Origin of the sequence: Limnohabitans sp. Jir72, from assembly GCF_003063575.1 — a bacterium.
GTDB lineage: Bacteria > Pseudomonadota > Gammaproteobacteria > Burkholderiales > Burkholderiaceae_C > Limnohabitans_A.
In genome coordinates this window covers 1-114,930 of record NZ_NESC01000006.1, presented here as the reverse complement: position 1 = coordinate 114,930, position 114,930 = coordinate 1, and the positions used below count along the sequence as shown (strand labels likewise).

The window sequence follows — 114,930 nt, the reverse complement described above, 5'->3', positions numbered from 1 at the left end:
CGACGTGCCCGAGCTGGCACGCGGCAAAACCGGCCGCGTGGTCGGCCACCTGATGGGCTTGATCACCCTCATGAAAGGCCAGCCCCTGGCCTACAACAAGGACAACCAGGAAGACAAAGAGCCGCTGTTTGACACGGTGGACACGCTCAAGGACACCTTGCGCATCTTCAGCGAAATGGTCGGCGGTCAGCTCAACCCGGCCACGGGCCAAAAGGAAGGTGGCATCACAGTGAATGCCGCGGCGATGGAAGCGGCCGTGAAAAAAGGCTACGCCACCGCCACGGACTTGGCCGACTATTTGGTCAAAAAGGGCCTGCCCTTCCGCGACGCGCACGAGGTGGTGGCCCATGCCGTCAAGACCGCGCAAGGCTTGGGCGTGGACCTGTCCGAACTCTCGCTGGAAACCCTGCAAAAGTTCGACAGCCGCATCGAAGCCGATGTGTTCGGCCCGCTCAGCCTGCAAGGCTCGCTGAATGCCCGCAACACCTTGGGCGGCACAGCGCCTGCGCAAGTGCGACTGCAGATCGCGCGGCACCGAGGCCGCTGGGCCTGATGCACACGGGTCGGGCCTCTGCGGTCCGACCTTCAGCTGCTAAATCAACAAGCTCACGCCGAGCCCCAGGGCAAGCAAGATCGCCACCAAGACCACAGCACCCCATTTGTGCTGCTGATGGTCCAGCGCTTTAAATTTGGCCCAGTCCCCTGATTCAGCAGCTTGAGCACGCCGAAAGACCAAACCGACACAATAGATGTTGGCCGCAATGGCCACCACGCCGAACAGAATTTTGGTTTGCAAAGTTGAACTCCAAGCCGCTTGGCTCAGCAAAAGACCACCGCTGATCAAAACACCCGTGAATGCCGGGATCTCGATCCAAAAATCCACACGTTTGTGCAGGCCAACCAATAACCGCTCTTGTTCGCGACCTTGCCCCAACAACGCCCGTTCAAACAATGCTTCGGTGAGCACGCAACCAAGCCAGACACCGACGAACACCAAGTGCACGAACAGAACTGTGGCTTTCATAAAAACTCCATTCTGACAAAGACGCGACCCATCACAGTCGGCCTTCGCTCGACGCGCGTTGCACCATCAACGGCGCAATGAAGCGATGAAATGGCTTCACGACAAACATGTAAATACGGCCCAAGGTGTTGTGAATTTCAACCGCTGTGGAGATGGTGATGTACGTCCGACCGCCAGACGCCGTCTTCAAACATGAAATACGAAAATTCAGGTGTTTGTCGTCATCGCCGACGATCACTTCGTTTGGTGACACTGTCTGCACAGTGAACGCGCCCACTCTCACACCAAGCTGAAGTACAGGGACCACATCGGCACTGTGTTTCGTCGTGTCAAACGGATGGGTCAGACCGAGCAAGACCGCGATATGGCCACGCAGACACATCAGCCAGCGCACCCAAACGGGCTCCACACCAAATACAGCCCAATAAGCAGCAGACGCATCCAATTGAGGTTTGCTGAGGTGAACCTCATAGGCATCGGCAAAATCCATCCGCTTGAGTGAAGTCGAAATATTGCTGCACGCAGGGACAGCAACAAGCCTTACCCCAGCATCACGGTTGAACATCTTGATCACCCCCACTCCCGTCCCAACCTTGGCTCTGACACGCCTTTTTGCAGGCGAATCACCGGCACGGCCATGCTGATGACGCGGGGCTTTTCGTCTTTGAGCAGCACCACATTCAGGAACAAAGTGCCCAACCCCTTTTCAGTCTTGAAGAAGCCCCAGCGTCGTTTGGGCGCGATGGCGGCCAGCAGGGTCTGCTCGTCCCATTCATCGATCAGCGGCAGGTAGCTGTAGGCTTGCTCGCGGTGGCGCAGCATCACATGGGTGTAGCTGTAACCGGGGACAGGCTGCCCGTCGGTGCCGATGGGGCGGAACTTGATTTCGTAGTCCCCTGTGGCAGTGTTGCCATGGGCATAACGACCCGCGCGCAGGCCTTTGGCGAACTTGAAGTTGGGCCTGCCAATCACCAGCGGCGAATCCATCAGGTTGCGCAACTCGATGTTGAGCACATTGGGGTAGTTCTTGTGCCCGGTGCCCAGCGAGTAAGTCAAGTGAACTGAAAACTCGGGGATTTTCTTTTTTTGCCCGCCCAGCACAAACGCCGAAATCAACAGCCCTGAGCCCGCGGTGATGAAGTCCCAAAGACCTTGGTCTTTGGCCCATTTGATCCAGGTCAGGGGCATCTGAATCACGGTCCATGCGTCATCAATGAATGTCATGGTGTATTTTAGTGCTCACAAAGCATTCACCGCCTCCCGACACGAACACCCAACACACGCGCCCAACGCCTGCGAACTGGCCGGTCTCGCTACAACTGAGGAACATAGAAGACCAAGGCCTGTCCACTGGAAGCTGCCAATCCGCGATAATTCGCCAAGTCTTTCCACAGCCAATCCACCATGACCACTGCCGCCCCCACCCTGATGCCCTGGACCGAATCGCTCACCACCGGCGATACCCGCATGGACGAGACACACCAAGAATTCGTGGACATGATCAACAAGATCCTGGCCACGCCCGAGGACGAGCAGCTGCCAATCTACAAAGAGTTCCTGAACCACACGGTGGAGCATTTCGCACAAGAAGAACGCTGGATGCTGGCCACTGGTTTTTCGGCCGACAACTGCCATGCCGAGCACCACGCCACCATTTTGGAAACCATGCGTGTGGTCGAAGCCCATTACCTGGACAGCGACCCCACCATCATCACCCGCATGGCCGAAGCCCTGGCAGAGTGGTTTCCGGGTCACGCCAACAGTATGGATGCGGGCTTGGCTGTGCACCTGAAGTCGGTGGGTTTTGACAGCGTGACCGAAACCTTGGCCGACCCGTCGGCCATCAAGAACGTGACCATGTCGGGCTGCGGCAGCGTCAGCTGCAGCTGAGCGAGACCCGCCAAGTGCCTCTCAGCGCGATCAGGCGCTGGGTGCCCAATACCATCGCGCACGAGGTGCGGCTCCCACACGGCAAGAAATTTCAAAGCGACTGTCCCAAGTTTCACAGCCCTCAAGCTGCTGGGCGGCTAGGATGCCTGTTGATTTGAACAACTGACATCCTTTCGGAGACTGCCCCATGCCCGTGATCACCAACATCGAAGACCTGCGCGTTCTGGCCGAAAAGCGCGTGCCGCGCATGTTCTACGACTACGCCGACAGCGGCTCCTGGACCGAGGGCACCTACCGCGCCAACGAAACGGACTTCCACAAGATCAAGTTGCGCCAGCGCGTGGCGGTGAACATGGAAAACCGCACCACGGCCACCAAGATGGTCGGCATTGACACCAAGATGCCCGTTTGCATCGCCCCCGTGGGCCTGACCGGCATGCAGCATGCCGACGGCGAAATGCACGCCGCCATGGCCGCCAAGAAGTTCGGCATCCCCTTCACCCTGTCGACCATGAGCATTTGCTCCATCGAAGACATCGCGGCCCACACACAAGCGCCGTTTTGGTTTCAGCTGTACATGATGCGCGACCGCGAGGCCATGGTCCGCATGATCGACCGCTGCAAAGCCGCCAACGTGAGCGCCCTGGTGCTCACGCTCGATTTGCAGGTGATTGGCCAGCGCCACAAAGACCTCAAAAACGGCCTGACCGCGCCCCCCCGCCCCACGATTGCCAACATCATCAACCTGATGACCAAGCCGCGCTGGTGTTTGGGCATGGCTGGCACCAAACGCCACAGCTTTGGCAACCTGGTCGGCCACGTGAAATCTGTCACCAACATGAAGTCGCTGGCCTCGTGGACCAACGAACAGTTTGACCCGACCCTGAACTGGGACGACATCGCCTGGGTCAAGAAGCAATGGGGCGGCAAGCTGATCTTGAAGGGCATCATGGACGTGGAAGACGCCAAACTGGCGGTGGCCAGCGGGGCCGATGCCATCGTGGTCAGCAACCACGGCGGCCGCCAGCTCGACGGCGCGCCCAGCAGCATCGAGGCCCTGCCATCAATAGTGGCGGCCGTGGGCGACCAAATCGAGGTCTGGATGGACGGTGGCATCCGCAGCGGCCAAGACGTGCTCAAGGCTTGGGCCTTGGGTGCCAAAGGCGTCATGATCGGCCGCGCCATGGTCTATGGCCTGGGCGCCATGGGCGAAGAAGGCGTGACCAAGGCCCTGCAAATCATCCACAAAGAGCTGGACGTGACCATGGCCTTTTGCGGCCACACCAACATCCAGAATGTGGGCAACAACATCTTGCTGCCCGGCACTTTTCCGACGGCTTAAAAACCTCGCTGGGGCCCCTTACGCAAGGTGAGAGGCCTGGCCCTGGCGCTATGCTCCAAGGGTGACCCAAGCCGCCCCCACCGCCGCGCTGACCAGGCGCATTGCCCACCTCGACATGGACGCGTTTTACGCGTCCTGCGAGTTGCTGCGCTACCCGCAGCTCAAAGGCTTGCCGGTGGTCATTGGCGGTGGCCGCCGCAAAGAAGACGACTTGCTGGCCAAGTTGCAGGCGGCCTACCCGGACGGAGAATGGACAGAAGAGACCTTTGCCGAGCGGTTGGACGAGATTCCGGTCGACTTCTTTCCACGCATCGAGGGCTACACCGGGCGCGGCGTGATCACCACCGCCACCTATGCGGCGCGGCAGTTCGGCATCGGCTCGGCCATGGGGCTGATGAAAGCGTCCAAGCTGTGCCCGCAGGCCATCCTGCTGCCTGTGGACTTTGACCGCTATCGGCACTTTTCGCGCACCTTCAAAAGCATCATCACCGAGATCGCGCCCGTCATGCAGGACCGGGGCGTGGACGAGGTCTACATCGACTTCACCGACGTACCAGGCGGCCAACGTGAAGGCGGGCGCGTGCTGGCGCGGCTGATTCAGAAAAGCATTTTTGAAGCCACGGGCCTGACCTGCTCGGTCGGCGTAGCGCCCAACAAGCTGATCGCCAAGATGGCCAGCGAGTTCAACAAACCGAACGGCATCTCGGTCGTGCACGAGGGCGATCTGCAAACCCTGATCTGGCCGCTGGCCTGCCGCAAGATCAACGGCGTGGGGCCCAAGGCCGATGAAAAGCTCAAGGGCTTTGGCATCCACACCATCGGCGAGCTGGCAGCGCGTGAGCTGCATTGGCTGGTGGACAACTTTGGCAAAAGCTACGGCGCTTGGCTGCACGAAGCCGCTTGGGGGCGCGACGACCGCCCGCTGGAAACCGAGAGCGAACCCGTCAGCATGAGCCGCGAAACGACTTTTGAACGCGACCTGCATGCCGTGCGTGACCGCGAAGAACTCGGGGCTGTGTTCACCCGCCTGTGCCAGCAGGTGGCGGCCGATCTGCAGCGCAAAGGCTACGAAGGCAAGACCATCGGCATCAAACTGCGGTACGACAACTTCCAGGCCGTGACCCGAGACCAGACCCTGAGCGAATACACCGCTGACGCCAAACAGATACGTCAAGTCGCCGGCCAATGCCTCAAGCGGGTGGACCTGTCACGCCGCCTGCGGCTGCTGGGTGTGCGGGTGGGCTCGCTGGTCAAGGCGGGGACAGCGCCTGCCCCGGGGACGTCTTACAGTGAAGCCATTGCCACCCCACCCCCTCAAGCGAATGACCATGGACAAACTCAACTGCTTTTCCCTGACGACTGAGGGCCATGTTGCCCACCTGGTGATGAACCGCCCCGAGGCGATGAACACCATGCACCCGATCTTTTGGCGCGAATTGCACGAGGTGCTGACCGACATCCACAAGGCGGGCACCGCCCGGGCGCTGGTGATCTCGAGCACGGGCAAACACTTCAGCGCGGGCATGGACCTGCAAACCTTTGGCAGCGCCATCCAGATGGACGACACCAGCGCCGAAGGCCGCTCGGCCGTGTACGACCTGCTGACCGACATGCAGCACACCTTCACCTTGCTCGAAGAACTGCGCATCCCGGTCATCGCTGCCATCCACGGCGGCTGCATTGGCGGCGCGGTGGACATGGTCACCGCCTGCTGCATGCGCTATGCCTCGGCCGATGCGTTCTTTTGCATCCAGGAGATCAACATCGGCATGGTGGCCGACGTGGGCACACTGCAGCGCCTGCCCAAGCTGCTGCCCATGGCCTTGGTCAAAGAACTGGCCTACACGGGCAGGCGTCTCAGCGCCGACAAAGCGCTGGCCCACGGCTTGGTGAACGAGGTGCTGCCCACCCACGAAGCCACCGTGGCCGCTGCCCTGCAAGCGGCCAAAGAAATCGCCAGCAAACCGCCCGTGGCCATCTGGGGCACCAAGCAAGTGCTGCACTACGCCCGCGACCACAGCACCGAAGACAGCCTGCGCCACATGGGCTGGCTGCAAGGCGCGATCTGGAGCAACGCCAATGTGCGCGAGGCGATCAGCGCGTTTCAGCAAAAACGCGAAGCGAACTTCGCGCCGCTGCCAGCGCTCAAGGGCTTCAGGGAGTTCGGCTGAGCCCAGCCTCGGCCATGGCTGACACTCTGGTCCGTCATCGCGAGCGAAGCGTGGCGATCCAGTCTCAGAACCATCACTGCAACTGGATTGCCGCGTCGCTGCGCTCCTCGCAATGACGGCTTAAGCTGTTGCAGGCCTCGCGATAAGGGCTTGCGCTGCGGCGCTTCTGGCCATGACGGCTTGCGTTGCCGCACTGCTGGCAATGACCACCCATGCTCAATGCGCCTGCTCCCAATTGGGCCCAAAGCCCACTTCGGCCAAGAGCGGCACCTTCAGGTCGGCCACAGCGGCCATGAGGCGCGGCACTTCGGTGCGCACCCACTCGACTTCTGATTCGGGCACCTCGAAGACCAGTTCGTCGTGCACCTGCATGATCACTTTGGTGGCCTTGCCTTGTTCGTCCAGCGCTTTTTGCACCGCCACCATGCTCAGTTTGATGAGGTCGGCCGCCGTGCCCTGCATGGGTGCGTTGATGGCGGCGCGTTCGGCCCCGGCTCGGCGCGGGCCGTTGGGGCTGTTGATCTCGGGCAGCATCAGGCGGCGGCCAAACACGGTCTCGACATAACCCAGCGCCTTGGCCTGCTCGCGGGTGGCGTCCATGTAGTGTTTGACGCCCGCAAAGCGCTCAAAGTAACGCGTGATGTAGTTTTTGGCGGCGGTGTTGTCGATGCCCAAGGCCTTGGCCAGACCAAAGGCGCTCATGCCGTAAATCAGGCCAAAGTTGATGGTTTTGGCGTAGCGGCGCTGCTCACTGGTCACGGTGTCGGGCGTTGCGCCAAACACCTCGGCCGCCGTGGCCTTGTGCACGTCCAGGCCTTCATGGAAGGCCTTGAGCAAAGCCGGGTCGTCACTCAGGTGCGCCATGATGCGCAGCTCAATCTGGCTGTAGTCAGCGCTGGCAATCACGCAACCCGCCGGGGCTACAAAGGCTTCGCGCACCTTGCGGCCCTCGGCCGTGCGCACCGGGATGTTTTGCAGGTTCGGCTCGTTGCTCGACAAGCGGCCTGTGACGGCCACCGCCTGCGCATAGTGGGTGTGCACGCGGCCCGTGCGCGGCAAAGCCAGCTGCGCCAGTTTGTCGGTGTAGGTGCCTTTGAGCTTGGACAGACTGCGGTGCTCCAAAATGCGTGCAGGCAGCGGGTAGTCTTCGGCCAGTTTTTCCAGCACTTCTTCGTCGGTGCTGCGGGCACCGGTGGCGGTTTTCTTGATGACGGGCAAGCCCAGCTTGTCAAAAAAGATTTCGCCCAACTGCTTGGGGCTGGCCAAGTTGAAGGGCTGGCCTGCGATTTCGTAGGCCTCGGTTTCGAGCTGCACAATGCGCTCGCCCAGCGCTTGGCTTTGGGCGGCCAAGGTCGGCGCGTCAATCAGCACACCGTTGCGCTCGATGCGGTAGAGCGCTTCGCTGGTGGCGATTTCCAGTTCGTACACGTACTTGAGACCCGCATGCGCCTCGATCTGCGGCCACAACGCCAGATGCACGTCGAGGCACTGGTCCGAGTCTTCGCACGAATAGTGCGCGGCCTTGTCCACGTCCACCTGCGCAAACGGGATCTGGTGCGCCCCCTTGCCGCACAGGTCTTCGTAAGTCACGCCCCGGCGACCCACATGGCGCTCGGCAAGACTTGAGAGGCCGTGCGGCTTGTGTACTTCGAGCACATAGCTTTCCAGCATGGTGTCGTGGGCGTAGCCCTGCACCTCGATGCCATGGTTGGCGAACACATGGCGGTCGTATTTGATGTTCTGGCCCAATTTCAAGTGGGCCGGGTTTTCCAGCCAGGGCTTGAGCTTGGCCAGGACGTCTGCCAACGGCAGTTGCTCAGGCGCACCCGGGCCGCTGTGCGCCAGCGGAATGTAGGCCGCCTCGCCGGGCGTGACGCTGAGCGAGATGCCCACGATTTCGGCGCGCATGGCGTCGAGCGAGGTGGTTTCGGTGTCGATGGCGGTGAGCGGCGCTTGCTCGATGCGAGCCAGCCAAGTGTCGAACGCGGCCCAGTCGAGCACCGTGTCGTATTTCAAATCGCCTTGCACCGCGCTGGCGGCGCTGTCCAAGGCGGGCAAGGTCGCAGGTTCGTCGGCCGAAGCCTCGCCAAACAAGTCGCCCATGCCCGTGTCTTTGGGTTTGCTCGTTTTGGCCTTGACCACAGGCGCAGGCACGGTCCCGCCCAGCGACTGCACCAGCCCTTTGAAGCCATAGGTCTGGTAGAAATCGAGCAGCTTGTCCTTGTTGGGTTCGTGCAGGTGCAAGCTGGCCAGCGACGGTAAATCGGGCACCCAAGCGGTCAGGTCGCAATCGGTCTTCATGGTCACGAGCGCCCGACCCTTGGGCAACCAGTCCACCGCTTGTCGCAGGTTCTCGCCCGCCACGCCCTTGATGTCGTGGGCGTTTTCCATCAGCTTGTCGAGCGAACCGTATTCGAGCAACCACTTGGCGGCCGTCTTGGGGCCGACCTTGGCCACACCCGGCACGTTGTCCACCGTGTCTCCCACCAGGGTCTGGTAGTCGATCATGAGCGAAGGCGGCACGCCAAACTCGGCCGTGACGCCCGCCACGTCTCGCACCTTGCCATTCATCGTGTCGATGATGGTGATGTGTTCGTTGACCAACTGGCTCAAGTCCTTGTCGCCGCTCGACACCGTCACGGTGATGCCTTGCTGCGCGGCCACATGGGCCAGCGTGGCGATCACGTCATCGGCTTCCACGCCCGGCACGTCCAGCACCGTCCAGCCCATCAGGCGCACCAGCTCGTGGATCGGCTCGATCTGCGAGCGCAAATCGTCGGGCATGGGGCTGCGGTTGGCCTTGTACTCGGGGTACAGCTCGTCGCGAAAAGTCGGGCCTTTGGCGTCGAACACACAGGCCGCATAGACGGTGGGCACATCCTTGCGCAGGCGCTCCATCATGTTGATCATGCCGCGAATGGCGCCCGTGGCGGCACTCGTCGGGTCGCCGGGCACGGCCCGCAGATCGGGCATGGCATGAAAGGCGCGGTACAGGTAGCTGGAGCCGTCAACCAGCAACAAGCTGGGTTTTGCCGGGGCGGTGTCAGGGGTGTTTTCGCTCATCCCCCGATTGTGTACCGGGTTAAAGCACTTTCTTGCCCCTCTACAATCGACACTTTCCCATCCAGCCAGCCCTCTGGCCCCTCACAAGCTCTCCCATGGCGGTATTCACCGAAGTCTCCGAGGCCCAAGCGGCCCAACTGATGCAAGCCCTGAACTTGGGCAGCCTGACCGAATTGCGCGGCATTGAGGGCGGCATCGAAAACACCAACTACTTCGCCACGACCGATCAGGGCGAGTACGTGCTGACCTTGTTCGAGCGCATGACGAAAGAACAACTCCCGTTTTATCTCTTCTTGATGAAGCACCTGGCAGGCCGCGGCATCCCCGTGCCCAATCCGGCGGCCAACCGCGATGGCGACATCCTGCACACCGTGAGCGGCAAGCCCGCTGCCGTGGTCAACAAACTGGCTGGCAAGAGCCAGTTGCAACCCCAGGCCGTGCATTGCGCCGCCGTAGGCGACATGCTGGCACGCATGCATTTGGCCGGGGCTGACTACAACCGCAGCCAACCCAACCTGCGTGGCCTGCCTTGGTGGAACGAAACCGTGCCGGTGGTACTGCCCCACTTGAATGAGGTCCAAGCCGCCTTGCTGCGCAGCGAACTGGCCTATCAGAACCACATCGCCGCCAGCCCCGCTTACACCGCCTTGCCCCGTGGCCCGGTGCATGCCGACCTGTTCCGTGACAACGTGATGTTTGACGGCGAGCAGCTGACCGGCTTTTTTGACTTCTACTTTGCAGGCGTGGACACCTGGTTGTTTGACCTGTCCGTGTGCCTGAACGACTGGTGCGTTGATTTGCAGACCGGTCTGCACGACGCGCCACGCGCCCAGGCCATGCTGCAGGCCTACATGGCCGTGCGCCCCCTGAGCGCTGCCGAACGAGCCTTGCTGCCTGCCCTTTTGCGCGCAGGGGCTTTGCGCTTTTGGATCTCGCGTTTGTGGGACTATCACCTGCCGCGTGAAGCGTCCATGCTCACGCCACACGACCCCACCCATTTTGAACGGGTGTTGCGCGGGCGCATCGCGCACCCCGTGACACTCTGATCCACTGACCCCATGCAACTGAACATCGTTCCCGCACGCACCGGCCTGAACTGGGCCCGCCAAGGCATCCGCACCTTCTGGCGCCAGCCGCTGGCCATGTCGGGCCTGTTTTTCCTGTTCATGGCCGTGGTGTCGCTGATGTCGATCGTGCCGGTCATCGGCGGCGCATTGGCGCTGATGCTGCTGCCCGCCCTGACGCTGGGCATGATGGCTGCCACCGAGGCTGCCGAGGACAAGCGCTTTCCCATGCCCGGGCTGCTGTTTTGCGCCCTCAAAGCCGGCCCACAACGCAATGCCATGCTGCAGCTGGGCGCTTGGTATGCGCTGGCGTTTCTGCTCATCATGGGTGTATCCATGCTGGTCGACGGCGGCACCTTTGCCCGGATGTACCTCACCGGTGCCAACATGAGCCCCGAAGTGGTCAATTCCGCGTCTTTTCAAGCCGCGCTGTGGGTGTCCATGGTGCTGTACATCCCGCTGGCCATGATGTTCTGGCACGCGCCTGCGCTGGTGCATTGGCAAGGCGTGGCCCCGGTCAAAAGCTTGTTTTTCAGCTTTGTAGCCTGCTGGCGCAATCTGGGCGCCTTCATGGTTTATGTGGCCCTCTGGTTCAGCCTGTTCATCGGCGTGGCGCTGGTCTCGATGTTGGCGACCAGCTTGCTGGGCGATGCGAGCTTGCTGATGGCCATTTTGATGCCCGCCGGGTTGATGGTGGCGGCCATGTTTTTCACCTCCATGGTGTATTCGGTGCGCGACTGCTTTTTGATCACCAGAGCCGATCACTGAGCGCACTCAAAAGAACCAATTGCGCCCAAGCCAGTCTCCATCAGGCTCACTGGGTTTCTTGTTTTCTAAGTGCCTCTTTTTCCTGAATTATTTTTTGTGGTTTTGAAAATTTAATTCATGACCAAATCGACCAACCAAGGGTTTTCTCTTGGTGTTACACCCCTTACAGTCCCAGAGAATCACTCTAGGGTAACCTGCCTGTAACGCGCGCGTCTTTACGAAGCGCCCGAACGGCTGTCTGATTCATAAACTTGGAGAAAACGCAATGCAACGTCGCACACACTTGACCATCCTCGCATCCCTGATGCTGACCACCGGTCTGGCTTTTGCCGCAGACCCCATCAAAGTCGGCGTGACCGGCCCCTACACAGGCGGCTCCTCCTCCATGGGCGTGAGCATGCGCGATGGTGTCAAACTGGCCATCAACGAAATCAACAAAGCCGGCGGCGTTCTGGGCCGTCAATTGCAAGCCGTCGAGCGTGACGACGAAGCCAAGAACGAGCGTGGCGTGCAAATCGCCCAAGAACTGATCAACAAGGAAAAAGTGGTCGCCACTTTGGGCTTCATCAACACCGGCGTGGCTTTGGCTTCGCAGCGTTTCTACCAAGAAGCCAAGATCCCCGTCTTCAACAACGTGGCCACCGGCTCCATCGTGACCCAGCAGTTCAAGGCCCCTGAGTTCCCAGACAACTACATCTTCCGCAATGCGGCACACGACAGCATCCAGGCCCCCATGATCGTGGAAGAAGCCATCGCTCGTCGCAACTTCAAGAAAGTCGCCATCCTGGCCGACTCCACCAACTATGGCCAACTGGGCCGCGAAGACCTGGAAAAAGCCCTGACCGCCAAAGGCGTCAAGCCTGTCGCTGTTGAAAAATTCAACATCAAAGACGTGGACATGACGCCTCAGCTGCTCAAGGCCAAAGAAGCCGGTGCTGAAGTCATCCTGACTTACGCGATTGGCCCAGAGCTGGCACAGATCGCCAACGGCATGACCAAACTGGGCTGGAAAGTGCCCATGGTCGGCAGCTGGACATTGTCCATGGCCAACTTCATTGACAACGCAGGCCCTGGCGGTGAAGGCGCTCGCATGCCCCAGACCTTCATTCAGGAAGCCAACACCGTCAAGCGCAAGGCCTTCATCGACGGGTACCTGAAGACCTTCAAGCCCAAGAACAACCGCATCGACTCGCCCGTGTCGGCTGCGCAAGGTTATGACTCGGTTTACTTGTTGGCCGCCGCCATCAAGCAAGCCGGCACCACCGACGGCGTGAAGGTCCGCGAAGCCCTGGAAAACCTGCAAACCAAGGTTGAAGGCGTGGTCACCACCTATGACAAGCCTTTCACCCACGACGACCACGAAGCCATCACCGCCAACATCCCCGTGTTCGGTGAAGTCAAGGGCAGCAAAGTGGTGTACGCCTACGAAGAAGACAGCAAAAAAGGCTCGGACATCCGTACCAAAGCAGCCAAGAAAGACGCTGCAGCTGCCAAACAGCCTGCCAAGAAGTAATTTGTGATCTTCACACGCCGTATTCGCTCACGCGAATACGGCGTTCTTTATATGTGTTTCGGTTTTTCACTTCTTACCTCCTGAGTCCTCCCATGGAAATCCTTCTTCAACTTGTCTACAGCGGTATCGCGCTGGGCATGATCTACGCGGTCATTGCCTTTGGCTACCAGCTGACTTTTGCGACATCTGACACCCTCAACTTCGGCCAGGGCGAAGCCCTGATGCTGGGCGCATTGGTCGCGTTGACTTTGGTCGACAGTCTTGGCATGAATTACTGGCTGGCGATCCCGCTGGTCGGCATCTTTGGCTTGTTCCAAGGTGCCTTGGTCGAGCGCATCGGTGTGCGTCCCGCCATCAAAATCAAGAGCGAATTTGGCTGGATCATGTCCACCATCGCTTTGGGCATCATCTTCAAAAACGTGGCCGAGAACATCTGGGGCCGCGACGACCTGAAGTTCCCTTCGCCCCTGCCTGAATCGCCCCTGAAAATCTTGGGCGCCAACGTGCTGCCCATGGAGCTGCTGGTCATCGGCGGCGCGGTGCTGATGATGCTGGCGGTGGAATTTTTCAACCGCAAAACCATTTACGGCAAAGCCGTGGTGGCCACGTTCAATGACCGCGATGCCGCCAAACTGATGGGCATCAACACCGGTCTGGTGATCACCTTCTCTTATGCGCTGTCGTCGTTGACCGCTGCTTTTGCGGGCATGTTGATTGCACCCCTGACCCTGACGGGTGCCACCATGGGTGCGGTGCTGGGCCTCAAGGCCTTTGCGGTCGCCATCATCGGCGGCCTGACCAGCGGTATGGGCATCATCGTGGGCGGCATCATTTTGGGCATTGCCGAAACCACCACGGGCTTTTACCTGTCCACCGGCTACAAAGATGTGCCCGGTCTGGTTCTTCTTTTGCTGGTGCTGGCTGTCAAGCCCTCTGGCTTGTTTGGTAAATCTGCGATCAAGAAGGTCTGATGATGAATCGCAAATACTTCATTGCTTCCGTACTGGGCTTCATCGCCCTGTGCCTGGTGCCTGTTTTCACGCACAACCCCTATTACATCCACTTGGTCGAGACCATCATGATCTACGCGATCTTGCTGTTCGGCCTGGACATCGTGGTGGGCTACACCGGCCAGGTCTCTTTGGGCCACGCCGGTTTGTTCGGCATCGGTGCTTACACCGCCGGTGTGCTCTTCCTCAAGGTCGGCGCGCCGTTCTGGGTCATTTTGCCCGCCAGCATTGTGGTGACCGGCATTTTTGGCGCGATCTTGGCCCTGCCCGCTTTGCGCGTGTCGGGCCCTTACCTGGCCATGGTGACCATGGCCTTTGGCACGATCATCCAGATCCTGATCAACGAGATGACCTTCCTGACAGAAGGCCCCATGGGTTTGAAGATCCCCAAGCCCACCGTGGCCGGCTACAAGTTCAACGAGGAGTCGTTCTACTGGGTCGTGTGCGTGATGCTGGCGCTGTCGTTGCTGGTGGTGCACCGCGTGCTGCGCTCGCAACTGGGCCGTGCGTTTGAAGCCCTGCGCGGCAGCCCTGTGGCGTCGGATTGCATGGGCGTGTCGGTTTACCGCTACAAGGTTTACGCCTTCGTGATCAGCGCCGGTTTCGCCGGTCTGGCCGGTTGCCTGTACGCCTATTCTGAGCAATACATCTCGCCCAACACCTACAACAACGAACTGACCGTGATGTTCTTGTTGGCCATCATCATGGGCGGCCGCAAGACCCGTCTGGGTGCCATGCTGGGCGCCACCATCATCGTGCTGCTGCCCAAGCTGCTGGACGACTTGGAAGCCTTCCGCATGGTCGCCAGCAGTCTGGCTGTTCTGATGCTGGTGGGTGCCGTGATTGGCATCGCACGCCGCCGCACCACTTGGCAAACCATGTTTGTGCCCGTGGTTGGCACCGCCGCTCTGACAGCCTTCTCCTTCTGGCTGGACAACATCACCGACTGGCGTCTGTCGATCTTCGGCTTGATGATTCTGTTTGTCGTGTACTACCTGCAAGACGGCATCGTGGGCTTTGCCCGAAGCCTGATGGGCAAAACCGCCAACTCGGACAACGTGATTGACCTGAGCGCTGGCCAAAACCAGCAAGGCGCTCTGGTACGTGCCACCGAAAACGGCGACGGCGACCTGCTGGTGGCCAAGCAAGTGCTGATGCAATTCGGCGGTCTGAAAGCCATCAACCAGGTGGACCTGAAAATCAAGCGCGGCACCATCCACGGCCTGATCGGCCCCAACGGCTCAGGCAAGAGCACCATGATGAACGTGCTGACCGGCATTTACGTGCCCACAGCCGGTGACATCGCTTTTGCAGGCCGCTCGGTGGTGGGACGCACCTCGTCCGACATCGCCTTGTCCGGCATTGCCCGCACCTTCCAGAACGTGCAATTGTTTGGCGAGATGACCGCGCTGCAAAACGTGCAGGTCGGCCTGCACCACACCTTCAAGAGCAACTTCCTGGATGTGGCGCTGCACACCCCGCGCTACAGCAAAGAAGAGCTTGCCGCCACCGAGCGCGGCATGAGCCTCTTGCACTTTGTGGGCCTGGCTGAGCTGGCCAACGAAGAAGCGCGCAACCTGCCCTACGGCAAGCAGCGTCTGCTGGAAATTGCCCGTGCCTTGGCACTGGACCCTCAACTGTTGTTGCTGGACGAGCCCGCTGCGGGCCTGACCGCCCCCGACATCAAAGAGCTGGTGCAAATCATCCGCAAGATCCGCGACCACGGCATCACTGTGATCCTAATCGAGCACCACATGGACGTGGTCATGAGCATTTGCGACACGGTGTCGGTGCTGGACTTCGGTCAGAAGATTGCCGAAGGCCAACCCGCAGAAGTTCAAGCCAACGAGAAGGTCATCGAAGCCTACCTCGGCGGCACAGCCACCTGATGGCCGACTGGAGTATCAAGACATGTTGAGTATCAAGAATCTGGAAGCAGGCTACGGCAAGGTGCACGTCCTGCATGGCATCAGCATCGAGGTGCCGAAAGGCAAAGTGGTGACCCTGATCGGCTCCAACGGCGCTGGCAAGACCACCACCATGCGTGCCATCTCCGGCATGATCCAGCCCACCTCGGGCGAGATCGCGCTGAACGGCAAACGCATCGACGGCATGGAGTCCTACCACATCGCCAAGCTGGGCCTGGCCCACTCGCCCGAAGGCCGCCGCGTGTTCGCCACCATGACGGTGACCGACAACCTGACGCTGGGTGCCTTTCCGCGCCTGACCGGCAGCCGCCCCAAAGGCGATGTGGCCGGTGACCTGGACCGTGCGATGGACCTGTTCCCCCGCTTGAAAGAGCGCCGCAACCAGCTGGCCGGCACCTTGTCGGGCGGTGAACAGCAAATGCTGGCCATGGCCCGCGCCGTGATGCTGAACCCCGAAGTGGTCTTGCTGGACGAGCCCTCAATGGGCCTGGCGCCGATTCTGGTGGAAGAGGTCTTCAAGATCATCAGCCGCCTGAAGGAGCAAGGCGTGACCATGTTGCTGGTCGAGCAGTTTGCCGCCGCCGCGCTGAATGTGGCCGATTACGGCTACGTGCTGGAAAACGGCCGCATCTCGGTGCACGGCGATGCGGAGCGCCTGAAAACCGACCCGGCTGTGAAAGCGGCCTACTTGGGCGGCGGTCACTGAGCACCCGTTCAGACCGTTCCAACGACAAAGGGGCAGTCCGCAAGGACTGCCCCTTTTGCTTGGGCTACCGATGTCGGGGCTAAAGCCGCCGACCTGCAAAATACGTCCCGCAGTCGGAGCTTCAGCTCCGACGTGACTTACTCAATGGTGATGACCATGCGCGCCATGCGCATGGCGGTGCGTGACCTCATCAGCAGACGCCGCACGCACTTCCAGCACCTTGAGGCTCAGGCTCAGGTTCTGACCAGCCCAAGGGTGGTTACCGTCCAAGATGACCTGATCACCCTTGATCTTGATGACGGTGAACACGTGCTCTTGCCCTTCGGGTGTGCGGCCACGCAGCTGGCCACCGACTTTGACGCCCGGCGGAAAGTCTTTCTTGGCAATGGTCTGCACCAGCGTCTCGTCGCGCTCGCCAAAGGCATCGGCTGCAGCGAGCTTCAAGGTGGTCTCAAAGCCCACGTCCTGGCCTTCAAGGGCCTCTTCGATCTTGGGCAGGGTGTTCTCGTAGCCGCCGTGCAAATACGAAGTGGGCTCTTGTGCTTTGTCCAGCAACTGGCCTTGGGCGTTCACCACTTGGTAGTGCATGGTGACAACGGTGTCTTTTCCAATTTTCATGGGGTTCTTTCTTTTCAAAAAATCAAACGATGGTCAATTTGGCCACGCTCAGCGCCAGCCATTTCACGCCGTGGCGCGGGAAGTTCACCTGGGCACGCGCATCGGCACCGGCGCCCTCCACCGCCAGCACTTTGCCTTCGCCAAACTTGGTGTGAAAGACTTGCTTGCCTGCGGTGATGCCGTGCTCGGGCTCGGCTTTTTGCACCGGCACAGGCGGGCTCTTGTACGTCTCGGTGCTGAGGCTGCTCTGACCCCAGGCCGGGCGGGCATGGCGGTTTTGCGCCGGGGTTTGGCCCCAGGCACCGCCCCCGCCAAAGCCACCACCACCACCACTGGACGAGCCCAAGTTGGAAAAACCTGCGTTCTTGGGCGTCACCCACTTCAGGCATTCTTCGGGCAACTCGTCCAGAAAGCGGCTTTTCAGGTTGTAACGGGTCTGACCGTGCAACATGCGGGTTTGCGAATGGCTCAGGTACAGGCGCTTGCGGGCGCGGGTAATCGCCACATACATCAGGCGGCGCTCTTCTTCGAGGCCGTCAAAATCATTCATGGCATTTTCGTGCGGGAACAAGCCTTCTTCGAGGCCAGTGATGAACACCGCGTCGAACTCCAGGCCCTTGCTGGCGTGCACCGTCATCAGTTGCACCGCGTCTTCACCGGCCTGCGCTTGGTTGTCACCTGCTTCCAGCGAGGCATGCGTCAAGAAAGCTGCCAGCGGGCTCATGATCACGCCGTCTTCAATGAATTCGTCCGTGGCTGCAGGCGCATCGCCACCCAATCCCTGACTGGCCGGGCTTTGCGACAAACCTTGAGGAAGGGCCACGGCACTGCGGCCAAAGCCTTCTTGCGTGACAAAGCTCTCGGCCGCGTTGACCAGTTCTTCCAAGTTCTCCACCCGGTCCGCACCTTCTTTTTCGGCGCGGTAGTGGTTGACCAAGCCGGTCTTGTCCAGCACCAAGTCGATGATCTCGCGCAAGGTCATGCCTTGGGTCTGCTCGCGCAACACATCGACCATGGCCACAAACGCGGCCAGATTGGCCCCGGCCTTGCCGGTGGTGGCGCTCACGGCGTCATGCAACGAACAGCCTGCGGCACGGGCAGCGTCTTGCAACTGCTCGATGCTGCGCGCACCGATGCCGCGTGGCGGAAAGTTGACCACCCGCAAAAAGCTGGTGTCGTCGTTGGGGTTCTCCATCAGGCGCAAATAGGCCAGCGCGTGCTTGATCTCGGCCCGCTCAAAAAAGCGCAAACCGCCATACACACGGTACGGAAATCCGGCATTGAACAGCGCAGTTTCCAGCACCCGGCTTTGCGCGTTGCTGCGGTACAGCAAGGCCACTTCCTTGCGCTCAAAACCGTCTTGCTTGACCAACTGGCGCAGCTCTTCCACCAGCCATTGCGCTTCTGCAAAGTCAGACGGTGACTCCACCACCCGCACCGGCTCGCCTGCGCCTTGGTCTGTTCGCAGGGTTTTGCCCAGCCGGGTCTTGTTGTGGCTGATCAGGTGATTGGCCGAGTCGAGGATGTTGCTGTAGCTGCGGTAGTTCTGCTCCAGCTTGATCTGGTGCTGCACCTGAAACTCGCGCACAAAGTCGGCCATGTTGCCCACGCGGGCACCCCGAAAGGCGTAAATGCTCTGGTCGTCGTCGCCCACGGCCAAGATGGCGCACTCTCCCCCCTCGCCTGGCAAACCGGCCAGCTGCTTGAGCCAGGCGTATTGCAGCTTGTTGGTGTCTTGAAACTCATCCACCAAAATGTGCCGGAAACGGCGGCGGTAATGCTCGCGCACATGCACGTTGTCGCGCAGCAGCTCAAACGAGCGCAGCATCAACTCACCAAAGTCCACCACGCCTTCGCGCTGGCATTGCTCTTCGTACAGCTGGTACAACTCCACCTTGCGGCGGGTCTCGTCGTCGCGCACCGTCACATCGCCCGGGCGCTGGCCGTCTTCCTTGCAGCCCGAGATGAAATACTGCAATTGTTTGGGCGGAAAGCGGTCTTCGTCCACATTGAACTGCTTGCACAGGCGCTTGACGGCCGACAACTGGTCTTGTGTGTCCAAGATCTGAAACGTCTGCGGCAAGCCCGCCAGCTGGTAATGCGCCCGCAAAAAGCGGTTGCAAAGCCCGTGAAAAGTGCCAATCCACATGGCGTTCACATTCACCGGCAGCATGGACTGCAAACGCAGCTTCATCTCCTTGGCGGCCTTGTTGGTGAAAGTCACCGCCAAAATGCCGCCGGGCGAGACCTGCGAAGTCTGCAACAACCAGGCGATGCGCGTGGTCAACACCCGCGTCTTGCCCGAACCGGCCCCCGCCAAAATCAGCGCGTGCTCGGGCGGCAAGGCCACTGCCCGGTGTTGCTCGTCGTTGAGCTGGGCGAGCAAGGGGGAAGAGGTGTTTGTGGAGGTGTCTGACAGCATAGGGGGAGATTGTAGGAGGCGCACCCCACTGGCCTGGCTTGCTCAAGCTGGCCAAGGACTTACATACCATTACAAACGAGGGTTTTCGAGAGATGCAAACATTCAAATAAAAGCGCATACTGTATACACAGTTTATTCATCAAGCCGTTCAAGATGAAACTTTTACCTTTTTCAAGATTTCCCGTCTCACAGTTGTTCAGCCGACTGGCCTGCTACATGTACAAACCCAGCACCACGGGCTCGTACGAGTGCGGATCGGCGCAACTGGGCATGGTCGCCTCATCATCGGTCGCACATGCCAATTGGCCCGCGGCAACCCGCAGCGATGTCCCACGTCTGAAAATCGACGTGCGTCCCAAGCCCACTCACCACTGAGCCATCGCGCTGAACTCAAGCGCGAATTCTCCGAATCGAACGGCCATGCTCGCCATGGCATGCGCTGCCAAGACACTGAACAACCCCATGTGCAGGGCGGTCAATTGCAGGGGTCTTGAGGCGGGGCACTACAAAATCAAACTTTGCAAACAAGCTTATCGACTGGTTGACCTCATGCAAGATGGTGTTTTGATCGTGATGGTGATGGCCGCGATCAAACGTGAAGACAGTGCGGTTTACCAATCGGCAAGCGCTCACCTGGCTCAATGAGTGGACGACTCGACCAAGAACCCGACCAAACGTCACTGAAAAAGCCAGCCTGCTGAAAAATTAGGCACCGACAAAACGGGTAGAATCAGCCACCGGGCCCAAGATTCTTGCGCCCGGTTTTTTTTGCCCTGAACCTGCAATGGGTTCACCACAGGGGCCAAAAAACCGGCCAGGCCAAGCGCTCACTCGTTCTTTCAACGAATCCTTTTTTGGAGCTTGGTTTTCTCATGGAAATTTTTGATTACGACAACATCCTGCTTTTGCCACGCAAGTGCCGCGTGGAAAGCCGTTCCGAGTGCGATGCGGGCGTCGAGCTGGGTGGCCGCAAGTTCCGCCTGCCGGTGGTGCCTGCCAACATGAAAACGGTGGTGGACGAGTCGATCTGCCTGTGGATGGCGCAAAACGATTACTTCTACGTCATGCACCGCTTTGACCTGGACAACGTCCAGTTCGTGCGCGACATGCACGCCAAAGGTGTTTACGCCTCGATCTCGCTGGGCGTCAAAGCCCCGGACCGTGCCACGGTGGACCAGCTGGCCGCTGAAAACCTGGTGCCCGAGTACATCACCATCGACATCGCCCACGGCCATGCCGACAGCGTGCGCGACATGATTGGCTACATCAAGGCCAAGCTGCCCAAGAGCTTTGTGATCGCAGGCAACGTGGCCACGCCCGAAGCCGTGATCGACCTGGAAAACTGGGGCGCTGACGCGACCAAAGTGGGCGTGGGCCCCGGCAAGGTGTGCATCACCAAGCTCAAGACCGGTTTTGGTACGGGCGGCTGGCAGTTGTCGGCGCTCAAGTGGTGCGCCCGCGTCGCGACCAAGCCCATCATTGCCGACGGCGGCATCCGCAGCCATGGCGACATCGCCAAGAGCATCCGCTTTGGCGCGAGCATGGTCATGATCGGCTCGCTGTTTGCGGGCCACGAAGAGTCGCCCGGCAAGACCGTCGAGGTCGATGGCGAGATGTTCAAGGAGTACTACGGCTCAGCGTCTGACTTCAACAAGGGCGAGTACAAGCACGTGGAAGGCAAGCGCATTCTGGAGCCGATCAAGGGCAAGCTGGCCAACACCCTGATCGAGATGGAACAAGACGTGCAAAGCTCGATCAGCTACGCGGGTGGCACCAAGCTGATGGACATCCGCAAGGTGAACTACGTCACGCTGGGCGGTGACAACGCCGGGGAACACCTGTTGATGTAAACCATTTGGGCGTTCACACCAAGGGGAGCCACGGGCTCCCCTTTTTTGTGAATCAAGCCAAGGCTCTGAGCGCCAGCATCAAGCCGCTGACCACCAGCAAGCCGCAGATGATCTGCCGCAAGCGTGGCACCGGCACCCGGTGCGCCACGCGGTGGCCCAGCCACACGCCCAACAAAGCCACCCCGATCAACGCAGCCCAACGCTGCCAGATCACGGCACTGCTCAGGCGCCCTTCCCAGGCCATGCCGATCAGGACCGTGCTGGCCGCCACGGTGATGATCATGGGAATGCTGGCCCGGACCTGTTGCACATCGCTCAAGCGGCGGCTGAGCCAAGCTACCACCAAGGGGCCTGCGGTGCCAAAAATCAGCTCCACCACGCCAATGGCCGTACCCACCGGCCCCGCCCACCACAGGGCGGGTTGGGCCCGCGCCTGAGCGGCCGGGCGCAAAGCGTTCACACCAACAGCGGCCACATACAGCCCCAGCACCAGCAAGGGCCAACGCGCCTGCATGTGCTGCATCAACCACAAGCCCAGCAGCGTGCCCGCCAGCAGGCCAGGCAGCAGGCGGCGCAATTCACGCCACTGCACTTGTCGCCAGTTGAGGCCGCTGTGAAATGCCGATGCGGGCACGTCCATCAGCAAGGTCATGGCCACCACTTCGGGCAAAGGCCACTGCCAGGCCAGCAGGGGCACGATGACCAGGGCAGAGCCAAAGCCCGTCAGGCCCAGCACGGTGTAGCCCAGCAAGACCACCCCCAAGGGGTAGAGCCACTCGTGCACGCTCAAGCGCGTTGCTGAATCAGGGCCTGCGCCAGACCATGCAAGCGTGAGCCAGGCCGAGTGAGGTCGGTCACGATGCTGAAATGGTTCAGGCCAGGCAGGTCTTCGCAAACCGGCACGGTCTTGGGGCCCCAGGCCTGATGGATCAAGCGGTTGTGGCGCAAGAACTCGGGGCTCTCGTCACCGCCCACCAGCGTGTAAAGCACGCCCTTGGAGGGGCGCTGCCATTTGGCCGGGCTGGCCATGCGCACATGGCTGGGGGTGATGCGCAAATCGGCTTGCACAAAAGGTGTTTTGCGCACCGGCTCCAGGTCGTACAAACCCGAGATGGACATGACTTTGCGCACCAAGCCTGCGGGCAAATCGCGACCGACTTTTTTCCAGTCGCACGCCAACAGCATGGCTGCCAGATGCCCACCGGCCGAATGGCCGATCACGGTGATGTTGCTGCGGTCACCGCCGTGCTCGCCAATGTGGCGCCAGACCCAAGCCAAGGCTCGGCTCATTTGCACCGCGATGTCGGGGACGGTGACGGGCTGGGCCTCGGTGCCAGGACACAGGTCGTAGTTGACCACCACCACACAGGCGCCCATATCGCGCAAGGCGGGGGCCACAAAGGAATGGTCGGCCTTGTCCAGACTGCGCCAGTAGCCACCGTGGATGAACACCACCACCGGTGCGCCTGCGCGGGGGGCTGGGAACACATCCAGCGTCTCTTTGGGGCCTTCGCCAAAGCGCAAGTCCAGCTGGGGCTTGAGCGTCTGGCGCGCCTCTTCAGAGGCTTTGCGCCAATGGTCAAAGTGGTCTGCAAAATCCGGCACCAAGGCACGGTTGTTGTACATGCGGTTGTGCCAAGCGGCGTCTTTGATGGCCATGTGAAGTCTCCTGAAAACAGATCACACCATCTTGGCACAGCGGCTGTGCCCGGGCTGCCCAATGCGAGACAGCCAGGGCTCAGCCTGCACAGCGATCAGATTTTCATTTCCAGACGCAGTTGGATGTTGCGCCAGTTGTGCGCCGTGGTGGTGGCCGACTCGTACTGCGCGCCGTTGCGGAAGGTCGAACCCGTGATGTAGTCCAAGGGTGTCAGGTTGCTCACCGTCAGGCGCAACCCGGCCGAGGGCGACAGGCGCCACAGGCCATACACATCCACCACCCGCTTGGCACCTTGGTAAGCCCATTGCTGGTCGGTGCGGCGGGTGTCGTAGGCGGGGTTCCAGTTGACGTTGCCACCCAAGGTCAAGGGCAGGCCGCGCAGCCGGTAGTCGCCGCCCAGGTTGGCCGTCATGTCAGGTTGTTGGTCCAGCCGGTTGTTGGGGCCCAGCACGTCCTGGACCTTGGAGTGGAAAAAGCTGGCGTTGGCCCGCAGGTCCACGGGCAAGGCCCCGGCCACCCATTGGTCCAGCCGGAACTTCGCTTCCAGCTCCACACCTTCGGTGATGGCATTGCCCACATTGGTGGGCGATGAGACGTAACGCCCAGTGCTCTCATTGAAGCGGGTGGTCGACCGGATCAAGTTGCTGATGTTGCGCCGAAACACATTGGCACTGAGCATGCCGCCTTGCTCCAGATAGCGCTCAAACGCCAAGTCCACACCCGTCGCCAGCTCAGGCTTGAGATCGGGGTTACCGGTGCGGTCGGCTTGGGTCCAGCTGTTCTCGCCCAGCGAAGGCACATAGCGCGCCACCAGCTGGTAAAGCGTTGGGGTCTTGTAGCTGCGTGTGAGGCTCATGCGGATCTGGTCACGCTTTTGCGGATCAGGCTTGAACACTGCATGCAAGAGCGGCGTGAGGACAGAACTCTCGTTGTGCTTGAGCACGCCATTGACCGTGCCTTCGGTCAGCAAGTTTTCATAGCGCAAGCCCCCATAGGCGGACCATTGCGGGTTGATGTTGAATTCGTCTTGCGAATAGATCGCCCAGCGACGTGTGCTGGCCTGCAAATTGCCTGCATCTTCAGAGGCGGCGGCATTGCCCTGCTCGTCCCGGTGCACCTGCTCCAACTCCAGGCCACTCACGATCTGGTGGCCGTTGTCCAAGGCCCGGCTCCATTTGCCGTTGAGGCTGTAGCTCTTGTCCACAAAGCTCTGGGTTTCAAACCCGTTGCGCAACAAGGCCTGCCCGCTTCCCGCAGTGGCGCCTGTGGCACCCGTTTGGTCCAAACGGTAATCGTAGGTGGTCTGACCCGCGCCAAAGCGCACATCCAGGCGGTCATCGGCCGTCAACTTTTCCGTCCACTGGCCGTTGAGCCGCGCCATCGTGAAGCGGCTGGCGCTTTGCGTTTGCACGGCATCGGACACCGGTGTGCCCTCGGTGGTGCGTACCGCGATCTGGCCTCGGTTGTCGTATTCCGAATACACCACAAACGGCGTCAAAGTCAGGCTGCGGCCTTGCTCGCCTTTCCATTGCAAGCGGGCATTGGCATTGACCGCCTTGCGGTGGCCCAGGCTGCTGGCTTCGCGTATGCGGTCTGTGATATCTGAGGACTCGGTCACCGTCGTACTTTCATCGGCACGGTAGGTGTCCATGGCCGACAGGGTGAAGGTGCCGCTGATCGGTTCGGTTTGGAGGTTGTGCACCCAATTGACCTGACTCGAAGGCTGCCCATGCTCCATGCTGCGTGTGAGCTTGAGGTCGTCTGGCGTGCCTTTTTGCCCTTCGCGCAAGACGATGTTGATCGTCCCGGCAATGGCGCGCGCCCCGGTCTCAGCCGTTGGGGCACGCATGATTTCAATCCTTTCGACCTGCTCAGGCGTCAGCTGATCAATCGAAAAACCAGGCGGCATGCGCTCACCGTCCAGCAAGATTTGTGTATAGCCATTGCCCAAACCCCGCATACGGATCGCACCACCGTGCCCGGGGGCACCGCCGATCGTCACGCCCGGCAGGCGCTTGAGCACTTCGCCCAACGTGGCGTCGCCTTGTTTTTCGATCTCTTCGCGGCCAATCACGATCTTGGCCGCGGTGGACTCGCGGCGCACTTCGGTGTCGTTGTTGCGGTTGCTGCGGATCTCGATCCGCCCCAAGTCGGTGGCCGGAGCGGTTTGGGCGATGGACAAAGCAGGCCAAGCCACGCAGCCAGCCGCCAGAAGATGGCCCAACAGGGGTGTAACTGAAGAGGAAGAGGGGAATTCACGCATGGCGCGATTTTGACAGCGCCAGGTGACAAGCATTTGAAGCCCGGGTAAAGCCCGGGCTTGCGCGGCGATCATTCGCTGGTTTTGAACAGCGCAGCCACTTTGCGCTTGGGCTTGATGTTGGCCGAAATCGACGACCGGGCCGTCTTGGGTGCGGCCGACTCCCAGCTGGGCGCGGCATCGGCTGAAGGCGCTTCGTAGGGCTTTTCAAAGAAGGGATCGCGGTTGACCGGCGCAGGCCGAAAGCCCCCACGGCGTTCACGCGGCTCGATGGCGTCGCGGGGATCGAACTCTTCGCGGCGTCGGCCTTCGTAGGCACGGCCACGGGGGCGCTCGTCCGAACGCTCGCGCTCAGAGCGCTCACCGCCCGAGCGGGGGTGGTCGTCGAGCTGCAAGGTTTCCACCTCGAGCTTTTTCTTGATCAGTTTTTCGATGTCACCGACCAAGCGGGTGTCGGATGGGCTGACCAGGGTCACGGCCAAGCCCGAAGCACCGGCACGGCCCGTGCGACCAATCCGGTGCACATAGTCTTCGGCGTTGAAGGGCACATCGAAGTTGAACACCGCAGGCACGTCCTTGATGTCCAGGCCGCGGGCGGCCACATCGGTGCAGACCAGCAGGTCCACTTCACCCTTTTTGAAGGCTTCCAGGGCTTTCAGGCGCTCGTCCTGGCTCTTGTCGCCGTGCAAGGCGGCCGTGCGCAGGCCTTCTCGCTCCAGCGAACGGGCCAAACGGCCGCAGCCCAGCTTGCTGTTGACAAAGATGAAGGCTTGCTTGATGCCACGGTCGGTCAAGACCTTGCGGATCACGCGGCGCTTGTCATCGTCTTGCGCGGCGTAAAAGCGCTGCTCAACGGTGGAAGCGGTTTCGTTGGGGCGTGCCACTTCGATGGTGACCGGGTTTTGCAGGTAGCTGCCGGCCAGGCGTTTGATCTCTGGTGAGAAGGTGGCCGAGAACAACAAAGTGGTGCGTTGCTTGGGCAAGAAGCTCAGAATACGCTGCAAATCGGGCAAAAAGCCGATGTCCAGCATGCGGTCGGCTTCGTCCAGCACCACATATTCCACTTGGTTCAAGACCGCGTTTTTGGCTTCGATGTGGTCCAGCAAACGACCGGGCGTGGCGACCAGCACCTCAACGCCTTTTTTCAGCTCCAGGGTCTGGGGCTTCATGTCCATGCCGCCAAAGACCACCGCGCTGCGCAGCTGGGTGTACTTGGCGTACATCTTGATTTGTTGGGCCACCTGATCGGCCAGCTCACGCGTGGGCAAGAGCACCAAAGCGCGCACCGGGTGACGAGCAGGCGATGTAGAAGGGTTTTCGTGTTTGAGCAGGCGTTGCAGCAAAGGCAGCGAAAACGCCGCCGTTTTGCCTGTGCCGGTTTGGGCAGCGCCCATCACGTCCTGGCCCGTCAACACCACCGGAATGGCTTGGGCCTGGATAGGGGTCATGGATTCGTAGCCCATTTCGGCCACGGCTCGTGCCAGCGTGGGCGCCAGCGATAAATTGGAAAAAGAGTCGGTCATTAACCCGCTATTGTCGCATTTTGAGGTGACAGGCCAAAAACGGGGTTTTGCGCCTCAGGTTTTGGGCAAAGTCACGCCCACTTGGCCTTGGTATTTGCCACCCCGGTCTTTGTAGCTGGTTTCGCAAACTTCATCGCTTTCCAGGAACAACACTTGCGCGCAGCCCTCACCCGCATAAATTTTGGCGGGCAGTGGCGTGGTGTTGCTGAACTCCAGCGTCACATACCCTTCCCACTCGGGCTCAAACGGGGTCACGTTGACGATGATGCCGCAACGGGCGTAAGTGCTTTTGCCAAGACAAATGGTCAGCACATTGCGCGGAATGCGGAAATACTCGACGGTGCGGGCCAGCGCGAAACTGTTGGGCGGGATGATGCAAACATCGCCCTCGATGTCCACAAAGCTGCGCTCGTCAAAGTTCTTGGGGTCCACCACCGTGCTGTAGATGTTGGTGAACACCTTGAACTCGGGCGCACAGCGGATGTCGTAGCCATAGCTGCTGGTGCCGTAGCTCACAATTTTTTCGCCAGCGGCGTTCTGACGAATCTGGCCGGGCTCGAACGGCTCGATCATGCCGTGCTGCTCGGCCATGCGGCGGATCCATTTGTCGCTCTTGATGCTCATGGTGCGTCCTTTGGTGATGGGGTGGATTTTAGTGGCGATCCAGCCCATCAATGAGCGTCACCACTGGATTGCCGCGTCGCTGCGCGCCTCGTCGTGACATTCAGGCTTCAACGCGAAACCTTGCCCACCACGCCCTGCACCAAGTAGTTCATGCCCAGAATCTGCCCGTCGTTCAGGCTTTGGCCTGCGGGTACAACTTCGCGACCTTCGTTGTCGGTCATCGGTCCTGCAAAAGGCAGCAACTTGCCCGAGCCCACGAGCTTTTGCTTGGCCAGGATCTCGTCTTGAACCTTCTTGGGCACCTTGGGCCCAAAGTCGCCCACGCGGATCATGCCGTCTTTGACACCGCCCCACACGCTGCCGGAAGTCCAGCTGCCGTTCATCGCGGCCTTGACGCGGGCAGTGTAGTAATCACCCCACTGATGGGTCACCGCGATGATCTGCGCGTCCGGCCCGGTTTTGCGCATGTCGGAGTGGTAAGCCACAGCCATCTTGCTGCGCTCTTGCGCTGCGGCCATCACGGCCGTCGAGCCGGTGTGGAAGGCGATCACGTCCACATCTTGGTTGAACAAAGCCATGGCCGCTTCGCGCTCTTTGGGTGGATCGAACCAGGCGTTGAGCCAGACCACCTTGACGACGGCTTTGGGGTTGACCGAGCGCATGCCCAAAGTGAAGGCGTTGATGCCCTGCAGCACCTCAGGGATCGGGAAACCCGCCACATAACCGGCCACGTTGGACTGGGTCATGCGCCCGGCGGCGATGCCCGCCAGATAACGGCCTTCGTAATAGCGGGCGTTCGACGCCGCCACGTTGGCCGCCGTCTTGAAACCGGTGACCGATTCAAACTTCACATTCGGGAAATCCTTGGCCACCTTCAGCGTGGGCTCCATGTAGCCAAAGCTGGGCGTGAAGATGATCTGGTTGCCTTGTTGTGCCAGGTCGCGGATCACGCGCTCGGCATCAGCACCTTCGGGCACATCGGCCACAAAAGTGGTCTTGACTTGATCGCCCAAAGCCTTCTCGACAGCCTTGCGGCCCTCGTCGTGCTGACGCGTCCAGCCCGCCTCGGTGATGGGCGAAACATAGACAAAACCGGCCTTGATGGGCTCGGCAGATTTGGTGGGTGTTTGCGCCGAGGTTTGGGCCTGTGCGCCGGTGAGAAAAAAGCAGGCGGCCACGAGCGTGGCTGCGAGGTTTTTGTACATGGTAGTCCTCTACATGTCCCCGAAATTGAACAAAACAAAGCCCGCCGGGGCAGCGGGCTTCGGGGTTGGATTTTACATGCCGAGTCAAAGCCCGCACCTGCGCAGCAAAACAGCAAGCTACCTCTGCAGCGTGGTCACCGTCACCGGCACGTGGCTCAGGTAAACACCCGCCGCCACAACGCGCGGGCTGTGCAGCAAGGCATACACCGGCAGGCGCAGCACGGTGTGCTCTCCGGGTGTGAAGTCCAGCGCCACCCTCAAGGCCGCCGCGCCGTTCAGGTCATCGCCCCATCGGACGGCAAATTGCGCGTCGCGGTAAAAAACCACGGGCATGGCCCCATGGCCGGACTGCAACAGCGCTGTTTGAACACCCATGGTCGGAAACGTCAGTGAAAGCGTCACGCGCCGCACTTCGCTGGCGGTGTTCTGGCAGGCCACCACCACCTCGCCTTCCCCGGGCACCGGTGGCGGACGTTGCAGGTTCAAGCGACCAAAGTTGAGGCTGGCCGACTGCACCAGGCAATGCACGGCCGATGTGTCGTCCAGAGCTCCCGCGCAGGCTAGGCCAAAGCTGCCCAGCCAAGCCACTGCCATGCGAGCCAAGACACTGAACCGCTGGCCAACAGAGCGGCTCATGGCACCAAGCCCCAGGCACAAATGAACGGCCCCAAGCGCGGTTGCGGATCCGTTGTGGCGGGCCTGCTGGGGGTGATGCGGCAGCGTTTGTTTTTGAAGCGGATCTCAAGCTCGGCGTGCTCCGGCACATGCTGCAAATAAACCTCACCGCGTTGCCCCACGGGCGCGGTCTCGCCTGTGTCCAAAATCAAGACGCTGGCACCAATGGGAACCGGTTGGCCGCCGGGCACATGGAGCGTCAGCAAAGCGGGCCGCTCACGCCGCATCGCAAACGCCACAAACACCCCGCCACGGCCGCGCGGCACAGCCGTGACTTCATGGTCGGTGACGCGGTAAGCCAGCGGCACCTCGTCAGGCCGTATGGCCAACAGGTTGTTCCGGTAAGGACTCAGGCTGGTGACCAGCGCCAGCCCTCGCGCATCGCTGACGGCCACCGGCAAGTTCCAGCGGTAGACCGGAATGGACGGCGCATCACCCGTGGACACCAGCGCAAAGCCATTGCCGATGGGCGGCCCCCAAAACGCGTGCCCGGCCAGCACACCCAGGCTGCCCGCTGTGCGCACACGCCATGAGGTACTGCGCGCACGGCTGTCCACTTGCACGCCGTGCTCGCCGATGTCGGTGCGTGCGTCCAATGCGCCCATGGCACTGGACACATCGTCAGCGCCAGGCGTGTTTGCGGCCGTCATGCCCGCGCGCACAGCCAGGCCATTGCCGGTCAGCGGGGCGCTGGCGTAGTCACTGCGCCAGGTCGTTGTCGCGTCGCGCTTTTGCAGACTGCTGCTGAAAAAGCCTTGGTGCGACAGCGGGATGCTCAGGCCCAACTGCAAGGATGCGGTATCGCTGCTGCGCACAGCGCTGACAGAGAGGCTGAAATCACGAAAACTGCGGACCCAGCTCAAGCTGCTGATGGCCCGCGTGCCATCGCCCCATGTGGACAAGCGGCCAAAGCTGGCGCTCACGCTGCCCAAGTCATGTCCCAAAGCACGCGAGGCAAACAGACGCAGATCGTCGCGAGGTCGGGCCAAAGCGCTCACACTGTCGCCCAGCAAGCGAAACGTGGCGGACGAGTGGCTCATGCTCGCCCCGATGCTCGCCACACTGACCAACCATTGCGCTGAGGTGCCCCATTGCTGACCCGCACCTGCGGGAGACTTGCTCATGGCCACACGCGCATCGCCGACCACGTTGTCTTGCAAGGGGAAGGTGGCCCCAGCCCCCAGGCTGTTGCTGTCGGCGCTGAAGCTGCCCCCAGCATCCAGCGTGAGCCAACGCGTCAGTCCCCATCGGTGTGCGCTGGCCAAAAAAGGCGAGTCGTACCGGTCCAGATCGGGGCGCAACATGCCGGCGGTGTAACTGAAGCTGTGCAGTCCCTGTCTGTACAAGCGCGCGGTGTGCAGATAAGGCACGGTGACGGTGCGTTCGTTGTTGAGGGCGTCGCGGATCAAGACCTTCACCTGCCCTGCGCCATCGACCGTGGGCAAGCCGCTGATTTCAAAAGGGCCAGCAGGCACTGCCAGCGGGCTGCCCACGCGCCGGTCATTCAGGAAAAACTCCAGCGTGCTGGGCAGCCGCGCTGCGTCAAAAATAGCAGGCGTCTCCAATGTGGAAAAGTTCGGGTCCAGACCAAAGTTGCTTTGCCAAGTGATGCCGCCATAGCGCACGACAGGCACGCCCACCCCGATGGGCAGCACACCATCGCCCACTGAAAGCGTGGTGCGCTGCTCTTCATTGTCGTGAAAGAACGTGGTGCCCAAGCGGCTGAAATGTCGGGGCGAAAGCCCCGCAGAGCCGGGAGCAGGAGCGCCCACCGAGTTCACCGCCGTGCTCAGCTGCAGCAGACCGGCCGGACCAAACAGGGACAAGCTCTGCGTGCTGCCGGTGGCCACGGGTGTGTCACCCACACGGGCCAGCTGCAAGCTGTAGTTCAGCAATGCGCCTGGCAAGGCGGGCAAAGGCTTTGCGCTGCTCATGGCATTCAGCGTGGTGCGTGTGCCCTCGTACCAGCGCGGATCCACTTCAAGGGACAGCATGAGTTGCTGGGCATCGATCTTCGTTGCCAAGCCCGCCTGTCCATCCAGTGGCACGACCTCCAAGCCATCACGCCAAACCGCAGGCACTGTGATGGCAAAACCGAGCGCCGTGAAGTCCTTCAAGGCCATGTAAGGCTGCGAGACATCGTCAAACACCAGATAGGCAAAGCCCGGCTGCACCACGCCGTTGACCATGACACCGTGCAAGCCGGGCACACCAGCCGCCATGGCTGCAGCGCCAAACACGCTCATGAAAAGACTGCGTAAAACACGTTTGTGCAGTGCGCCCCGCCTAACGCGAAGTGACGGTGCGCATGTCGGCATCGGGAAAGGTCATCCGGCTGTCGCTGCCGCTGTGCAAAACCACAATGCGCCAAGGCCCGGCCCTTTGGTGAGCGGGCATTGGAAAACGCCATTCGCGCCAAGTGTGCGCCAGCACCGTCACGCGTTGTCGGCGTGAGAACTCTGGCTCAAGTTCGGCATCTGTCTGGCGGCTCAGGCCCACCAGATTCAAGGCCACACGGCGCGCACCCGCGTTGTCAGCGCGCACCACCATGGCGTCACCATCGGTACGCAATGTCCAGGTCAAGGCTGGATCAGCAGCTGCGCCGCTTGGCACCACAAAAACCGGCAAAAGGTATTGCAATGCAAAATCAACCACGCCCGCAGTTTCATCGGCACTGCCCGGGCGTGGCACCTCGGCCAGCACGAGCCGATAAGCTTGCTCAACGGTCTGCCGAGCAGGGCTGCGAAAACCAATACGCACAATCTGCGAGGCCGAGGGTGCCAGCGTGAACAAAGGCGGGCTGGCGATGAAATCCTGGGTGACCGCGTACTGGTCTACCCCGTCCACCACATGCCAATCCATGACCGTGACTTGGTAGAGCATTTCTCGGGCCCGGTCGTTGCGCACGGTGACCATCGCGCGCCCTTGCGAAGGCACATCAATGATGACGGGAGTGATGCTTGTCGCAGCCGCAGCGAGCGCGCTGCCGCTGCCAAAAATCAGGACTGCCTGCAAGCCACAGAGAAAAAACCTGCGCAAGCTGACCACCAAAGAGAGAAGTCGACAGGGCATACCCGCGTCAAAAAGCGATGGTTACCACCACGGTGTCACCATAGACGCCGGGCACTTTGGCCAAAGACTCGGCACCGACCACACGGCCGTAAATCGTCACCGGCTGGTCCAGTCCGTTGCCCACTGTGGAGGTCAACAAATTGTTGTACGCCAGCGTGCCTGCGGCACTGGCATCGATTTGCGTGGCACGGGTGCCATCGATGTAGATGATGTAGGGCAATCGGTTGGCGGCAGACGCCATCTGCCTGCGGTACTGACCGCCCGTGCCGCCCGTAGTGATGTGGTTGAGGCCATCCCCCAAGTCCAGCGTGTAGGTCGTGCCGGAGGTGCACACGGCCGTGACGATCGCCTCAGCGTCCTTGACCACACCGGGCAGCACGACGCCAAACGCCATCGGGCTGGCTGACACGGAGCAAGCCGTCTCGATGGTGGCGCTGACGTCCATGTTGCCGGTGCTGGTAAAAGCCTGCGCCGCTGGCATGCAACCCATGCCAAGCAGCATCAAGAGGACTGCAGAGGGGGAAATAGGGACTCTCATGGTGCGGATCTTTCACATGAGGGACGCTCTGGCGCTTGAGAAAATTCAACACCGAAAGGCTCATGGGCCCATGGTAGGCATGACACAACCATGCTGTCTGTGCGGCAGCGCACGCGGCAGGGACGTGCGCTCAGTCCTGCTCAGAAAACCCCAAAAAGCATTGCTTGAGTTCATGCATCCAGCGGTGCTTGTCCTCCTCGGGGGCAAAACTGGCCTCAATGCTGTTGGCCGCCAGTTGGTAGGCCTGCGGCGCCCCCAGATGCAGGGCCGCAAAGGTCTGCAGGTAGTTGTCGTTCAGGTAGCCGCCAAAGTAAGCCGGGTCGTCCGAGTTGAGGGTCACGCACAAGCCGGCGTCCAGCATCTGGCCCAGGTTGTGATCGGCCAGCGTCTTGAACACACACAGCTTGAGGTTGGACAGCGGGCACACCGTGAGCGGCATGTGGCTGTCGGCCAGGCGCTTCATGAGCGCTCCATCGTGGATGGCTTGCACGCCGTGGTCGATGCGCTCGACCTGCAACACGTCGAGTGCGCCCCAGATGTAGGCGGGCGGGCCCTCCTCGCCCGCGTGGGCCACCAGGTGCAGGCCCAGTTCGCGGGCACGGGCAAACACGCGGGCGAATTTTTCAGGCGGGTGGCCCAGCTCGCTCGAATCCAGCCCCACGCCGATGAAATGTTCGCGCCAGGGCATGGCCTCTTCCAGTGTGGCCAAGGCCTCGTCTTCGGACAAATGGCGCAAGAAGCACAAGATCAGATCGGCGCTGATGCCCAACTTCGTCTGTGCATCGCGGCAGGCGCGGTGCAGGCCTTCTATGACCGCGCCCATGGCCACGCCCCGCGCTGTGTGGGTCTGCGGATCAAAAAACAGCTCAGCCCGCACCACATGGTCAGCGGCGGCTTTCTCGAAGTACGCCCAAGCCATGTCGTAAAAATCCTGCTCGTGCAGCAGCACGCTGGCACCGGCGTAATACAGGTCCAGAAAACTTTGCAGGTTGGTGAAGGCATAGGCGCTGCGCAAGGCGGCCACATCGGCAAAGGGCAGTTGCACGCCATTGCGCTGGGCCAGCGCAAAAATCAGTTCAGGCTCCAGCGAGCCTTCGATGTGGATGTGCAACTCGGCCTTGGGCATGGCCCGCAGGAGTTCGGGCAAGCGTTGCGAGGGGATGGCGTGGATTTTCATCTGGCGCTTTCAGTCATTCATGCACAAATACGGGGTCTGTCTTCATTGAACGCCAAACGCGGCCAAAACACAAATCCGAACGGCGATGGCACAAAAAAAGCTGCCCGGAAAAATCCGGGCAGCTTTGGGGTCCTCGGGGTGTTTCGAGCATCACATCATGTTTGCTCGAGCCTCCCTTGATCAAGTCAGAACTTGTAAAGACCGATCACAGGTGGTATTCCACCAACAACAAAGGTGTCGTTGCCTTGCAACTGTTGGCTTTGCCGTTGGTGCTCAACGGATTGCCGTTGTCACAGCCGAACTTATTGTTCCAGTACTCAAGACCCACACCTGCCTTAAGACCAGACTTGGGACCGCCAATATCCAACAAATAAGTAGCTCGTGCCAAGGTCTCAGTTTTGGTTTTATTGCCAAAACCATCGTTGCCTTTGGGACCCACGATGTCGATGAAGCCACCAAATGTGCCTGGGCCTGCTGGAATGGCCCAAGCAGAGGTCAAAGCCACAGCATTGTCAAAATTCACGTCCTTGCCAGTGCCAACAAAACCGTTGTGATTTTTCTCTTTGTAGAGTTCAACGCCCACGTCCCAAAAACCGGCGCTCACAGGCATGGCAGCACTGGCACCCAAACGCACTTTGAACGGTGCTGGTGCAAAAGCGGTGTTCTTAGCGCCGGCATCCACGCGCGCCGTCAAGCTCACGTCCTTGGCAAAGCCCAAGGTCACGGGCTGACCCGACAAAGCCGTCAGAGAGAAGCTGCGCTTGTAAAAGCCGTACCACTCTTGGGCGCCAGATGGTGCGTTGGAAGCAGCGGGATCATTGCTGCCAGACTTCAACAAGTCGATCGTGAAGAAGTTGGTGCCCAACTTGTCTCCGCTGACATGCGTCACGCTGAGGATGTTTTTGGACACGCTGTCGCTCACACCTGGCTCGGACTGCTGGGATGCATAACGGTAGCCCACAGATGTGTCGCTCCAGTCAGCCGCCTGTGCGCCGACGGACAACACGGCCAATGCGATCAGGGAAATTTTTGTTTTCATGGTTGAGTTCCTGTCAAGGAGAGTTAAAAATTATTTGCCGCCAGGGATCTTGCCTTCCACGCCCTTGACGTAGAAGTTGATGCCGCCCAGGAACTTGTCGTCGGCCACAGCGTCTTTGGCCAGCACTTCTTTGCCGTCTTGACCCACGATCGGGCCTTTCCAGATTTCAAAGGTACCGGCCTTCAAACCGGCTTTGACTTCTTCCAGTTTCTTCTTGGTGTCTTCGGGCACGTCAGCGGCCACCGAGACGAAGTCGATCGCGCCTTCTTTCACGCCCCACCAGCTTTGGCCAGTGGCCCACTTGCCTTCCAGTGCGTCACGTGTGGCCTTGATGTAGTAAGGACCCCAGTTGATCACGGCCGAGCCCAGGTGGGCTTTGGGGCCGTAAGCGGTCATGTCGGAATCCCAGCCGAAGGCGCGCTTGCCCATCTTCTCGGCGGTCTGCAGCACGGCAGGCGAATCGGTGTTTTGCATCAGCACGTCAGCGCCGCCGTTGATCAGGGCGGTGGCGGCTTCGGTTTCCTTCGGTGGGTTGAACCAGTCGTTGACCCAGACCACTTTGGTCTTGATCTTGGGGTTGACCGACTGTGCGCCCATGGTGAAGCTGTTGATGTTGCGGATCACTTCAGGGATTGGGATGGAGCCGACCACACCCACGGTGTTGGTCTTGGTCATCTTGCCCGCAATCACGCCAGCCATGTAAGCACCTTGGTAAGTTCGGCTGTCATAGGTGCGCATGTTCTCGGCGGTTTTGTAGCCGGTGGCGTGCTCGAACTTCACGTCTTTCAGGTCAGCGGCGGCTTTGAGCATGGGCTCCATGTAGCCGAAGGTGGTGCCAAAAATCAGCTTGTTGCCTTGACCGGCCATGTCGCGGATCACGCGCTCGGCGTCAGCGCTTTCGGGCACTTTTTCAACGAAGCTGGTGACGATCTTGTCGCCGAATTCTTTTTCCAGGGCTTTGCGGCCGTTGTCGTGCGCAAAGGTCCAGCCGCCGTCGCCCACAGGGCCGACATAAGCAAACGCGATCTTCAGGGGCTCGGCCTTGGTCGCAGCGGGCGCTTCGGCCTTGGGGGCTTCTTCTTTCTTGCCACAGCCGACCAGTGCAGCGGCAGCCACAGCGGTCAGGGCCACCATCTTGACGACGGCGCGTTTGGAGATGTCTGTCATGTCAGTTCCTTTTTGTTGTTGAACAGGGTTACAGGGGGTTGAGAAAAAACAATTATGAACCCGGATGAAACGCTTTCCCAAGGGAAGCGGGCATGTTGATCCGGATCCAGGCGGGGTTGCGTGAAATCAGCGCCAGCACCACGATGGTGGACACATAAGGCAGCGCCGTGAGCAACTGGCTGGGCACATCCACCCCGGCACCTTGCAAATGGAACTGCAGCATGGTCACGCCACCGAACAGGTAAGCACCCAGCAAGACCCGTGCCGGGCGCCAAGTGGCGAAGGTGGTCAGGGCCAGCGCGATCCAGCCCTTGCCGGCCACCATGCCCTCGACCCACAGCGGGGTGTAGACCACCGAGATGTAAGCCCCCGACAAACCGCACAGCGCACCGCCCGCCACCACCGCCATCAGGCGGATGCGGCGCACCGGGTAACCCAGCGCATGCGCCGATTCAGGCGATTCGCCCACTGAGCGCAGCACCAAACCGGTGCGACTCTTGTACAAAAACCAGATCAGGCCCAAAACCAGTGCAATGGTCACGTACACCAGCGGATGTTGACGAAACAGCGCAGGCCCCACCAGCGGAATGTCGGCCAAATAAGGAATGGCATACGAAGCACGCTCGGGCACTTTCTCTTGCACATAGGCGATGCCCGCAAAGGCCGAAAAACCCGCGCCAAACAGGCTCAGCGCCAGTCCGGTGGCGTATTGGTTGGTGCCCAGCCAAATGACCAGCACCCCAAAGATGGCGGCCAGCACTGCCCCCGCCCCCATGCCCGCCGCAAAACCGATCCAGTCGTTGCCGGTGTGGACCACGGCGGCAAAACCGGCAATCGCGGCGCACAGCATCATGCCCTCGGCACCGAGGTTGAGCACCCCGGCTTTTTCATTGATGAGCAAACCCAAGGCGGCCAGCGCCAGCACGGTACCCGCGTTCAGCGTGGCAGCCACCAGCAATGCATAGGCTTCCATCAGACTTTCCCTCCTGCCACCGCAGACTGGGCAGCCACCCAGCGCAATCGGTAGGCGACCAGCGTGTCACACGCCAACAAACAAAACAGCAACAGGCCCTGAAAAACGCCCGTGATCGACTTGGGCAAGCCCAAGCGCGATTGCGCCAACTCCCCGCCGATGTAGAACATGCTCATCAGCACCGCCGACAACACCATGCCCGCCGGGTGCAAGCGCCCGACAAAGGCCACGATGATGGCGGCAAAACCATAGCCCGCAGGCACATAAGGCGTGAGCTGGCCAATCGGCCCGGCCACTTCCAAAGCGCCCGCCAAACCGGCTGCGCCGCCCGAAGTGAGCAAAGCCACCCACAACGCCTTGCGCGAAGAAAAGCCCGCATAACGTGCCGCGTCAGGCGCCAAGCCGCCCACCTGTTGGGCAAAGCCTGCCCGGGTGCGGAACAGAAACACCCACAGCCCCGCAGCCGCCGCCAGCGCGATCAACAGGCCCACGCTCACGCGTGAACCGGTTATCAAGCGCGGGATCTGCGTCACGGCTTCAAAGGTCTTGGTCTGCGGGAAGTTGTAGCCCGCCGGGTCTTTCCAGGGGCCATACACAAAGTAGCTGAGCACCATGTCGGCCACATAGACCAGCATCAGACTCACCAAAATTTCGCTGGCGTTGAAGCGGTCGCGCAGCAATGCCGTCAGGCCCGCCCACAGCATGCCGCCCAGCACGCCCGCCAACAAAACCGCCAGCACGATCCAGCGGCCGGTGTCCTTGCCCGCCAGCAGCGCCATGCCGCTGGCGCACACCGCACCGATGACGAACTGACCTTCGGCCCCGATGTTCCACACATTCGAGCGAAAGCACACCGCCAGCCCCAAGGCGATCAAGAGCAGTGGCGTGGCCTTGACCATCAGCTCGCCCAAGGCGTAGCCCGACTTGATCGGCTCCCAGAAGAACATTTGCAGGGCGCGCACCGGGTCTTTGCCCAGCGCGATGAACAGCAGCACGCCCAGCACCACCGTGAGCACCAGCGCCAGCAAGGGAGAGGCATAAGTCCACAGGCGCGAAGCCTGCGGGCGCGCTTCAAGCTTGAGCATGTTGCACTCCTTGGGCCATCTCGGGCTGGCTTTGGGGCCACAGCCCGCTCATCCATTCGCCAATGCGCTCGACCGTGGCCTCGGCCCGGGGCAGCGAGGGCGACAGACGGCCCTTGGCGATCACATGCAATCGGTCAGAAATTTCAAACAATTCTTCCAGCTCCTCACTCACCACCAGCACCGCACAACCCGCGTCGCGCAGCGCCAGAATTTCGGCGCGGATCTGCGCCGCTGCGCCCACGTCCACACCCCAGGTGGGTTGCGAGACGATCAGCAGCTTGGGCGCTGCGCTGATCTCGCGCCCCACAATGAACTTTTGCAAATTGCCGCCCGACAGCGAACGCGCTGGCGAATCCGGCCCCGAGGCCTTGACCTTGAAACGCTCGATGATGCTGCGCGCCTGATCGGCCAGCGCCCCCATGCGGATCCAGCCGCCCGCGCCCAGCGCCTCGCTGCGGGTCAGCAGCAGGTTGTGCGCCAGACTCATCGACGGCACAGCACCCCGGCCCAGCCGCTCTTCGGGCACAAAGTGCAAACCCAAACTGCGCCGCGCACGCGGGGCCCAATGGCCCACGCCCTGCCCCGCCACCGTGATGGCGGCCGCTGGCGAACGGGTGTCTTCGCCCGACAAGGCCCACATCAGCTCGCGCTGGCCATTGCCCGAGACCCCTGCCAAGCCCACCACCTCGCCGCTGCGCACTTGCAGGTCGATGCCCTGCAGGTCCACACCAAACGGGTCTTGTTTGTTCAGCTGCAGGCCTTTGACCGACAGCACCACATCACCCGGCGTGCGGGGTGTGGGGGCCAGCGCAGGCGGCTCGGCCCCGATCATCAGGCGGCTCAGGCTGGCGTTGGTCTCCTGGCGCGGATCGCACACGCCGGTCACTTTGCCGCCGCGCAGCACCGTGCAGGCGCTGCACAGGGCGCGGATCTCGTGCAACTTGTGCGAGATGTACAAAATGCTGACGCCTTGGCTGACCAGCTTGTGCAGCACCACAAACAACTTTTCAACCGCCTGCGGCGTCAGCACCGAAGTGGGCTCGTCCAAGATCAAGAGCTTGGGCTCGGTCAGCAAGGCGCGGATGATCTCCACCCGCTGCATCTCGCCCACGCTCAGGGTGTGCACCGGGCGATTGGGCTCCAGGTCCAGGCCGTATTCGCTGGCCTTGGCCACGATGCGCTCGGTCACCTCGGCCAAACTCAGGGACTTGTCCAGACCCAGCCAGACGTTTTCGGCCACGGTGAGCGTGTCAAACAGGCTGAAGTGCTGAAACACCATGCTGATGCCCAGCTTGCGGGCTTCCTGTGGGTTGCGGATCTGCACCGGCTGGCCGTTGAACACCACCTGGCCCTCGTCGGGTTTGACCGCGCCGTAAATGATCTTCATCAGGGTGGATTTACCCGCGCCGTTTTCGCCCAGCACGGCATGGGCCTGGCCGGGCATCACGGTCAGCGACACGTCCTGGTTGGCCACCACGCCGGGATAGCGCTTGGTGATGCCTTGCAAAGACAAAAGGGGTGTGGTCATGTCGGGTGCAAAAGAGGATCTGAATTTTGATCCAGCCCCATGAAGTTTGAAGTGCCCTTGATTGTCAGCCATGCGCTTATTGTTGTTGCTGTGGGAGCACACCCCTGTGGGCGATGGCTTGCAGGGCGTGCAGCACGCCCATCGCCCACAGGGGTGGGCTCCTACAAAAATCTATCCCTTGCCTGTTACTCAAGACTTCAAGGGGCCGGATCAATGAGTCACCTGCAAAGTCCGTGCCTAAAACGTTGGCGCAAGCCTTGCAAGCGAAGAGATTGCCGCACAATGTACCACTGCAGACAGCGCCCTCTTACCCGTATTTATCCCCGCCTGACCCATGCGCCACACCCCCCAACTGACCGAGCCCCAAGGCTGGCGCGCCAGCCTGCTGTGGTTTGCCGATCCTGCCCAAGCACAGGCCAGCCACGAACAAGACGGCCTGCTGGTGACCGCCCGCGAAGCCGACGGCATCGTGCGCATCCAGGCCATCGGTTCTTACCGCGATCTCGCCCTGCAATTTCCCGACCTGCCCACCACCCACTGGCCCGGCCTGTGCATCGCGCCCGGCTTTGTCGACTTGCACATCCACTACCCGCAAACCGACGTGATCGGCTCGCCCGCCGACGGTCTGCTGCCGTGGCTGGAGCACTACACCTTCCCGCACGAAAAGCAGTTTGCCGACCCGGCCTACGCCCATGAAGTGACCGCGTTTTTCATGGACGAGCTGATGCGCCACGGCGTGACCACCGCACTGTGTTTTGCCACGGCCCACCCCGAATCGGTCGATGTGTTCATGGCTGAGGCGCAAAAGCGCCGCCTGCGCATGATCACCGGCAAGGTGCTGCAAGACCGCCACAGCCCCGACGGCCTGCGCGACACCGACACGGCTTTGAGCCTGCGCCAGACCGAAGAGTTGATCCGCCGCTGGCATGGCGTGGACCGCCTGGGCTACGCCATCACACCGCGTTTTGCACCCACCAGCACACAGGCTCAACTGCACGGCGCGGGTGAGATCGCTCAGCAGTTCCCCGATGTGTGGATTCAATCGCATGTGGCGGAAAACGTCGATGAAATCCGCTGGGTGCAAGAACTGTTCCCCGAAGCGCGCAGCTATCTGGACGTGTACGACCGCGCCGGCCTGCTGCGTCAGCGCTCGGTGTATGCGCATTGCATCTACCTTGATGAAACTGACCGCCGACGCATGGCCGAGGTGGGCGCGACGGCCGCCGTCAGCCCCACCAGCAACCTGTTTTTGGGCAGTGGGTTCTTCGATTACACCGCGTCAGACGCAGCCGGTCTGCGCTATGGCCTGGCCAGCGATGTGGGCGGCGGCACCAGCTTCAGCCCTTTTCACACCATGCACGCGGCCTATACCGTTGCGCGGCAAAGTGTGGGGCGTGCGGGCATCAGCCTCTCACCCGAACAGCTGTGGTGGCAACACACAGCAGGCGCTGCTGCAGCGCTGGATTTGAACGGAAAAGTCGGCAACCTGCTGCCCGGCTGCGAAGCCGACTTTGTGGTGATCAACCCCCAAGCCACGCCGCTGCTGGCGCGGCGCACCGCACAAACCGAGACCCTGGCCGAATGGCTGTTTGCCATGATTGTGTTGGGCGACGAGCGGCTGATTGCGCACACGGTGGTGCAGGGGCAGCCTGTGACCCGTCACACCCCAACCTCATCCTAAAGACATGTCACTCGCGACATTTTTGTCGTAACATACAAACATTCATTTTTTGAAATCGTTCGACATGGCCATTCACACCTTTTCCAGCCGAGACTTCACGCGCGACGTGTCGGCCGCCAAGCGTGCGGCGGTGGACGGTCCGGTGTTCATCACCGACCGTGGCCGACCCGCTTTTGCCCTGATCAACATCGATGATTACCACCGCTTGACGGGTCAGCAAACGCCGTCTTTGCTGGCATTGATGGAGGGCATTCCCGGGGGTGAAGGCATTGATTTCGAGCCGCCGCGCCTTCACATCCAGATCCAACCCGCATCTTTGGATTGAGCGATCCATGTTCATTCTGGACACCCACGTCATATCCGAATTGCGTCAGGGCAAGCCCCAGTCGTCGGCGACGGTTCGGCAGTGGGCAGCAGGCCAGCCCAGTCATCTGTTGTTCTTATCGGCCATCACCATCTTGGAACTGGAGTTGGGCATCCAAGCCCTTGAGCGCCGAACACCACCGCAAGGCCATGCGCTACGCAACTGGCTAACAGGCGTGCGTGCCGCGTTTGCTGGGCGCGTGCTGCCCTTTGCAGAGAACACCGCCGCCGTGTGCGCATCGCTGCACATTCCCAACCCCCGCTCAGAGCGGGACGCCATGATTGCCGCTACGGCGCTGGAGCACAAATTCACGGTGGTGACCCGCAACTTGGCGGACTTCGAAGCCACCGGTGTGGCCTTGATCAACCCATGGCTGGATTGACTTGAACATGAGCGGCAACGAACACCCCATCATCGACCCCAACCAGTCCCAGCGCGAAGCCGTGCGCCGGGGCATTGCGCAATTTCAAGAGCGCTTGCAAGCGGCAGGACACGACTTCCGCGAGCCGCCGCCAGAGCCCACCTCGTGCTGCGGGCGGGGCTGCAACGGCTGCGTGTGGGAGGGCTACGACGCCGCGCTGATGTTCTGGTACGAAGACGCGGGCGCTTTGCTGGCCAGTTGATTGCCTGGAAGCCATCAGCCCAAATGCTTACCCGCCTCACGACGGGTCAAACCTGACAGCTGCTCGGCATGCCGAGCCAAAAAACCCCGCACGGCATCGGGCTCGGTGCGCGCATGGTCCCGCAGGGCCCACCCAATGGCTTTGCGAATGAAAAAGTCTGTCTCGGGGGCCAGCGTCAGCGCGTAGCGGAACAACCGCGCCTGATCGGTCTGGGCACGCCAGCCCAGCTGGTGCAGCATGGCCACGCGGCGCACCCACAGGTGGGGGTGAATCAAACAAGCGTCCATGTGTTGCTGCACATCGGGCTGGCTGGCTTTGGCCAGCAATACCACGTCGCCCACCACCCCGGCCAGACCATCGACCGTATCCCACCACGGGTCGGTCTGCACCAATTGCAAGATGCGCGGCAAGTCGCCCACATCCAGCCGCTTGTGGTGCTTGGCCAGCAGGTCGATGGCGGCGTAACGGAACTCGCGCTCGGGCAGTTGCCACAGCGCTTGCGCCAGCGCCAGCCATTCATCGGCCGTGCCGGTGGACTTGGGCAAAGCCTGGAGCGCTTGTTTCAGTGCATCGCGCCGTGGGCCTGCGCGGATGCCCAGAAACTCGAACTGCCCCAACATGTAGGCCTTCATGGGCACGGCCTGCTGCGCGTCGGCCAGCGCACGCAGGGCCGCTTCGATGGGCGGCAAGCACATGGCAACAAAACGCTGGCGCATGACTCAGGCCTTGGACATCGCGGTTTCCATGTCCTGCGCGCTTGCAGGGCGCACCAGCCTCGCCACCTCCTGCCCATCGCGCAGCAGCACCAGCGTGGGCCAAAGCTTGACGCGGTAGTGGCGGCCCAAAGCTCGGCCCGGGCCGTCTTCAATTTTGAGGTGCTGCCACGGCATTGGCATGCGGATGTGCGCGGCCATAGCCTGCGCGATCAGGGGCTGGGCAGCGCGGCAGTGGCCGCACCATTCGGTGCCAAACTCCAGCAGCACAAGGCCAGGCAGCGCCTGCACCTCGCTCAGACTGGGCGCCTCGGTGGCGCTCAAGTAGGGTTTGAAAGTGCTCATGAATTCACCTCGCTGGTGTGGGGGCTGTGTTTTGGTGGGTACTGAACAAACGGGACACATTGGCCCGCAGCCACTGCAAGCAGGGGTCTTTGTCAAAGCGGGCGCTCCAATGCATGGACACGGTGAAGTCGCGCAAGGGCAAATCGGGCTCGATCAGGGCCAAGGCGCCTGCCTCGGCAAAGCCTTGCGCAAAGTTGTGGGGCATTAACACGGCCAGATCGCTGCTGCGCACGATGCCGGGCAGCGATAAGAAATGGCTCACCGTCAAGCGCAAGCGGTGCTGCCAATGCATCAAATCCAGAATGCGCAAAGTGTCCGCATGGGTGCGCACCGCGGCGAACTCCAGCTCGGCCAACAGCGCATGGACCTCGTCCGCTTGCGGGTTGCCGGCTCTCTTGAGCTTGGCCCAACGCTGGGCCACCGGGTGGCCTTGGCGCATGAGCAAGACATAACGATCGCTGAGCAAAGGCTGCTGCAAGGTCTCGGTCACTTCGGGCAAAAACCCGATCGCCAAATCCAGCTGGCCGTTGTCCAGCGCCGGGCCAATTTTGTCGTGCGGCAGCGGCATGGCTTCAAGCCGCATGCCCGGCGCTAGGCGTTGCAAGGCCAGCACCAGATCGGGCAAAAAACGGGCTTCGCCAATGTCGCTCAGGTGCACCCGGACCACGCGCTCCGAGCGCAAGGGGTCGAACACCTGGGACACATTGAGCGCTTCTTCGATGGTGCCCAAAGCCAGCTGCACCGCCTGCGCCAGCCGGTCGGCACGCGGCGTGGGCCGCACACCCGCGCCGCTGCGCTCGAACAAGGCATCGCCCAGCACGCTGCGCAAGCGGGCCAGGCCTTGGCTGGCAGCGGGTTGCGACATGCCCAGTTGCTGCGCGGCCAGGCTCACGCTGCGGGTGCGCCATACCGCGTCAAACAGCCGCAGCAGATTCAAGTCCAAGTCTTTGATATTCATTCAGCGCATACCATTTATTCAGATTATTTTATGCGCTTATACGTAAGATGCTTCGATGGTCTCTGTAGGAGCCCACCCCGTGGGCGATGGGCGTGGCACACGCCATCAAAAATCCATCGCCCACGGGGTGGGCTCCTACAAATGCCACCAAACGGCAACAACGCAAGGAGCGTGCTTTGGAAGTTTCATTTCACGAAGAAATCAAGGCCCTGCGCAAGGGCGATGGCGAGGTCTTTCACGGCGAAGGCATCTTGGCCATCACCAAGGGACTGCTGCAATCGGGCGTGAGCTATGTGGGCGGTTACCAAGGCGCACCGGTCTCGCACCTGCTCGACGTCATGGTGCAGGCCAAGCCCTACATGGACGAGCTGGGTGTGCATGTGGAGGCGTGTTCCAACGAAGCCTCGGCCGCCGCCATGCTGGGCGCGTCCATCCACTACCCGATTCGCGGCGCGGTGACCTGGAAGTCGATTGTGGGCACCAATGTGGCGGCCGATGCGCTGTCCAATTTGTCATCGCCAGGTGTCACGGGTGGCGTGCTGATCGTGGTGGGCGAGGACTACGGCGAAGGCGCCAGCGTGATCCAGGAACGCACACACGCCTACGCGCTCAAGTCGGGCATGTGCCTGCTGGACCCGCGCCCCGAATTGGGCCAAATGGTCAACATGGTGGAGCACGGTTTCCGTCTGTCCGAAGCGTCCAACATGCCGGTGATGATGGAGCTGCGCATCCGCGCCTGCCATGTGCGCGGCAGCTTTGAAACCCGCGACAACCAGGCCCCGAAAATCTCCAAGCGCCACCTGCTGGACAACCCCGCTGGCTTTGACTACATGCGCCTGGCGCATCCGCCAGTGACCTTTGTGCATGAAAAGCGCAAGACCGAAGAACGCTTGCCCGCAGCGCGGCGCTTCATCACCGAGCAGCGGCTCAACGAACACTTCGAAGGCAGCACACACAAGGACCTGGGCCTGATCGTGCAAGGGGGTCTGTACAACACGCTGATCCGCGCCTTACAGCAGTTCGAGCTGGCCGATGCCTTTGGCGACTGCACGCTGTCCATCCTCGTGCTCAATGTGACCTACCCCTTGGTGCCCGAAGAACTCACCCGCTTTTGTGCCGACAAATCGGCCGTGCTGCTGCTCGAAGAAGGCCAGCCCGAATACATCGAGCAAGAGCTGGCACTGACCTTGCGCCGCCAGGACCTGCAAACGCCCTTGCATGGCAAAGACATGCTGCCGCAAGGCGGCGAATACACCGCCGAAGTGATGGCGCAAGGCTTGCTCAAATTTCTGCAAAAGCACCGCCCAGCGTTGATCCCCGAGCGCACGCCGCAGTGGCTGCAAACCAATGCGGCACGCCGCCAGCAAGTGCAAGCGGCCATGGGCACAGGCTTGCCACCGCGCCCCCCAGGCATGTGCATTGGCTGCCCCGAGCGGCCCGTGTTCTCGGCGCTCAAGTTGGCCCAGCAAGACGTCGGTCCGGTGCACATCTCGGGCGACATCGGTTGCCACGCGCTGGCGACCTTCGAGCCGTTTTCGGTAGGCCATTCCATCTTGGGCTACGGCATGAGCCTGGCCAGCCGGGCGGGCGTATCGCCCCTCATGAAGCGGCGCGTGTTGTCGGTCATGGGCGACGGCGGCTTTTGGCACAACGGCCTGCTCACCGGTGTGCAAAGCGCACTGTTCAACGGCGACGATGCGGTGCTGCTGATTTTCAAAAACGGCTACACCTCGGCCACCGGCACACAGGACATCATCAACACGCCGAGCGACATGGCCAAGGAACTGGCGGGCGACAAACGCCAAAGCGTGGTGCACACCAACCAGACCATCGAGTCCACGCTCAAAGGCCTGGGCGTGCAGTGGCTGCGCACGGTGCACACCTATGAAGTCAGCCACATGCAGGCCACGCTGACCGAAGCCTTCACCACCGAGTTTCAGGGTCTGAAGGTGATCGTGGCCGAAGGCGAATGCCAACTGGAGCGCCAGCGGCGCATCAAGCCCTGGCTGGCCTCGCTGCTGTCCAAAGGCGAACGTGTTGAGCGCGTGAAATACGGCGTGGACGAAGACGTGTGCAACGGCGACCACGCCTGCATCCGCCTGTCGGGCTGCCCCACCCTCACGCTGAAAGACAACCCCGACCCGCTCAAAGTCGACCCGGTGGCCACCGTGATCGACGGCTGCGTGGGCTGTGGCCTGTGCGGCGAAAACGCCCATGCCGCCACCTTGTGCCCATCGTTCTACCGCGCCGAAGTGGTGCAAAACGCCAAGTGGCACGAACGCCTGTGGCACGGCCTGCAAAGCCGCGTGGTGCACCTGTTGCAACCGGCCTGAAGCCCCCACACCGAGACCGAACATGACCCAACCCATTTCCATTTTGCTGTGCGCCCTGGGGGGCGAAGGCGGCGGCGTGCTGGCCGACTGGCTGGTTGATGTGGCCCGCCATGCGGACCATCCTGCGCAAGCGACCTCCATCCCGGGCGTGGCCCAACGCACTGGCGCCACCACCTATTACATTGAAATCTTTCCGCAGCCCAGCAGCGCATTGGGCGGCAAAAAGCCGGTGCTGGGCCTGAACCCCCTGCCCGGCAGGCTCGATGCGCTGGTGTCTTCCGAGCTGCTCGAGACCGCACGGCAAATCAGCAACGGCCTGACCTCGGCCGAGCACAGCTGCGTGATCACCTCGTCTTCGCGCATCCTGACCACGCTCGAAAAAATGAGCATGGGCGATGGCCGCAAAGACGATGCCGCACTGCGCGAGCTGGTCAGCACGCACAGCAAAACACACCACATCGTGGACATGGCCCGCATGACGCAGGCATCGGGCACCGTGGTCAGCGCCGTCATGTTCGGCTGCATCGCAGCCAGCGGCGTGCTGCCTTTTGCACGGGCCGATTACGAAGCCGTGATTGGCCACACCGGCAAAGCCGCACAAGCCAGCCTGCGCGGCTTCGGCTTGGCCTATGACGCCATCGCAGCGCAGCGCCAGCAGCACGAGTTCATCGAAGCGGTCATGACCCCAGCCAAGCCAGCGGCACCCGCCGTGCCCGAGGCGGTGGCCCAGGCCTTTCCCGCGCCGCTGCACACCATGGTGTCGCTGGGCTATGCCCGTGTGCTCGAATACCAAAACCAGGCCTATGCGCAAACCTATCTGAGCCGCCTGTCGTCCATCTGGGCGGCAGAACAAAGCGCTCAAGCCGCTGACGCCAAGGCCTGGCCCGTGACCGAAGAAAGCGCACGCTGGCTGGCCTTGTGGATGGCCTTTGACGATGTGGTGCGCGTGGCCGACCTGAAAAGCCGCCAGTCCCGCCTGCACCGGGTGCGCGGCGAGGTCAAGGCCCAAGAGGCCGACCTGCTGAAAATCTACGACCACTTCAAGCCCGGCGTGCCCGAGCTGGCAGGCCTTTTGCCCACCACTTGGGCGCAAAAGCTGATCCGCTGGGACCGCGCCCGCGTGGCCAAAGGCCAAGCACCCTGGGCCATGCCCTTGAAGATCGGCACCCACTCTATCCTCGGCATGTTGGCGCTGCGGCTGATGGCCAAGCTCAAGGTCTTGCGCCCACTGGGCAGCCGCTACCAAGCCGAGCAGCGGGCCATCGAGCAATGGATCGCCGCCGTGACACAGGCCACACAACGCGACCCCGCGCTGGGCCATGAAGTGGCGCGCTGCGGCCAGCTGATCAAGGGCTACGGCAGCACCAACGAGCGCGGCAAGGACAACCTGATGCACATCATCACGCATGCGGCCGCGCCGCGTGAGGACCAAAGCACGGCTGAGCAGGTGCAAAGCATTGCCCGCATCCGGCAAGCGGCCTTGCAAGACGAAGCGGGCAAGTCTTTGGATGCGGCCTTGATTCAAAGTGGCGCACCAGCACGACCCGTGGTCGCGCAGCCCATCCGGTGGATGAAAAATCCCCGCATCACCTCATGAATTCCCCCTGTCATCTTGGGTACAAGCCCTACTGTTTGGCCCCGCCAAAAGGGTCTAGGATGAACCCACGCTTTCATCACACCATTCACTTTCAACAACACACTGGAGACAAACGATGAACTTTTCAACCAGCAAACGCCTGCTCACCCTGGGCGCCTCGCTCGCGGCTCTGAGCCTGGGCTCGGTCGCTCAGGCACAAGACAAGAACGTGATGATCAAGATGTCGAGCTGGGTGCCCGCGCAGCACGCGCTCAACCCCGCACTGCAGGCCTGGGGCGAGAGCCTCAAGAAAGCCTCGGGCGGCTCACTGAACACCACGCTGTTCCCCTCCGAGCAACTGGGCAAAGCCTTTGACCACTACGACATGGCCCGCGACGGCATCGCCGATTTCTCTTACGTGAACCCGGGCTACCAGCCTGGCCGCTTCCCCATCTTTGCCGCCACATCGCTGCCCTTCATGATCACCAACGCCAAAGCCGGCTCGGCCGCGGTGGACGCTTGGTACCGCAACTACGCGGCCAAGGAGATGAAGGAAGTGCATTTCTGCTTTGCCTTCGTGCACGATCCAGGTGCCTTCCACTCCCGCAAGAAAATCGTCTCGCCCACCGACATCAAGGGCATGAAAGTGCGCCCTGCCACCGCCACGGTGGGTCAGGTCATCACCATGCTGGGCGGCACCAACGTGCAAGCTTCTGCGCCCGAATCGCGTGACATGCTCGAGCGCGGTGTGGCCGATGCGATCACCTTCCCCTGGGGTTCGCTGACCTTGTTCGGCATCGACAAAGTGGTCAAATACCACATGGATGTGCCTTTCTACGTGACCCCGTTTGTCTGGGTCATGAACAAGGACAAATACACCGCCTTGTCGACCACGCAGAAAGCCGCCGTCGACAGCCACTGCACCAGCGAGTGGGCCGAAAAAGTCGGCAGCGCTTGGGCCGACTTTGAAATGGCCGGTCACACCAAACTGGCCGCCGACACCAACCGCGAGGTCTACAAGCTGACCCCTGACCAGATCAAGGCCTGGAAAGACGCTGTTGCGCCGGCTGAAAAGCAATGGGGCGAGGACGTGAAAAAACGCGGCGAAGACCCCGCAGCCGTGATGAACGCGCTGCGCCAGTCGCTGGCCAAGTACAAATCAGCGATGTAAGGACGCGGCATGCAGACCTCGACCGCGGTCAAGAAAAACGTCTTTGACCGCATCATCGATTCCATCGAGTGGATGGCCGCCCTGTTCGTCGGACTGGTGGCGGCCAACATCTTCATCTCGGTGTTGTTGCGCAAATTCTTCAGCACCTCGATCCCTGACGCTTACGACTTCGGTCGTTTGATGCTGGGCATCCTGATCTTTTGGGGCATCGCTGCCACCAGCTACCGGGGCAGCCACATCACAGTGGACTTGGTCTGGAGCTTGTCGAACGCACGCCTCAAACGTTTCATCGATGTCTTTGCCACACTGGTGCTGTTGTTTGTTGTCACCGTGCAAACCATCATGCTGTTTGACAAGGTGCGCGGCACCTACAACGACAACGTGCTCACCTACGACCTGAACCTGCCGACCTGGCCCTTTTTTGCCGTCGCGTGGATGGGGGACGTTTGTGCCGTTTTGTTGATTGCCATACGAACCTGGCGCTTGATCTTTCAGCCTGAAACGCTGGAAGAACACCCTGAACATAAAGACGTGGAGTAAGGCATGGATCTGAGTCCTGATGCCGTAGCCATCATTGGCTTTCTGGTGCTGTTTGGCCTGATGCTGCTGCGTGTGCCTGTGGGCATGGCGATGGGTCTGGTGGGGGTCACGGGCTATGCCTACATCGCAGGGCCTGGCCCCGCGCTCAAGCTGATTGGACAGTCGTCCATGCGCACCGTGACCGATTACACCTTCGGGGTGATTCCGATGTTCATGCTGATGGGCGCTTTTGTGTCTGTCTCGGGTGTGAGCAAGGAACTGTTTCGCGCCGCCAATGCCTTCATTGGCCACATGCGCGGCGGTCTGGGTGTGGCCACGGTTCTGGCTTGCGGTGGCTTTGCGGCCATTTGCGGCTCGTCGGTTGCCACGGCAGCCACCTTCTCTTCGGTGGCTTACCCCGAGATGCGCCGCTTTGGCTATCCGCAGTCGTTTTCGACGGGCGTGATCGCCGCAGGTGGCACGCTGGGCGCCATGCTGCCGCCATCGACCGTGCTGGCGGTGTATGCGATCTTGACGCAGCAAGACATCGGCAAGCTGTTCATGGCCGGCATCGTGCCGGGCCTGTTGGCCATGCTGCTGTACGTGATCACCATCATGATCATCGTGCGCGTCAAGCCCGACTTGCTGCCGCGCGGCGAACAAAAGTCGTGGGGTGAACGCTTCAACGGCCTCAAGGATGTGTGGGCACCCCTGGTGCTCTTCATGTTCGTGATCGGTGGCTTGTACGGCGGTTTCTTCACACCCACCGAAGCCGGTGGTGTGGGGGCCAGCGGCGCCTTCCTGCTGGGGGTACTGCGCGGCAAGCTTGACCGTGCGGGCATCCGCGAAGCCTTGCTGTCGGCCACGCGCACATCGGCGGCGGTGTTCACGGTGCTGATCGGTGCCTTGTTGTTTGGTTACTTCCTGACCATCACGCAAGTGCCGCAAAAGCTGACCGAGATGCTCACCGGTTTGGGCGTGGGCCGTTACGGCATTCTGGCGCTCATCATGGTCATGTACTTGGTGCTGGGCTGCCTGATGGACGCCATGGCCATGATCATCTTGACGGTACCCATCATCTACCCGGTGATCGTGCAGCTGGGATTTGACCCGATCTGGTTTGGCGTGATCATCGTGATGACAGTCGAGTTGGGGCTGATCCACCCGCCGGTGGGGATGAACGTGTTCGTCATCAAGAGTGTGGTCAAAGACGTGAGCTTCACGACCATCTTCAAAGGGGTTATCCCCTTTGTGGTGACGGACTTGTTCCGCTTGGTGATCTTGATCAGCTTCCCAGCCATTGCCTTGTGGTTGCCCTCCAAGATGGGTTGACCACACGGTTTTTCAAACGCCAAAGGGCGGTGCTGTTCAAACAGCATCGCCCTTTTTTGTGCGTGCGCTCAGACCCCGGCGAGTTCGCGCAGGGCTTGCGGATTGGGCAAGCCCAACACACGGCCTGCACCGCTGATGAGCTGACGATCGCGCAGATGGCGCAGCACACGCGAGAACGTTTCGGGCGCAATGCCCAGCTGCGCGGCGATGGTGCGTTTGCGTTCATGCAAGGTGACGGCCAGCCCGCCCGCCAAGGCATCGGGCTCGGCATGGCGCAAGAGCCACTCGGCACAACGCGCATCGGCGTCTTTGGCCAGTCGGCTCACGGCCAGCTCGGTTTGCTGACGTTGCTGTTTGGCCATGTCCATCAACAGGGTTTGCGAAGGCCCGGGCATGCTTTGCACCTGGACCAAAAATTCGGCTGACGACACGTACTGCAATTGCACCGGGGTCAGGGCCACGGCGTCAACTGCATGCGGCAAGCCCAGCAGCCCTGAAGCGGCCTCCAGCCAGCAAGGGCCTTCCACCTCACCCAATTGGTGCAACATTTCGCCTTGCTGCAAAAAGCCCAAGACAACGCGGCCCTGCATCAGGTGCAAAACCTGCTCGGATGCATCTCCGCGATGCAGCAAGACTGTGCCGGCCGCTACGGCGGCAGAAGATTCAAACGAGGGGGCAACAGCAGTAGCAAGCATGATGGGCTCGAATGTGCCAGAGCCAAGCCCTCTGCGTTTTGACACAAATCAATAGGCACGCAGGTGTCACTCACGCCACCCAGATCGCCCTGAAGTCGTTCACATTGGTGTGCGTGGGGCCGGTGATGACCAGATCGCCCAAGGCCTCAAAGTAGCCATAAGCGTCGTTGCGCTGCAGATAGGCATCGATCTTGTGGCCCAGCGCCAAGGCCCGCGCCAAGGTGTCGGGCGCCACCAGGGCACCCGCGTTGTCTTCGATGCCATCGATGCCGTCGGTGTCCGCTGCCAGCGCCCACACGCCGGTCTGGCCTTGCAAGGCATGCGCCAGGCCCATGCAGAACTCGCCCGCCCTGCCCCCGCGACCACGCGGTGTGTCGGCGGGCTGGGGCTTGATGGTGACGGTGGTCTCGCCACCGCTCAAGATCACACAGGGCTTTTGAAACGGGCCCTGCCCTTTGGCCGCAGCGCGGGCCAAGGCAGCATGCACCTTGCCCACTTCTCGCGATTCACCTTCGATCTCGTCGCTCAGGATGTAGGCATTCACGCCCATCGCACGGGCCGCATCGGCTGCGGCCTCCAGCGCCTGTTGGGGCGTGGCGGTCATGTGCACGCTGTGGCCCTCAAACACCGGCGAGCCGGGCTTGGGCGTTTCCCATGCACCAGACTGCAAAGCTTGGGTCACGGCGTTGGGCACATCGATGGCGTAGCGCTGCAAGATGGCCAGCGCATCGGCGCAGGTGCTGGCATCGGCCACGGTGGGGCCGCTGGCGATGATCGACGGGTCATCTCCCGGCACATCGCTGATGGTGAGCGTGACCACGCGGGCCGGGCTACAGGCCGCCGCCAAGCGACCGCCCTTGATCCGCGAGAGGTGCTTGCGCACGCAGTTCATTTCGGCAATGTTGGCGCCACTGGCCAGCAGCTGGCGGTTGATGGCTTGTTTGTCTTCCAAGTTGATGCCGTCTGCAGGCAAGGTGAGCAACGCAGAGCCGCCACCCGAAATCAGGCACAACACCAAATCGTCGGCCGTCAAACCTTGGGTCAATTCAAGGATGCGCTCGGCGGCACGCAGCCCTGCCGCGTCGGGCACCGGGTGCGACGCCTCCACCACCTCGATGCGCTCGGGCAAGCCAGCAGGGCGTGGCGGCGTGTGGCCGTAACGCGTGACCACCAAGCCCGACAGCGGCGCGTCTTGAGGCCACAAGGCCTCCACCGCCTGGGCCATCGCGCCACCGGCCTTGCCCGCACCCAGCACCAGCGTGCGCCCCTTGGGTGGCGCGGGCAAATGCGCGGCGGTGTTGTGCAGGGGCAAGGCGCGTTGCACCGCCACGTCGTAGAGGTGGCGCAGCGCGGTTTGGGGATCGGTCATGGCAGAAATGTTTCAAGCAAGGTGAACAGCCTTCGAGGATAAAGGCATTCACCCCACATGCGCTCAGGCGTTCAAGCCCGTTTCAATCGGCGTAAACCCCGGCCGACTTGATGATGGGCGCCCATTTGTTGACTTCAGACATCACAAAAGACTTGTGCCCCGCCGGGTCGTTGCGTGCGTCGTTGATGACCGAGGCACCGCCTGCGTCTTGCTTGCGGATGAACTCAGGGTCTTTGACGGCCACTTTGAGGGCGTCGTTGAGCTTTTTGAGCACGGCTGCAGGCGTGCCCTTGGGCGCGTACAAGCCTTGCCAGATCGTGATGGTGAAATCCTTGAGGCCTGCCTCCTGCATGGTGGGCAAGTCCTTGAGCACAGGCGAGGTCAAACGCGTGGGTGTGGTGACGGCAAACGGTTTGACCTTTTTGCCTTCGATCTGTGGAATCGTCGTCGTGGTCTGGTCGCACATCAGGTCAATCTGTCCGCCGATCAAATCGGTCATGGCCGGTGCCGTGCCTTTGTAGGGCACCGAGGTCATGTCCACTTTGACGGTGGTCTGAAACAGCATGCCGCACAGGTGCGATGCCGAGCCTGGCCCGGCGTTGGAGATGTTGATCTTGCCCTTGTTGGCGTTGATCCAGCTCACCAGTTCGGTCATGTTGTTGGCGGGCAGGTTCGGGCGACCGATCAAGCTCATGGGGTTCTCACTCACGAGGCCCAGGTACTCGAAGTCCTTTTCCACGTTGTAGGGCAAGGTGCGAAAGAAGCTGACCAAGGTCGCCTGCGCAATGTGCGTGAACAAGAGCGTGTAACCATCGGGCGATGCCTTGGCGACCTTGTTCGTGCCGATGGAGCCCGAAGCGCCCGCTGCGTTGTCGATCACGATGCTGTGACCGCCCATGGCCTTGCTCATGGCTTGCGCCAAATCGCGCGCGGCCTTGTCGGTCGGGCCACCGGCCGCGTAGGGCAACACGAAGGTGATGGGTTTGTTGGCTGCGGGGTATTCCTGTGCGAACGCGTTCACAGACGCCAGCAGGGCGCACGCGAGGGCGACGGGGAGAAACTTGGAACGCATGTTCAAACCTTTCAGGCCATGAGGGGCGAAAAATCATTCTTCAGAGAAAAGGACCGAGGGCATCCTGTCTGCACATCATGGCCTCACGCCAAGGCCTTGCATACCGCCTGGGTGACATCGACCGTCAGGGCTTTCCCGCCCAGGTCGCCCGTGTGCAAGGCGGGGTTGGCCGTCACGCTTTCGATGACCGCCATCAGGCGCTGGGCGGCGGCCTGTTCGCCAATGTGCTCGAGCAGCATGACCACCGACCAGAAGGTGCCCACCGGGTTGGCCAAGCCCTTGCCCATGATGTCAAAGGCCGAGCCGTGGATGGGCTCGAACATGCTGGGGTAACGGCGCTCGGGGTCGATGTTGCCCGTGGGCGCAATGCCCAAGCTGCCCGCCAAAGCGGCTGCCAGATCGCTCAAGATGTCGGCATGCAAATTGGTGGCGACCAGGGTGTCCAGCGTGGCCGGGCGGTTGACCATGCGGGCGGTAGCCGCATCGACCAGTTCCTTGTCCCACTTCACATCCGGAAATTCTTTGGACACCTGCACGGCGATCTCGTCCCACATGACCATGGCGTGGCGCTGAGCATTGCTCTTGGTCACCACCGTCAGCAGCTTGCGGGGGCGCGACTGCGCCAGTTTGAAGGCGTAGCGCAAGATACGCTCGACCCCGGCACGGGTCATGATGGACACGTCGGTGGCCGCCTCGATCGGGTGGCCTTGGTGCACGCGGCCACCCACACCAGAGTATTCACCCTCGGAGTTTTCGCGCACGATGACCCAGTCCAGGTCTTTGGGCGTGCAGCGCTTCAAAGGCGCGTCGATGCCGGGCAGGATGCGTGTAGGCCGCACATTGGCGTACTGGTCGAAGCCCTGGCAAATTTTCAGGCGCAGGCCCCACAGCGTGATGTGGTCCGGGATGTCCGGGTCACCGGCCGAGCCAAACAAAATCGCGTCTTTGTCACGCAAGGCGTCCAGGCCATCGGCGGGCATCATCACACCGTGCTGGCGGTAGTAGTCGCCGCCCCAGCCAAAGTTTTCAAACTCGAAAGCAAACGTGCCACAGGCTTGCGCCAGGGCCTGCATGACTTGTTGGCCTGCGGGGATGACTTCTTTGCCAATGCCGTCTCCGGGGATGGTGGCGATGCGGTAGGTTTTCATGTGAATGCGATACAGGTGTTGAACGGTGCGGCCATTGTGAAACCATCCAACATCATCAAATTCCCTAGAATTCAATCTATTGTTAACCTGAGATCAACAATGGAACCACGCCTGCAAGCCGCCGATTTGGGCTTTTTTTCTGCACTGGCCATGGCGGGCAGCCTGAGCGCTGCTGCGCGCGAGCTGCGCATCACCACCGCCGCTGTGAGCAAGCGCCTGTCGCACATGGAGTCTCGCTTGGGCGTGCCCTTGGTCAACCGCACCACGCGGCGCATGAGCCTGACGGTGGAAGGCGAAACCATGTTGCGCCACGCCCGCAGCATCCTGGCCGAGATGGCCGACCTGGAGCAGCAACTGGGCGCCAGCCGCTCCACGCCCAGTGGCCTGCTGCGCGTCAATGCCACATTGGGCTTTGGCCGCAGCCACATCGGCCCGCTCATCAGCCGGTTTGTGCGGCAATACCCGCAAGTGGACGCACAGTTGCAACTGTCGGTGGACCCACCCGCACTGAGCGACGACGCGTTCGACGTCTGCATCCGCTTTGGCCCGCCGCCCGATACGCGTGTCATTGCACGCAAGATCGCCAGCAACCAGCGCCTGCTGTGTGCCGCCCCCGAGTACATCGCGCAGCACGGCGAGCCCAAAACCCCAGCAGATTTGACCCGACACAACTTCATCAGCATCCGCCAAGGCGGCGAGGCCTATGGCGTGCTCAAGCTGGCACGCGGGCGCACCGGAAAATCCGAGACCATCAAAACACGCGGCAACCTGACCACCAACGACGGCAGCATTGCCGTGCAATGGGCTCTGGACGGCCACGGCATCTTGCTGCGGGCCGAATGGGACGTCCGCCAGCACCTGGCCACCGGCCAGCTGGTGCGAGTGCTGCCGCAGCACCACACGCCCGATGCCGACATTTATGCGGTGTACCCCGCGCAACACAAATCGGCGGCGCGGGTGCGCGCGTTTGTGGACTTTGTGGCCGAGGCGTTCAGGCCTGACAGCGCTTGAAAAGGTCACGACGACGGAATCACAGAGAAGCGCGAGGGGGCCTGGATCACAACCGTCGATATGAGATTGTTCCTGTCAGAGCGCAGCCATCACAACCCGCTCGCTCACCTGAATTTGATCTCCGTGCAGATGGCTTGCGTGCACATTGGCTTGCTTGACTGGGCGTAAGACAAATATTTTGAGGCTATGAAGCTTGCTGACTGCTGGATAAGTAAAGCCACGGTGCTGCAAGCCATTCCGATCTAAAAAGGTGTTGGCGTTCAAGGAATGTACGGCGGTGCTGATGTTGTCGACTGATGCGAACGCGGATTTGTAATGAAGCCAAAGAAAACTTGCTCTCAAACCAGATTATTCAAATTAAATTATATAATTTTTGGTAAAAAACCAAATATAAAGTTTACAAAAAATTTCATATCCATTCCAATACCTCAAAAGAATTCAAGGAGGAAAACGAATGGTCAACAAAGAAATCGCAGACGGTCTTTACACCAAACTTCAATCTGCCATCACCAGCAAACTGCGAAGCCTCACCCACACGGATGCGATCAGGAAATGGGAGCAAGAACTGCGGCGCTATGTCATAGGACGCCTCTGCCAAGAAGCCTCGTCACATCCGGAAATGACAAAAGCCCTGAATAACATCCCTGCGGTCGATCTGGATGGCGGCGTCAAGCTGGCCATCTTGCTGAATCAACTGACCAGTTTGACAGGCCTGTTGCAGAAGAAATCCAAATTCCCCCTGCCGCTGATGCAGGCCATCATGATCAAACCCATGAATGTGCAAGCAGCACTGGACCATCTGCAGCGTTGTGATTTTGAAAAACTGGCTTCCAAGCAAAAGTATTGCGCCAACATCCTCAAAGCTGAATTGATGGGAGCCGCCGGCCGCATGCAGGAGGCTTATACCTTGCTCAAGCCTTTGCTGGATCAAAAAGGCCAAACCTTGGAACTGCGTTTGAGTTGCAGCATGCGATTTGCAAAACTGGCACGCAGCCGCAACACCATTGAAGCGCAGACAACGCTCCATGCTGTCGTGCGTCAAATTGAACAGATCAAACCCAGTCAAGAAAAATGGCAACGCGAGTTTGCCGAAAGCGCCCATGAACTGGCCAGTCTTTCCTACTTGTGTGGACATCACCAACGATGTGTTCAATGGGCTCAACGTGCTTTGCAAATTTGGAACCGCCTGCTACTGAAAGAACCCGAACTGATTGATTTGCTTTTGCTTCAAGCCGGCTCACTGCGCACCTTGTCACTGGCCCAAGAAGAATTGGGGGAAACCCAACTGAGCCAGGCAAGCATGGCACAAGCGACCGATATCATCCAAACCCTGCTGACCGCGCACCCCGACAACAGCAGCTTGGCGTCAGAGTTACCCAAGAGCCACGATGTCAAAGGTGATATCCATCTGGCCAATCTGGATCTCGACAAGGCACTGCAAGCGTACTCTGCCAGCGCAGCCCTTGGCGCACATTTGAGTTTTCGTGACCCCATCAATGTGCGATGGAAGCTAGAGGAATTGGCATCTGCAATGCGCATTGCTAAAGTATTGAAAAAAATGGGCCGTTTGCAAGATGCCCTGAAAATGCTGCCACGCTACCTCACACAACTTGAGGCCTTGATTGCTCTTGACCCCGAAAATCTGGAATACCGAACAACGGCGGCCCAATTGCACATTCAAGCTGGCGACATGCATTGGCAAAGAGAGGACCACCATCAAGCCGAAGTTGAATTCCGCTTTGCATTGACTGCGCTTAACTATGCCATTGAGCACGATTCACACCACCCCCGATGGGTGCTGATGTATTTGATGCTGATGCAACGATTGTCTGAGCTTGAAATGAGCAAAGGGGGGTACGAGAAAGCTTTTGAACTTTTGAGCAAGGCCCAACTCGTCATCTCTCAAGCCATGAATCAAAACGTGCATGCTCGTAAATTGAGTCAATTTTTTGTGGCCATCAACACGCGTCTTTCTGATTGCGCTTTTGACAGCGGCAAAGTATCCATCGGGATGGAGATACAAAAAAAGACCTTGCAGCAAGCAACCCAATACCAAAGAGAGCGCCCAGAATCAATGGCTTGGCTCACGCTGTTGTGCAGGATACAAACCCACGCAGCCAGTCACTACCTCAAGCTGGGGATGATGCAAGAAAGCCGCGAACTGTGGGAAAAAGCCATCGCATCACTGAGCCAGCAATGCGCGTTGCATCCAGAGAACATGGAGGTTTCAGACTATCTGGTTCGCGCTCAACTGGTCAAAATTGAGTGGCTCTGCCAAACCGGCGACCTGACTCAGGCACATCAACTGTCGCTCATCTTGATGACACAAATCAGGGTCTCGCAAAAGGACCTGTCCGACGATCAGCCTCGTCAGGCAATGCTGTGCGAGTGTCTTGAGCATTTTGTATTTTGTTGCCACCACCTGAAGAAAAGCGAACAGGAGTTGGCCGCATTGAACGAACTGGAGCGCATACGCAAAGCTCAGCTTCAAATATGCCCAGATTCGGTGCCCTTGCAATCTCGCTACTTCGATTTGTTGTTGTCCATGGGCCGAAATGCATTCAATACCGGCATGATCCATCGAGGCATCGCCTGCATGAATCAGGCTTTGAAAGGCTATAACGATTTGCATGAAAAACACCATGAACAGCATCAATACTTGCTGGCCATTGGGGATATCTTGGTTTCTTTGGGTCAGGCTTATCAAAAACTGAACAACGCTTCGGCATCACAACTGACGCTGGACAAAGCCTTGCAAGTGGCCAATTGGCTGGGCAAGGCAGGGCATGACAGTTATGTCATGCAACTGGCTGCTGCCAAAATTTTCTTTGCAGTGTCGCAGTCAAATGCCTACGAGGTTCAAAAAATGGACTTGCTCACCATGGCCGAAAATCAGTTGCGATCGGTACAAGTTCACTTGCAAAACCCTGCTGTGAATGCTTTGATGCAAATAATCACGGCTCAACAACAAGGCTGAACACAACGGGATCGACGAAAAATTGACGCATCCTGTTGCTGCAAACTCGAAAGCCGGACGACCGGCAAATGGCGCAGGATTGAATCCGCGCTTGCTTTGAACGCGCTTGGAAAGGTACCTCGCTGTGTTTGCTCTTGCGGATTTATTCCATGAGTTTTCCGTAAAATCCCCCTACTGCACAGCCCGGGACGCGCGGCAACGTGGTGCTCGCCCTCCCACTGAACGCCAGGGGTCAGGGGATTCGGCCGCGACTTGTTTCACACCTTGCAAAGGACAAGTCCATGACCACACTGCTCATCCACCGTGCCCGCTGCATCGCCACACAAGACGATGCCAACACCGAACTCAAAGACGCCTCGCTTTTGATCCGCGATGGCCGCATTGAACGCATCATCCCTGCGAGTGAGAACGTCGACGAGCTGGTCAAGCAGGTGGATGAAGTGATCGACGCCCGCCGCCATGTGGTGGTGCCGGGCTTGATCAACACGCACCACCACATGTACCAATCGCTCACGCGGGCGATCCCATCGGTGCAAAACGCCGAGCTGTTCAGTTGGCTCAAAGGCCTGTACCCCATTTGGGTGGGCCTCACGCCGGAGATGGTGCGCGTGTCCGGCCAGGTGGCCATGGCCGAGCTGCTGCTGAGTGGCTGCACCACCAGCAGTGACCACCTCTACATCTACCCCAACGGCGTGCGCTTGGACGACTGCATCGAAGCTGCGCACACCATGGGCATGCGCTTCACGGCCACACGCGGCAGCATGAGCGTGGGCGAGAGCCAAGGCGGCCTGCCGCCCGACAGCGTGGTTGAAAAAGAACCCGCCATTTTGAAAGAAACCCAGCGGCTGATCGAACGCTGGCACGACGCCAGCTACGGATCGATGACGCATGTGGCCGTGGCACCCTGCTCACCCTTCAGCGTCAGCCAGGACCTGATGCGCGAATCGGCCAAGCTGGCCCGCGCCCACGGCGTGCGCCTGCACACCCACTTGGCCGAAAACGACCACGACATCGCCTACACCCGGGAAAAATTCAACTGCACCCCCGCGCAATACGCCGAGGACCTGGGCTGGGTGGGCGACGATGTGTGGCACGCGCATGGTGTGAAGCTCGACGACGAAGGCACCTACCTCTTTGCCAAAACCCGCACCGGCATTGCGCACTGCCCCTGCAGCAATATGCGCCTGTCCAGCGGCATCTTGCCCTTGCGCAAAATGCTGGACGCGGGCGTACCCATTGGCCTGGGGGTGGACGGCAGCGCCAGCAACGATGCGGCGCACCTGCTGAATGAAGCCCGCCAGGCCATGCTGCTGGCGCGTGTGGGCCGTGCCTTAGAACCATTCGGCTGCGACCACGGCCCCGCCGAGATGACACCCCGCGACGCCCTGCGCCTGGCCACACGCGGCGGCGCTGAGGTGCTGGGCCGCGCCCACGAGCTGGGGCAAATCAAGGAAGGCTTTTGCGCCGACATCGCGATGTTCCGCACCGACACGCTCAGCATGGCGGGCGGCGCGGTGCACGACCCGGTGGGCGCGCTGCTGCTGTGCGCCAGCGACAACGCGGACTACACCATCGTCAATGGCCGCGTGGTGGTGCGCCATGGTGAGATCACCACCGTGGACATGGGGCCACTGATTGAGCGGCACAACCAGTTGGCGATGCAGTTGGCTTTAGGGGTGTAGTCAATCATCGCGTTTTGATCACAACTGTTTCAACTCGCCCATGCCGCGCCGCTTGTCTACACTGAGGCCATGATCCAAGGCCTCGTCCAACTCTTCATCTTCCAAGCGCTCGGCGAACTGCTGTCCAAGTTCGTCCTGCCCTTCATTGCCGGCCCCGTACTGGGTCTGGTCTTGTTACTGGCCTTTCTGGGCCTGCGCGGCCATGTGCCTGCATCCATGGACCTGGTCGGCAGCGGCATCTTGCAACACCTGGGGCTCTTGTTCGTCCCTGCATCGGTGGGCGTGGTGCTGTATTTGCCGGTGTTGCAAGCCAACGCCTGGGCCATCAGCGCGGCGCTGGTGATCAGCGTGGTGGCCACGGTGGCTGTGACGGCGCTCGTACTCAAAGCCTTGTCCAAGAAGGTCTGAACGCCATGAGCCAAGCACTGCCGCCCATCTCGGACATCTGGGTCTACCTTTCGGGCAGCCCGCTGCTGGCCTTGGTGCTGACGCTCAGCGCTTATCTGCTGGGCTTGACGCTGTATAAACGCAGCCAGCGCAACCCACTGGCCAACCCGGTGCTGATCGCGGTGGTGCTGGTGTGCGTGGGCATCAGCGTGCTCGACATGCCTTATGCCAAGTATTTCGAAGGTGCGCAGTTTGTGCACTTTTTATTGGGCACCGCCACGGTGTCGCTGGCCATTCCGATCTACAAAGGGTTGGCCTCGCTCAAGGGACGCATGGGGGTTTTGCTGCTGTCGCTGATGGCCGGCGGCGTCACATCTGTGTTCACTGCTGTGGGTGTGGCGCGTTGGTTGGGGGTGGACGGATCGTTGGTGCGCGGTCTGGTGGCCAAATCGGTCACCGCGCCGATTGCCATGGGCATTGCCGAGCGTGTGCAAGCTTCGCCCACCCTGACCGCCATCTTTGCGGTCAGCACCGGCATCATGGGGGCGGTGCTGGGCCGCTATGTGCTCGACGCCTTGCGCGTCACGGCCTGGTGGCAGCGCGGCTTCGCTTTGGGTGTGGCGGCGCACGGCATTGGCACCTCACGCGCTTTCAGCGTCAATGCCGAGGCCGGAGCCTATGCCAGCTTGGGCATGGGGCTGCACGGCATTGTGGGGGCGGTGCTGATCCCTCATGCCGTGGGCTGGTGGTTTTAATGGTCTGACTTGATCCCGACTTCGTGAATCAGCGTTTTCCAGCGCATCAAATCTTCGCGCAAGAAACGGCCAAACGCATCGGGGCCCAAACCTGTGGGCTCCAGTCCTTGTCCTCGCAAGGACTCCACCACTTCTGGCAGCGCCAATATTTGTGCGGTGTCCGCTGCGATTTTGTCCACCACAGCACGCGGTGTGCCTGCGGGCGCCAACATGCCAAACCAGCCACTGGTGTCCAGTTTGGCCACCCCCGCTTCACCGAATGTGGGCACATCGGGCATGACTTTGGACCGCACCGCACCCACCAGGGCCAGTGCACGCACGCGACCGCTTTTGAGGTGGGGCATGGCCGTGCCAATGGAGTTGAACGAACTGACCACCTGCCCACCCATCAAGTCCACAATCGATGCGGATTCCCCTTTGTAAGGGATGTGCGTCAAATCAATGCCCGCCCCGCGCTTGAGCGCTTCACCATAAATGTGAAATGAGGAGGCGTTGCCAAATGACGCATAGTTCAGCGGAGCACCACTGGCCTTGGCGACCTTGGCTGCTTCAATGAAGTCGCCCAAGGTTTTATAAGGGGCGTCGCTGCGCACCAGCAGGACCACCTCTGAGCGGATGAATTGAACAATGGGCGTGAAATCTCGCTCAGGGTCCCAGGGCACCTTGGGCAGCAAGGCAGGCGCTTGCACCAGCGATGTGAAGGTCGAGAGCAAGGTGTACCCATCGGCCGGTGCGCGTGCGACGAAGTCGGTGCCGATCACGGTGGTGGCACCGGGCTTGTATTCCACCACCACGGGCTGGCCCCAGCGAACGGAAAGCTTCTCGGCCACCATGCGCGTGACGCGATCCGGGCTGCCTGCAGGCAAGCTGGGCATGATGATCTTGACGGGCTTTGTGGGCCATGCCAGCGGCGTTTGTGCCCACACATTGGCAACAGCCCCCACAAGAACCACGGCAGCCAGCGATCGGATCAGCAAGGTGCGTTTTTGATTCATGTCTTCGTGCCTCAGCAAGTTTGTAGAGCCGTGGTGCGCTCGAGGATCCAGGGCATCACGTCGGATGCAAACAAAGAGACCGACCTTTTGGAATGCTCAAAGGGCAAGTCCCCGAATGCAAAACGCGTGAGGACAAAATTGATGCCCGAGACCTCGATTTGATGCAGCAACTGTTCGCGCACGGTCTCCGGCGTGCCGGCCAATGCGCGGCCTGCACCGGCCAATTCGTCCCAAGTGGATGGGAAATACGCACCGGGCTTGGTGCCGTGTTTGTCCCACAGGTACATGAAGCTCTTGTACCAACGTGCGTAAGCCTCGCGCGCAAGATCGTTGGCTTCTTTGTCCGTTGCCGCAATCACCATGTGGCGCGTGGTCCCCATCAAAGGCAACGAGTCTGCTCTGTGGCCTGCAGCGGCCCACTCTTCACGGTAACGGTCCGTGATGACCCGAATGCGGTCCAAGGGGGCGTTGCCCACCACGTTGCAACGGTTGGCCACGCACCAACTGACGCCATTGGGATCGCCAATGCCGTACCACAAGGGAGGGTGTGGTGTTTGCAAAGGTGCCATGGTCATGGGCACATCTTTGTATTGGTAAAACTTGCCTTGGTAACTCAGTTCAGGCGTGGCTGAGCGACCCGCCTTCAAAGCCTGCATCAGCACGTCATACGACTCGAGGTACCGTTCATGAGCCTCGTCCGGGTTGACACCGTAATAACCCAGCTCGTAAGGCGAAATGCCTCGCCCCACGCCCAATTGAAAACGGCCACCGCTCAAATGGTCGAGCATGCAGATTTCTTCGGCCAATCTCAAGGGATGGTAGAGGGCCAGGGTGTAAACCAGTGGCCCAAACAACAAGCGTTTGGTTCTTTGAGCCACAGCAGAATGGAACACTGACGGTGAAGGGGACATGCCCAAAGGCGTCGCATGGTGTTCTGCAGTGAGGTAGACGTGGATGCCAATCCTGTCGTATTGCTCAATCAGTTGAAGTCGCTCTTCGTAGAAATCTCTCAACAGCGCACCGCTGTTGTCAAGGTGATCGAAAACGCCGAATTTCATATTGAAATCTCAGTCATGAGTCTGGGCAACATAGCAGGGGGAACTCTCAAACACCAGTATCCGGCATTCACGGCCCGTGACGTTTCGTGTAAACCCTAGCCATGCCTTGGCATCCGCTGATTCGAGTCCGCGGCGTGACAGCACATACAAGGCTTCTTTTTATGATGAAGCCCATGAACTACGCCGTCCCTGACCTACTGGCTTTTGCCGACCAACTGTTGCAAACCGCAGGCTTGCCGCCGGACAAGGCGCAGGCTGTGGCCGATGTGTTGCTGGAGGGCGACTTGCTGGGGCACACCACGCACGGCTTGGCCTTGCTGGCGCCTTATCTGGCCGAGCTGGAAGCGGGCAAGATGCGCAAGGATGGTCAGCCCTTGGTGGTGTCGGACCACCCAGCTGCTGTGACCTGGGATGGACAGCGCTTGCCCGGCCCCTGGCTGGTGCTGCAAGCCATCGACTTGGCCACCCACCGCGCACGCACACTAGGCACCTGCACCGTGGTCATTCGGCGCAGCCACCACATTGCTTGCCTGGCCGCTTACCACCAGCGCGTGACGGATCAGGGCTTCATGATGCTGCTGCATTGCTCGGACCCGAACGCCGCAAGCATCGCGCCTTTTGGCGGGCTGGACCCGGTGTTCACGCCCAACCCCATGTCGGTGGGCATTCCCACCTCGGGCTTGCCGGTGCTGATCGACGTGTCCACCTCGTCCACCACCAACGGCATGACCAACCGCCTGCACAAAGAGGGCGGCCTGTTGCCCGCCGAATGGGTGATGGACGGCCACGGCCAGCCCAGCCGCGACCCGGCCGTGCTGTTCAATGAACCCAAGGGCACAATCTTGCCGCTGGGCGGCATGGACTCCGGCCACAAAGGCTATGGCCTGAGCTGGATGGTCGAGGCTTTGACGGGCGGCCTGGCCGGCCATGGCCGCGCAGACGCACCCGAAGGCTGGGGCGCCACGGTGTTTTTGCAGATCATCGATCCGCGTGCGTTTGCGGGGGCCAGCGCCTTCAACATGCAAATGGACGAGGTCTCACGCCAATGCCATGCTTCGCGGCCCGCCCAAGCCGACCGCTGGGTGCGCACACCCGGTGAACGCGGCCTCAAACTCAAGGCAGACAGCGCCAGCCAAGGCGTTGCGCTTTACCCGAACATCATGCCCATGCTGGCGCCTTGGGCGCAGAAGTTTCAGATCAGTATGCCGTGCGCTGTGCGCTGACGCGGCGGTCCGACCCGGAGAGCTCCATGAACCCACGAACCATGCGCGAGATGTTGGCACGCACCCCGGTCATGCCGATCTTGACGCTGCACGACGCCCGTTGGGCCGGTGATCTGGCACTGGCTTTGGTGCGCGGTGGCATCTCGGTTTTTGAGGTGGTGATGCGCACCCCCCAAAGCGTGGCGGCGCTGCGCGCCATGCTCGAAGCCACACCCGAGGCCGACATTGGCATGGGCACCTTGATGACCTCTGCGGATGTGCAAACCGCACGCCAAGCGGGCGCCAAATTCGGTGTGTCGCCTGGACTCACCGCCGAGTTGGCCGGGGCGATTGCCGCCACACAATTTCCTTTTTTGCCCGGCGTGGCCACCGCCAGCGAAGTCATGCAAGCCCGGGGCTGGGGCCTGAAGGAACTCAAATACTTTCCAGCCCAAGGCGCTGCGGGCGCCCACTGGATCAAGGACATGAGCGGCGTGTTTCCAGACGTGCTGTTTTGCCCCACCGGTGGCATCCGCCCGGCCGATATCCCGACCTACTTGAAGCTGCCCAATTGCAGCACCGTGGGCGGCTCCTGGGTCGTTCCACAAGACATGCTGGGCGACCGGGACTGGGCGGGCATCACGGCGCTGGCACAACAAGCCAGCGCTTTCGCGCGGCACTGAGACCATGCGCCCACGCCCGCGCATGGTGGCTTTGGGTGCGATTTGCACCACGGCGATTTTTCAGGTCGATCGCATCGAAGCGGCACCGGCCAAAGTGATGGCCAGCCAGCGTTGCACCGTGGTCGATGGCATGGCCGTTTCAGCCGCTTGCGCCTTCCAAAAACTGGGAGGGCAGGCACAGGTCTGGGCCAGGGTCGGCGAAGATGCCGAAGCCCAGGCCATGCGGCAAGCCTTGGCCCAAGAAGGTGTAAACGACCGGGGACTGCACACCGTGGCAGGTGCGCGCTCATCGCATGCGGCGGTGATTGTGGACGCGAAAGGGCAACGTCTGGTGGTCCCGTTTCACGACCCGCAAGTTGATGCATCCCCCGACTGGTTGCCTTTGCATGAACTGGCGCAAGCCGATATTTTGCATTGCGATGTGCGCTGGCCTGAAGGGGCGCTTGCGGCCTTGCACGCCGCTCGGCAACGCGGCGTGCGCACCATGGTCGATGGCGATGTGGCACCTCAAGAGGTGCTGCAAAGTCTGATGCCACTGGCCGACTACGCGGTGTTTTCAGACGCAGGCCTGCGGGCCTATACCGGCCTGCACGATGTGCATGAAGCCTTGCTGCAAGTGGCGCAAAGGCACAGCCTGCATGTGGGCGCGAGCTGCGGCGAAGACGGCTACTACTGGGTTCAGGATGGCGGCATTGCACATGCACCCGCTTTGGCGATCCAGGCCGTGGACACCTTGGCCGCCGGAGACGTTTTCCATGGCGCACTGGCCCTGGCCATTTTGGAAGGCCAAACCATGGCGCAAGCCGCGCGTTTTGCCTGTGTGGCGGCATCGCTCAAGTGCACCCAGTTTGGCGGCCGCCTGGGTTGCCCCACTCGGGACGAGGTCTTGCGCGCCCTGCAATGAACCCAATGCATGCATTTGTCAAGCCCTGCATCGGGTAATCCTGATGGCCAGATGTCACCTGAATAACCCATTTTCAGGACGGCCAAGCATTGAATGTACCTGCGTGTCGGCGCGATGCGACGCTGCGTTTTATTCCATTTGAACCCCGAAGGAGACAAGCATGATGATTCGCCGTAACTTGATCAAGTCCATGGCCTGCGCTGCAGCCGCCCTGTCGCTGTGCGGTGCTGCGCTGGCACAAAGCTTTCCCACTCGCCCCATCACCATGATCGTCCCGTGGGGCGCAGGCGGGGGCACCGATGCCACTGCCCGCATCGTGGCCGCCTTGCTGGAAAAGGAAATGGGGCAACCGGTGAACGTGGTCAACCGCACCGGCGGCAACGGTGTGGTGGGCCACTCGGCCATCGCCACCGCGGCGGCCGATGGCTACACGATCGGCATGATCACCGTGGAGATTTCGATGATGCATTGGGCCGGTTTGACCCAACTGTCGCCCACCGACTACACGCCCATTGCCTTGATGAACATCGATCCTGCTGGCGTCACAGTGCGTGCCGATGCCCCTTATAAAAACGTGGGCGATCTGGTCGCCGCGATCAAGGCGAACCCTGGCAAGTTCAAGGCGTCTGGCACAGGCCAAGGCGGCATCTGGCACTTGGCATTGGCAGGCATGCTGAACGATTTGAAGGTACCTGTCAGCGCAGCACCTTGGGTGCCCTCCAACGGCGCAGCACCGGCCATGAACGACCTGGCCGCCGGTGGCATTGAATTCGTGACTTGCTCCTTGCCGGAGTCGCGTGCCTTGATCGACGCAGGCAAAGCCCGCCCCCTGGCACTGATGTCCAGCCAACCCTCCGGGCTGTACCCGAATGTACCCACCCTGAAAGCAGCCACCGGCAGCAACTGGGCCATTGGCGCATGGCGCGGCATTGCAGCGCCCAAAGGCATCCCGGCGGACATTCAGGCCAAGCTCGGCACAGCGCTCAAGAAAATCTATGACAGCCAGGAGTTCCAGGGCTTCATGCAACAACGCGGCTTTGGCACCATTTACGCCGACAGCAAGGGCTTTGAACAATTCATGGCCAAAGGCGATGCCGACATGGGCACCGTCATGAAATCGCTGGGCTTGGCCAAATAAGCAAACCATGAAATTCAACGACACCCTCGTGGGTGCTGCGCTTTTGGCGCTGGCACTCGCCATTTTGAACACGGTGCGGCACTACCCCGTCATCCCAGGACAGAACATCGGACCCGGGGCTTTCCCGGGTTTGTTGGCCACCCTTTTGGCGGTGTGTGCGGTGCTCTTGATCATCAAGGGCCTGAAAGCCAAACAGCATGAGCCCTGGGTTGAAATGGGCCAGTGGCTCAAGTCCAGCTTTCATGCGCGCAACTTCGTGATCACGGTGGCCTGCTTGCTGTTCTACATTTATTTGTCGGACCGCTTGGGCTTCATTTTTTGCGCCATCGCGATTTTGTCGGTGATGTTCAAGGCGCTGGGTGTGCGCGGCAAATTGATTTTGCCGATCGCCATCGTGACCAGCTTCGTCATCCACACCATTTTCTACAAAGGCCTGCGCGTGCCTTTGCCTTGGGGGCTCTTGACCCCCCTTCAATGGTAAAGAGGACAAACCATGACCACTGCTGTGTTGCTCCAGGCCTTTTGGCTGGTGTTTGACCCCTATGTTCTGCTGGTGATTGCTTGCTCGGCCATGTTCGGCCTGTTTGTGGGTTGCATCCCAGGACTGAGCGCCACCATGGCGACGGCCCTGTTGGTGCCGATCACCTTTTTCATGCCCCCCGTGCCCGCCATCGCGGCCATCGTCACGGCCACGGCCATGGCGATTTTCTCGGGCGACATTCCCGGGGCCTTGCTGCGCATTCCGGGCACGCCTGCGTCTGCCGCCTACACCGACGAGGCCTACCAAATGACCTTGAAAGGTCAAGCCGAGGTCGCCCTGGGCGCTGGCTTGGTCTTCTCGGCCATTGGCGGCTTGTTTGGCACTTTGGTGATGGTGCTGTTCTCCCCCGCCCTGGCTGAGATCGCCTTGAAGTTTTCATCCTTCGAGTATTTCTGGCTGGTCATCCTGGGCTTGGCGGGCGCGGTGTTCATTGGCAATGCCAGCGTGTTGAAAGCCTGCATCACCTTGTTGCTGGGTTTGCTGATCGCTTGCATCGGACTGGAAAACCCAGCGGGTCTGCCGCGCTTCACGTTTGGCATGAACGAGCTCATGAGTGGCGTCGAGTTGATCCCCATGATGGTGGGCATGTTTGCGGTTTCTGAGTTGCTGCGCTACATCACCAACACCGACCCCAGCCCCATCATTGCCACCGAAAAGATTGGCAACATCTTCTCAGGCATGTGGGACTTGCTCAAAAAATACCGATGGCCTTTGGTGCGCGGCAGCGCCTTGGGCACTGTCATCGGCATCCAACCGGGATCGGGTGCCGACATGGCCTCGTGGCTGAGCTACGCGATGAGCAAGAAGTTTTCCAAGGAGCCCGAAAAGTTCGGCACGGGCCATGTGGAGGGGATTGTGGAATCGGGCGCGGCCAACAACTCTTCGTTGGCCGGTGCTTGGATCCCGGCGATCGTCTTTGGCATTCCGGGTGACTCGATCACCGCCATCGCGATTGGTGTGCTGTACCTGAAAAACATGAACCCCGGACCCATGATTTTCGTGAACAACCCGGAGAACATTTACGCCATCTTTTTGGTCTTCATCCTGGCCAACATCATCATGGTCCCGCTGGGCTGGTTGACGGTGCGGCTGGCCACCAAAATTTTGCGGGTGCCGCGCAACATCCTGATGCCGATCATCTTGATCTTTTGCATCGTCGGCTCGTTCTCCATCAACAACTCGGTGTGGGGCGTGACCTTGATCTTGTTCTTTGGGCTGGTGTCTTTCTTGCTCGAAGAAAACGGGTTCCCCGTGGCCCCTGCCATTTTGGGCGTGGTGCTGGGGACCATGATGGAGGAAAACTTTGTCACCTCCATGATCAAGTCAGACGGTGACCCACTGGTGTTTTTCACCCGCCCCATTGCCATGTGGCTGGCGGTTGGCACCTTCGTCATCTTGCTCTGGCCCGTGGCCACATGGGCCTGGGACAAACTGCGCAGCCCCAAAATCGCAGCTTGAACAGCGAACAAAACCACACCCGTGGTTTTGTTCTCTGCAGCCCTTCAATCCACCTTGGCACCCGACTGGAACCACTGCCCAATCAGGGCGCGTTCCTCGTCGGTGATGCCTGTGGCGTTGTTCATGGGCATTTGTTTGGTCACCACCACTTGGTGGTAGACGTTTTGCGCGTGTTGCTTGACCAGCTCAGGGCTGTCCAAGCGCACGTTTTTCATTTGCACCTGTTCACCGTGGCACATGTAGCAACGCTGCTCGATCACGGTTTTGACCTGGGCAAAGACCACAGGCGCTGCGGGCGCGGCTGAGGCCACAGGCGCTGCAGGCTTCAAGGCCACGATCACACCGGCGATGAGCACCACGCCCACTGCGGCAAACGGCCAGGGATTGGCTGCACGACCCAAGTGATAACCATGACGCTGCACGAAGAACTGGCGAATCAAGGCGCCGGCAAACATCATCACGAACAGGAGCACCCAACGGTGTTCGTGCGTGTACAAAAAGCTGTAGTGGTTGCTCAGCATCGCAAAGATGACGGGCAGCGTGAAGTAAGTGTTGTGCACACTGCGCTGCTTGCCGCGCTTGCCGTGGATGGCCAGGGCATTGGCGTCATAAGCTTCGCCGCTGGTCATGGCGGCCACCACTTTGCGCTGACCGGGGATGATCCAGAAGAACACGTTGGCGCTCATGCTGGTGGCAATCATGGCGCCCACCAGCAAGAAGGCGGCGCGGCCTGCAAACAACTGGTTGGCCAACCACGAAGCAAACGCGATGACCACGATCATCATGCCCGCCACGATCAGCTCGCCGTTTTTGCGAAAGCCGAACACGCGGCACACCACGTCATAGACGATCCAGAAGGCGGCCAAAAAACCCACGGCGGTGGCACCGGCCACGGCTGGCGACCAGTCCATCAGCGATTTGTCGATCAGGAATGTGCCCGCGTTGTAGAGGTACAGCACCGTGAACAGCGCAAAACCGCTGAGCCAGGTGGAATAACTTTCCCAATAGAACCAATGCAGTTTGGTGTGGATGATTTTGGGGGCCACCATGTATTTTTGGGGGTTGTAAAAACCGCCACCGTGCACCGCCCACATCGCGCCGCCGACGCCTTTTTCGAGCAGGTCGGGTGAGTTGGGTTTGAGCAGGTTGTTGTCCAGAAAGACAAAGTAAAACGAGGAGCCAATCCAGGCGATGGCGGTGATGACATGCACCCATCGCAGCAACAAATTGGCCCATTCCAGCAGATACGTTTCCATGAAGGATCTCCAACCAGCTCACCACCGCGGGCCCTGTGAGCGGTCATTCGGTCGCGAACATGAAACACGGGGTTTCTTGCGCCGCTGCGACCAGTGCACCGAAGTGTATACAGTTTTGACCTGTGAATCCAGCGCATTGAACACCGATATCCTCAGGGAAAACCAGTGCGCCTGGCTTAAAACGTTTGCAAGAGTTGTGCCGCCACTGCCACGGCGATGACCTCGGGCTCTTTGCGCGTGATGCCTGGCACCCCAATGGGGCAGGTGATGCGGCCGATTTCTTCTGCGCTAAAACCCCGCTCTTCCAAGCGATGGCGGAAGGTGGCCCATTTGGTAGCGCTGCCAATCAGCCCCACAAAGGGCAAATCGTTCTGGGCGCGCAACCGTTTGAGGCACGCGATGACCACATCCAGATCCTCGGCATGGCTGAAGCTCATGATCAGCACACGAGTGCCCGGCAGCAGATCGGCCACGGCAGCCTGTACCGGGTTGGAATGTTCACATTCAACGCCCGCAGGCACATCGGCCGGAAAGATTTCGTCTCGGCTGTCCACCCAGCGCACAGCAAAAGGCAAAGGGGCCAAGGTTTTGACCAAGGCTTTGCCCACATGGCCGCCACCAAACAGTGCCAGCGGGGTGCGCGTGGGCGTCAGTTCAGCATGCAGCCAAGCCATATCCGAGCCCGTCACAGGCTGGAAATGCAACTCCACCGCACCACCGCAGCACTGGCCCAAGCTCGGACCCAGCACATGGCGCAGCTGTGTTTCATCAGTCTGGCCCGCCAAGAGCAAGCGGGCATGGGCGATGGCTTGGTATTCCAGATGCCCGCCGCCAATGGTGCCCTGCTCGCCTTGGGCGAACACCACCATGCGCGTGCCTGCGCCGCGTGGCACAGAACCCTGGGTGGCCAGCACGGTCACGACCACACCCGCCTCTCGGGCGAGTTGTTGCAAAGCCAAATCCATCCAATTCACAATCACATCCATTTCAGACCAAGGCCTTATCCAGCCTTGAGGCTCGGTGCACAATGATGCCTCAGCCAAGTATGCCAACGAGACAGGGACTCACTGTGAAGCACACATTTCGCCAATTCAAAGCCACGATTGTCGCCGCCCTGACCAGTTTGGGCGTACTCGGCCTGAGTTTGCTCAGCGGGTGCACCACAGACGTCAGCAAAGTCAAAAGCGCTTACTCCAGTCAGGAATGGCCCCCATTGCCGGAAATCACAGCAAACACAGCACCCAAAGTATCCGAATCATCACTGGCACATTCAGCCAAGGAATACCGCAAAGATGCCGCCTCGCACTTGTATGGCATCAACAAGGAACGCATCTTCAAGGGCCGCATGCCGCCCATGCTTGAAGCCGTAGGCGTGCTGGATGTGGACATTGACCGCCAAGGCCAGGTCAAAGCGCTGAACTGGAAACGCCCGCCGAAACACGCGCCGCAAGTCATGGCCGAAATCGAACGCATGGTCAAAGCTGCTGCGCCCTACCCCGCCCCCAAGAACCTGAGCCAGGTCACCTACACCGATGTGTGGCTGTGGCACAAGAGCGGCAAGTTCCAGCTCGACACGCTGACCGAAGGTCAAGACTAGAACTCAGCCCAGCCAGACCCGCAACTGGTGCAAGTCATCGATGAACTGAATGCGCTCAGCCCACTGTGCAGGCAAACCTTGGCGTGGGTGCAGGCTGAACACCTGCATGCCTGCTGCCAAACCGGCCTGAATGCCGGGCAAGCTGTCTTCGACCACACCGCACGCTGAGGGCTCGACGCCCAAGACCGCAGCGGCGTGCAAGAACAAACCGGGCTCGGGTTTGAAGCTGCCCACGTCTGGGGCACAAAACAGACGGTCACCAAAATAATCGCGCAGCCCCGTGACCCCCAGCGTGATCTCGGCCTTTTCACGCGGGCCGTTGGTGCCGATGGCAAAAGGCCTGTTCGTGGCTTGCAGGCTTTTCAACAACGCCGTGGCGCCGGGGATTTCTTTCAGGCCTGCGCGAAAGCGTGTGGCCATGTTCAAGCGCAGTTGCTTGAGAAATACCACCTCGTCGAGGGGCTGGTGCTGCACCCCCACATGCTGCGCGATGGTGCTGACGCAACGGGCCATGGGCACCCCGCCAAAGAGCGCATGCATTTCTTCGCGGCCCCAAGGTGCGCCCAAGTCGGCGGCCATCTGGTGCAGCACATCCAGACCTGGCGCTTCGCTGTCCACCAGCGTGCCGTCGAGGTCAAAAATCAGCGCAGCAATCGGCATGGAGATGGAACAAGTCGGCAAAGAAAAAGGCCGCCTGATGGACCACCAGGCGGCGCTTGAAGGTGCGCAAAGTTCAGCTCACAGACCCGCTTGGGCCTTGACGCTTTCGCAGGCCATCAAGATGCGCTCCGGCGTGGCGGGTGCGTCCATGTGCACCACAGCTTTGTGGTCGGCGCTGGCGGCCACCGCGTCGCGCAAGGCAAAGAAGGCCGACAGGCCCAACATCAAAGGTGGCTCGCCCGTGGCCTTGCTGTTGAAAGGCGTGGGCTTCAAGTTGGCGTTGTCGAACAACGACACCTTGAAGTGTTCTGGGATGTCGCCCGCCACTGGGATTTTGTAGGTGCTGGGGCCGTGCGTGAGCAGCTTGCCCTTTTTGTCCCAAATGCACTCTTCCATGGTGAGCCAGCCCATACCTTGCACATAAGCGCCTTCGATTTGGCCTTTGTCCAATGCGGGGTTGATGCTGCGGCCCACGTCGTGCACGATGTCCACGGCTAGGAGCCTCCACTCGCCCGTGCGCGTGTCGATCTCCACTTCGCTCACGGCAGCGCCGTAGCAGTAGTAATAGAAAGCGCGGCCATTCAGAGTCGCGAAGTCGTATTTGATTTCGGGCGTCATGTAAAAGCCAGTCACCGACAAGCCCACACGTTCCATGTACGCTTGCTTGGTCAGATCTGCCCACTTGACGGATTTGCTGCCACCGTGCACTTCGTTGTTCGCGAAAGTCACATCACCCTCAGCGCAAGCCAACATGCGGGCCGCCACGGGCTTCAAGCGCTCACGCATTTGCATCGTGGCGTTCATGATGGCCGCGCCGTTGATGTCAGCACCGCTCGACGCGGAAGTGGCCGAAGCGTTGGGCACTTTTTGTGAATCGGTGGCGGTGATGCGGACATGGTCCACGCTGATGCCCAAACCATCGGCACAGACCTGCGCCATCTTGGTGTTGAGGCCTTGGCCCATTTCTGTGCCGCCGTGGTTGCAGCTGACCGAGCCGTCCATGTAGACCACGAGCAGCGCGCCGCCCTGGTTCAAGTGTGTAGCGGTGAAGCTGATACCGAACTTCAAAGGCACAAGCGACAAACCGCGCTTGCGGGTTTTGCTCTTGGCGTTGAAGGCTTGCACCTGAGCGCGACGCTCGGCGTATTTGGATTCCTGCTCCACCTGATCGATCACCTTGTCGCCCACCCAGTCTTCGATGAGCTGGTTGTATTGGGTGGTCATGGTGTCGGGCGTGCCGCTGATGGCGGGGTCTTTGTACAGGTTGAGCTTGCGCACTTGCAGTGGGTCTTTGCCCAAAGTCATCGCAATCTCGTCCATCACTGTTTCGATGCCAAACATGCCTTGTGGGCCGCCGAAGCCACGGAAAGCGGTGGCGCTTTGCGTGTTGGTTTTGCAGCGGTGGCTCACCAGCTTGAGTGCGGGCAGGTGGTAGGTGTTGTCGATGTGCAGGCAAGCGCGGTCGTTCACAGGACCCGAATAGTCGGTGCTGTAGCCGCAGCGTGACATGAGCGTGATGTCCGCACCCAAGACGCGGCCAGTGTCGTCAAAGCCCACTTCGTAGTCGATGCGGAAATCGTGACGCTTGCCAGTGATGGTCATGTCGTCATCGCGGTTCACGCGCAGCTTGACGGGCTTTTGCAGTTTGAACGCGGCCAGTGCAGCGCTCTGGCTGAAGATGCTGGCGTTGCCTTCTTTGCCGCCAAAACCGCCACCCATGCGGCGGCAAATCACTTCGACGTCGTTGGTATGCAGGTTCAAGGCGTGCGCGGCTTCGCGCTGGTTGCCGTCGGGGTGCTGGGTCGACACGTACAGCGTGAGCTGGCCGTCTTCTTTGGGCACCGCGTAAGTGATCTGGCCTTCCAGATAGAACTGCTCTTGCTGGCCGGTGCGAGTCGTGCCTTTGATCTTGTGCGGGGCGCTGGCAATGGCTGCCGCTGCGTCACCGCGCGTGATGCCTTTGGGCGGCATGATGAAGCTGCTCGCTTCCATCGCCTCTTCCACCGTCAAGATGGGCTTGAGCTCTTTCACCAGCACCTTGGCTTTGTGGGCGGCTTCGCGGGCGTAGAGCATCTCGCGCGCCACGACCACGGCCACGGCTTGGCCGATGAACTCAACCTTGCCTGCAGCCAAGAACGGATCGTCGTGGATGATGGGGCCGCAGTTGTTTTCGCCGGGAATGTCTTTGGCGGTGTAGACCGCGACGACGCCGTGTTCTTTCAAAATAGCGTCACGGTCGATGCCGTCGCCAATCAACTCACCATGCGCCACGGGCGACAAGATGAGCGCGGCATACAAAGTGCCTGCGTGCTCAGGGATGTCGTCGATGTAAGTGGCAGAGCCGGTCACGTGCAAGTGGGCAGACTCGTGAACGATGTCGGTGCCTTGCTGAACGCCTGACACAGGCAGCAGGTTTTTGAGTGCGGTAGGAGCGTTCATTCAAGCCACCTCTTTCGTTTGTTCTTCAATGAATTCGAGCACCAGGTTGCGGGCGACCAGGGCGCGGTAGGCCCAAGTGGCACGCAGACCGTCGCGGGCAGTGAAGCTGGCAGTGATGGCGGCGTCCAGGTCGGCCGATTTCACGTCGGTGGGCACACGGCCTTCCAGCACGGCTTCGAGCTTGGGGGCGCGGCAAGGCGATGGGGCCAGGCCGTTGTAGGCCAGTTTCACACCGCTCAACTTACCGTCTTTCAGCATGTAGCTGATGGCAGCGCAAGTGGCCGAAATGTCTTGTTCAAAACGCTTGCTCACCTTGTGGGCGCGGAACACCTGGCCGGCCACGGGCTTAGGCAGTTCGATGGCTTCGATGAACTCACCTGGCTCCATCACGTTTTTCTTCATGCCGGTGTAGAAGTTGTCCAGCAGCACCTTGCGGGTTTTGTCGCCACGGCGCAGCACCAGGCTGGCACCCAAGGCCATCAGGCAAGGCATGGTGTCACCAATCGGCGAGCCGTTGGCGATGTTGCCCGCCAGCGTGGCCGTCGAGCGGATGGGGGGCGAGCCAAAGCGGCGCAGCACTTCGGTGAAGTCAGGATAAGCCTGGGCCACCAGCGCTTCGACTTGCGTCAGCGACACCGCAGCGCCGATGCGCCAGACCTTGTCGGTCTCTTTGACCTGACGCAGCTCGGCCACGTTGCCCAGATACATGATGTGGTCGGGTCGGCTGAACTGCTTGTTCACCTGCAAACCGATTTCGGTGCTGCCAGCCAGCAAGGTGGTGGTGGGGTTCTTGACCAAATAGTCGGCCACTTCGGCCACGGTAGCGGGCGACACGAACTCGTTGCCCTTCTTGGTGCGCACCACGGGCTGCACGATGATGTCGCCGTCCAGGCTCAGCGTAGGCACGCTGGAACGCTTGATTTCTTTGAGCAAAGGCACATCGGCGCTGTCGTCGATCTTGAGCGCTTCGGGTTTGGCGCAGGCCTTGGTGGCCGATTCGATGATTGGCTTGTAGCCGGTGCAGCGGCAGAGGTTGCCGCTGAGCGAATCGGTGATCTGCTGGCGGTTGGGCATGGGCAAGACCTGCACCAGGTTCACCAAGCTCATCACGATGCCGGGCGTGCAGAAACCGCACTGCGAACCGTGGCACTTGACCATTTCTTCCTGAACCGGGTGCAGCGTGCCGTCGGCTTTTTTCAGGCTCTCGACGGTCTTGACCGATTTGCCGTCCAGCGAAGGCAGCAACTGAATGCAGGCATTGGTGGCCACATAGTCCACGCCCGTGCCTGCGGCGTTGAGCTCGCCCACCATCACCACACAAGCGCCGCAATCGCCTTCGGCGCAGCCCTCTTTGGTGCCGGTGCGGTGGAGTTGCTCGCGCAAGTAATCCAGAACAGTGGTGGTGCGGCGCTCGCCCTGGGCTTCGACGATCTGGCCGTCGAGCACAAAGCGCACGGTGTTGGTGACTTGGGTCATGGTGCGGGGAGGTGGTAAATAAACGGTAAGACTCGGATTCTAAAGAAGCATCAGCAGCATGGCAGGCTTTTTCGACGGATTAATTGGTATCTGACCCCAATTGATTCTGGATTAATAGGGGTCAGATCCAGATGAATTGGAAGGTGCGTCCCCGTTGGGGCATGAAGCGGGGACTTTGGCATCCACCCCGTTTCGAAAGACCCAGGGGGCCACTGCAGCTGCGGCCCACAAACCCTGCGCCGCAGCCTTGGCCGATGCCTGCGCGGCCGCAAAAGCCTTGCGCTGGTGGATGTCGATCTCGCACTTGTAAGCCTCGTAATACCAGGCAGCGCCAGAAGCCACTTGACTCAAATTGACGTTGCTGCAATCGGGCTTGAACACCGTGCCCAATACCCGGTCGTAGAGGTCTTTTTGGTCGTAAGTGACGGTAACTTGCTGCCCAAGGACCAATCCAGACAAATGGTCGCGTGACTGCGAGCCATAGGCTTGCGCCAATTCGGGGGCGTCGATGCTGTTCAGACGAATGGACTGGCTGTTCACAGTGATTGTGTCGCCGTCATGCACCGATGTGACCTTGCCAGCGATGCGCTGCGTACCTGTGACCACGCCACAATAGGTCGCGCCCGAACCAGACTCCGGGAACACGCCGTCTCCACCGCCGCAGGCAGTCAAAAAAAAACACCAAAGAATTAATAAAATGCCATGCATGCAGCATGGTAATCAAGGCTGAACTGCTCGCAAAGCAGAAACAATCGGGATCTGACCCCAATTAATTCCGTGTGATTCAGGAGCCGCGATAGGTCGAGTAACTCCACGGGCTGGCCAGCAGCGGCACGTGGTAATGCTGGTCTTCGTGGGCCACGCCAAAGTCGAGGCTGACGTGGTTCAAGAAGTTCGGCTCGGGCAGTTCGACGCCTTTGGCCTTGAAGTAGCCCTCTACGTCAAACACCAAACGGTACGTGCCTTTGCGCAGGCTGGCGTGGTCGTACAGCATGCCGTCGGGGTTGCGCCCGTCGTGGTTGAGGGTGAAGCTTTTGACCAAGGTGGCGGTCTCACCTTGTGTGGTGTACAGCGCCACTTGCATGCCCGCAGCGGGGCAGCCGTGCATGGTGTCCAGAACGTGTGTGCTCAATCCCATGGTTTTGCTCGCTTCTTAAAGGTGTTGGGTGTGGTTCAAAAGAAGGGGCAAAAGGCATCGCCCAATCCGGTCGACTGAAGTGTATACAATTTTGCATTTAGTGGCTATCATTTCAAAAACAGCCGTTCAGGCCACCCAGACATGGAAACCTCCACCACGCACCACATCGTCGAATCCTTGACCCGCGCCATCGTGGAGCACCGGCTTTTGCCCGGCTCCAAACTGGCCGAGCAAAAGCTGGCCGACCACTTTGGCGTGTCGCGCACTTTGGTGCGCCAGGCGCTTTTCCAGCTCTCGCAAAACCGATTGATCAAGCTCGAACCTGCGCGGGGCGCTTTTGTGGCCGCCCCCTCGGTGGAAGAAGCCCAGCAAGTGTTTGCCGTGCGCCGCATGCTCGAAGCCGAAATGACCCGCGCTTTTGTGCAGCAGGTCACCCCTGAACAAATCACCGCGCTCAAAGAACACATCCAGCAAGAGCGCGAAGCCGTGACCCAAGGCGACGTGACGGGTCGCACCGAGCTGCTGGGCGACTTTCATGTGCGCATGGCCGAGCTGATGCACAACGATGTGCTGGCCCAGGTGCTGGGCGAACTGATCTCGCGCTGCGCCCTGATCACGCTGATGTACCAGTCGCGCAACGAAGCCGAGCACTCGACCGACGAGCATGTGGCGATCGTGGCGGCCATGGAAGCCAAGAACAGCGACCAAGCCGTGCATCTGATGCACGAACACCTGCTGCATGTGGAAGAAAGCCTGACCTTCGACCGCAAAGTGCCCACGCACGACATTTCTCTGGCCCTGGCCTGAACCCTTTTCATCGCCTCTCATGACCACTTACGACAGCACCCTCCCCTACCCTCGCGACCTCAAAGGCTACGGCCGCCAGGTGCCGCACGCCCAATGGCCCGGTGGCGCCCGCGTGGCCGTGCAGTTTGTCTTGAACTACGAAGAAGGCGGCGAAAACTCGGTGCTGCACGGCGATGCGGGCTCCGAGCAGTTCTTGTCTGAAATGTTCAACCCTGCGTCCTTCCCCGAGCGGCACATCAGCATGGAAGGCATTTACGAATACGGTTCGCGTGCAGGCGTGTGGCGCTTGTTGCGCGAGTTTGAAAAGCGTGGTCTGCCGCTCACCGTGTTTGGCGTGGCCACTGCGCTGCAAAAGCACGACGATGTGACCGCCGCCTTCAAAGAGCTGGGCTACGACATCGCCTGCCACGGCCTCAAGTGGATCCATTACCAAAATGTCGACGAGGCCACTGAACGTGCTCACATGGCCGAGGCCATGGACATTTTGCAAAAGCTGACCGGTGAGCGCCCCTTGGGCTGGTACACCGGGCGCGACAGCCCCAACACGCGCCGCTTGGTGGCCGACTTTGGCGGTTTTGAGTACGACAGCGACTACTACGGCGACGACCTGCCGTTTTGGATGAAGGTGCGCAAGTCAGACGGCACCGATGCGCCGCAACTCATCGTGCCCTACACCCTGGACTGCAACGACATGCGCTTTGCGTTGCCCCAGGGCTATTCGCACGCCGACCCGTTCTTTCAGTACATGAAGGACACCTTTGACGCGCTGTACGCCGAAGGCAATCCAGAAGGCGACAACGCCCCCAAGATGATGAGCATCGGCATGCACTGCCGCCTGCTGGGCCGCCCTGGGCGCATCACCGCATTGCAGCGCTTTCTGGACCACATCCAGTCACACGACAAGGTGTGGGTGGCGCGGCGCATCGACATCGCGCGGCATTGGAAAGCGACACACCCCTATGCCGAGTAAACGCATTGCGCCTCCTGCTGGAATGCCCCGCTGGTGCAATGGTCGGTGGACCACCACTGGCGCTATCGCCCACAGGGTGGGCTCCTACAAAAACAAGGGACCACTCTCCCCTGCAGGAGCGCACCCCGTGCGCGATGGCCAGTGGACCACCGCGGCCGCTATCGCCCACAGGGTGGGCTCCTACAAAAACAAGGAACCACTCTCCCCTGTAGGAGCGCACCCCGTGCGCGGTGGCCAGTGGACCACCGCGGGCGGTATCGCCCACAGGGTGGGCTCCTACAAAAACAAGGGACCACTCTCCCCTGTAGGAGCGTACCCCGTGCGCGATGGCTCGTGGACCACCACCGCCCCCATCGCCCACAGGGTGGGCTCCTACAAAAACAGGGAACCACTCTCCCCTGTAGGAGCGCACCCCGTGCGCGATGGCCAGTGGACCACCGCGGCCGCTATCGCCCACAGGGTGGGCTCTTGCAAAAACAAGGAACCACTCTCCCTTGTAGGAGCGCACCCCGTGCGCGATGGCTCGTGGACCACCACCGTTCGCATCGCCCACAGGGTGGGCTCCTACAAACAGACAACGGCCTATTCAAACCTGCACGGAAATACCCATGTCCTTGACACTTGAACAACTCAACAGCGCCAGCCGCGAAGACGCCGCGCAGATGCTCGACGGCCTGTACGAGCACTCGCCGTGGATCGCCGAGCAGGCCCTCAACGAGCGCCCCTTCACCTCGTTGGCCCAGCTCAAGCACGCCATGTGCGAAGTGCTGGCGCACGCCGGGCGCGACGCGCAGCTGGGCCTGATCCGCGCCCACCCCGAGCTGGCAGGCAAGGCCATGGTCAGCAAGTCGCTCACGGCCGAATCGACCAACGAGCAGACCAAGGCGGGCCTGACCGACTGCACGCCCGAGGAGTTCGCCAAGATCCAAAAACTCAACGCCGACTACAACGCCAAGTTCGGCTGGCCCTTCATCTTGGCGGTGCGCGGCCCACGCGGCGTGGGCTACAACAAGCAGCAGATCATCGACGCCTTCGAGCGCCGCCTGCATGGCCACCCCGACTTTGAATTGGCCGAGTGCCTGCGCAACATCCACCGCATCGTCGAAATCCGCCTGAACGACAAGTTCGGCGTGGAGCCCACGCTGGGCCACCAAGTGTGGGACTGGCAAGAAAAGCTGGCGCAACACTCAGACCCCGGCTACGCGGAGCAAGGCCAGCTGACGGTGACCTATTTGACCGACGCGCACCGCGCCTGCGCCCAGCGCATCACACAAAACATGCGCGACTGCGGCTTTGACGAGGTGTACACCGACGCCGTGGGCAACGTGGTGGGCCGCTACCACCCCGCCACAGCGGGTGGCCAATACCTGCTGACCGGCAGCCATTACGACACCGTGCGCAACGGCGGCAAGTACGACGGGCGCTTGGGCATCTTTGTGCCCATGGCCTGCGTGCAGCAGCTGCACCAACAAGGCAAACGCCTGCCCTTTGGCATCGAAGTCGTCGCCTTTGCCGAAGAAGAAGGCCAGCGCTACAAAGCCACCTTCCTCGGCTCGGGTGCCTTGATCGGTGACTTCAAGCCCGAGTGGCTGGACCAGCAAGACGCCGATGGCATCACCATGCGCGCGGCCATGCAGCACGCGGGCCTGTGCGTGGACGACATCCCCAAGATCAAGCGAGACCCTGCGCATTACCTCGGTTTTGTCGAAGTGCACATCGAGCAAGGCCCGGTGCTCAATGAAGTGAACATCCCGCTGGGCGTGGTCACGTCGATCAACGGCAGCGTGCGCTACCTGTGCGAAGTCATGGGCACGGCCAGCCACGCGGGCACCACCCCCATGGACCGCCGCCGTGACGCGGCTTGCGCCGTGGCCGAACTGGCGCTGTACATGGAGCAACGCGCCGCGAAAGACGGCGACAGCGTCGCCACCATCGGCCAGCTGCAAGTGCCCAACGGCTCCATCAACGTTGTGCCTGGACGCTGCAGCTTCAGCCTGGACATGCGCGCCCCCACCGATGCACAGCGCGATGCGCTGGAAGCCGATGTGCTGGGCCAGCTCCAGGCCATCTGTGAGCGCCGTGGCGTGCGCCACACCGCAGAGGAAACCATGCGCGCCGCCGCCGCGCCCAGCGCACCCGAATGGCAAGCCCGCTGGGAACGCGCCGTTTCAGCATTGGGCGTGCCACTCTTCAAACTGCCCAGCGGCGCGGGTCACGACGCGATGAAGCTGCACGAAGTCATGCCGCAAGCCATGCTGTTTGTGCGCGGCGAAAACGCGGGTATCAGCCACAACCCGCTCGAATCCACCACCAGCGACGACATGCAGCTGTGCGTCGACGCCTTCACCCATGTTTTGAACCAACTCTCGCAGGAACTGTCATGAGCGCTACCCACGTCAATCACGAAGCCCAATACCAACAACTCGACGCTTGGATCGACGCGCACTTTGACGAACAGGTCAAGTTCTTGCAAGCGCTGGTGCAGGTGCCGACCGACACCCCACCCGGCAACAACGCACCACACGCCGAGCGCACCGCCGAACTGCTCAAACCCATGGGCTTTGCCGCAGAAAAGCACCCCGTGCCCGCCGCCGAAGTCAATGCCTACGGCCTCGAATCCATCACCAACCTGATCGTGCGTCGCAAATACGGCGAAGGCAAAACCATTGCCCTGAACGCCCACGGCGACGTGGTGCCCCCGGGCGAGGGCTGGACGCACCCGCCCTACGGCGGCGAAATCCACGGGGGTGCCATGTACGGCCGCGCCACCGCCGTGAGCAAGTGCGACTTTTCGACCTTCACCTTTGCCACGCGTGCGCTCGAATCACTCAAGGCCCCGCTCAAAGGCGGCGTGGAACTGCACTTCACCTACGACGAAGAATTTGGCGGCGAAATGGGCCCCGGCTGGTTGCTGGCCAAAGGCCTGACCAAGCCCGATTTGATGATCGCGGCAGGCTTCAGCTACCAGGTCGTCACTGCGCACAACGGCTGCCTGCAGATGGAAGTGACCGTGCACGGCGAGATGGCCCACGCCGCCATCCCCGACAGCGGCACCGACGCACTGCAAGGCGCGGTGCACATCCTGAGCGCCCTGCACGCGCTCAACGCGCAATACCTCAAGGTCACGTCAAAGGTCGAGGGCATCACCCACCCTTACTTGAACGTGGGCCTGATCGAAGGCGGCACCAACACCAACGTGGTGCCCGGCAAAGTCAGCTTCAAGCTCGACCGCCGCATGATCCCCGAAGAAAACCCCGCAGAAGTCGAAGCCAGCATCCGCCAGACCATTGCCGATGCAGCCGCCAGCTTCAACCCGCCGCGCGGTGGGAAAGAGCTCAAAGTGGACATCAAACGCATGCTGCTGGCCAACGCCATGAAGCCCCTGGCAGGCAACCAGCCGCTGGTGGACGCGATCCAAAAGCATGGCGGCGAGGTCTTTGGTGAAGCCATCCCCGCCCTGGGCACCCCGCTCTACACCGACGTGCGCTTGTATGTGGAACGCGGCATCCCCGGCGTGATCTACGGCGCCGGCCCCCGCACCGTGCGCGAGTCCAACGCCAAACGCGCCGACGAGCATGTGCAACTGGAGGATCTGCGCCGCGCCACCAAGGTGGTGGCGCGGACGCTGCTCGATTTGCTGGCCTGATCAACCGCCAGTGAAGTCTTTCACCATGTTGCCGTACCACTGCAAGTCGGCCTGCCAAAGTTCAGGTCGGCGGAAGTTGTCGTCGGTGACGGTTTGCAGCAGGTGGCCTTCATCGCCCATCTTGTATTCAAACTTCACGTTGATGGCTTCCAGCGGTTCGGTGTTGACCAGCATGTAGCACAGATTGTCGATGATGACCGGCTTCATGGGCTGGTTTTTGGACTGTTGCGCGATGTAGGTCGACACGCTGCGGCCCATGCGGTTGGCGATGTGGCCGCTCTTGGGGTAGTGGCCAAACTGCGGAGACACGGCACCCACGCTGTCGCCGATCACAAACACATTGGGGTCGTCCTTCATGTTGTAGAACTCGGGATGCACTGCGGCCCAGGTGCTGGGCTTGCCGTCCGGGGTTTTGCCAATGGCGCCCATTTTCCAGACCAGATCGGCCGCTTGGTGGTGGCCCATGAAGATGGCGTCGTCAAACTTGAAGTCGCCTGCCATGGTTTTCACGACCTTGTTGTAAGGGTCCAGTTCTTTCACACCCGCGTTGGACACGTAGGTGATGGTGTCGTAGTAAAGCTCGTCAAAGGCCATGCGGTAGCCGCCGCCAATGGGCATGATGCGCGGTTTGGGGTCGAGGATCACGATCTTGGCAGGGATCTTGTGGCGCTGAAAGTAATCGGCCATCAAGCACGCCCGTTCATAAGGCGAAGGTGGGCAGCGGTGAGGTGGCGGGGGCAGCGTCATCACAAACGTGCCGCCCTTGAAACCTTTGATTTTTTGCTTGAGCGCCAAATGCTCCGAGCTGGGCACGTAGGCGCTGGAAAAATGCTTTTGGGTGTAGGCCGCCGCTGCGCGGTCGTTGCCAAACCAGGGCTCGTAGGTCACGCGGATGCCGGCGGACACCACCAGCCAGTCGTAGTCCACAAAGCCCTGCGCGGTGTGCACCCGCTTTTTGTCGCGGTCAATGTCGGTGATCTCGGTTTGCACAAAGGTGTAGCCCATGCGCTCGGCAGCGGCCGTGTACGAGTGCACCAGGAACGAGGTGTCCACCACGTCCACCAGCCACTTGTTGCTCAAGGGGCAAGACCAGAAGATGGGGTTCTTTTCGAGCAGCACGACTTCGAGGTCAGGGGCGTCTTCGCGCAAATGGCGCGCCGTGGCCAAGCCACCCCAGCCCCCACCCAAGATGACCACGCGGCGCTTTTTGCCCTTGGGCATCAACTCGGTGGAGGGGGAAAAGAGAAAAGGCTGAGCGATGACAGCAGGGGACGCAACAGACAGCGCGCCCAATGCTGCCGCGCCCTTGATGAGGGTGCGACGTGCGGTGGTCATAAAGGACTTCCGTGAATGTGAAGGGAAACCTGTCGGCGCATGAGAGAAGCTGGGCTTAAATGCCTCGAAGGCAGGTTGCTCGCCTGCGGGGGGCACGCGAGTGGCAGCATGTTACTTGAACGCTGCCGGCCGCAACTGAACACCAGGCACTGCCACGGCAACCCGCCAAGAATCAAGACACAATAGGCGGGTACATTCCGGACCGACGCCCGTGAGGACCTCTCCGGACGCCCCACCACTGGGCAGCTGTACCCCACAGCCGCCCTCGCTTTATTTGTCAGACAAGGATCTCCGATGCACCCCAGCCTGTGGCCTGTGGCTCAGCCCTTCCAAGCCCTTCGCACCGTCCCCGCTCACCTGCCCCTTGCGGCACTGGCGCTGACGGGTGCGCTGCTGCTCACCGCCTGCGGCAAAGAACAGCAAGGCCCCGGCCAGATGCCGCCTGTGCCCGTGGGCGTGGTGACCGTGGCACCGACTTCGGTGCCCATCGAGATGGAACTGTCGGGTCGGCTGGAGCCCATCCGCACCGCACAGGTGCGTGCCCGCGTGACCGGCGTGGTGCAAAAACGGCTGTTCAGCGAAGGGGCCCTGGTACAAGCAGGACAAAGCCTGTACCGCATTGACTCTGCGCCCTACCAGGCTGCACTGGAGAGCGCGCAGGCTGCCCAAGCCAAAGCCGATGCGGCGCTGGCGCAAGCCCAGTCCACCCTGGAGCGCAACCGCCCGCTGGCCGAATCCAAGATGATCAGCGCGCTCGCTTGGGATGGCACCCAATCCACCCACCGCGCGGCACAAGCCGATTTGGCCGCAGCCAAAGCGGCTGTGCAACAAGCACGCCTGAACGTCGAATACGCCTCGGTGCTGGCCCCGATCAACGGCCGCATCGGCCGCTCGCTGGTGACCGAGGGCGCATTGGTCAGCCAGGCCGAGGCCACGCAGCTGACCACCATCCAGCAAGTGGACACGCTGATGGCCAACTTCACGCAGTCCGCCAGCGAGGCCATGCGCATCCAGCGCGCCATCGCGTCTGGCAACCTCAAGGGCAGCACTTCTGCCCAAGTGAAGGTGCTGCTCGACGATGGCAGCGTCTACCCCCTGCCCGGCCGCTTGATGTTTGCCGACATCGCGGTGGACCCGGGCACCGGCCAGCTCACTTTGCGCGCCGAAGTGCCCAACCCCAAGGGCGAGCTGCTGCCCGGCTTGTTCATCAAAGTGCGTTTGCAAGTGGCACGCAGCGAGCAGGCGATGGTGTTGCCGCAGCAAGCGGTCACGCGCGGCACATCCGAAGACACTGTGCTGGTGGTGGGCGCCGACGGCCAAGTCAGCAAACGCCCTGTGCAGCTGGGCGGCATGCTGGGCGATGCCAGCAATCCGGCTGGCCCACAATGGATCATCACGGGCGGTCTGAAGTCCGGTGAGCAAGTGGTGGTGGACGGCTTCCAGAAGATCCGGCCTAAGGTACCGGTCAAGCCCGTGCCGTGGCAAGCGGCATCGGCAGCGGCCCCCAGCGCCTCTGCCTCTGCCTCTGCCTCTGCTTCTGCCTCTGCCGCCGCCACTGCGCCCGCATCGGCCCCAGCCGCCAAGAACTGAACCGGGAGATCAGAATGAATTCCCGGTTCTTCATTGACCGGCCCATCTTTGCATGGGTCATCGCCCTCTTCATCGTGGTGCTCGGCGCAGCCGCCATCACCAAGCTGCCCGTGGCGCAATACCCCACGGTGGCACCACCATCGATTGTCATCAACGCGGCCTACCCCGGCGCCTCGGCCCAGGTGATGGAAGACAGCGTGCTGTCGGTCATCGAGCAAGAGCTCAACGGCGCGCCCGGCCTGATCTACATGGAAGCGGCAGCGGACGCCAGCGGCACAGGCACGCTGACCGCCACCTTCGAGCCCGGCACCGATGTGGCCATCGCACAGATCGAGGTGCAAAACCGCCTCTCGCGTGCCACACCCCGCTTGCCCAGCGCCGTGGTGCAGCAAGGCGTGCGGGTCGACAAAGCGCGCTCGAACTTCTTGATGTTCGTGATGCTGACCTCCAGCAGCGCCAACTGGGACCCGGTGGCACTGGGTGACTACGCGGTGCGCAACATCCAGCCCGAGCTGTTGCGTGTGCCGGGCGTCGGTCAGGTGCAGCTGTTTGGCACCGAAAAAGCCATGCGCGTGTGGGTTGATCCGCAAAAGTTGCAAGGCCTGGGCCTGTCCACCAACGACGTGAACAACGCCATCCGCGCCCAAAACCTGCAGATCTCGGCCGGCAGCATCGGCGGCCTGCCCAATGTGATGGGGCAGACCCAATTTGCCACCGTCAAGGTCAATGGCCAACTCTCCAGCGTGGACCAGTTTGGCCAGATCTTGCTGCGCGCCAACACAGACGGCTCCAGCGTGCGCCTGCGCGATGTGGCCCGCATCGAGGTGGCTGGCCAGGCTTACGTGTCGGCTTCGCGCCTGAACGGCATGCCCGCCACGGGTTTGGGCATCCAACTCTCGCCCACCGGCAACGCCTTGGCTGCCGCCACGGGCGTGCGCGAACGCATGGCCGATCTGAAAAAATACATGCCCGAGGGCGTGAGCTACGAAGTGCCCTACGACAGCTCCAAGTTCGTGCGCATCTCGATCCATGAAGTGGTCAAGACCCTGCTCGAAGCCATCGTGCTGGTGTTCATCGTGATGCTGGTCTTCCTGCAGAACATCCGCTACACCCTGATCCCGACCATCGTGGTACCGGTGGCGCTGCTGGGCACCTTTGGCGTGATGCTGGCGCTGGGGTTTTCGATCAACGTGCTCACGCTCTTTGGCATGGTGCTGGCCATCGGCATTTTGGTGGACGATGCCATCGTGGTGGTGGAGAACGTCGAACGCATCATGGCCGAAGAAGGTCTGTCGCCGCGTGAAGCCACCATCAAGGCCATGGGCCAGATCACCGGAGCCATCATCGGCATCACGGTGGTGCTGATCTCGGTGTTCGTGCCCATGGCGTTTTTCAGCGGCTCGGTGGGCAACATTTACCGCCAGTTCTCGCTGGCCATGGTGGCGTCCATGGTGTTCTCGGCCACCATGGCCTTGTCGCTCACGCCCGCGCTGTGCGCCACACTGCTCAAGCCCGTGACGCCCGGTCACCACCACAAAAAGGGCTTTTTCGGCGCGTTCAACCGCCGCTTCAAACAGGCCACCCATGGTTACGAAGCGGGCGTCGCCCGCATCCTGCCCAAGGCCGGTCGATGGCTGCTGGTCTATGGGGTCATCGTGGCCACGGCGGCTTTCATGTACCAGCGCCTGCCCAATTCCTTCTTGCCCAACGAAGACCAGGGCTACTTGATCGTGAACGTGCAATTGCCACCTGGGGCGTCGCAGGACCGCACCTTGCTGGCGATGCAAAAAGTGGAGCAGTTCTTCTTGGGTCAACCCGAGGTGGACAAGGTGGTGGGCGTGCTGGGCTTTTCTTTCTCGGGCTCGGGGCAAAACGCCGCACTGGCCTTTGTGCCACTCAAGCCCTGGGACGAACGCCCCGGCAAAGAGCACAGCGCACAAGCTCTGGCTGGCCGTGCTTTTGGGGCGCTCATGGGCATCCGCGATGCCTTCATCTTCCCGCTCTCGCCACCTCCGATCCCTGAGCTGGGCACCGCCACGGGCTTCAACTTCCGACTGCAGGACCGCGCAGGCATGGGCCACGACGCCTTGGTCGCCGCACGCAACCAGTTGTTGGGCATGGCCTCGCAAAGCAAGGTGCTGCAAGGTGTGCGCCCCGACGGGCTGGAAGATGCACCGCAGCTGCAGCTGGACATCGACCGCGAACGGGCCGCCGCCATGGGGGTGGGTTTTGACAGTGTGGGCGCCGTGCTCTCCACGGCACTGGGTTCTGCTTACATCAACGACTTCCCAAGCGCAGGCCGTCTGCAACGTGTGATCGTGCAAGCCGAAGCCCGCACGCGCATGCAGCCCGACGATGTGCTGCGACTGAGCGTGCCCGGCAGCAAAGGGCAGCTGGTGCCCCTGTCGGCGATTGCCAGCGTGCGTTGGGTCACGGGCCCGGTGCAGACGGTGCGTTACAACGGCTACCCCGCCATGAAGATCGGCGGCGATGCGGCTGCGGGTTACTCGACCGGTGACGCCATGGCCGAGATGGAACGCTTGGCCGCCCAGCTGCCGCAAGGCTTTGGCTACGAATGGACAGGTCAGTCGCGCGAAGAAAAACTCTCGGGTGCGCAAGCGGGCGTCTTGCTGGCTTTCTCGATGCTGGCGGTGTTCCTGTGCCTGTCTGCGCTGTATGAGAGCTGGAGCATCCCGGTGGCCGTGCTGCTGGTGGTGCCGTTGGGCATCGTGGGCGCGCTGGTGGGCGTCTGGCTGCGCGGCATGCCCAACGACGTGTACTTCAAGGTTGGCCTGATCACCATCATCGGTCTGTCGGCCAAGAATGCCATCTTGATCATCGAGTTCGCCAAGGACCTGCAAGCCGAAGGCAAAGGCCTGATCGAGGCCACGCTGGCGGCTTGCCATCTGCGCTTTCGGCCCATCATCATGACCTCGTTCGCTTTCATTTTGGGAGTGCTGCCGTTGGCCATGGCCACTGGCGCGGGCTCGGCCAGCCAACGTGCGATTGGCACCGGGGTGATGGGCGGCATGATCACCGCCACCCTGCTGGCGGTGTTCTTGGTGCCGGTGTTTTTCGTGGTGCTGCGCCGATTGTTCCCGGCCACGGGCCATGAAGCCCCCCATGCCACCCACATTGGTTCAGCGCTCACCGACGCGGCTGTGGCCGATTTGGAGCCCGCTGCGCCACAGCGCTGAAACACCGCCGTCTCAAACCCGGGGCCCGCCATGGCGGCCCCAGGTCTTGGTGCCAGCCAAGGGTTTGCACTGATCTGCATGCATTGGTTTTTGTATACAGTTCAGCACACAAAGCGGCAAAGTTCTAGCCGCTTTCGGATTCCCCCCTCCCGTTTACTTGCAAGGAGACCCCTCCATGAGTTCAACCATCCACCCCGTGGACGAGCAACTGCCCAGTGGCAAGCTCGCCGCATTGGGCCTGCAACATGTGCTGGTGATGTACGCCGGTGCGGTGGCCGTGCCCCTGATCGTGGGCCGCGCCCTGAAATTGAGCCCACAAGACGTGGCTTACCTGATCTCGGCCGACCTGTTTTGCTGCGGTCTGGTCACCCTGATCCAGTCGCTGGGTGCCACACAGCTGTTTGGCATCAAACTGCCCGTCATGATGGGCGTGACTTTTGCCTCCGTGGCCCCCATGGTGGCCATGGCCAACGCCAACCCCGGCGAGATCGGCGCGCAACTGATCTTTGGCTCCATCATCGGGGCAGGCATCATCTCGATCCTGATCGCGCCTTTGGTCAGCCGCATGCTGCGCTTCTTTCCGCCGGTGGTCACCGGCACCATCATTGCCGTGATCGGCATCAGCCTGATGCGCATCGGCATCAACTGGATCTTTGGCAACCCCTTTGGCCCCACCGCCCCCAGCGTGGTGACGCCTGAGCACAAAGCCTGGCTGGACGCCGCCACCGCTGCGGCGACTGCACCCGGCTCCACCTTGCCCGCCATCCCCAAAGACCTGGCCTTGCTGCCCAAGATGCCCAACCCCAAATACGCCGATCTGGGCGGTGTGGGTGTGGCCGCTTTGGTGCTGGTGTCCATTTTGCTGATCGCCCGTTACGCCAAAGGTTTTGTGGCCAACATCTCGGTGCTGTTGGGCATCGTGATCGGTGGCGTGGTCGCCACCGCCATGGGCCTGATGACCTTCGACAAAGTCGGCAAGGCCGATTGGTTCGGCATCGTGACGCCCTTCCACTTTGGCATGCCGGTGTTTGACCCGGTGCTCATCTTGACCATGTCGCTGGTGATGATCGTGGTGATGATCGAGTCCACCGGCATGTTCCTGGCGCTGGGCGAAATGACCGACAGCAAGGTCGACCAGGCCGCCCTCACACGCGGTCTGCGCACCGACGGTCTGGGCACGTTGATTGGCGGCATCTTCAACACCTTCCCCTACACCAGCTTTTCGCAAAACGTGGGCTTGGTGGCCGTGACCGGCGTCAAGAGCCGCTTTGTCTGCGTGGCCGGTGGTTTGATCTTGATCGCCCTGGGCCTGTTGCCCAAGATGGCGGCATTGGTCGAATCGCTGCCCACCGTGGTGTTGGGCGGTGCGGGTCTGGTCATGTTCGGCATGGTGGCTGCCACCGGCATCCGCATCTTGGGTGGCGTGGACTTCAAGCACAACCGCTTCAACGCACTCATCGTGGCCATCTCGATTGGCATCGGCATGATCCCGCTGATCGCCCCCAACTTCAAACAGTGGATGCCGCACGGTCTGCATCCCCTGATCGAGTCGGGCATTTTGCTGGCCTCCATCAGCGCGGTGATCCTGAACCTGTTCTTCAACGGCGCCAGCGGTGACAACCGTGACGCCATCGAAGCGGCCAAGCAGGCTGAAGCGCACTGAAGCCCGCTTTGAACATGTAGGAGCGACGCCCCCGTCGCGATCTGCGCCGGCATCACTGCAGGTCATCGCCCCGAGGGCGGGGCTCCTACAACTCACTGAAAAGGCCAAGCCAAGTGCTTGGCCTTTTGCTTTTCAGGGGGGTAATCCGCATCGAAAGCGGGTGGCAAATGCGTTACGCTGTCACCCATTCTTTTTTCTTTATCTGTTGAGACAACAACAATGAGCGACAACCTCTCCCCCGCTGAACAAGCCCTGCGCGACGCCGCCCGTGACTACCACCGTTACCCCACACGCGGCAAGATTTCGGTCAACCCGACCAAACCCATGTCCAACCAGCGCGATTTGTCGCTGGCCTATTCGCCCGGCGTGGCTTACCCGTGCCTGGACATTGCGGCCGACCCGTCCAAAGCGCACGAATACACCTCGCGCGGCAATCTGGTGGCCGTGATCACCAACGGCACCGCCGTGCTGGGCTTGGGCGACATCGGCCCGCTGGCCAGCAAGCCGGTAATGGAAGGCAAAGGCGGCCTGTTCAAGAAGTTTGCAGGCATCGACGTGTTCGACATCGAACTGGACGAACGCGATCCGGACAAATTGGTGGACATCATCGCCGCCATGGAGCCCACGCTGGGCGGCATCAACCTCGAAGACATCAAGGCGCCCGAGTGCTTCTACATCGAGAAGAAGCTGCGCGAGCGCATGAACATCCCGGTCTTCCACGACGACCAGCACGGCACCGCCATCATCTCGGCCGCCGCCATGCTCAACGGCTTAGAGCTGGTGGGCAAAGACATCGGCCAAGTCAAAGTGGCCGTGTCGGGCGCAGGCGCTGCAGCCATCGCCTGCCTCGACGTGATGGTGGGCCTGGGCGTCAAGACCAGCAACATCTTTGTGTGCGACTCCAAAGGCGTGATCTACGAAGGCCGCCCCGGCGGATATGACGAGTCCAAAGCCCGCTACGCGCAAAAGACCGAAGACCGCACACTGGCCGACGCGGTCAAGGGCGCAGACGTGTTCCTGGGTTGCTCGGCCCCCGGCGTGATGACCGTGGACATGGTCAAAACCATGGCCGACAAGCCGATCATCTTGGCGCTGGCCAACCCCGAGCCCGAAATCCGCCCCGAGCTGGCCAAGGCCGCGCGCCCGGACTGCATCATCGCCACCGGCCGCTCGGACTACCCGAACCAGGTCAACAACGTCCTGTGCTTCCCCTACATCTTCCGGGGTGCATTGGACTGCGGCGCGACCAAGATCACCGAGGCCATGAAGCTGGCTTGCGTGCGGCAGATCGCCGACCTGGCCAAGGCCGACATCAGCGAAGAAGTGGCCAGCGCTTACGCCGGGCAAGACCTGACCTTTGGCAGCGAGTACCTGATCCCCAAGCCGTTTGACTCGCGCCTGATCTTGCGCATCGCGCCTGCCGTGGCCCAGGCCGCAGCCGATTCGGGCGTGGCCGCGCGCCCGATCACCGACATGGACGCCTACCGCCAGCAGTTGCAGAGCTTTGTCTCGCAAACCGGCCTCTTGATGCGCCCGATCTTCAACGCCGCCAAGGCCGTGCCCAACGGCGCCAAGCGTGTGGCCTATGCCGACGGTGAAGACGACCGCGCCTTGCGCGCTGCGCAAATGGCCATCGACGAAAAACTGGCCCACCCGATCCTGATCGGTCGCCCCTCGGTCATCGCCGCACGCATCGAAAAAGCCGGTCTGCGCATGCGCCTGGGTGTGGACGTGGACAACGTGAACCCCGAAGACGATCCGCGCTTTCGCCAGTATTGGGAGCACTACCACCAGCTGATGAAGCGCAACGGTGCAACGCCTGCTGTGGCCAAAGCCGCCGTGCGCCGCTCCAACACCATCATCGGCTCGCTGATGGTCTCGCTGGGTGATGCCGACGCCATGATCTGTGGCCTGGCCGGCACTTACATGACGCACTTGGAGCGCATCGACGCCATCTTGGGCAAGCGCGCGGGCGTGAACAATTACGCCGCCGTGAACGCGCTCATGACCAACCAGGGCCCGCTCTTCATCACCGACACCTATGTGCAGGAAGACCCCAGCGCCGAGCAACTGGCCGAGATCGCTTTCATGGCGGCCCAAGAAGTGCAACGCTTTGGCATCGTGCCCAAGGTGGCCTTCCTCTCGCATTCAAGCTACGGTTCGTCCAAGCGCGCCTCGGCCCGCAAGATGCGCCTGGCGCGTGACCTGTTTGTGGCGCAGCACCCCGACATCGAATGCGATGGCGAGCTGCACGGCGACGCCGCCCTGCAGCCCGAGATCCGCAGCGCTTACATCGAAGACAGCACGCTGAGCGGCTCGGCCAACTTGCTGGTCTGCCCCAACCTGGACTCCGCCAACATCTTGTACAACGTCATGAAAACCACCACCAGCGGCGGCGTGACGGTTGGCCCGGTGCTCATGGGCACCGCGGCCACAGCGCACATCCTGACGCCAGCGGCCACCGTGCGCCGCGTGCTCAACATGACGGCATTGGCCGTGGCCTGCGCCAACGCCTGAGGCTGGTGCACCGGTGCGCCCTGACTGGGCGCACTCGGCGTTCGATCGTGAAAATCACCTGTTTTGGTGCACAACAAACCCTTGTTATGCACCAAACAGGTTTTTAACGGGGGAATGCCCTGACAAACGCGCCAGGGGCTTCGCAGATAATGGGCATCGAATTTGCTAGACAAGATTCACCGTTTATTTGCCCTCAGGAGCCCTCCATGACCAAGCGTTTCTTCCTCAAGACCACCGCCATGCTGGCCGCTGTTGCCGCTTTTGGCACAGCGCAGGCCCAAACCACGCCCATCAAGTTCCAGATGGACTGGCGTTTTGAGGGCCCTGCCGCTTTCTTCTTGGTGCCTGGTGCCAATGGTTATTTCAAAGATGCCAAGCTGGACGTGACCGTGGATTCTGGCAACGGTTCGGGCGGCGCGGTCACCCGCGTGGCCTCGGGCACTTACGACATGGGCTTTGCCGACTTGGCCGCCCTGATGGAATTCCACGCCAACAACCCCGATGCGCCCAACAAGCCTGTGGCCATCATGATGGTTTACAACAACACACCCGCGTCGGTCATGGCACTGAAGAAGTCCGGCATCAAAACACCTGCCGACCTGGCTGGCAAAAAGCTGGGGGCCCCCGTGTTTGACGCTGGTCGCCGGGCCTTCCCCATCTTCCAAAAAGCCAACGGCATCGGCAATGTGGCCTGGACCGCCATGGACCCACCACTGCGTGAAACCATGCTGGTGCGCGGCGACGTGGACGCCATCACCGGCTTCACCTTCACCTCGCTGCTCAACATCGAAGCACGTGGCGTGAAAGCCGAAGACGTGGTTGTGATGCAGTACCCCGACTACGGCGTGAAACTGTATGGCAACGCCATCATCGCTTCGCCCAAAATCCTGAAAGAAAACCCAGCTGCTGTGAAAGCCTTCTTGGCCGCTTTCACCAAGGGCGCCAAAGACGTGATGGCCAACCCGGCCAAGGCGATTGAAACCGTCAAGGCCCGTGACGGCATCATCAACGTGGATCTGGAAACCCGCCGCTTGAAATTGGCCATCGACACCGTGATCAACAGCCCCGATGCGCACACCGAAGGCTTCGGTCAGGTCAAGGGCCCACGCCTGTCGCTGATGGCTTCGCAAGTGTCTGACGCGTTCAACACCAAGACCCGCGTCAAGGCCGACGACATCTGGAACGGCTCCTTCTTGCCTTCGGCCAAAGACCTGGACATCTTGCCCAAAATCAAGAAGTGATCCCCACCCGGTCTGATCGCGCATCGGACCGGATCGGCTGAAGCCCAGCCGCAGCCCCAATAGACCGCAGCCCCGTGCTGCGGTTTGTTTGAGGCCCAGCTGTATACACGTTCGAACACCATTTCCCGAGTTCACACCATGTCCCAAGACGCATTCGTTGATTTCCAGAATGTCTGGCTGGCCTACAACGACGAGTTGCTGGCGCAAAACCACTTCGCGGTGGAAGACATCAACCTGCAGGTCAAGCAAGGCGAGTTCATCGCCATCGTCGGCCCATCGGGCTGCGGCAAATCGACCTTCATGAAGCTGACCACCGGCCTGAAGATGCCAAGCCGTGGCCGCATCCTGGTGGACGGCCAGCCCGTGACCGGCCCGCTCAAGATCAGCGGCATGGCGTTTCAGGCCTCGTCGCTCTTGCCTTGGCGCACCACGCTCGACAACGTGCTGCTGCCGCTGGAAATCGTGGAGCCCTACCGCACGAACTTCAAGCAAAAAAAGGCCGAATATGTGGAGCGCGCCCGCAAGCTGCTGAACACCGTGGGCCTGGCCGGTTACGAAGACAAGTTCCCCTGGCAACTGTCGGGCGGCATGCAGCAACGCGCCAGCATCTGCCGTGCCCTGATTCATGAACCCAAAATGCTGCTGCTGGACGAGCCCTTTGGTGCGCTCGATGCGTTCACGCGCGAAGAGCTCTGGTGCATCTTGCGCGACCTGTGGACCGAGCAAAAGTTCAACGTCATCTTGGTCACGCACGACCTGCGCGAATCGGTGTTCTTGGCCGACACGGTGTACGTGATGAGCAAGAGCCCAGGCCGCTTTGTGGTGAAAAAAGAAATCGACCTGCCGCGCCCGCGTGATCTGGAGATCACCTACACGCCCGAGTTCACCAACATCGTGCACGAGCTGCGCGGCCACATCGGTGCCATGCGCAAGACCGGTGCCACGATCAACCAATAAGCGGGAGCCTCGCACATGAAACAAAAAACACTGGAACGCTGGTCCCCCTGGGTTTTGCTGGTCCTCAGCATCCTGATCTGGGAAGGCCTGTGCCGCGCCTTCAACGTCTCGGAATTCGTTTTCCCAAGCCCCTCGCGCATCGCGATGCAAACCATCGAGTTCAAAGAAGTGATCGCTGGCCACGCCTGGCGCACCTTTTGGGTGACCATGGTGGGCTTCGGCATCGCCATCGTGGTCGGTGTGTTGCTGGGCTTTGTCATCGGCAGCTCGCGCCTGGCCTATGCCGCCGTGTACCCGCTCATGACGGCCTTCAACGCCCTGCCCAAAGCGGCCTTCGTGCCGATCTTGGTGGTGTGGTTCGGCATCGGTATCGGCCCCGCCATCCTCACAGCCTTCCTCATCAGCTTTTTCCCGATCATGGTGAACATCGCCACCGGTCTGGCCACGCTGGAGCCTGAGCTGGAAGACGTGCTGCGCGTGCTGGGCGCCAAGCGCTGGGACGTGCTGGTCAAGGTCGGCCTGCCACGCTCCATGCCTTACTTTTACGGCTCGCTCAAAGTGGCCATCACGCTGGCATTTGTCGGCACCACGGTGTCCGAGATGACGGCGTCGAACGAAGGCATTGGCTACCTGCTGATCTCGGCGGGCTCGGCCATGCAGATGGGCCTGGCGTTCTCTGGCTTGGTGGTCGTGGGCGCCATGGCCATGGTCATGTACGAACTGTTCAGCTACATCGAAAAACACACCACAGGCTGGGCGCATCGCGGCTCGCAGGGTGAATGAAACGCGTGAACGGGTTGGCGTGAAGTTGGACAAGCTCATCGGCTGCGCCATATGACTTGGCTGGCACGTCTTGATTTGGACTACACGCTCGAAGCCGATCGCAGCGTGGCCCGCTACCTGCACCAAGGCCCGCTGCGCATCTTGCAAAGCCTCTACCCCGAAGGCGATGCCATCTGCCACAACGTGCTGGTGCACCCGCCCAGCGGTTTGGTGGGCGGCGACACGCTCGACATGCACGTCACCGTCGGACCCGGCGCACATGGTCTGGTGACCACGCCGGGTGCCACGCGTTTTTACCGATCGGATGCAGGATTAGCCAAACAGCAAGTGCATGCGCGTGTCGAGGCCGATGCACGGCTGGAGTGGCTGCCACTGGAAGCCATTGCCTACAACGGCTGCGATGGCCTCAACCGTGCCATCTTTGAGCTGGCCCCCGGCGCAGAAATGATGACCTGGGACATCACCGCGCTGGGCCTGCCTGCTGCCGATTTGCCTTTTGTGCAAGGCACCTTTCGCCAGCACCTTGAAATCCCCGGTGTATGGCTGGAGCGCGGCACCTTGAGCGCAAGCGACGCACATTTGATGAACAGCCCCCTGGGCTTGGCCGGCCAGCGTTGCATGGCCACGCTGGTGTTTGCCGCCGGCAGCGCGATCGCACCTGAACGCAGCGAACGGGCTTTGTCCTGCGCCCGCGAATTGCTGGAAGCTTCAGAACTGCGCCTCACAGCCGGGGCCACCTCGCCGCACAAACAAGTCATCGTGCTGCGCGTGCTGTCGCCTGTGACCGAGCCGGCCATGCAGTTGCTGCGACAAGTGTGGGCTGCGTGGCGTCATGAGATGTGGGGCATGAGCGGTACTGTGCCCAGGCTTTGGAATCTGTGATTCTGGATTGCCGCGCTTCGCTCGCAATGACCAAAAATCAGCGGTACCGCTCAGCGCACAAGCTGTACATGGGCGGTCATTGCGAGGAGCGAAGCGACGCGGCAATCCAGTACGGTGATGGATTGGGCACTGTGCCGTTGATACCGCCGCAATCTGGATCAATGCGCTTCGCACAATGACCCAATGGCGCTTTGATCAAATCGCCACCAACTGCTGAATGTTCTTTTCTTTCATCTCGCTACCCGGCCCGCTGGCAATCACCTCGCCACGCTCCATCACCAAATACTGGTCGGCAAGTTCTTCGGCAAAGTCGTAATACTGCTCGCACAGCAGCACCGCCATGCGTTGGCCTTGCAGGCCCACGTCGGCCAGTTGGCGGATCACGCGGCCGATGTCTTTGATGATGCTGGGCTGGATGCCTTCGGTGGGCTCGTCCAGGATCAGCAAACGTGGCTTAGCGGCCAAGGCACGGGCAATGGCCAGTTGTTGTTGCTGGCCGCCTGACAAATCACCGCCTCGGCGGTGCAGCATTTGTTTGAGCACCGGAAACAGTTCAAACAACTCAGGGGGGATCGGGGTGCCGCCGGGTTGTGTGGCCAGGCCCATCAGCAGGTTGTCTTCGACCGTCAGGCGCGCAAAGATTTCGCGGCCTTGCGGTACATAGCCAATGCCTGCGGCCGCGCGTTCGTAAGGCTTGGCGCGTGTGAGGTCCTGGCCGTTCAGTGTGACGCTGCCGCTTTTGATGGGCACCAGGCCCATGAGCGATTTGAGCAGCGTGGTTTTGCCCACGCCGTTGCGGCCCAGCAGCACGGTGACTTGGCCTTGCGTGGCGCTCAAACTCACATCGCGCAGGATGTGGGAGCCGCCGTAGTACTGATGGATGTTCTTCACTTCTAACATGGTCACCGCCCCAAATAAACTTCAATCACCCGCTCGTCGGCTTGCACCTGGTCGAGCGTGCCCTGGGCCAGCACCGAGCCGTCGCACAGCACCGTGACGATGTCCGAAATGGAGCGGATGAAGCTCATGTCGTGCTCTACCACCATCAGCGAGTGCTTGCCCTTGAGCGTCAAAAACAGCTCGGCGGTGCGTTCGGTCTCAAAGTCGGTCATGCCCGCTACCGGCTCGTCCAACAGCAAAAGCTTGGGGTCTTGCATGAGCAGCATGCCGATCTCCAGCCATTGCTTTTGACCATGGCTGAGCACACCGGCCAGGGTGCTGACGCTGCCTGCCAAATGGATGGTGTGCAGCACTTCGGCCAGGCGGTCTGACTGCGCTGAGTCGAGCTTGAAGAACATTGAGGCCTTAACGCCCTTGGGTGTCTTCAAAGCGAGTTCCAGGTTTTCAAACACGGTGAGCTGCTCGAACACTGTGGGCTTTTGGAACTTGCGGCCAATGCCCAGCTGGGCGATCTCGGGTTCATTGTGGCGCAACAAATCGATGGTGCTGCCAAAGAACACGCTGCCTTCGTCAGGGCGGGTCTTGCCGGTGATGATGTCCATCATCGTGGTCTTGCCCGCACCGTTGGGGCCGATGATGCAACGCAGTTCACCGGGCGCGATGTCGAGCGACAGCTTGTTGATGGCCTTGAAGCCGTCAAAGCTCACGCTGACGTCTTCCAGATACAAGATGCGGCCATGGGTCACATCCACTTCGTTGGCGTCTTGCACCACGCGGCCATAGCCTGCGCTGCGGCCACCGGACTCGGTCGATTGGCTCAGCAGCTTGGCGTGTTCTGCCACGCGCTGGGCGCCTTTTTGCAAGAGATCGGGCGTCATGCTGCACCGCCTTTTTTCGTCAGAGTCTTGGCCTTGATCTTGGCGACCAGGCCCACAACGCCTTGCGGCAAATACAAGGTGACCGCGATGAACAGCGCACCTAAAAAGTACAACCAGAATTCAGGCGCCGTCACGGTGAGCCAGCTCTTAGCCCCGTTGACCAGGAAGGCCCCCACGATCGGGCCGATCAAGGTGCCACGGCCGCCGACCGCCGCCCACACCGCGATCTCGATCGAGTTGGCAGCGCTCATCTCGCCAGGGTTGATGATGCCTACCTGCGGCACATACAAAGCCCCCGCAATGCCACACATCACAGCCGAGATCACCCAGATGCTCAGCTTGTAAGGCAGTGGCGAATAGCCCGAGAACATGACACGCGTTTCGGCATCGCGAATGGCCATCAGCACACGCCCATATTTGCTGCCCACCAACCAGCGCGAGAACAGATAAAAGCCCAGCAGCGTCAAGCCGGTGATCACAAACAGCACCATGCGCATACCCGGTGTGGCAATCGGCAAATCCAAAATGCGCTTGAAGTCTGTGAAGCCGTTGTTGCCGCCAAAGCCGGTTTCGTTGCGGAAGAACAGCAGCATGGCCGCATAGGTCATGGCCTGGGTGATGATTGAAAAGTACACCCCTTTGATGCGCGAGCGGAAAGCGAAATAGCCGAACACAAAGGCAATGAATCCGGGCACCAGCACCACCAGCAGCACGGTGGCGATGAAGCTGTCCGACAGCGTCCAGTGCCAAGGCAATTCTTTCCAATCGAGGAAGACCATGAAGTCGGGCAAGTTGCTCTTGTAGTTACCGTCTTGCCCGATCTGGCGCATGAGGTACATGCCCATCACATAGCCGCCCAGTGCAAAGAACAAACCGTGGCCCAGCGACAGGATGCCGGTGTAGCCCCAGATCAGATCCATGGCCAGGGCGCAAATGGCGTAGCACATGATCTTGCCGATCAAAGCAATGGCGTAATCGCTCAGGTGAAAAGCACTGCCCGCAGGCACCAGCAAGTTAAACACCGGGGCCAGCACACCGACCGTGATCAGCGCCAGCAAAAACACCGACCAGGCTTTGCGTGTGAGCAAGGGCGCGGCTTGAGGAAGTTTGAAAGTTGTCATGTCCATGCCCATATTCACGCTTCGGCGCTGCGACCCTTCATCGCGAAGATGCCTTGCGGGCGCTTCTGGATGAAGACGATGATGAACACCAGCACGCAGATCTTGGCCAGCACAGCGCCGGTCCAACCTTCGAGCAACTTGTTAACGAGGCCCAGGCCCAGCGCGGCATACACCGTGCCCGCCAGCTGGCCCACGCCGCCGAGCACCACCACCATGAACGAGTCCACGATGTAGCTCTGGCCCAGATCGGGGCCGACGTTGCCGACCTGGCTGAGCGCACAACCGGCCAGGCCGGCGATGCCCGAGCCCAGCGCAAAAGCATAGGTGTCGATGCGGGCGGTGTTGACGCCCATGCACGAGGCCATGGGGCGGTTTTGCGTGACGCCGCGCACAAACAAGCCCAAGCGTGTCTTGCCGATCATGAGCGACATGCCGATCAGCACAGCCGCTGCGAACACGATGATCAGCACACGGTTCCAAGGCAGTTGCAAATTGGGCAACAGCTGCAGCGAGCCGCTCATCCACGAGGGGTTTTCCACGCCCACGTTTTGCGCACCAAACAAGCTGCGCACGCCTTGCATGAGCACCAAGCTGATGCCCCAGGTGGCCAGCAGAGTTTCCAGCGGGCGGCCATACAAATGCTTGAGCACGGTGCGCTCCATCACGGCCCCCACCAGGGCCGAGGTGATGAAGGCCAAAGGCACCGCCGCCAGCAAATACCAATCAAAAGCACCCGGCAGGTATTCGCGAAACAGCGCTTGCACCACGTAGGTGGCGTAGGCGCCGATCATCATCAGCTCGCCATGCGCCATGTTGATCACACCCATCAGGCCATAAGTGATGGCCAAGCCCAAGGCCACCAACAGCAAGATGGAGCCCAGACTGGCGCCGGTGAACAAAGTGCCCAATCGCTCACCCCAACGCAGGCTGTCTTGCACAGCCGCCAGTGATGTTTGAATTTGTTTTTTGACCGAAAGGTCTTGCTCTTCAGTCAAGCGCTGGTTGAGCAAGAGCAAGGTTTCCGGTTGCTGGCTGGCAGCCAACTCTTGGGCGGCCAGCAAGCGGTCATTGGGCACGCTGCTGCCCAGCAGCGCTGCGGCACGGGCTTGGCGCACCAAACTCTTGACGGTCTCGTCTTGTTCGGCAGCCAGTGCTTTGTTCAGCAGGGGGGCGCGGCTGGCATCGGGCTCTTTGAGCAGCGACAAAGCGGCCAAGCGGCGCACCTTCACATCGGGGCTGAACAACTTGAGCGCCGCCAAGGCGGTGTCGAGTTCGCCCCGCAGGCGGTTGTTCAGCATCACCTCTTCGGCATCATCGGGCAAGGGCACCGACTGGCCCGTGACCGGGTCTGTGCCCTGTCCATCGCGGACCATGATTACCTGACCCTTGCTGATCTTGACGACATCGTCCGACAGCGCCTGCAGGTAAACCGCCGTTTTTTCATCACCCTGGGCCACCGCTTGGGCCAAGGCTTGCACACGCGCATCGCTGTCTCCGATCGCAATGCCTCGGGCCTCCTGAATCGTCAGGGCGTGCGCAGCCGTCATGGCCCACAACGCACTGGCGATCAACGCGCTTTTCACAATCCATCTTTTCATTTTGATCATCTCTTGGTCTGACAAAGCTTGGCTTGAAAATTCAACGCTCACAAACGAACATGTCGGGGCTAAAGCCACCGACCTACCTGAAGATCACGTAGGTCGGAGCTTCAGACCCCGACAAGCATTCAAGCTTTCAAACGATCACTTCTTGACAGGTTCGTCAGGCTTGACGTCGTTGCCAGGGATGTAAGGGCTCCATGGCTTGGCTTTCACCGGGCCAGGTGTCTTCCAGACCACGTTGAACTGGCCGTCGGCCTTGATCTCGCCGATGAACACCGACTTGTGCAAATGGTGGTTTTTCTCGTCCATCTTGCTGGTGATGCCGCTTGGCGCCTTGAAAGTTTGACCGGCCATCGCCGCGATCACTTTGTCGGTGTCGGTGGACTTGGCTTTTTCAACCGCTTGCTTCCACATGTTGATGCCGATGTAAGTCGCTTCCATCGGATCGTTGGTGAGAGGCTTGTCTTTGTGACCCGCGATGCCCTTGGCCTTGGCGTAAGCAGACCACTTCTTCACGAACTCGTCATTGGCAGGGTTCTTGATGCTCATGAAGTAGTTCCATGCAGCCAGGTGACCGACCAAAGGCTTGGTGTCCACGCCGCGCAACTCTTCTTCACCCACCGAGAAGGCCACCACAGGCACGTCTTTGGCCTTCAAGCCAGCGTTGCCCAGTTCCTTGTAGAAAGGCACATTGGAGTCACCGTTGATGGTGGACACCACAGCGGTCTTGCCACCGGCACTGAACTTCTTGATGTCGGCCACGATGGTTTGGTAATCGCTGTGACCAAACGGGGTGTACTTTTCATCGATGTCAGAGTCTTTCACGCCTTTGCTTTTCAGGTAAGCGCGCAAGATTTTGTTGGTGGTGCGGGGGTACACGTAGTCGGTGCCCAGCAAGACCCAACGCTTGGCCGCGCCGCCTTCTTTGCTCATCAGGTAGTCCACAGCAGGGATGGCCTGCTGGTTGGGCGCAGCGCCGGTGTAAAACACGTTTTTGGACAGCTCTTCACCTTCGTACTGCACGGGGTAGAACAGCAGGCCGTTCATTTCTTCCACAACCGGCAAGACAGATTTGCGTGACACCGAAGTCCAGCAACCGAAGATCACCGAGACTTTGTCTTGGCCAAGCAGCTGCTTGGTTTTTTCAGCGAACAGGGGCCAGTTGGAGGCCGGGTCCACGATCACGGGTTCGAGCTTCTTGCCGAGCACACCGCCCTTGGCGTTGATCTCGTCGATGGCCATGAGCACGGTGTCTTTCAACACGGTCTCGGAAATGGCCATGGTGCCGGACAGGCTGTGCAACACACCGACTTTGATGGTGTCGGCAGCCAAGGCTTGCACGGAGAGGGTCAAGCTGCCAGCCACAATGGCTGCGGCAGTAGCGAGGGCTTTGAGATTGCCACGACGGTTCATCATGTGATCACTCCAATCAGGAAGTTAGTTGTTCAACAAAAAGGGCGGAGCGCTTGCAACGCTGAAACCTCTCTTGCAATCGCCGTGCCAACTTTTCAAAATACCGCCGTGCACCAGAACATGCCCCAGCGACTTCCTAGGGAAATGGCGCCCTCCCTATAAAGAGGCATGCTCTTTGCTACATTGAAGCCATCACACCGATTCACTTTCAAAGCACGCACCAATATGGAACTCACCCCTCGCGAAAAAGACAAGCTGCTGATCTTCACAGCCGCTTTGTTGGCCGAGCGCCGCAAGGCCCGTGGCCTGAAACTGAACTACCCCGAATCCATCGCGCTGATCAGCGCCGCTGTCATGGAAGGCGCACGGGATGGGAAGACTGTGGCCCAACTGATGAGCGAAGGCCGCACTGTTTTGACCCGTGCCGACGTGATGGACGGCATCGCCGAAATGATCCCCGACATCCAAGTCGAAGCCACATTTCCCGACGGCACCAAATTGGTGACCGTGCACCAACCCATCGTTTGAACACCCCTCTCAGCCCGCCCCACTTGGAGACATTCCCATGAAAAAACTCGCAACGCTTTTCATTGCCACTGCTGCGGCCCAGGCCATGGCGCACGACGGACACGGCTTGAGTGGCTCGCACTGGCACAGCACCGATGCCTGGGGCTTTGTGGTCTTTGGCGCCATGGCGCTGGCCGCATGGTTCATCGGCCGCGGCAAGTGAGGCCCACATGACTCCTGGTGAACTTTTGATTGACAGCGGCACGCACCCGCTCAATGTGGGGCGCCGCACCTGCACCCTGGTGGTGCAAAACGCCAGCGACCGCCCCATACAAGTGGGCTCGCATTACCACTTTGCCGAGACCAATGCGGGCTTGCGCTTTGAGCGCACGCTGGCACAAGGCATGCGGCTGAACATCGCCTCGGGCACGGCGGTGCGCTTTGAGCCTGGCCAACAACGCACCGTCGAGTTGGTGGACTATGCGGGTGACCGTGTGGTGTATGGCTTTCGTGGACTGACCCAAGGCCCGCTCGACAACCCCAAGAAAGCTGACTGACATGGCCCACATCGACAAACGCGCTTATGCCGAAATGTTCGGCCCCACCGTGGGCGACCGCGTGCGCCTGGCCGACACGGCCTTGGTCATTGAGGTCGAAAAAGACTTCACGCTGCAAGCCGGAGGCTACGGCGAAGAGGTTAAATTTGGCGGCGGCAAAACCATCCGCGATGGCATGTCGCAATCGCAGAGGACCAATGCCGCCCACGGAACGGGCCCTGAAGCGCCTGGTGCGATGGACTGCGTGCTGACCAACGCGCTGATCATCGACCACTGGGGCATCGTCAAGGCCGACATTGGCCTCAAGGGCAACCGCATCGCGGCCATTGGCAAGGCGGGCAACCCCGACACCCAACCGGGTGTGGACATCATCATCGGCCCCGGCACCGAGATCATCAGCTGCGAAGGCTTGATCGTCACCGCAGGCGGCATCGACTCGCACATCCACTTCATCGCACCCCAGCAGATCGACGAGGCCCTGGCCAGCGGCGTGACCACCATGCTGGGCGGCGGCACGGGCCCGGCCACCGGCACTTTTGCCACCACCTGCACACCCGGCCCGTTCAACATCGAGCGCATGATGCAAGCGGCTGATGCCTTTGCGATGAACATCGGCTTTTTGGGCAAGGGCAACGCGGCCTTGCCTGCCGCGCTGCACGAGCAAATCAGCGCGGGCGCGATTGGCCTCAAGCTCCACGAGGACTGGGGCACCACGCCAGCGGCCATCGACAACTGCCTGAACGTGGCCGAAGAAACCGACACGCAAGTGGCCATCCACACCGACACGCTCAACGAATCGGGCTTTGTGGAAGACACCGTGGCCGCCTTCAAGGGCCGCACCATCCACACCTTCCACACCGAGGGCGCGGGTGGAGGACACGCACCCGACATCTTGAAAGTGGTGGGCGAGGCCAATGTATTGCCGTCGTCGACCAACCCGACGCGCCCTTACACCATCAACACGCTGGACGAGCATGTGGACATGCTCATGGTCTGCCACCACCTGGACCCGGCCATTGCCGAAGACCTGGCCTTTGCCGAAAGCCGCATCCGCAAGGAAACCATCGCGGCCGAGGATATCCTGCACGACCTGGGCGCCATCAGCATGATGAGCAGCGACAGCCAGGCCATGGGCCGGGTGGGCGAGGTCATCATCCGCACCTGGCAGACCGCGCACAAGATGAAGCAGCAGCGCGGCAGCCTGCCCGGCGACACCGACCGCCACGACAACGCCCGCGTCAAGCGCTACATCGCCAAGTACACGATCAACCCCGCCATTGCACACGGCATGAGCCACGAAGTGGGCAGCATCGAAGTGGGCAAATGGGCCGATTTGGTGATCTGGAAACCTGCGTTCTTCGGGGTCAAACCCGCCCTGATCATGAAAGGCGGCTTCATCGCGCTGGCAGCCATGGGCGACCCGAACGCGTCCATCCCCACACCGCAGCCGGTGCACTACCGCCCCATGTTTGGCAGTTATGGCGGTGCGCTGTCACGCGGCTCGCTGACTTTTGTCTCGCAAGCGGGTTTGCAGGCGGGCATTGGTGCGCGGTATGGCCTGCAAAAAACCTTGTCGGCCGTGAAGAACATCCGCAAGGTGGGTAAGAAAGACATGGTCCACAATGATTACGCGCCCCGCATGGAAGTCGATGCCCAGACCTACGCGGTGCGCGCCGACGGCCAGCTGCTGGTGTGCGAACCGGCCACCAGCCTGCCCATGACGCAACGCTACTTTTTGTTCTAAAAAAAACTCCCCTGTAGGAGCCCACCCCTGTGGGCGATGCGCGTGGCACTCGCCCCATAAAACCATCGCCCACAGGGTGGGCTCCTACACTCAACCGATTCAACGACCCATTTTTGTCCTGAAATACCCTCTTTGTAGGAGCACACCCCTGTGGGCGATGCGCGTGGCACTCGCCCCATAAAACCATCGCCCACGGGGTGGGCTCCTACACTCAACCGATTCAACGACCCATTTTTTGCACTGAAACCCCCTCTTTGTAGGAGCCCACCCCTGTGGGGGATGCGCGTGGCACTCGCCCCACAAAACCATCGCCCACAGGGTGGGCTCCTACACTCAACCGATTCAACGACCCATTTTTGCCCTGAAACCCCCTCTTTGCAGGAGCCCCCCCCTGTGGGCGATGCGCGTGGCACTCGCCCCACAAAACCATCGCCCACGGGGTGGGCTCCTACAAAAACCAAATGCCATGACCTCGCTACTCCATTGCTCCAAACTCATGCCACAAGGCCGTGGCCTGGCCCGTGTGCTGGTCAAGCGTGCCAGCATCATCACGCTCGATTGGGACACCCGGCAAAAAAGCCGCTTTGATGCGACCGACAGCACCGGCCGTGCGCTGGGTGTGTTCTTGCCCCGAGGCACTGTGGTGCGCGGCGGTGACGTGCTGGTGGCTGAAGACGGCTCGCTGATCCTCGTCGAATCTGCACCCCAAACCGTGCTGCGCATTACCGCTTGCAGCGAACATGGCTCGCCGTTTGACTTGACCCGCGCCGCCTACCACCTGGGCAACCGCCATGTGCCGATTGAACTCAAACCTGACCACCTGAAGATCGAGCCTGACCATGTGCTGGCCGATATGCTGCGCGCCATGCACTTGACGGTGGTGGCCACGTCCGAAGCCTTTGAGCCAGAGAGTGGTGCGTATGGTGACCACGGTGGGCATGCCGGACACGGGCACGAAAACGGACATACCCCAGCGCATGGCCATGGCCACAACCACGATCACCCACACACAGACAACGCCGCAACTGCCGAGCAGCATGTGCATGGCCCAGACTGCCAACACGGGCATGCAGCCCCTGCTTCAAGCCCGGCAGTGGCCAAGCGCATTCCTATCGGCATCCCCATCCGCACCGTGCAAGCCGCGTCCCATGTGCACGGCCCCGACTGCAAACATGAGCACTGACACCGCACCCTCGGGCTTGCTGCAACTCATCTGGCTCGCATCGCCAGCGCTGCCCATCGGCGGCTTTTCGTATTCCGAAGGTCTGGAAGCCGCCATCGAGCAAGGACTGGTACACCACGAACACAGCGCCACCGACTGGGTGGTGGACCAGATGCACCTGACGCAGTCACGCGGCGACATGGCCGTGCTGGCGCAAGCCATTCCGGCTTGGCAAATCGGCGATCAGGCCCGCTTGCAAGCACTCAACGACTGGGTCATGGCCACCCGCGAAACCGCCGAGATGCGCTTGCAAACCGAGCAAATGGGCCGCTCTCTGCTCGACTGGTTGCGCAACTTGCAGCAAGCGAGCGACGATCAATTGCGGCTGTGCGCTAGCCTGCCTGTGACCTACCCAATGGCCATGTCCTTGGCTTTGTCCCTGGCCCACGCGCCCCTGGACCAAGCCCTGCAGGCTTATGCCTTTGGCTGGGCCGAGAACATGACCCAGGCGGCCCTCAAGTCCGTGCCTTTAGGTCAAAGTGCAGGCCAACGCATGCTGGCACGCCTGGCCCGCGAAATCCCGCTGGCGGTGCAAACCGCCATGCAAATGAGCAACGACGACCGCCAAGCCTTCAGCCCCATGCTGGCCATCCTGTCGTCGCGTCACGAAACCCAATACTCCCGAATTTTCAGATCATGACTTCTGCACTGCACCACATCCCGAACCGCACCCGCAAACTGCCGCCCCTGCGCGTGGGCATCGGCGGACCCGTGGGCTCCGGCAAAACCACGCTCCTCGAGATGCTGTGCAAAAACATGCGCGAGCGCTGGGACCTGATTGCCATCACCAATGACATTTACACCAAAGAAGACCAGCGCTTGCTCACGGTGAGCGGCGCATTGCCTGCCGAGCGCATCATGGGCGTGGAAACCGGTGGCTGCCCGCACACCGCCATCCGCGAGGACGCGTCCATCAACCTCGAAGCGATTGACCGCATGCTGGAGAAGTTCCCAAACGCCGATGTGGTCTTCATCGAAAGCGGCGGCGACAACCTGGCCGCCACCTTCAGCCCCGAACTGAGTGACCTCACGATCTATGTGATCGACGTGGCTGCTGGCGAAAAGATCCCACGCAAAGGCGGTCCCGGCATCACCAAGAGCGATTTGTTTGTCATCAACAAAACCGACCTGGCCCCGCATGTTGGGGCCGACCTGCAAGTGATGCGAGACGACACCAACCGCATGCGCCCCAACCGCGAGACCCGCCCATGGGTGATGACCAACCTGAAAACGCTGGACGGCCTGGCCGAAGTGGTGGCCTTCATCGAAAAACGGGGCATGCTCCATCCCGCTTGATTCACTTTGGGTGGGAAGAAAGGTGGGAAGAGGAAAACCTGCGGTTTAACTCGCTACAATCTGACCCCAAGGAAGCGTGGCAGAGTGGTCGATTGCACCGGTCTTGAAAACCGGCGACTTGAAAAGGTCCGTGAGTTCGAATCTCACCGCTTCCGCCAGGATACAACCCTAAGTGATTGATTTACTTAGGGTTTTTTCTTTTGTGCTTTTACTGAGTCACACTCCAAGTCACACTAATGTGCTGGACTTCACTCCTCTAACCACGACATATCTGGACAATGTCGCTGGGCCACAACGCTTCCAACTCCTCACAACTCATCTCCTCCTGTCACTGTCACGCTGGCGCTGGGTGTATCTCAGACACTGTTTCAAAGTTCACTGAGTATGACTTGCCGCCATAACCGTATCGGAAGACCTCAAGCGGAGCGCCATTACAACAAACTCACAACTACTTTGGCGGCTGGGAGGCTGGCTTCAGGATGGAAGAGGTAATGACAGTTCAAGTCCCTACAGTTTTAGCGTATGCGGCGTCGATTACCGCTTGAGTTTTTCATCCAGAGCACTATACTTAAACACGGGTTTTGTATCGTTGATACAATATTCTACGAAAAAAATTTTAGGATTCAAGTGATGTTTATTTTTCGCAAAAATATTTCTCTATTCATATTTTTAATTTCCTTCCTATGCGCAAAAACGTATGCAGGTTCCTACTATGCAATGAAAGAGGATTTCACTCCTAAAATTGAGACGAAGTATCCTCAGCTCGATAATGAAATTGATGCTGATGTTGGTGATACTATTCTAAGCACCTTGTATAGTGAAGTAAGGCCATCATTGGTATTGAAAGAATCTATTATTAACTTCCCGCTAAAAATCCTATGGCAAACAATTAATATTTCTATTGCAAAAGGTCAATTGCCGCTTTATAAATCTACAGACGATGGGAAATTCTATGAAGGGTTAGAATCTGTTGTTCAAGGATTAGGTAAAAAATCGGGACCTCCAGCTAAGGGGGTGGTTTTTGTTCCAGCCGATAAAAACAAACCTGTCCAAGTTTGCTATCTTGAACGAGAAAATAGTCATATTAATTGCAATCCTTCAGAGGACTTAAAGGAGAATTTAAGTTTCACATATTCGACGGTTGCTATTGATCAAAAGGACAGCTTTAAAAGAGAGCTTATATTTACTGGCGTCTCACAGAAAACAATAATGTTCATCTATAAAGAATTTGTAGATAACCTTGCCAGACCAGCATTTACAACCGAACTCAAGTATGATATTTCCGATGATGGAATGATTGGATATAAAGGTGCAAGATTTATGGTTATAAAGGCGGGAAATACTGGGGTGCGATACAAAGTGCTTAAGGGTTTGAATTAGACGATTGTGGAATAAAGTCGGCAATCCGATAATAAGTTTCATTTGTGGTGGCGAAATGTAAATCGGCATCCAAGAGAAATAATTATTTTCGATTGTGCTTGCAAATAAGCCTGTGTTACCGCTGGCTTTTTGTCTAGTGCTAGACAGTTATTTCTTCGCCGCAGCTTGCTGAATGATTGCGGCAGCAATGCTGGCAGCACTCATAGACTGACGGGCGGTACGCTTAGCCAATCGCAGCAGACTGAATATGGCACTGCGGAACGAGCCGTTGTTGCCCGCAATGGCAGAGAGCAGTTGTGCGTCGCTTAAAAACGACATTCTCGTCAGTGGCAATGCGGCGAGCCATTGGCGCGTACTCAACGTCAGTTGCCGCATTCATTTACACTAACATACACCTAGCCTTTACTCTTTTGTCCAACTGGCTGATATTGTTGGTGGCGAGAATGAAGATGGCATGCTTGCTGTTCACACGCTTTAGATATCTCGCTATGCCAGTTTCTTTAGGTAAATTGTCAACCTGAAGTACAGCCTATCTTCACAGCGTCGATCCAGTCCAATAGTGTCAGGATAGATTCTGTATTTATTTGTTTGACACCCTGTAAAGGTCCATCTAAGATCCTTGTTAGACAAAACGAGGTATCAAGCGATGGCAAAAGGACAATTGGTCGGTTACATCCGAGTGAGCACTGAAGAGCAGAACACTGCCCGTCAGCAAGAGGCATTGGCCGACTTCAATATCGACAAAACCTTCACCGACAAAGCCTCAGGCAAAGACACTGAGCGCCCACAACTTCAGGCAGCGCTGGCCCATCTCCGTGAAGGTGACACATTCATCATCTATTCCATGGATCGGCTGTCCCGCTCACTGACTGACTTGATCAACACAGTCAGGGGTTTAACAGCCAAAGGCGTGAAAGTTCAGTTCATCAAGGAAGCGCTGACCTTCACGGGCGACAACAACCCGATGGCCAATTTGTTGTTGGGCGTCATGGGATCACTCGCCGAATGGGAACGGGCAGTCATTCGTGAGCGTCAGTTGGCCGGGATTGCCATCGCCAAAACCAAGGGTGCCTACAAGGGTCGAAAGCAAGCCTTGACGCCATCTGAACAAACAGAACTCAAAACACTCGCCGAATCTGGTGTCAGCAAATCAGTTCTCGCCCAACAGTTCGCCGTGTCCCGTCAGACGGTCTATGCCTACCTGAAATAAAAAATCAGATATTTGATTCCCAGCATAAATAAAGATGTGACGGCAATTCAGACCATCACAAGGGAATCAAACAATGAAGCAAATCTACAGCCTGTTCAGCGATGAAAAAATGACCTTCGGTCAGCACCGCGGCACCAAGATCCAAGATCTGCCGCTGTCATACCTGAAGTGGTTGATCGTGACAGTCAAAGACAGCGTGTCAGCCGAGAAGTTTGCCCTTGAGTTGGGTCGGCGAGAAAAATCTTTTCGCTGAACTGTCAGCATAAATAAATCAAACACTACTCAGTAGCGTCTGCCCCACGTCGAAGCGGGCCTGTAATCCGTCGGAATGTCGGTAGTCAAGGTGACGAGTAGCACTGTCTTCATAGAACGAAACCCACGCTGGGCTGCCTCAAAGGCTCGGGAGCAATCACCGAAGCATTTTCTATGTCGTAATGGTTCAGATGATCTGTGATGGTCATCAAAGTTAGCGCCCCTTGAAGATACGGTAGGGCCAGAGAGTTAGAGATCTCCCGTGAGCATAAGCCGATGAGACACACCAGCACCTGAAAGTGTCTCTGAAATCATTGATGGGTAGTAGGTGAGCAATAGAGCCTTCGGTAATGCTGAACTATCGACTAAATCCCTGTGCTAGTCCTGTGGCGACAGATGACAATCATTGAGCACCCCCGTGGATGGGTGCTCTATGGACTCAAGATGAGCGAGTTCAATGTTGGATCATCTGATGGGTGTTTGAATGTGTGGATGAAAAAAGATCAGTTGCCACGAAGTGGGAAATGATCTTTTTAGTGAGTGCTTGTCACTCGCTGTGAATTGAAATCAGCAATCAAGAAATTGATGTCATTCAGGGCTTCCAGCTAGCGCCGGCACCACGAACTTCATGCACAGACAAATACTTGCGTAAAGATAAATGAATTCTGTTCACCTCTCAATGCTTTCTCGCATTCATCCTAGTGGTACTGGTCCACGGCACCGTGAATTCACATACTGTAGTCAACGCCGAGAAGATTAGCCAGGCACTTGCAATGCTTGCGCACATATATGTAGTTGACGGTATCCACTTGCAGTGATACAGTTTATGAAATTCAGAAAAATTTCATTGCTATCAAATATCTAGGTAGCACTAAAGATTAATTTTTAAATTTTTTCAACTACATTCAATTCTGTTGTCAGCGAACCTCGGATCGGCGGATTTGAAAAATACATCTTTTCGCTATGGACATAAAAGACCTTGAACACGAAATAAAGCAGTTGACAGTGGCTGAGATAGCCGCCAAGACTGAAAAGTCAGAGCGATATATTAAAACGTATTTGACTCGGAATGGAGTTTCCTGTCTTGATTATGATGGTGAAGCTAAGAAAGCTGCATCCATTCAACGTCTTGCTTACGAAGAGCAGAGAGCTACTACTCAGAGAGAAACGAGCAAGGCAGAAAAGCGATCTGGTCAAACTGCAGCTAGTGCAATGATTGCCAACGAAAAAGAAAGTGATAGTCTTTTCACGACAGTATCTGCACTATATGGTTTAGTTTGGTTCGGACTAACTATGTGGGGTTTTAGTGCTAACGGCGCTGCATTTTTCCTGTTTTGGCTGCTAATGAGTTTCGGTTTTTTCATGGCAAGCATGATGACTTGGTCGTCTTTGTCAGATAGTGCCGAGAAAAATCGATTAAATAGAATGCCTTCAAGCGAGCGGGATCTCTACACGGCAAGAAAAGATGCCATACGAGCTGCACAAAACGAAATATTAGCTAGACATAGTGCAATTGATAGGTATGGGTTATCTAACGCAAATTTGGTATGTCCACATTGTCAAACCAAAGGAAGCGTTCGCAGTAAGTCTGCCGAAGAAATAACAAGCACAAAAGTGGTTCCCATTATTGGTAACAATATCAAGGCTCGAAAAAAGGTCACACAAATGCACTGCGACAATTGTGATACAACTTGGAATGTTTGATTCACAAATTTTTTTATCATCAACAAAGGAAATCTTTCATGAAAACTGCTGCAATTATTTCTATCATTGTTCTTGGGGCTAGTTTAGTCGGTTGTGGGAAATCCTCGTCTTCATCCTCTTATTCTGGTCCTTCTGGACTTAGTTCAGATCAGAAAGATAAATATAATAACCTGAGCTCGGAGGGTAAAGCCTACGTGGATCAACAGATGAAGAATTACGACAATTCTCGTAAATAATTCTTTTTTTAATAGAAAATCCGCCTTCTGGCGGTTTTTCTATAGGCGGATTCAAGTACGAGGTGCAACACGGTTTAACGAGGCGTGAAACACCTCGTGGGGCGTCTTGAATCCGAGCCGCTTTCTGGGTCGGTGATTCAATCTGTTTTCGATCATAGTCAACTCCTCAT

General features: G+C 60.2%; 104 protein-coding genes and 1 tRNA gene (1 of these 105 only partly in view). 59 read left to right on the top strand and 46 right to left on the bottom strand.

The features are described from left to right. A protein-coding gene (gene argH / locus B9Z52_RS09955) for an argininosuccinate lyase (RefSeq protein WP_108413696.1) crosses the window boundary here: on the top strand, positions 1-553 show its 3' end. It extends 896 nt beyond the left edge of the window; 553 of the gene's 1,449 nt are visible here — the last part of the coding sequence; the start codon falls outside the window, past its left edge; its stop codon occupies positions 551-553. Positions 554-592: 39 nt separating this feature from the next. Here argH and B9Z52_RS09950 read toward each other — a convergent pair whose 3' ends face one another. Genes B9Z52_RS09950 through B9Z52_RS09940 form a run of 3 tightly spaced genes read right to left on the bottom strand, consistent with a single transcriptional unit; the run spans position 593 to position 2,248 of the window. Then, on the bottom strand, positions 593-1,024 hold the full coding sequence (locus B9Z52_RS09950) for a hypothetical protein (RefSeq protein WP_108413695.1): 432 nt from the start codon (positions 1,022-1,024) through the stop codon (positions 593-595). Positions 1,025-1,055: 31 nt separating this feature from the next. Next, on the bottom strand, positions 1,056-1,589 hold the full coding sequence (locus tag B9Z52_RS09945; RefSeq protein WP_233251924.1) for a DUF2867 domain-containing protein: 534 nt from the start codon (positions 1,587-1,589) through the stop codon (positions 1,056-1,058). Positions 1,590-1,594: 5 nt separating this feature from the next. Further along, positions 1,595-2,248, bottom strand: a complete 654-nt coding sequence (locus tag B9Z52_RS09940; protein ID WP_108413693.1) for a hypothetical protein — start codon at positions 2,246-2,248, stop codon at positions 1,595-1,597. Positions 2,249-2,428: 180 nt separating this feature from the next. Between B9Z52_RS09940 and B9Z52_RS09935 the strand changes: the two genes are divergently transcribed. From B9Z52_RS09935 to B9Z52_RS09920, 4 genes are all read left to right on the top strand, one after another. Next, the gene (locus B9Z52_RS09935) at positions 2,429-2,914 is read left to right on the top strand and encodes a bacteriohemerythrin (RefSeq protein ID WP_108413692.1); all 486 of its coding nucleotides are present in this window, start codon (positions 2,429-2,431) and stop codon (positions 2,912-2,914) included. Between the two features lie 187 nt (positions 2,915-3,101). Then, positions 3,102-4,256 (top strand): alpha-hydroxy acid oxidase, encoded by a 1,155-nt coding sequence (locus B9Z52_RS09930; protein ID WP_108413691.1) that lies wholly within the window; start codon positions 3,102-3,104, stop codon positions 4,254-4,256. A 115-nt stretch (positions 4,257-4,371) separates the two neighbouring features. Further along, positions 4,372-5,619, top strand: a complete 1,248-nt coding sequence (dinB, locus tag B9Z52_RS09925; protein WP_108413846.1) for a DNA polymerase IV — start codon at positions 4,372-4,374, stop codon at positions 5,617-5,619. After that, the gene (locus B9Z52_RS09920) at positions 5,585-6,427 is read left to right on the top strand and encodes an enoyl-CoA hydratase-related protein (RefSeq protein ID WP_108413847.1); all 843 of its coding nucleotides are present in this window, start codon (positions 5,585-5,587) and stop codon (positions 6,425-6,427) included. Before dinB ends, B9Z52_RS09920 begins: the two co-directional genes overlap by 35 nt. 216 nt (positions 6,428-6,643) lie before the next feature. Here B9Z52_RS09920 and polA read toward each other — a convergent pair whose 3' ends face one another. Then, entirely contained in the window at positions 6,644-9,490 is a 2,847-nt protein-coding gene (gene polA, locus B9Z52_RS09915) for a DNA polymerase I (protein WP_108413690.1), read from the bottom strand. 95 nt (positions 9,491-9,585) lie between these two features. Between polA and B9Z52_RS09910 the strand changes: the two genes are divergently transcribed. From B9Z52_RS09910 to B9Z52_RS09885, 6 genes are all read left to right on the top strand, one after another. Then, complete coding sequence (locus B9Z52_RS09910) at positions 9,586-10,536, top strand: homoserine kinase (RefSeq protein WP_108413689.1); 951 nt, start codon at positions 9,586-9,588, stop codon at positions 10,534-10,536. A 12-nt stretch (positions 10,537-10,548) separates the two neighbouring features. Further along, complete coding sequence (locus B9Z52_RS09905) at positions 10,549-11,322, top strand: BPSS1780 family membrane protein (protein WP_108413688.1); 774 nt, start codon at positions 10,549-10,551, stop codon at positions 11,320-11,322. Positions 11,323-11,587: 265 nt separating this feature from the next. Beyond that, positions 11,588-12,835 carry an ABC transporter substrate-binding protein gene (locus B9Z52_RS09900; RefSeq protein WP_108413687.1) on the top strand — a complete coding sequence of 416 codons (1,248 nt, stop codon included), beginning with the start codon at positions 11,588-11,590 and terminating at the stop codon, positions 12,833-12,835. Positions 12,836-12,927: 92 nt separating this feature from the next. Continuing rightward, positions 12,928-13,806, top strand: coding sequence for a branched-chain amino acid ABC transporter permease (locus tag B9Z52_RS09895; protein WP_108413686.1), 879 nt, complete (start codon positions 12,928-12,930; stop codon positions 13,804-13,806). Positions 13,807-13,808: 2 nt separating this feature from the next. Next, positions 13,809-15,734 (top strand): ATP-binding cassette domain-containing protein, encoded by a 1,926-nt coding sequence (locus B9Z52_RS09890; protein ID WP_108413845.1) that lies wholly within the window; start codon positions 13,809-13,811, stop codon positions 15,732-15,734. Positions 15,735-15,756: 22 nt separating this feature from the next. Continuing rightward, the gene (locus tag B9Z52_RS09885; protein WP_108413685.1) at positions 15,757-16,479 is read left to right on the top strand and encodes an ABC transporter ATP-binding protein; all 723 of its coding nucleotides are present in this window, start codon (positions 15,757-15,759) and stop codon (positions 16,477-16,479) included. Between the two features lie 141 nt (positions 16,480-16,620). Here the strand turns inward: B9Z52_RS09885 and B9Z52_RS09880 are convergent, their stop codons facing one another. Continuing rightward, the gene (locus tag B9Z52_RS09880; protein ID WP_108413684.1) at positions 16,621-17,097 is read right to left on the bottom strand and encodes a peptidylprolyl isomerase; all 477 of its coding nucleotides are present in this window, start codon (positions 17,095-17,097) and stop codon (positions 16,621-16,623) included. Between the two features lie 22 nt (positions 17,098-17,119). Next, positions 17,120-19,519: a UvrD-helicase domain-containing protein gene (locus tag B9Z52_RS09875; protein ID WP_108413683.1), complete on the bottom strand. Its 2,400-nt coding sequence runs from the start codon at positions 19,517-19,519 to the stop codon at positions 17,120-17,122. A 153-nt stretch (positions 19,520-19,672) separates the two neighbouring features. On the opposite strand from B9Z52_RS09875, the gene B9Z52_RS17870 reads away from it, so the two are divergent. Continuing rightward, positions 19,673-19,894: a hypothetical protein gene (locus tag B9Z52_RS17870; protein WP_158270533.1), complete on the top strand. Its 222-nt coding sequence runs from the start codon at positions 19,673-19,675 to the stop codon at positions 19,892-19,894. 497 nt (positions 19,895-20,391) lie between these two features. Next, positions 20,392-21,369: a GMP reductase gene (locus B9Z52_RS09860; RefSeq protein ID WP_108413680.1), complete on the top strand. Its 978-nt coding sequence runs from the start codon at positions 20,392-20,394 to the stop codon at positions 21,367-21,369. 52 nt (positions 21,370-21,421) lie between these two features. Here B9Z52_RS09860 and B9Z52_RS09855 read toward each other — a convergent pair whose 3' ends face one another. The 16 genes from B9Z52_RS09855 to B9Z52_RS09780 all read right to left on the bottom strand — a co-directional run bounded on the left by B9Z52_RS09855 (position 21,422) and on the right by B9Z52_RS09780 (position 39,895). Then, on the bottom strand, positions 21,422-22,153 hold the full coding sequence (locus B9Z52_RS09855; protein WP_108413844.1) for a sulfite exporter TauE/SafE family protein: 732 nt from the start codon (positions 22,151-22,153) through the stop codon (positions 21,422-21,424). Between the two features lie 2 nt (positions 22,154-22,155). After that, positions 22,156-23,028, bottom strand: a complete 873-nt coding sequence (locus B9Z52_RS09850; protein WP_108413679.1) for an alpha/beta hydrolase — start codon at positions 23,026-23,028, stop codon at positions 22,156-22,158. Between the two features lie 95 nt (positions 23,029-23,123). Continuing rightward, positions 23,124-25,292: a TonB-dependent siderophore receptor gene (locus tag B9Z52_RS09845; RefSeq protein WP_233251915.1), complete on the bottom strand. Its 2,169-nt coding sequence runs from the start codon at positions 25,290-25,292 to the stop codon at positions 23,124-23,126. A 68-nt stretch (positions 25,293-25,360) separates the two neighbouring features. Then, the gene (locus B9Z52_RS09840) at positions 25,361-26,812 is read right to left on the bottom strand and encodes a DEAD/DEAH box helicase (protein WP_108413677.1); all 1,452 of its coding nucleotides are present in this window, start codon (positions 26,810-26,812) and stop codon (positions 25,361-25,363) included. Between the two features lie 54 nt (positions 26,813-26,866). Beyond that, complete coding sequence (dcd, locus tag B9Z52_RS09835) at positions 26,867-27,436, bottom strand: dCTP deaminase (RefSeq protein WP_108413843.1); 570 nt, start codon at positions 27,434-27,436, stop codon at positions 26,867-26,869. 107 nt (positions 27,437-27,543) lie between these two features. Next, positions 27,544-28,641: a BMP family ABC transporter substrate-binding protein gene (locus B9Z52_RS09830; protein WP_108413676.1), complete on the bottom strand. Its 1,098-nt coding sequence runs from the start codon at positions 28,639-28,641 to the stop codon at positions 27,544-27,546. A 117-nt stretch (positions 28,642-28,758) separates the two neighbouring features. Then, a complete protein-coding gene (locus B9Z52_RS09825; protein ID WP_108413675.1) occupies positions 28,759-29,277 on the bottom strand; it encodes a spore coat protein U domain-containing protein in 519 nt (172 codons plus the stop codon). After that, positions 29,274-31,562 (bottom strand): fimbria/pilus outer membrane usher protein, encoded by a 2,289-nt coding sequence (locus B9Z52_RS09820; RefSeq protein ID WP_158270532.1) that lies wholly within the window; start codon positions 31,560-31,562, stop codon positions 29,274-29,276. The genes B9Z52_RS09825 and B9Z52_RS09820 overlap by 4 nt, the downstream gene beginning before the upstream one ends. 40 nt (positions 31,563-31,602) lie before the next feature. Further along, positions 31,603-32,388: a molecular chaperone gene (locus tag B9Z52_RS09815; protein WP_108413673.1), complete on the bottom strand. Its 786-nt coding sequence runs from the start codon at positions 32,386-32,388 to the stop codon at positions 31,603-31,605. A gap of 7 nt (positions 32,389-32,395) precedes the next feature. After that, positions 32,396-32,926, bottom strand: a complete 531-nt coding sequence (locus B9Z52_RS09810) for a spore coat U domain-containing protein (protein WP_108413672.1) — start codon at positions 32,924-32,926, stop codon at positions 32,396-32,398. A 130-nt stretch (positions 32,927-33,056) separates the two neighbouring features. After that, complete coding sequence (locus B9Z52_RS09805) at positions 33,057-34,103, bottom strand: adenosine deaminase (protein WP_108413671.1); 1,047 nt, start codon at positions 34,101-34,103, stop codon at positions 33,057-33,059. 205 nt (positions 34,104-34,308) lie between these two features. Beyond that, entirely contained in the window at positions 34,309-35,142 is an 834-nt protein-coding gene (locus B9Z52_RS09800; protein ID WP_108413670.1) for a hypothetical protein, read from the bottom strand. A 30-nt stretch (positions 35,143-35,172) separates the two neighbouring features. Further along, entirely contained in the window at positions 35,173-36,309 is a 1,137-nt protein-coding gene (locus B9Z52_RS09795) for a BMP family ABC transporter substrate-binding protein (RefSeq protein WP_108413669.1), read from the bottom strand. 52 nt (positions 36,310-36,361) lie between these two features. Beyond that, the gene (locus tag B9Z52_RS09790; RefSeq protein WP_108413668.1) at positions 36,362-37,282 is read right to left on the bottom strand and encodes an ABC transporter permease; all 921 of its coding nucleotides are present in this window, start codon (positions 37,280-37,282) and stop codon (positions 36,362-36,364) included. Then, positions 37,282-38,367 carry an ABC transporter permease gene (locus tag B9Z52_RS09785; RefSeq protein WP_108413667.1) on the bottom strand — a complete coding sequence of 362 codons (1,086 nt, stop codon included), beginning with the start codon at positions 38,365-38,367 and terminating at the stop codon, positions 37,282-37,284. Before B9Z52_RS09785 ends, B9Z52_RS09790 begins: the two co-directional genes overlap by 1 nt. After that, complete coding sequence (locus B9Z52_RS09780) at positions 38,354-39,895, bottom strand: ABC transporter ATP-binding protein (protein WP_108413666.1); 1,542 nt, start codon at positions 39,893-39,895, stop codon at positions 38,354-38,356. Before B9Z52_RS09780 ends, B9Z52_RS09785 begins: the two co-directional genes overlap by 14 nt. A 334-nt stretch (positions 39,896-40,229) precedes the next feature. On the opposite strand from B9Z52_RS09780, the gene guaD reads away from it, so the two are divergent. The 4 genes from guaD (at position 40,230) to B9Z52_RS09760 (ending at position 42,563) form a co-directional block, all read left to right on the top strand. Next, the gene (gene guaD / locus B9Z52_RS09775; protein ID WP_108413665.1) at positions 40,230-41,576 is read left to right on the top strand and encodes a guanine deaminase; all 1,347 of its coding nucleotides are present in this window, start codon (positions 40,230-40,232) and stop codon (positions 41,574-41,576) included. Between the two features lie 64 nt (positions 41,577-41,640). Next, positions 41,641-41,901 carry a type II toxin-antitoxin system prevent-host-death family antitoxin gene (locus B9Z52_RS09770; protein WP_108413664.1) on the top strand — a complete coding sequence of 87 codons (261 nt, stop codon included), beginning with the start codon at positions 41,641-41,643 and terminating at the stop codon, positions 41,899-41,901. Positions 41,902-41,908: 7 nt separating this feature from the next. Continuing rightward, positions 41,909-42,322 carry a type II toxin-antitoxin system VapC family toxin gene (locus B9Z52_RS09765; protein ID WP_108413663.1) on the top strand — a complete coding sequence of 138 codons (414 nt, stop codon included), beginning with the start codon at positions 41,909-41,911 and terminating at the stop codon, positions 42,320-42,322. Between the two features lie 7 nt (positions 42,323-42,329). After that, positions 42,330-42,563, top strand: a complete 234-nt coding sequence (locus B9Z52_RS09760; protein ID WP_199222075.1) for an oxidoreductase-like domain-containing protein — start codon at positions 42,330-42,332, stop codon at positions 42,561-42,563. A gap of 14 nt (positions 42,564-42,577) precedes the next feature. Here B9Z52_RS09760 and B9Z52_RS09755 read toward each other — a convergent pair whose 3' ends face one another. Genes B9Z52_RS09755 through B9Z52_RS09745 form a run of 3 tightly spaced genes read right to left on the bottom strand, consistent with a single transcriptional unit; the run spans position 42,578 to position 44,579 of the window. After that, positions 42,578-43,279 carry a DNA alkylation repair protein gene (locus B9Z52_RS09755; protein ID WP_233251914.1) on the bottom strand — a complete coding sequence of 234 codons (702 nt, stop codon included), beginning with the start codon at positions 43,277-43,279 and terminating at the stop codon, positions 42,578-42,580. A gap of 3 nt (positions 43,280-43,282) precedes the next feature. After that, a complete protein-coding gene (locus tag B9Z52_RS09750; RefSeq protein WP_108413662.1) occupies positions 43,283-43,621 on the bottom strand; it encodes a thioredoxin family protein in 339 nt (112 codons plus the stop codon). 4 nt (positions 43,622-43,625) lie between these two features. Beyond that, positions 43,626-44,579: a LysR family transcriptional regulator gene (locus B9Z52_RS09745; RefSeq protein ID WP_108413661.1), complete on the bottom strand. Its 954-nt coding sequence runs from the start codon at positions 44,577-44,579 to the stop codon at positions 43,626-43,628. A gap of 176 nt (positions 44,580-44,755) precedes the next feature. Here B9Z52_RS09745 and B9Z52_RS09740 point away from each other — a divergent pair, with 176 nt between their 5' ends. The 5 genes from B9Z52_RS09740 (at position 44,756) to B9Z52_RS09720 (ending at position 51,510) form a co-directional block, all read left to right on the top strand. After that, positions 44,756-46,912: an indolepyruvate ferredoxin oxidoreductase subunit alpha gene (locus B9Z52_RS09740; protein WP_108413840.1), complete on the top strand. Its 2,157-nt coding sequence runs from the start codon at positions 44,756-44,758 to the stop codon at positions 46,910-46,912. Positions 46,913-46,934: 22 nt separating this feature from the next. Next, the gene (locus B9Z52_RS09735) at positions 46,935-48,509 is read left to right on the top strand and encodes an indolepyruvate oxidoreductase subunit beta family protein (RefSeq protein WP_108413660.1); all 1,575 of its coding nucleotides are present in this window, start codon (positions 46,935-46,937) and stop codon (positions 48,507-48,509) included. Positions 48,510-48,624: 115 nt separating this feature from the next. Further along, a complete protein-coding gene (locus B9Z52_RS09730; protein WP_108413659.1) occupies positions 48,625-49,659 on the top strand; it encodes a TRAP transporter substrate-binding protein in 1,035 nt (344 codons plus the stop codon). 9 nt (positions 49,660-49,668) lie between these two features. Next, a complete protein-coding gene (locus B9Z52_RS09725; RefSeq protein ID WP_108413658.1) occupies positions 49,669-50,199 on the top strand; it encodes a TRAP transporter small permease in 531 nt (176 codons plus the stop codon). Positions 50,200-50,202: 3 nt separating this feature from the next. Then, complete coding sequence (locus tag B9Z52_RS09720; RefSeq protein ID WP_233251913.1) at positions 50,203-51,510, top strand: TRAP transporter large permease; 1,308 nt, start codon at positions 50,203-50,205, stop codon at positions 51,508-51,510. Between the two features lie 68 nt (positions 51,511-51,578). On the opposite strand, the gene B9Z52_RS09715 is transcribed toward B9Z52_RS09720, so the two are convergent. The 4 genes from B9Z52_RS09715 to B9Z52_RS09700 all read right to left on the bottom strand — a co-directional run bounded on the left by B9Z52_RS09715 (position 51,579) and on the right by B9Z52_RS09700 (position 55,794). Further along, positions 51,579-52,205: a Crp/Fnr family transcriptional regulator gene (locus B9Z52_RS09715; protein ID WP_108413657.1), complete on the bottom strand. Its 627-nt coding sequence runs from the start codon at positions 52,203-52,205 to the stop codon at positions 51,579-51,581. A gap of 70 nt (positions 52,206-52,275) precedes the next feature. Continuing rightward, on the bottom strand, positions 52,276-53,574 hold the full coding sequence (locus B9Z52_RS09710) for a glycerate kinase (RefSeq protein ID WP_108413656.1): 1,299 nt from the start codon (positions 53,572-53,574) through the stop codon (positions 52,276-52,278). 82 nt (positions 53,575-53,656) lie between these two features. Beyond that, positions 53,657-54,646 carry a tripartite tricarboxylate transporter substrate-binding protein gene (locus B9Z52_RS09705; protein WP_108413655.1) on the bottom strand — a complete coding sequence of 330 codons (990 nt, stop codon included), beginning with the start codon at positions 54,644-54,646 and terminating at the stop codon, positions 53,657-53,659. Positions 54,647-54,729: 83 nt separating this feature from the next. Beyond that, on the bottom strand, positions 54,730-55,794 hold the full coding sequence (locus tag B9Z52_RS09700) for a tartrate dehydrogenase (protein WP_108413654.1): 1,065 nt from the start codon (positions 55,792-55,794) through the stop codon (positions 54,730-54,732). Between the two features lie 99 nt (positions 55,795-55,893). Between B9Z52_RS09700 and B9Z52_RS09695 the strand changes: the two genes are divergently transcribed. Continuing rightward, a complete protein-coding gene (locus B9Z52_RS09695) occupies positions 55,894-56,805 on the top strand; it encodes a LysR family transcriptional regulator (protein ID WP_108413653.1) in 912 nt (303 codons plus the stop codon). Between the two features lie 75 nt (positions 56,806-56,880). Here the strand turns inward: B9Z52_RS09695 and B9Z52_RS09690 are convergent, their stop codons facing one another. Beyond that, positions 56,881-57,069, bottom strand: coding sequence for a hypothetical protein (locus B9Z52_RS09690; RefSeq protein WP_146182821.1), 189 nt, complete (start codon positions 57,067-57,069; stop codon positions 56,881-56,883). 190 nt (positions 57,070-57,259) lie between these two features. Here B9Z52_RS09690 and B9Z52_RS09685 point away from each other — a divergent pair, with 190 nt between their 5' ends. The 4 genes from B9Z52_RS09685 (at position 57,260) to B9Z52_RS09670 (ending at position 62,606) form a co-directional block, all read left to right on the top strand. Beyond that, positions 57,260-59,782, top strand: a complete 2,523-nt coding sequence (locus tag B9Z52_RS09685) for a hypothetical protein (protein ID WP_108413651.1) — start codon at positions 57,260-57,262, stop codon at positions 59,780-59,782. 281 nt (positions 59,783-60,063) lie between these two features. Next, entirely contained in the window at positions 60,064-61,464 is a 1,401-nt protein-coding gene (locus B9Z52_RS09680; RefSeq protein WP_108413650.1) for an 8-oxoguanine deaminase, read from the top strand. Positions 61,465-61,533: 69 nt separating this feature from the next. Further along, positions 61,534-61,872, top strand: coding sequence for a CidA/LrgA family protein (locus B9Z52_RS09675; RefSeq protein WP_108413649.1), 339 nt, complete (start codon positions 61,534-61,536; stop codon positions 61,870-61,872). A 5-nt stretch (positions 61,873-61,877) separates the two neighbouring features. Continuing rightward, positions 61,878-62,606: an LrgB family protein gene (locus B9Z52_RS09670; RefSeq protein ID WP_108413648.1), complete on the top strand. Its 729-nt coding sequence runs from the start codon at positions 61,878-61,880 to the stop codon at positions 62,604-62,606. Here the strand turns inward: B9Z52_RS09670 and B9Z52_RS09665 are convergent. Both B9Z52_RS09665 and B9Z52_RS09660 read right to left on the bottom strand, forming a co-directional pair. Next, positions 62,603-63,601 (bottom strand): tripartite tricarboxylate transporter substrate binding protein, encoded by a 999-nt coding sequence (locus B9Z52_RS09665; protein ID WP_108413647.1) that lies wholly within the window; start codon positions 63,599-63,601, stop codon positions 62,603-62,605. The genes B9Z52_RS09670 and B9Z52_RS09665 overlap by 4 nt on opposite strands. 11 nt (positions 63,602-63,612) lie before the next feature. Beyond that, on the bottom strand, positions 63,613-64,659 hold the full coding sequence (locus B9Z52_RS09660) for an LLM class flavin-dependent oxidoreductase (protein WP_108413646.1): 1,047 nt from the start codon (positions 64,657-64,659) through the stop codon (positions 63,613-63,615). Between the two features lie 173 nt (positions 64,660-64,832). Here B9Z52_RS09660 and B9Z52_RS09655 point away from each other — a divergent pair, with 173 nt between their 5' ends. The 6 genes from B9Z52_RS09655 (at position 64,833) to B9Z52_RS09630 (ending at position 70,585) form a co-directional block, all read left to right on the top strand. Next, positions 64,833-65,882 carry an Ldh family oxidoreductase gene (locus tag B9Z52_RS09655; RefSeq protein WP_108413838.1) on the top strand — a complete coding sequence of 350 codons (1,050 nt, stop codon included), beginning with the start codon at positions 64,833-64,835 and terminating at the stop codon, positions 65,880-65,882. A gap of 26 nt (positions 65,883-65,908) precedes the next feature. Next, entirely contained in the window at positions 65,909-66,544 is a 636-nt protein-coding gene (gene eda, locus B9Z52_RS09650) for a bifunctional 4-hydroxy-2-oxoglutarate aldolase/2-dehydro-3-deoxy-phosphogluconate aldolase (protein WP_146182820.1), read from the top strand. Positions 66,545-66,548: 4 nt separating this feature from the next. Next, positions 66,549-67,448 (top strand): PfkB family carbohydrate kinase, encoded by a 900-nt coding sequence (locus B9Z52_RS09645; protein WP_108413644.1) that lies wholly within the window; start codon positions 66,549-66,551, stop codon positions 67,446-67,448. A gap of 160 nt (positions 67,449-67,608) precedes the next feature. Beyond that, positions 67,609-68,586, top strand: coding sequence for a tripartite tricarboxylate transporter substrate binding protein (locus tag B9Z52_RS09640; protein ID WP_108413643.1), 978 nt, complete (start codon positions 67,609-67,611; stop codon positions 68,584-68,586). Positions 68,587-68,593: 7 nt separating this feature from the next. Then, a complete protein-coding gene (locus B9Z52_RS09635) occupies positions 68,594-69,067 on the top strand; it encodes a tripartite tricarboxylate transporter TctB family protein (protein ID WP_108413642.1) in 474 nt (157 codons plus the stop codon). 12 nt (positions 69,068-69,079) lie between these two features. Continuing rightward, the gene (locus tag B9Z52_RS09630; protein ID WP_108413641.1) at positions 69,080-70,585 is read left to right on the top strand and encodes a tripartite tricarboxylate transporter permease; all 1,506 of its coding nucleotides are present in this window, start codon (positions 69,080-69,082) and stop codon (positions 70,583-70,585) included. A gap of 44 nt (positions 70,586-70,629) precedes the next feature. Here the strand turns inward: B9Z52_RS09630 and B9Z52_RS09625 are convergent, their stop codons facing one another. Together B9Z52_RS09625 and xdhC are read right to left on the bottom strand one after the other, a co-directional pair. Continuing rightward, positions 70,630-71,841 (bottom strand): urate hydroxylase PuuD, encoded by a 1,212-nt coding sequence (locus tag B9Z52_RS09625; RefSeq protein WP_108413640.1) that lies wholly within the window; start codon positions 71,839-71,841, stop codon positions 70,630-70,632. Positions 71,842-72,017: 176 nt separating this feature from the next. After that, positions 72,018-72,806: a xanthine dehydrogenase accessory protein XdhC gene (xdhC, locus tag B9Z52_RS09620; RefSeq protein ID WP_233251923.1), complete on the bottom strand. Its 789-nt coding sequence runs from the start codon at positions 72,804-72,806 to the stop codon at positions 72,018-72,020. Between the two features lie 104 nt (positions 72,807-72,910). Between xdhC and B9Z52_RS09615 the strand changes: the two genes are divergently transcribed. Then, positions 72,911-73,438 carry a hypothetical protein gene (locus B9Z52_RS09615; RefSeq protein WP_233251912.1) on the top strand — a complete coding sequence of 176 codons (528 nt, stop codon included), beginning with the start codon at positions 72,911-72,913 and terminating at the stop codon, positions 73,436-73,438. Positions 73,439-73,441: 3 nt separating this feature from the next. On the opposite strand, the gene B9Z52_RS09610 is transcribed toward B9Z52_RS09615, so the two are convergent. The 5 genes from B9Z52_RS09610 to uraH all read right to left on the bottom strand — a co-directional run bounded on the left by B9Z52_RS09610 (position 73,442) and on the right by uraH (position 79,151). Further along, positions 73,442-74,098, bottom strand: coding sequence for an HAD family phosphatase (locus B9Z52_RS09610; protein ID WP_108413639.1), 657 nt, complete (start codon positions 74,096-74,098; stop codon positions 73,442-73,444). Positions 74,099-74,176: 78 nt separating this feature from the next. After that, positions 74,177-76,537 (bottom strand): xanthine dehydrogenase molybdopterin binding subunit, encoded by a 2,361-nt coding sequence (gene xdhB / locus B9Z52_RS09605; RefSeq protein WP_108413638.1) that lies wholly within the window; start codon positions 76,535-76,537, stop codon positions 74,177-74,179. Further along, a complete protein-coding gene (gene xdhA, locus B9Z52_RS09600; protein ID WP_108413637.1) occupies positions 76,538-78,013 on the bottom strand; it encodes a xanthine dehydrogenase small subunit in 1,476 nt (491 codons plus the stop codon). 111 nt (positions 78,014-78,124) lie between these two features. Further along, positions 78,125-78,658, bottom strand: coding sequence for a thermonuclease family protein (locus tag B9Z52_RS09595; RefSeq protein ID WP_158270531.1), 534 nt, complete (start codon positions 78,656-78,658; stop codon positions 78,125-78,127). Positions 78,659-78,797: 139 nt separating this feature from the next. Beyond that, positions 78,798-79,151, bottom strand: coding sequence for a hydroxyisourate hydrolase (uraH, locus tag B9Z52_RS09590; RefSeq protein WP_108413635.1), 354 nt, complete (start codon positions 79,149-79,151; stop codon positions 78,798-78,800). Positions 79,152-79,292: 141 nt separating this feature from the next. Here uraH and B9Z52_RS09585 point away from each other — a divergent pair, with 141 nt between their 5' ends. The 4 genes from B9Z52_RS09585 (at position 79,293) to B9Z52_RS09565 (ending at position 84,574) form a co-directional block, all read left to right on the top strand. After that, the gene (locus tag B9Z52_RS09585) at positions 79,293-79,958 is read left to right on the top strand and encodes a GntR family transcriptional regulator (protein WP_108413634.1); all 666 of its coding nucleotides are present in this window, start codon (positions 79,293-79,295) and stop codon (positions 79,956-79,958) included. Positions 79,959-79,977: 19 nt separating this feature from the next. Continuing rightward, positions 79,978-80,928: an allantoinase PuuE gene (gene puuE / locus B9Z52_RS09580; RefSeq protein WP_108413633.1), complete on the top strand. Its 951-nt coding sequence runs from the start codon at positions 79,978-79,980 to the stop codon at positions 80,926-80,928. Between the two features lie 608 nt (positions 80,929-81,536). Then, complete coding sequence (uraD, locus tag B9Z52_RS09570) at positions 81,537-83,312, top strand: 2-oxo-4-hydroxy-4-carboxy-5-ureidoimidazoline decarboxylase (RefSeq protein WP_108413631.1); 1,776 nt, start codon at positions 81,537-81,539, stop codon at positions 83,310-83,312. Then, positions 83,309-84,574: a M20/M25/M40 family metallo-hydrolase gene (locus B9Z52_RS09565; RefSeq protein WP_108413630.1), complete on the top strand. Its 1,266-nt coding sequence runs from the start codon at positions 83,309-83,311 to the stop codon at positions 84,572-84,574. The genes uraD and B9Z52_RS09565 overlap by 4 nt, the downstream gene beginning before the upstream one ends. Here the strand turns inward: B9Z52_RS09565 and B9Z52_RS09560 are convergent, their stop codons facing one another. Beyond that, entirely contained in the window at positions 84,575-85,909 is a 1,335-nt protein-coding gene (locus B9Z52_RS09560) for an FAD-dependent oxidoreductase (RefSeq protein WP_108413629.1), read from the bottom strand. Between the two features lie 294 nt (positions 85,910-86,203). Here B9Z52_RS09560 and B9Z52_RS09555 point away from each other — a divergent pair, with 294 nt between their 5' ends. From B9Z52_RS09555 to B9Z52_RS09520, 8 genes are all read left to right on the top strand, one after another. Then, the gene (locus B9Z52_RS09555; RefSeq protein WP_108413628.1) at positions 86,204-87,499 is read left to right on the top strand and encodes an efflux RND transporter periplasmic adaptor subunit; all 1,296 of its coding nucleotides are present in this window, start codon (positions 86,204-86,206) and stop codon (positions 87,497-87,499) included. Between the two features lie 14 nt (positions 87,500-87,513). Continuing rightward, positions 87,514-90,696 (top strand): efflux RND transporter permease subunit, encoded by a 3,183-nt coding sequence (locus B9Z52_RS09550; RefSeq protein WP_108413627.1) that lies wholly within the window; start codon positions 87,514-87,516, stop codon positions 90,694-90,696. A gap of 175 nt (positions 90,697-90,871) precedes the next feature. Further along, the gene (locus B9Z52_RS09545) at positions 90,872-92,359 is read left to right on the top strand and encodes a nucleobase:cation symporter-2 family protein (protein WP_108413626.1); all 1,488 of its coding nucleotides are present in this window, start codon (positions 90,872-90,874) and stop codon (positions 92,357-92,359) included. 219 nt (positions 92,360-92,578) lie between these two features. Then, positions 92,579-94,876: an NADP-dependent malic enzyme gene (locus B9Z52_RS09540; RefSeq protein ID WP_108413625.1), complete on the top strand. Its 2,298-nt coding sequence runs from the start codon at positions 92,579-92,581 to the stop codon at positions 94,874-94,876. A gap of 206 nt (positions 94,877-95,082) precedes the next feature. Then, positions 95,083-96,117 carry an ABC transporter substrate-binding protein gene (locus tag B9Z52_RS09535; protein WP_108413624.1) on the top strand — a complete coding sequence of 345 codons (1,035 nt, stop codon included), beginning with the start codon at positions 95,083-95,085 and terminating at the stop codon, positions 96,115-96,117. A gap of 138 nt (positions 96,118-96,255) precedes the next feature. Beyond that, entirely contained in the window at positions 96,256-97,074 is an 819-nt protein-coding gene (locus B9Z52_RS09530; protein WP_108413623.1) for an ABC transporter ATP-binding protein, read from the top strand. Positions 97,075-97,089: 15 nt separating this feature from the next. Further along, complete coding sequence (locus B9Z52_RS09525; protein ID WP_108413622.1) at positions 97,090-97,857, top strand: ABC transporter permease; 768 nt, start codon at positions 97,090-97,092, stop codon at positions 97,855-97,857. A gap of 51 nt (positions 97,858-97,908) precedes the next feature. Next, positions 97,909-98,739, top strand: coding sequence for an urease accessory protein UreD (locus B9Z52_RS09520; RefSeq protein ID WP_108413621.1), 831 nt, complete (start codon positions 97,909-97,911; stop codon positions 98,737-98,739). Between the two features lie 195 nt (positions 98,740-98,934). Here B9Z52_RS09520 and urtE read toward each other — a convergent pair whose 3' ends face one another. The 5 genes from urtE to urtA all read right to left on the bottom strand — a co-directional run bounded on the left by urtE (position 98,935) and on the right by urtA (position 104,652). After that, the gene (gene urtE / locus B9Z52_RS09515) at positions 98,935-99,639 is read right to left on the bottom strand and encodes an urea ABC transporter ATP-binding subunit UrtE (RefSeq protein WP_108413620.1); all 705 of its coding nucleotides are present in this window, start codon (positions 99,637-99,639) and stop codon (positions 98,935-98,937) included. A gap of 2 nt (positions 99,640-99,641) precedes the next feature. Continuing rightward, positions 99,642-100,517 (bottom strand): urea ABC transporter ATP-binding protein UrtD, encoded by an 876-nt coding sequence (gene urtD / locus B9Z52_RS09510; protein ID WP_108413619.1) that lies wholly within the window; start codon positions 100,515-100,517, stop codon positions 99,642-99,644. After that, positions 100,514-101,638: an urea ABC transporter permease subunit UrtC gene (urtC, locus tag B9Z52_RS09505; protein ID WP_108413835.1), complete on the bottom strand. Its 1,125-nt coding sequence runs from the start codon at positions 101,636-101,638 to the stop codon at positions 100,514-100,516. Before urtC ends, urtD begins: the two co-directional genes overlap by 4 nt. 14 nt (positions 101,639-101,652) lie before the next feature. Then, entirely contained in the window at positions 101,653-103,236 is a 1,584-nt protein-coding gene (gene urtB / locus B9Z52_RS09500; protein ID WP_108413834.1) for an urea ABC transporter permease subunit UrtB, read from the bottom strand. Positions 103,237-103,380: 144 nt separating this feature from the next. After that, entirely contained in the window at positions 103,381-104,652 is a 1,272-nt protein-coding gene (gene urtA, locus B9Z52_RS09495) for an urea ABC transporter substrate-binding protein (RefSeq protein WP_108413833.1), read from the bottom strand. Positions 104,653-104,877: 225 nt separating this feature from the next. On the opposite strand from urtA, the gene B9Z52_RS09490 reads away from it, so the two are divergent. From B9Z52_RS09490 to B9Z52_RS09455, 9 genes are all read left to right on the top strand, one after another. After that, positions 104,878-105,180 (top strand): urease subunit gamma, encoded by a 303-nt coding sequence (locus tag B9Z52_RS09490; RefSeq protein WP_053170602.1) that lies wholly within the window; start codon positions 104,878-104,880, stop codon positions 105,178-105,180. Between the two features lie 37 nt (positions 105,181-105,217). Further along, the gene (locus tag B9Z52_RS17865; RefSeq protein WP_158270530.1) at positions 105,218-105,382 is read left to right on the top strand and encodes a hypothetical protein; all 165 of its coding nucleotides are present in this window, start codon (positions 105,218-105,220) and stop codon (positions 105,380-105,382) included. 7 nt (positions 105,383-105,389) lie between these two features. Further along, complete coding sequence (locus B9Z52_RS09485) at positions 105,390-105,716, top strand: urease subunit beta (RefSeq protein WP_108413618.1); 327 nt, start codon at positions 105,390-105,392, stop codon at positions 105,714-105,716. A 1-nt stretch (position 105,717) separates the two neighbouring features. Further along, entirely contained in the window at positions 105,718-107,460 is a 1,743-nt protein-coding gene (gene ureC / locus B9Z52_RS09480) for an urease subunit alpha (protein WP_108413617.1), read from the top strand. Positions 107,461-107,926: 466 nt separating this feature from the next. Further along, the gene (gene ureE / locus B9Z52_RS09475; RefSeq protein WP_108413832.1) at positions 107,927-108,643 is read left to right on the top strand and encodes an urease accessory protein UreE; all 717 of its coding nucleotides are present in this window, start codon (positions 107,927-107,929) and stop codon (positions 108,641-108,643) included. After that, the gene (locus tag B9Z52_RS09470) at positions 108,633-109,322 is read left to right on the top strand and encodes an urease accessory protein UreF (protein ID WP_108413616.1); all 690 of its coding nucleotides are present in this window, start codon (positions 108,633-108,635) and stop codon (positions 109,320-109,322) included. The genes ureE and B9Z52_RS09470 overlap by 11 nt, the downstream gene beginning before the upstream one ends. Then, a complete protein-coding gene (ureG, locus tag B9Z52_RS09465; protein ID WP_108413615.1) occupies positions 109,319-109,978 on the top strand; it encodes an urease accessory protein UreG in 660 nt (219 codons plus the stop codon). The genes B9Z52_RS09470 and ureG overlap by 4 nt, the downstream gene beginning before the upstream one ends. Positions 109,979-110,048: 70 nt before the next feature. Further along, positions 110,049-110,136: transfer RNA gene (locus B9Z52_RS09460), tRNA-Ser, on the top strand. Between the two features lie 472 nt (positions 110,137-110,608). After that, positions 110,609-111,358 (top strand): hypothetical protein, encoded by a 750-nt coding sequence (locus B9Z52_RS09455; RefSeq protein ID WP_146182819.1) that lies wholly within the window; start codon positions 110,609-110,611, stop codon positions 111,356-111,358. 147 nt (positions 111,359-111,505) lie between these two features. Here B9Z52_RS09455 and B9Z52_RS17620 read toward each other — a convergent pair whose 3' ends face one another. Next, positions 111,506-111,733 (bottom strand): hypothetical protein, encoded by a 228-nt coding sequence (locus tag B9Z52_RS17620; protein WP_146182818.1) that lies wholly within the window; start codon positions 111,731-111,733, stop codon positions 111,506-111,508. A gap of 271 nt (positions 111,734-112,004) precedes the next feature. Here B9Z52_RS17620 and B9Z52_RS09450 point away from each other — a divergent pair, with 271 nt between their 5' ends. The 4 genes from B9Z52_RS09450 (at position 112,005) to B9Z52_RS17610 (ending at position 114,760) form a co-directional block, all read left to right on the top strand. Beyond that, complete coding sequence (locus B9Z52_RS09450; protein WP_108413613.1) at positions 112,005-112,568, top strand: recombinase family protein; 564 nt, start codon at positions 112,005-112,007, stop codon at positions 112,566-112,568. A gap of 73 nt (positions 112,569-112,641) precedes the next feature. After that, the gene (locus tag B9Z52_RS09445; protein ID WP_108413612.1) at positions 112,642-112,821 is read left to right on the top strand and encodes a putative quorum-sensing-regulated virulence factor; all 180 of its coding nucleotides are present in this window, start codon (positions 112,642-112,644) and stop codon (positions 112,819-112,821) included. Between the two features lie 962 nt (positions 112,822-113,783). Next, complete coding sequence (locus B9Z52_RS17615; protein ID WP_146182817.1) at positions 113,784-114,524, top strand: hypothetical protein; 741 nt, start codon at positions 113,784-113,786, stop codon at positions 114,522-114,524. Between the two features lie 38 nt (positions 114,525-114,562). Further along, positions 114,563-114,760 (top strand): hypothetical protein, encoded by a 198-nt coding sequence (locus tag B9Z52_RS17610; RefSeq protein ID WP_146182816.1) that lies wholly within the window; start codon positions 114,563-114,565, stop codon positions 114,758-114,760. The last annotated feature ends 170 nt before the right edge of the window (positions 114,761-114,930 follow it).

Bases quoted from the DNA above. Each gene is read 5' to 3' on its own strand.
- B9Z52_RS09845 (WP_233251915.1), bottom strand. From the start codon at position 25,292: ATGCGTGAATTCCCCTCTTCCTCTTCAGTTACACCCCTGTTGGGCCAT.
- B9Z52_RS09765 (WP_108413663.1), top strand. From the start codon at position 41,909: ATGTTCATTCTGGACACCCACGTCATATCCGAATTGCGTCAGGGCAAG.
- B9Z52_RS09720 (WP_233251913.1), top strand. From the start codon at position 50,203: ATGGATCTGAGTCCTGATGCCGTAGCCATCATTGGCTTTCTGGTGCTG.
- dcd (WP_108413843.1), bottom strand. From the start codon at position 27,436: ATGAGCATCAAGAGCGACAAATGGATCCGCCGCATGGCCGAGCAGCAC.
- B9Z52_RS09715 (WP_108413657.1), bottom strand. From the start codon at position 52,205: ATGCTTGCTACTGCTGTTGCCCCCTCGTTTGAATCTTCTGCCGCCGTA.
- B9Z52_RS09695 (WP_108413653.1), top strand. From the start codon at position 55,894: ATGGAACCACGCCTGCAAGCCGCCGATTTGGGCTTTTTTTCTGCACTG.
- B9Z52_RS09890 (WP_108413845.1), top strand. From the start codon at position 13,809: ATGAATCGCAAATACTTCATTGCTTCCGTACTGGGCTTCATCGCCCTG.
- B9Z52_RS09930 (WP_108413691.1), top strand. From the start codon at position 3,102: ATGCCCGTGATCACCAACATCGAAGACCTGCGCGTTCTGGCCGAAAAG.
- polA (WP_108413690.1), bottom strand. From the start codon at position 9,490: ATGAGCGAAAACACCCCTGACACCGCCCCGGCAAAACCCAGCTTGTTG.
- B9Z52_RS09785 (WP_108413667.1), bottom strand. From the start codon at position 38,367: ATGCTCAAGCTTGAAGCGCGCCCGCAGGCTTCGCGCCTGTGGACTTAT.
- B9Z52_RS09470 (WP_108413616.1), top strand. From the start codon at position 108,633: ATGAGCACTGACACCGCACCCTCGGGCTTGCTGCAACTCATCTGGCTC.
- B9Z52_RS09820 (WP_158270532.1), bottom strand. From the start codon at position 31,562: ATGAGCGTGTTTGGCGCTGCAGCCATGGCGGCTGGTGTGCCCGGCTTG.
- ureC (WP_108413617.1), top strand. From the start codon at position 105,718: ATGGCCCACATCGACAAACGCGCTTATGCCGAAATGTTCGGCCCCACC.
- B9Z52_RS09675 (WP_108413649.1), top strand. From the start codon at position 61,534: ATGATCCAAGGCCTCGTCCAACTCTTCATCTTCCAAGCGCTCGGCGAA.
- B9Z52_RS09825 (WP_108413675.1), bottom strand. From the start codon at position 29,277: ATGAGCCGCTCTGTTGGCCAGCGGTTCAGTGTCTTGGCTCGCATGGCA.
- B9Z52_RS09900 (WP_108413687.1), top strand. From the start codon at position 11,588: ATGCAACGTCGCACACACTTGACCATCCTCGCATCCCTGATGCTGACC.
- B9Z52_RS09685 (WP_108413651.1), top strand. From the start codon at position 57,260: ATGGTCAACAAAGAAATCGCAGACGGTCTTTACACCAAACTTCAATCT.
- B9Z52_RS09780 (WP_108413666.1), bottom strand. From the start codon at position 39,895: ATGACCACACCCCTTTTGTCTTTGCAAGGCATCACCAAGCGCTATCCC.
- B9Z52_RS09525 (WP_108413622.1), top strand. From the start codon at position 97,090: ATGAAACAAAAAACACTGGAACGCTGGTCCCCCTGGGTTTTGCTGGTC.
- B9Z52_RS09940 (WP_108413693.1), bottom strand. From the start codon at position 2,248: ATGACATTCATTGATGACGCATGGACCGTGATTCAGATGCCCCTGACC.
- B9Z52_RS09445 (WP_108413612.1), top strand. From the start codon at position 112,642: ATGAAGCAAATCTACAGCCTGTTCAGCGATGAAAAAATGACCTTCGGT.
- B9Z52_RS09555 (WP_108413628.1), top strand. From the start codon at position 86,204: ATGCACCCCAGCCTGTGGCCTGTGGCTCAGCCCTTCCAAGCCCTTCGC.
- urtE (WP_108413620.1), bottom strand. From the start codon at position 99,639: ATGTTAGAAGTGAAGAACATCCATCAGTACTACGGCGGCTCCCACATC.
- ureE (WP_108413832.1), top strand. From the start codon at position 107,927: ATGACCTCGCTACTCCATTGCTCCAAACTCATGCCACAAGGCCGTGGC.
- B9Z52_RS09640 (WP_108413643.1), top strand. From the start codon at position 67,609: ATGATGATTCGCCGTAACTTGATCAAGTCCATGGCCTGCGCTGCAGCC.
- B9Z52_RS09945 (WP_233251924.1), bottom strand. From the start codon at position 1,589: ATGTTCAACCGTGATGCTGGGGTAAGGCTTGTTGCTGTCCCTGCGTGC.
- B9Z52_RS09885 (WP_108413685.1), top strand. From the start codon at position 15,757: ATGTTGAGTATCAAGAATCTGGAAGCAGGCTACGGCAAGGTGCACGTC.
- B9Z52_RS09735 (WP_108413660.1), top strand. From the start codon at position 46,935: ATGACCCAACCCATTTCCATTTTGCTGTGCGCCCTGGGGGGCGAAGGC.
- B9Z52_RS09660 (WP_108413646.1), bottom strand. From the start codon at position 64,659: ATGAAATTCGGCGTTTTCGATCACCTTGACAACAGCGGTGCGCTGTTG.
- eda (WP_146182820.1), top strand. From the start codon at position 65,909: ATGAACCCACGAACCATGCGCGAGATGTTGGCACGCACCCCGGTCATG.
- B9Z52_RS09860 (WP_108413680.1), top strand. From the start codon at position 20,392: ATGGAAATTTTTGATTACGACAACATCCTGCTTTTGCCACGCAAGTGC.
- B9Z52_RS09875 (WP_108413683.1), bottom strand. From the start codon at position 19,519: ATGCTGTCAGACACCTCCACAAACACCTCTTCCCCCTTGCTCGCCCAG.
- B9Z52_RS09450 (WP_108413613.1), top strand. From the start codon at position 112,005: ATGGCAAAAGGACAATTGGTCGGTTACATCCGAGTGAGCACTGAAGAG.
- puuE (WP_108413633.1), top strand. From the start codon at position 79,978: ATGACCACTTACGACAGCACCCTCCCCTACCCTCGCGACCTCAAAGGC.
- B9Z52_RS09840 (WP_108413677.1), bottom strand. From the start codon at position 26,812: ATGACCGACTCTTTTTCCAATTTATCGCTGGCGCCCACGCTGGCACGA.
- B9Z52_RS09880 (WP_108413684.1), bottom strand. From the start codon at position 17,097: ATGAAAATTGGAAAAGACACCGTTGTCACCATGCACTACCAAGTGGTG.
- B9Z52_RS09530 (WP_108413623.1), top strand. From the start codon at position 96,256: ATGTCCCAAGACGCATTCGTTGATTTCCAGAATGTCTGGCTGGCCTAC.
- B9Z52_RS09935 (WP_108413692.1), top strand. From the start codon at position 2,429: ATGACCACTGCCGCCCCCACCCTGATGCCCTGGACCGAATCGCTCACC.
- ureG (WP_108413615.1), top strand. From the start codon at position 109,319: ATGACTTCTGCACTGCACCACATCCCGAACCGCACCCGCAAACTGCCG.
- B9Z52_RS09535 (WP_108413624.1), top strand. From the start codon at position 95,083: ATGACCAAGCGTTTCTTCCTCAAGACCACCGCCATGCTGGCCGCTGTT.
- B9Z52_RS17615 (WP_146182817.1), top strand. From the start codon at position 113,784: ATGGACATAAAAGACCTTGAACACGAAATAAAGCAGTTGACAGTGGCT.
- B9Z52_RS09755 (WP_233251914.1), bottom strand. From the start codon at position 43,279: ATGCGCCAGCGTTTTGTTGCCATGTGCTTGCCGCCCATCGAAGCGGCC.
- xdhA (WP_108413637.1), bottom strand. From the start codon at position 78,013: ATGACCCAAGTCACCAACACCGTGCGCTTTGTGCTCGACGGCCAGATC.
- B9Z52_RS09815 (WP_108413673.1), bottom strand. From the start codon at position 32,388: ATGCCCTGTCGACTTCTCTCTTTGGTGGTCAGCTTGCGCAGGTTTTTT.
- B9Z52_RS09610 (WP_108413639.1), bottom strand. From the start codon at position 74,098: ATGCCGATTGCTGCGCTGATTTTTGACCTCGACGGCACGCTGGTGGAC.
- B9Z52_RS09635 (WP_108413642.1), top strand. From the start codon at position 68,594: ATGAAATTCAACGACACCCTCGTGGGTGCTGCGCTTTTGGCGCTGGCA.
- B9Z52_RS17865 (WP_158270530.1), top strand. From the start codon at position 105,218: ATGAAAAAACTCGCAACGCTTTTCATTGCCACTGCTGCGGCCCAGGCC.
- B9Z52_RS09455 (WP_146182819.1), top strand. From the start codon at position 110,609: ATGTTTATTTTTCGCAAAAATATTTCTCTATTCATATTTTTAATTTCC.
- B9Z52_RS09920 (WP_108413847.1), top strand. From the start codon at position 5,585: ATGGACAAACTCAACTGCTTTTCCCTGACGACTGAGGGCCATGTTGCC.
- B9Z52_RS09520 (WP_108413621.1), top strand. From the start codon at position 97,909: ATGACTTGGCTGGCACGTCTTGATTTGGACTACACGCTCGAAGCCGAT.
- B9Z52_RS09730 (WP_108413659.1), top strand. From the start codon at position 48,625: ATGAACTTTTCAACCAGCAAACGCCTGCTCACCCTGGGCGCCTCGCTC.
- B9Z52_RS09705 (WP_108413655.1), bottom strand. From the start codon at position 54,646: ATGCGTTCCAAGTTTCTCCCCGTCGCCCTCGCGTGCGCCCTGCTGGCG.
- guaD (WP_108413665.1), top strand. From the start codon at position 40,230: ATGCGCCACACCCCCCAACTGACCGAGCCCCAAGGCTGGCGCGCCAGC.
- urtA (WP_108413833.1), bottom strand. From the start codon at position 104,652: ATGAACCGTCGTGGCAATCTCAAAGCCCTCGCTACTGCCGCAGCCATT.
- urtD (WP_108413619.1), bottom strand. From the start codon at position 100,517: ATGACGCCCGATCTCTTGCAAAAAGGCGCCCAGCGCGTGGCAGAACAC.
- B9Z52_RS09750 (WP_108413662.1), bottom strand. From the start codon at position 43,621: ATGAGCACTTTCAAACCCTACTTGAGCGCCACCGAGGCGCCCAGTCTG.
- B9Z52_RS09585 (WP_108413634.1), top strand. From the start codon at position 79,293: ATGGAAACCTCCACCACGCACCACATCGTCGAATCCTTGACCCGCGCC.
- B9Z52_RS09545 (WP_108413626.1), top strand. From the start codon at position 90,872: ATGAGTTCAACCATCCACCCCGTGGACGAGCAACTGCCCAGTGGCAAG.
- B9Z52_RS09950 (WP_108413695.1), bottom strand. From the start codon at position 1,024: ATGAAAGCCACAGTTCTGTTCGTGCACTTGGTGTTCGTCGGTGTCTGG.
- B9Z52_RS09830 (WP_108413676.1), bottom strand. From the start codon at position 28,641: ATGTACAAAAACCTCGCAGCCACGCTCGTGGCCGCCTGCTTTTTTCTC.
- B9Z52_RS09550 (WP_108413627.1), top strand. From the start codon at position 87,514: ATGAATTCCCGGTTCTTCATTGACCGGCCCATCTTTGCATGGGTCATC.
- B9Z52_RS09625 (WP_108413640.1), bottom strand. From the start codon at position 71,841: ATGGAAACGTATCTGCTGGAATGGGCCAATTTGTTGCTGCGATGGGTG.
- B9Z52_RS09485 (WP_108413618.1), top strand. From the start codon at position 105,390: ATGACTCCTGGTGAACTTTTGATTGACAGCGGCACGCACCCGCTCAAT.
- B9Z52_RS09700 (WP_108413654.1), bottom strand. From the start codon at position 55,794: ATGAAAACCTACCGCATCGCCACCATCCCCGGAGACGGCATTGGCAAA.
- B9Z52_RS09560 (WP_108413629.1), bottom strand. From the start codon at position 85,909: ATGACCACCGCACGTCGCACCCTCATCAAGGGCGCGGCAGCATTGGGC.
- dinB (WP_108413846.1), top strand. From the start codon at position 4,372: ATGGACGCGTTTTACGCGTCCTGCGAGTTGCTGCGCTACCCGCAGCTC.
- B9Z52_RS09805 (WP_108413671.1), bottom strand. From the start codon at position 34,103: ATGAAAATCCACGCCATCCCCTCGCAACGCTTGCCCGAACTCCTGCGG.
- B9Z52_RS17620 (WP_146182818.1), bottom strand. From the start codon at position 111,733: ATGCGGCAACTGACGTTGAGTACGCGCCAATGGCTCGCCGCATTGCCA.
- uraH (WP_108413635.1), bottom strand. From the start codon at position 79,151: ATGGGATTGAGCACACACGTTCTGGACACCATGCACGGCTGCCCCGCT.
- B9Z52_RS17610 (WP_146182816.1), top strand. From the start codon at position 114,563: ATGAAAACTGCTGCAATTATTTCTATCATTGTTCTTGGGGCTAGTTTA.
- B9Z52_RS09795 (WP_108413669.1), bottom strand. From the start codon at position 36,309: ATGACAGACATCTCCAAACGCGCCGTCGTCAAGATGGTGGCCCTGACC.
- B9Z52_RS09645 (WP_108413644.1), top strand. From the start codon at position 66,549: ATGCGCCCACGCCCGCGCATGGTGGCTTTGGGTGCGATTTGCACCACG.
- B9Z52_RS09790 (WP_108413668.1), bottom strand. From the start codon at position 37,282: ATGGAAGCCTATGCATTGCTGGTGGCTGCCACGCTGAACGCGGGTACC.
- B9Z52_RS09710 (WP_108413656.1), bottom strand. From the start codon at position 53,574: ATGACCGATCCCCAAACCGCGCTGCGCCACCTCTACGACGTGGCGGTG.
- B9Z52_RS09850 (WP_108413679.1), bottom strand. From the start codon at position 23,028: ATGGCCATCAAAGACGCCGCTTGGCACAACCGCATGTACAACAACCGT.
- B9Z52_RS09905 (WP_108413688.1), top strand. From the start codon at position 10,549: ATGCAACTGAACATCGTTCCCGCACGCACCGGCCTGAACTGGGCCCGC.
- B9Z52_RS17870 (WP_158270533.1), top strand. From the start codon at position 19,673: ATGAAACTTTTACCTTTTTCAAGATTTCCCGTCTCACAGTTGTTCAGC.
- B9Z52_RS09540 (WP_108413625.1), top strand. From the start codon at position 92,579: ATGAGCGACAACCTCTCCCCCGCTGAACAAGCCCTGCGCGACGCCGCC.
- B9Z52_RS09745 (WP_108413661.1), bottom strand. From the start codon at position 44,579: ATGAATATCAAAGACTTGGACTTGAATCTGCTGCGGCTGTTTGACGCG.
- B9Z52_RS09725 (WP_108413658.1), top strand. From the start codon at position 49,669: ATGCAGACCTCGACCGCGGTCAAGAAAAACGTCTTTGACCGCATCATC.
- B9Z52_RS09770 (WP_108413664.1), top strand. From the start codon at position 41,641: ATGGCCATTCACACCTTTTCCAGCCGAGACTTCACGCGCGACGTGTCG.
- B9Z52_RS09565 (WP_108413630.1), top strand. From the start codon at position 83,309: ATGAGCGCTACCCACGTCAATCACGAAGCCCAATACCAACAACTCGAC.
- B9Z52_RS09670 (WP_108413648.1), top strand. From the start codon at position 61,878: ATGAGCCAAGCACTGCCGCCCATCTCGGACATCTGGGTCTACCTTTCG.
- B9Z52_RS09810 (WP_108413672.1), bottom strand. From the start codon at position 32,926: ATGAGAGTCCCTATTTCCCCCTCTGCAGTCCTCTTGATGCTGCTTGGC.
- xdhC (WP_233251923.1), bottom strand. From the start codon at position 72,806: ATGGATTTGGCTTTGCAACAACTCGCCCGAGAGGCGGGTGTGGTCGTG.
- B9Z52_RS09895 (WP_108413686.1), top strand. From the start codon at position 12,928: ATGGAAATCCTTCTTCAACTTGTCTACAGCGGTATCGCGCTGGGCATG.
- uraD (WP_108413631.1), top strand. From the start codon at position 81,537: ATGTCCTTGACACTTGAACAACTCAACAGCGCCAGCCGCGAAGACGCC.
- B9Z52_RS09490 (WP_053170602.1), top strand. From the start codon at position 104,878: ATGGAACTCACCCCTCGCGAAAAAGACAAGCTGCTGATCTTCACAGCC.
- B9Z52_RS09630 (WP_108413641.1), top strand. From the start codon at position 69,080: ATGACCACTGCTGTGTTGCTCCAGGCCTTTTGGCTGGTGTTTGACCCC.
- urtC (WP_108413835.1), bottom strand. From the start codon at position 101,638: ATGACAACTTTCAAACTTCCTCAAGCCGCGCCCTTGCTCACACGCAAA.
- B9Z52_RS09800 (WP_108413670.1), bottom strand. From the start codon at position 35,142: ATGAAAACAAAAATTTCCCTGATCGCATTGGCCGTGTTGTCCGTCGGC.
- urtB (WP_108413834.1), bottom strand. From the start codon at position 103,236: ATGAAAAGATGGATTGTGAAAAGCGCGTTGATCGCCAGTGCGTTGTGG.
- B9Z52_RS09655 (WP_108413838.1), top strand. From the start codon at position 64,833: ATGAACTACGCCGTCCCTGACCTACTGGCTTTTGCCGACCAACTGTTG.
- B9Z52_RS09760 (WP_199222075.1), top strand. From the start codon at position 42,330: ATGAGCGGCAACGAACACCCCATCATCGACCCCAACCAGTCCCAGCGC.
- B9Z52_RS09680 (WP_108413650.1), top strand. From the start codon at position 60,064: ATGACCACACTGCTCATCCACCGTGCCCGCTGCATCGCCACACAAGAC.
- xdhB (WP_108413638.1), bottom strand. From the start codon at position 76,537: ATGAACGCTCCTACCGCACTCAAAAACCTGCTGCCTGTGTCAGGCGTT.
- B9Z52_RS09910 (WP_108413689.1), top strand. From the start codon at position 9,586: ATGGCGGTATTCACCGAAGTCTCCGAGGCCCAAGCGGCCCAACTGATG.
- B9Z52_RS09665 (WP_108413647.1), bottom strand. From the start codon at position 63,601: ATGAATCAAAAACGCACCTTGCTGATCCGATCGCTGGCTGCCGTGGTT.